Here is a 112551-nt window from a genome sequence, read left to right as displayed (position 1 = left end):
CTCAACAATCAAATTCCGCCACTCGACAAGATCTGGCAACTCGACGACACGACGTGACGCGCGGTGCGGCCGATCGAGCCCGGCGTCAGCTACCGGAGGTCACGGATCGTCGGCTAAAGCCGTCACCGAGTAGTACGCCGTGGTGTTGCCGGCGACGGCGTCGACTGGCATCGCTGCGTCAGGGTGCGTGTCTGGGGTGGCGGCAAGAACGGCCGTGCGCTGGAGGCCGATCTGCTCTCGAAGGCCATGAGCGTGGGCTGGACCCCGGCCGCGACCGATGGTTCGTACCCGGAGCCTGCCGACGTCCGGTTCCTGATCGAGCGCGCGCTCGCCCTCGGCTGGGATCCTGGAGCGCTCGGCGGCACTTTCCGGCTCACCGAAGAGTATGGGGTGGAGCTGCCGGGCTTCCTGCTCACTGACCGTGTCCGCGACCCGAGCGCGCGGGACCCTTCCGCATGGGTGATCCAGGCGAACGACCGGTAAGACGAACTGATCTCCGACACCGGACCGATCCGGGCGAAGAGCCGGCTAGGTATGGCCACGCGCGGCGCACCCGTCCTCCGGTCGGTGCATGTGGTCGGCAGATGTCGACGTCGTCAGGGGCCACGATGTGCCATGAACACGCGTCACAGTCGCGGTGCTCGACACGATCTGGGGGATGGGGTGACGCTGCGGTGCCTTGACGGCCAGGTCCGGTGGTCTCGGTTTCCGGACTAGGCGGTCGTGCGTCACGTCGCCGGGTAGTAGATCATCCGGTCTCCGACGAAACCGGTGAAGTCCACCGGTTTCCCGGCCATGTCCCAGCCAAGGATGTTGTCCTCGCCGGTGCTTGTCAGGATCTCGTGGATGACCTTGGACATCGGCCCAGGGTGTTCGTGCCAGTCGTCCCGGTCGTTGTAGGCGATCCGCCAAGTGTTCGGGTCGGCCGAATCGGTGATCCACCAGAACGTGCCACCCGCGTCGTGGCGCCCCCACGGGTACAGCCCACCGGGCTCGGGGAAAAGGCGATAAGACACGCCTTTGAGGTAGCCGGTGTACTCGTCGGCGAAGATCTCCAAGAGTTGATCGTTGTGCCGTTTGGTGTCCGCGAGTGCATCGGCACTTTGTGCCGGGTTGCCGACCTCGATGCTGTCCCGGTAAGCCCCTGACGGGAAGCGGGTCAGCAAATCCTTGAAGTCGTCGGGCAACGGAGTACCCAACTCACGCTCAAGAGTTTCCCCGTCCACCTCGGGCCGGAAGTCCCCAGGCTGCCAGCCGACGAGGCGGGCCACCTCGTCGACATAGGACTGTCGTGCGTCTGTCATGCGTTACTCCTGGCCGAGGTCAGGCAGTCCTGAAAGAGTCACATCGTTCCCTTCACAGCGTTCCCGGTGGACACGTCGTGGATGCTAGCGAAGCAGTTCGCGCCGTCCGGGGATCGCCTCAATGAAGATCCATCCCGGCGTGGCGGTTGTGTCGCTGGGGTGCTCCACGTGGACACCTCGTAGATGACCGAAACATCTCCGGTCGGGTGCCGGTTGGGGATGTCGCCGACGGCGTTCTGGACCTTCTCCATGCTCATCGAGCCCCAGCGCCGGGCGGCGACCAGATGACTCTCGTGAACCGGAATGGGCCCAGGGGCACTTGATCTTCCGGTGTCCCACGGGAGGGCAGTAACGCCCACACCTTGGCTGAGGCAGGGCGTCGACAGCCCCAGCGCCTGGCAGCATGGCTACTCGAACCAAGTCACTGGTGACAGTTGTCGGGACATCACGCCGCCTGCCGGCAGTGCCTCCGATGGCTCCGCCATACCTTGGAATATTCACGGTTCTCCTCGCATGTACACACTGCGCACTCCTGCACCTAGTCTGCATGGGTAGATGCACGTGCAGAATCACTCTCGTGCGTGCTCGCCCGTCAATCCCTGATCGCGGCAGCAAGTGCCATCGAGACCCGTTCGAGTTGTCTATACCGTGAAGCTGGAGGCCTGATCGCAACTAAGAGTAACTTTCGAATCCACGTTCACTCGAACGATTTGTGAACCGTGTTCATGTCTGGAAATCTGCATTCAGTGCGGTCATCGCGCACCTTATGCGCATGGCGCAAAACCTCTTCTGCAAATGATCTTTCTCCCGTGTGCATCAGAAGATCAGGGGGTGCCATCATGTCGCCAGAGGCAGCTCGGGCTGCCTCTGGTGACGATTCGCTTCCTCATATACAGAACGGCGCGACCCCCTCGCACAAGGGAGTCGCGCCTGTGTTGCCAGCCCAACAGCTAGTGAACGAAGGAATTGACAACATGCCGATGTTAGAGGCTGTCCCACCGTCTAAGCCAGGCGAGAGGGACGGCGACCCGGCTCGGCCGCTGAAGACCACCCGACCGGGCCCGGATCCGACGCGGGTCACGATCATCTTCACCGATGACGTTCCGGCGTTTTGCCGACAGTTGCCCATCGTGGCACCCCCAGGGCCACGACGGGCGCGGGGCGCGCATCGTCGACCGGTGCCCTCGGTGATCGAGCTGATCGGGGACATCGTGGACAGTTCGGCCAGAACGTTGCGGGCATTGCTGCTGGCCAGTGTTTTACTCACGCTCCTGCTCGCCGGCGCCGTCCTGAGCGCGCGAAGTGTCCTCGCCGGCATCGGCGCGGTGCCTACCGCGATCGTCAGCGTTTTGCTGGCTGTTGCGCTGGGCCGCCGACGCGACGGCCGAACCCCGGAGACGGACCAGAAGCGTTGACCAGGTGAAGGCTGGGGCCGGTTCTGCACCTATATGCCGCCACGGAACCGGCCCTGCCTCAGCTCAGCACGGCCCCGTCGGCAGTTTACCGCGTTGCGGAGGACTACCTGCGCATTCGGAAACGCGGAGCCAATCGTGCCATGGGAGCAGCCGCACTGCCTGACCGGCGCACGGATACTCGCCCTGCCTCGTGCTGTTTGACAATCAGCATGGTCTGCTCAGTCGAGCAGATGGGATCAAGTCCGATACCCAACCCTTCCTGAGTCGGAACTCGGCGAGCAGCGCGCCGGGATATCCCGACCTCGTCGACGAGCAGCTCGACGCCGTCGCCGGCCCGGCATCGATGAACCACCGTTGCGCGCACGTCAATGTCCTGCGCCTCCGCGCATGCTCCCAGGTGCCGTGTCATGCCGGGAAGTTGGATACCGGCCTTGAGTAGCAACGGCCGGACCGTGTCCGGCCGGCGCTGCACCTCCCGGCGAGCAGCGGGATGGACACCTCGCCTTGCCGGAACCGCACAGCGAGCTGAGATGCTACGTGTTTCCGGCGCCGGCCACGCAACGGACGGATCCCGCCAGTCATGGGCCCGGCCAGGCAATCGCGGGCCACGGTATCGGCAGATTCGGGACAGAGCCGCATTCCCGGCCTGTGTTCGACGAACAGATGGTTAGCACCGCAAAGGATGGGATGACTGCGCTCGTCTGTTGGTGCGAGCATCTGCCCGATACACGAGCCATTCGGGTGAATATCCCGCCATGCAGCCCTCTATGCCCTTGCGCTTGGAATAGTCAAGTCCGACGCTGGGAACTAGAATAGTCCAACATTTCAAATGCTCTTGACGAGGGGGCAGTGATGAGGTTTTACGAAACTTGCGACGTCGACGGGGCCTTCGCTGATCAGGGGTGGCAGCGCCCACGTCTCTGCGGGCCCAACTCCGGCTCCTGCGTCGAGGTCAACTTGGGGAATCGAGGCTTGGTGGGCGTCCGCGACAGCAAGAACCCCGACTCCCCGGTCCTGGTCTTCGATGACGAGGAATGGCAGCGCTTCCTCGAAGCGGCCAACGCGGGGCAGTTCCAGCGCAACCACAGGGAGTAACCCGCAGCTGGTTCTCACGTGGTTTCCGCAGCCTCACACGGTTGATGACCTCGATTGACGTGCCACACTTAGGTGAACGAGGTCAAACCGTGTCCTACAATTGGGGAGTACTTCACCGCCGATTGGACGACACAATCTCGTGGCTCGTTTCGTTCCACCGCCCTCAGTCGCGACCCAACAGCGTGAACTCGGTCGCATGATCGCCGCCGCGAGGCGTGCGCGGGGACTGACCCAACAGGAGCTCGGCGACGCTATAGGCTACTCACAACCGAACGTCAGCAAGATCGAACGCGCCAGTCTGCAGATCCGGCCGGCGGAACTGAAAAAGATCATCGTCACACTCGAGGTCACCTCAGAGGACGCCGAGCGCATGCAGGCGCTCAACGAAGCTGCCGAGGCGAGGCGGGTGCGAGCAGAGTTTCGGCTCGCCGCCACGCCCGGCTGGTTCCGCGACATCCTTACCGCGGAAGGGGAGGCGAAGGCGATCTACAGCTGGACCGGCGAGCGGATCTCGGGGTTGCTGCAGTGCGAAAGCTACATGCTCGACCAGTTCCTGGCGAGCGGGCGAAGCGACGTGGACGACGCCGTCCACGAACGGCAGATCCGCACGAAACTGTTCGAACAGCACCCCGACCGCGACTACCACTTCATCATCAGCGAGAGCGCGGTCGATCGGCTCCGCAGAGCACGCAAGATCGGCGGGACGGCAGTAGCACTCGAACAACTCCGCCACATGATCGAGCTGGCCGAACGACACCCGTCGGTCACCATTCAGATCGTCCCGTTCGACGACGGGCCACTGTATGCCGAACTTGACTTCCATGTGCTCCAGTTCGACGACAGCGACCAGGACTTCGCCTACAACGAATCGATCAACGGCCTCACCACCCATGACAAGAAAGAAGTCCCCTACCACCTCGACGCCTGGCAGTCCATGCGCAACAGCGCCCTCAGTCCCAAGGAATCGATCGCCCTGCTCCGCCAGGCTGCGACCGGGTGCGCACGCCCACCGCACCCCACCTGATCTGAACAGCTACCCTGCGCATCTTCGACACCACGACCTGGAAGGAGACACGCCCCGTGTCCGAGCTCAATGAGGAAGAGTTCCCCCCGCCTGGTGTCGATCTCACACACCCGAGCCCGGCGCGAATCTACGATTACGCCCTCGGCGGCACCAGCAACTGGGAAATCGACCGGCAGTTCGCCGACAAGCTGATCGCCGACTATCCCATGGTCAAGTCCATCGCCCTCGCCAACCGCATGTTCCTGCACCGTGCCGTACGACACCTCGTCAAAGCCGGCATACGCCAATTCATCGACATCGGATCCGGCCTGCCCACCATGGGCCACACCCATGAGGTTGCCGATCGCCTTGCTCCCGGACAAGCTCGGGTCGTCTACGTCGACTACGAGCCCGTCGCCGTCGCCCACTCCCGCAGCATCCTGCGTGAACACGGTGACGAAAACCGGCACACTGCCATCCACGCTGACATGCGCGATACAGACCGGCTTTGGGACGCCATCGCCGACACCGGCATCCTCGATCTCGACCAACCCGTCGCGCTGCTGCTCATCGCCGTCCTGCATTTCCAGCAACCCCCAGCGCACCCCGACACCGACAGAGATGACATCGGTGCCAGCGTCGTCGCCCGCTACCGCGAACTCCTCCCCCCGAATTCCTACCTGGCTATCTCCCATGCCACCAACCACAACGTCCCTGCCACCCAAGTCAAACTGCTCGCCGACCTCAAAGCTCTCTACGACAACCTCAGCAGCCCCGCGATCTGGCGTACTCACCAAGAAGTCACCGACCTCTTCGGCAACTTCACCCTCCACCCGCCCGGCGTCACCTGGACCCCCCTCTGGCATCCCGAAGAATCCACCGGTCGTGACGTCACCATCCAATTCGACGATCCCAGCGAATCCGTCATCCTCGCCGGCATCGCACAAAAGGAAGCCTGACACCCCGGTACAGCCTCCCTTGGGCGGGACTGTTCCAAGATCGGTGTTTCCGGCGAGGCCGTGCGATGTCAGCCGAGTTCTGTCAGCGCGTTGCGGGCACGTTCTGCGAAAGGGTGGTGGAGGCGCTCAAAGATAGTGAGTGCGGCGAGCAGAGCTTCTTGCGCGGGCTGGTGGTTTCGCATGGCGCGGTGGGTGTCAGCGAGGTGGAGCAGAGTCGTCGCCTCGTAGTAGTGATCGCCGAGTCTGCGGAACAGGGCTAGCGATTCGTGGTAGTTGCTGACGGCTTTGTCGTGGCTGTCGAGGTGGTGGAAGGCGTAGCCCAAGCTGTCCAAACAGGTGGCTTCCGCATGATGGTCACCGACCTCTCTGCATAGAGCGAGGGCTAATTGGCAGCAGTGGACGGCTTGGTTGTAGTCACCGAGCTGACTGTGAGTTCGTCCCAGCCAGCTGAGCGTGTCAGCCTGTCCGCCGCGATGATCGATCTCGCGAAACAGCGCGATGGCCTCCAAGTAGTGATGTCGAGCATCGTGGTAGCTGCCTTCCCAGCTGTAACTCGTGGCGAGGACGTGGTGGCTGCGCGCTTGGCTGTATCGGTCGCCGATCTCACGGCAAGTATCAAGAGCGTGTTGGCCGTACTTGCGCGCTTCGGTGTAGTTGCCCAGACGTACATGTGCGTTGGCCAGGTGTCGCGCGGCGGTGGCATAGGCATGCCTGTCGTCCAGCTGATCGGCGGCACTCGCCGCGATGCTCTGTGTTGTGGCGTAGAGGTGATAAAGGCCTTGCCGTTGCAGAAAGACCGCGATCGCCCAAGGTAGTTGCCAGGCATGACCGTGCCAACCGTGGCTGTAGGCGTAGTCGATTGCAGCGATGAGTACATGGCGTTCGGCGTCGAACCACCGCCACGCGGAGCCGTAATCGGGAAAGGACAAGGCTCGCGCATCGGGGTTCGGGTCGGCGCCGGCGAGGCGTGGGCGGCTGGGGTCGATGCGCCGGTTGGCGGCGAGTGAGGTGTACAAGTAGTGGTCGAGAAATCTCTGTTCAGCAATGGTTCTGACCGGGTCAGGCTCACGTTCGGCTTGTTCGGCGGCGTAGAAGCGAAGCAGGTCATGGAAGCGGAACCGGTTCGGCGTGTGCTCTTCGATGAGATGCGCGTTGCGTAGTTCCCGTAGCAAGACCCTGGCCGGTCCTGGGGATAGACCGGCGATTGCGGCACATGCGTGGTGGTTGATGTCGGGCCCAGGGTGCAAGCCGAGCAGCCGGAACATGCGTGCGGAGTCCGATGGGAGCATGGTGTATGACCGTGAGAACACCACCCGTAGGTTGAGGTCCGTGTCACCGAGATCGAGGCTGTCCAAGCGGTCGCGCTCGCTGCGCAGCTCTTCGACCAGCTGACTCACGGAGAGTTTCGGATGAGGATTTGCTCGTGCGGCGGCGATGTTCAGGGCCAGCGGAAGCCGGGCGCACATGTTGACCAATTTCATCGTCATATCAGGCTCGGTATCAAGTCGATGGCGGCCAATGCGCTTGGCCAGCAGCGCGATCGCGTCGTGAGCGGGCAACAAGTCGAGCGTTACGCGATGGGCTCCTTCGGTCATCGTGAGTCCTTCCAGCCGGTTGCGGCTGGTGATGATCACAGCGCAGGTGGGGCTGCCCGGTAGCAATGGTCTGACCTGTTCACTGCCGCGGGCGTTGTCCAAGAGCACCAGAACACGTCGCCCCGCAAGCACGCTCCGATACAAGGCCGCTTGGGCATCGAGCTCGGCGGGAATGGCCTGGGCGTCGACACCCAGGGCGTGGAGGAAGCCGGCGAGGGCGTCACCTGGGTCGATCGGCGCCGCCAGGTCGAAGCCCCGGAGGTTGATGTGGAGCTGCCCGTCTGGGAAACGGCCTTTTGCTTTGTGGGCCCAGTGCAAGGCCAGCGCGGTCTTGCCGATACCGGCAGTGCCGTCGATGGCCGTGATGACGACAGTCCCTGACTCCTGACCAGCGATGTCAAGTGATGTGGTGAGCTGGGCGAGTTCGTGCTCCCGCCCCACAAAGTAAGGAGTATGTGCGGGAAGCTGCCTCGGAGCCGGAATCCGGCCGGTTTCCAGCGGCACCTCAGATGGAACAGACAAGGGCGAACGAGGAACGTCGGGCAGGCAGATCCAGCCAACAGTTTTCGTCTCCTTGATCTCTACCGTTGCCCGGTAGTACATGTCGCGGTTGTCGGCCCGGCTGTGCTGGACGACTTCGTCGAAGAACCATGACGAGGTGATGAACGCCAGTACGCCGACGGACCTCGCGAGTACGTCCTTAAGTGCAGGAGCGTCAAGCAGTCGGAACGCGAGGTTGACTGACTCGCCGGTTACGCCGTGATCGTCGTAGTGAACCTCTCCGGCATGCAGGGCGACCCGAAGTTTGATCTGTTCTTCCGCTACATGCGCCCGATTGTGCTCCAAGAGCGCTGCGGCGAGTTCGTCGGGAAAGACTTCGACGAGGACGCTCTTCGCCACGGTCGGTGGTATCGCGACGAGGACACCGTCTCCGCGATCTTCATGATCGCACTCGGTCCACGTCACGCCGACGTTGCCCAGTGCCTGCGGCAAAGCCCGGTAGAGGCCATCCCGCACTACAAGCCTGTGTGGATTGGTGCGGCGGCGGGCTCCGAACCCTTCCACATCTACGACAAGGATCGTTCGATGCACAGCTGGCCGCGGAGTTGTCATGGACCTCATACCCAGACACACGCTGGTGACCGTAGCTCCAGCATGCCAGCCTTAGGACTGACCAGCAAGGCGCTCTGGCTGACCGAGACCAGAGCGGATCCGGATGGAGCTGGCCGGGGAACTCGTTGGAGTCGTCGCGTCCTGCTCACGCTGGTTGCGGGGGCGTCGTGATCACGTAGCGGCGGCCGAGATCATCGCGAACCCCCTGCGATAGCGCCGTGTAACACCTGGACATTGCCTCTTCACGGTAGACCGAGTCTTACGCCTGCTGACCAACGATGTTGATCTGCCCGACTGGCAGTCAGCGAGCGGAGTTCTGAAGGAAGGGCACGTCAGACGCTTCAGCTTCGGGTAGCTGATGTCGCGGCGATAGTCGGTGGAGCCGTTGGCCGCCGTGGTGGCGCCACCGGAGGTCATCGTCAGTACTGAAGTGCGGTTCGTCCTTGTGGATGAGGCGAAAGTGCTACGAACGGCGGTCGGCTGCCGTCGCAGTGAATTGTTGTATTCCTCGACCGTGGGAATGTCAGCTCGGTTTGATAACGAAGCAGAGTTGCCTGAATTCGAGCGTACTGCGTAGCCTAGATTCGATTGTGGCGAACTGACCGCGAGGTTCCGGAGGTCTGTGTGGTAGACGAGGCTGTCGCCGAGCTGAATCACAGGATCAGGAAGTTCGAGGCGGGCGACACTGCCCCGATAACACAGCCGGAAGCCGTTGAGCTGATGGTGTCGACGATTTACGGCAGTGGTTCCTTGTCGGATGGACTTTCCCCTGAACTGCTCAAGCTGGCCGGAGGACTTCACTGGTGCCGAGCGAAGGCCATGTCGGCGGGTGAGGGAAGCGCGGAGATGGTCTATGCGGTCAAGCTGATTATGCGATCGTCCGACGATCCCATCAGCCTGGAGTTCGACAAGCACTACTTCGCTTTTCTGGCCGCTGAATTCCTGGCAGTCGCACATTCGAGCGGGGACGAGTCGCTCGGACAGCACGCAGTCGATTTCGCGTCGGACGTGCTGGACGTGCTCTACGACGTACATCCGATGGTCCCCGCGATCCTCGTGAACATGGCCGAGCTGTACAAGGCGAGGTTCAGTGCGCTCGATCACGAGTCCGATCTCGACCAAGCTGTGGAGCACATACGGTCGTCGTTGACGTACATTACCGACGACGTCTCAGACAAGGCATCACTGCGAGCAGCTCTGTGCGCTCTGCTGCAGACGAGGTTCGAGCACAGCGGGCGAGAAGAGGATTCGGCCGAGATAGCCGAACTCCGGTCGCACTCGCAGAGCGTGCCGAGCACGGCTGTTGCTTCTCAGCGGTTCGGCTACGCCCTCAGAGCGCTATCGGTCGACCGCGGCTCCATGCGAGCGATGATCGACAGGGCGGTCACCTTTCCCCGAGCCGAGGAGCTGGCGGAACACCTCTCCGAGACGAAGGCCGGGAATCTCGTCGTAGAGGCGATCATGAAGCGGTTCGATGTCTCGGCGTTCGCCGACGAGGTGGCTGATACCGACCGCGGTGACTATCTGGTGCTGCGTCTCGGAGACGGCGTCGGCGACTCTGTTGTCCGTTCGTTCCCGCTCGTGGGTGAGCGGGTGAACCAGTTGAGCTGTGGTCTGGCAGCGTCGACTTCCGGGCGCAAGCTGTGGAGCCGGATCGCGGGTTCCGAAAGCGGCCGGGACCTTGCCCTGACCTTGCTCCGCAGAGAGTGGAAGTGGGCTGCTCAGGCCTTCGTCGACCTGTTCGCGGCAGAGAGGTCGGAGGCGGCCATCAAATCTCTCGCTCATGGCGAGGACGGCCGTGAGCTGGTACGTCTGCTGGCCGGCGACGATGACGGCGTATCGCTCGTCGTCGAAATGGTGAAGGACAAGAGGTTCGTCGAGCTCTGTGCCGCGCTGTTGGAGAGCGAGTCCGCCAGACGGTTCCTGGTCGACCTGAGCGGTAGTGTTGCGATGGAGGGCTGCGTCGACCAGTTGCTTTCGCGTGCAGAAGCCGCACAGCTGGTCATGCAGCTCTTGTCGTCCGACTGCATGACTCAGGTGGTGGCTCCGAAAGCCGGTACCGCCGAACTGTCCGTGATCTGGGAAGCGATCGTGGACAGCAGCAAACGACGAACCCTCGTAGACCGGCTGGCCGACGTCGTTGCCGGAGAGAAAGGCCGCGATGCCGAGGTCGACAAACTGTGCGCGCTGCTGCTCCCGTGTTTGCTCGCACCAGTTCTGGGCGTCGTGCTCAGCTCAGTGGGAGTGACCGCCACCGCGGAAGTCGTGTTCGTCGCAGCGGTCATCGCGGTGACAGAACGTCCGGACAGGCTTGCCGAGCAGGTAAAGGACGATGACCTGTGGATCCCGCCCACGACGCATCAGCAGCCGTCGCCGGATTCGGACGTGTGGATCAAGGTCATGGGTGACCGGCTGCGCGACGGTGTGCCGGCAGTGGAAGCGTCAGATGGCGAGAATCTGGACCGCCTCGCCGGCGCCGTTTACGACTACATGGTTCGAAAGGACCTGGTGAACCCCGCGCCGATGCACCAGGACCGCGTGCTGTCCGCACTCGTCGCCGGCTGGAAAGCTGATGAGAAGGAGAGTGTCGACCTGACGGCGGTCCAAGACACGGTTCAGGCCGCGCTGAAGCGAACGCCGAAGGATCGCTGGAAGACGCTGCTCGGAGGGATTCTGATCGGCCTCTCGGGGAACGGCATCTACGACGGCATCATGGGACTCGCAAAGATGCTGATGTCTCAGGCGCCCAGTCCGGATGCGCAAGTTTACGAGATCGATCTAGGGCTTGCCAGGGACATCGACCGCTGGCGAGCCGCCGTCATCGACAGCCGGGACGACGGTCTCCAGTGGACGTCCGACGACGAGCTCGGGCTGATCTTCTGCCTTCACGCGCTCAGCGTCGCGGTGATCGCAGGTGTGTACACGCGGCGCTACGTTCGGACGAACGACCAGGAGGAACCCGGTGTTGTCGTCGCGAGGCTGCGGCTGAACCCCGAGTTCGCGGCCGTTCATGCGCGAAGCCTCGGCATGGACGTCTTCTACACATAGAGGACGCGAGGGGACGCTTCCGCTGTAGCGCCTCGCCGCACGACTTGAATGATGTGAGACGGCCCGGCGTTGGCCTGGTGACTCGTAGCTCTTACTCGTCGATGTTGTCGAGCGGGAAGTACTGATCCAGGCTCGCTCCGTACGGCTGACCGCCCTGGCTGTCGGCTCCCGTCGACAGTGGGCAGACGGTGGGTTATTCGGCGGGGCGGCGTCGTTTGTCGCGGATGTAGATGACTGCGGGTTTGCCGTCGCCGGGAGTGCGGCGGTCCTGTTCGAACAGGGTGGTGGCGGTGATCAGTCCGCTGAGTTTGGGGTAGCCGTAGTTGCGTGGGTCGAAGTCCGGGCGTTGTTTGGTGATGATGCTGCCTACGGCGGCGAGTGCGGCCCAGCCGTCGTCGTCGGAGGCTGCCTCGACGGCGTTGCGCAGTTGGTTCACCAGGGCTGTGTCGGCCTTCAGTTGTGCCGCGGCCGTGGCGGTTTTCGGCTTGGGGTCCGTTTCGACTGGCGCGTTGGGGTTGTGGGGGTGGGCGAGGTTCTCGGTGTAGATGAATTTGTCGCAGGCGGCGACGAAGGGCTGGGGTGTTTTGCGTTCGCCGAAGCCGTAGACGGTGAGGCCGGATTCGCGCAGGCGTGCGGCGAGCCTGGTGAAGTCGCTGTCGCTGGAGACGATGCAGAACCCGTCGAAGCGCCCGGAGTAGAGCAGGTCCATCGCGTCGATGACCATCGCGGCGTCGGTGGCGTTCTTGCCGGTGGTGTAGGCGAATTGCTGGATGGGCTGGATCGACTGGGCGAGCAGGTGGTCTTTCCAGCCTTTGAGGTTGGTGCCGGTCCAGTCGCCGTAGGCGCGTTTGACGTGCGCGGTGCCGTACTTGGCGACCTCGGCCAGCAGGCCTTCGGTGATCGAGGGCCGCGCGTTGTCCGCGTCGATCAGCACCGCGAGTCTGACAGCGTTCTCACCGACCATGAAACAGGCATCCCTCGGGTGTCGTCGGACCATGCACGTCATCCGAGATGATGCACCATTCGCGACTCGGCCGCATGTCCTGAGGCTGGGTGTCTGCGCGTCGATGACGACATTCTCAACCTGTAGGTGTCTTTCATGCAACTATGTTCTGTTGTGAGTGGCGTGCTCCGGTGGCCACGATCGAGTTGAGCAAGGTTTCAATATCAACATTCGGCTGACCGTCATAAGTCAGGTGACGGCAGCTGTTGATCCAATTCCTGCTCACGTCGTTGTCAAGGTGGTAGCCTGTTTTGATGGGAGTCGATGACGCAGTCAGCAATCCCGAACGCAACCCTGGAAAGATCGGTTTATCCGCTGATCTTCTCGAGTTTACGATGCCCAAGCCGTCTGGTGTCACACCTGGCGACATGGCATCATTTACCGTCGATGCTTGTCTCGCACTTGCAAAGGCATCGAAAGCCTTCGGTGAAGCCGCCGCTACCGGTGGGGGAAGTGTGCTCTTTATCGGCATCGGCGTGGCGGCCAAGAGGATCGCCCGAGGTGCCGTCTTCGAGGCTGGGATTTCGAACACGCTTTCCATGTTCGCGGACGGACAAATTGACGCTGCGAAGCAATCGCTTTCCGATGCCCAAAATGAAACCAGTGAACAGCAGCGTCATGACCGCCTGCTGGTGGCCGAAGGTCATCTTACCGGCGCGTATGCGATGTTTGTCCGTGATATGAATCAGAACGCTGGCAAGAAAATACCTTCCAGTCCGAACAAGAACGCTGACGCACTCCGTGCACTGTATGTCAACGCCATGGCCACGGCGGCGGTCACTGCCTCAATTCTCAGGGAGCAGGGATCGCGCAATGTCGTGAGATGGGCAGATCATGCAGATGAGCATCTCGCGGCCTTCGGTGACTTCACCTCGAATCTATATGGGACGGACTGTGATTCACTTGCGGACGCGGAGCGAGAATTCGCGGCGACCAGGATGACGCCGGGAAAAGTTCTCTCTGATATAGGTCGGGTAGGTATTTCGACTGCATCGTTCCTTCTGACAAGGGGGCGACGGTTCATGCCACCTCCTCAGCTTGATGTCGATCAGGCAATAGCTGCGAGTATTCAGTTGGAAACCTGTCGTGTGGCCAAGAAGGAAATGGATACCCTGACCCGAATCCGATCCTCCTACGCGGAGCTCAGAGCATGGTGGCTGGAACCGGCGTAGTCGGCCTTGTCGCGGCCGCCGAGCCAGGGTCACGTGCCTGTCGACTGGCCAGGGCACCTGGCGCTCGCTGCCACGCACGTCACCTTCCCGAACAACGCTGCGCGGACGACGTCGAGTCGGTGAGCGTGTCCGCGACGCCGTGGCCGGGCGGCTGTTCGGTTGTGGGGTGGGCGAGGTCGGTGGTGTGTTGACCAGGGACAGGACCATGTCGGCGGTCGTGCCGGGTGGAGCAGAGCGGCCGGAGGCCGCCGCCCTGCTCCAGAGCCAATCATTACGGCTCATGGCGAAAGTGAACCCGTCATCAGTTCACGGCGGATACGCCTGTTCGTCACCTGGCCGTGGGACGGTGTTCAGCATCGGGACGCAGGGTCTCTCAGACGTCTTTTCGTGAGTACGGGGTAAAAACATGCGCATTGGTACCAGGTTCGGTCGGATCGTCACAGTCGTCGCCGTCGCGTCGGTCGGTGTCGGACTGGCCGGCACGGGGGCGAGTGCGGCGCCGGGCTCCCGGCCTTGGTTCTGCGGTCACGACAACCGGTCGGCACCGTACTCCGGCTACCTGTGCGCCGAGGCCGGTGACCTGCTCGACGTGCGGATCGGCGACGTGCACCCCACTCAGCCGTCGCTGGGCTACGACGAGGTCTACTACAAGCTCGGCCGCTACACCCTCGGCAAGGACGCGATCAACAAGAAGTTCGACGACTGGTGCGAGGCCGACGGCCGGAACGCCGCCGCGTCGGTGTCACCGGGAGCCCGGCTGGACGACCCGTCCTCGTTCGCTTGCGAGTTGGCGGTCGGCGCGGAGACACCGGCAAGTGTCGGAGCCATGAAGACGGTCGTGATCGGGCCTGGCGGTGAGCCGTTCCTGACCGATGGCCACCACACCCTGACCTCGTTCGCCGAAACCCCCGACGGCGGGCTGAACCTGCACGTCCGGCTGCGGGTGCTGGCGAACTACAGCACGCTGACCCGGCAGGACTTCTGGGCGCGGATGAAGGACCACAAGTGGGTCTGGCTGCGCGACGCCGACGGCAAACCGGTCAAGGTGAACAAGCTGCCGTCCTCCGTGGGGCTGGCCAACTTCGGCAACGACCGATACCGCGGCCTGCTCTACTTCGGCCGTGACATCGGCTATACACAGGGCGATCTGCCGTTCCAGGAGTTCTACTGGGGCGCCTGGTTGCGCGACGCCAAGCCGGTCGATCTGTGCAAGTGGAACACCGGCGACCTGACGAGCTACCTGGCGACGGTCAAGTCGTTCACACAGGCGATGGTGGCACTGCCCAAGTCTTCGGTGGTGGACAGCGGCTTCACCGCCGCGGACCTCGGCGCTCTGGACGACTGGAACGACGGCGCGGCCGCGGGCAAGGGAGAGTTCGGCAAGCTGAGCAAGCCCTACACCGACGCCAAGCCCGGCAAGCTCGCCTACGCCTTGGAATACAAGAAGACCCACGGCCTGCGCTGAGCCGGACCTCGACGAGACCGGTAGCTGGTCTGCCGGGCGCGTTCGTTCAACCGGGTGGGACATCCTCCGGCGAGGATCGGTCTAGGCTGGGCCGTCGTGGTGCGGCGATATGATTCGAGGGGAAGCGCTGCCGGCGTGAACGTGCACGATGTTCCATGGCGACCGATGTTCGACGCCGCTGCGGCGCTCGACGACGACGCGCTTGTCGATGAAGTCACCCGGCTAGCCAGGGTCGTCGGGGACGGTGACGGCCGTCGCGCCGACGAACTCGTGGTGCTCGCGCGCGTGTTCGACCACCGGTACTTCACCCGCGCGACCGGTTTTCCGGCGTCGAAGGCCGGGCCGCTCCGGCTGACGGAGATGGCTGTGCGGGGGACAGCGGCCGAATGCCGTGCGAGCGGCGACCTGGACCTCATGGTCATGCACATGCTCAGCGACAGCGCCCCTGCCGACTACGCCGACATCGCACAGCGGGGTCCGGGATACGCCACGACCACCGCCGGATATCTCCGGAACGCGTTTTCCGGTCCGGTCCCGATGCACGAGGCGATGGCGGACATGAGCGTGGCGATGCTGCCGGTCGAGCTTCCCGGCGAGGACGAAGCCCCGGTCGTGGTGTTTTCGCTGCTGACCGGCGCGGCCGCCCGGATTCTCCATGCCATCGGTCAGTCCCGCGACCCGGCCGACGTCGTCGCGAGCGCCCGTGAACGCATCGTGCAGCATCGCCCGTTCTCCTGGGAGGTCGAGCAGGGGGAAGCGACGTCGGGCGACCCAAGGTGACGCGAGGCTGGGGAGCCATCCACGGCCTTCAGATGGGTTCGGGGGCGCGACCGGGATCCCGTTCGGGCATCTTCGCTTCGACACGCTCCATCAGCAGCGTGAACGACATGACCAGCAGCGGGATCACCAGCACCATCCACATGATCCTTCTGGTACCCGGATCGGCCGCCGCGTAATCCTCCCCGACGGCTGTACCGCGACGGATCAGGGGGAAGAGCCTCGATCACCCGGAGTGCCAATGTCGCGAAGGCCACTTTCGAGACTTCAGACGTCTCGAAAGTGGCCTTCGCAACACGGGAAGCGGTGCGTTGGACAAGAAATGCCGTCTGTACCGGAAACCCGGTACAGACGGCATTTTCGCTTCGGTGAACTCAGAACCTCGTGCAGTGGTAGCTCGATGAAAGCGCCGGGTTACCGTGCCCGTTGTAGCGTGACATCTGCGGCAGCGGACAGAGGTTCCGCGACCCCGTGCCGTCGAGGGTGGTCGCGGCCAGCGTGGCCGGGGCCTTGTCCTGCTCGACCCAGTCGACCAGCGCGCTCAGCGCGTTGACCGGCTGCGCACCCGCGCCACCACCGCAGTGCTGCACACCAGGGGCCAGGAACAGGCGGTAGAAGTCGTTCACCCGGTCCGCCCCGCCCATCCGCCGTTCGACCTGCTCACGGTAGGCGAGCGTGCCGCCCGGCGGGATCAGCTGGTCGGCCGTGCCGACGACGGTGATCAGCTTGCCACCCGCGCGGCGGAAGTCCGACAGGTTCGGGTCGGAGGTGCCGATGACCCGGTCGTACTCCCGCACCGACTGGCGGAACAGGTCGCGGTACTGGACGTACGTCAGCTTCGAGGTGTCGAAACCGGGCTGCTTCTTCAGGAAGCTCTGCACCCAGTGCACGGCCACCGGGAACCCCGGAGCGAACAGGGTGCCGTTCGCGTCGGGCTGCGTGCCTGCCAGCCAGGTGTAGTCCGCGCCCTTGGGGAGCCCGGACCACAGTTTCCGTCCGCGCTCGTCGGTCGGGCCCGCCCAGATCTTGCGCATGACGTCCGCGTCCTCGGTGGTCACGGCGACCTCACGGCCGGCGCAGAGCACCTTGGTGCCCACCAGCGAGCGCGGATCGTAGCTGCACTCGTCCGGCTGGTCGATGACGCCGTTGGTGACTCCGTCACGGGCGTCACAGGCCTGGATCGCGGCCTTCTGGAAGGCACCGAGGACGCAGTCGGCGACGAAGTGGCGGTCGTTGTTCATCACGACCTGCGGCCACAGGGTCGCCACCGCGAACTGGGTCCAGTTCACCGCCGGCGCGTTGGCCAGGATGCCGTCGAAGTCGCGTGCGTGGTCCTGGGCTTCTCCGTAGCCCTGGCGGCCACCGGTCGAGCAGCCGTTCCAGTACGCGTACGACACCGCGCGGCCGTAGTGCTTGCGCACCACGTCCTTGCCGATCAACGCCGACTCGTGCACCGAACGGGACGCGAAGTTGCTCAGCAGCGCCCGGTTGACCGTGCCGTCGCCGGTCACCGCCCAGCTGGTGTCGAGTCCACCGAGGACACCGGCATCGGTCGTGACCCCCGTGTAGCCGTCCTTCACCGCCTGCGCCAGCGGCGCGCCGAAGTTGCCCGCGGCGTAGGCACTGCCACCGATGCCCTGGAGCCGCCCGGTCCAGCCGGTCTCCGGGAGCGTGATCCCGACCTTCACGTGATCGCCCGCCCCCGGATGGGTGACGGTCACGGTGAGCTGGCAGTACGACGGCACATCGGTGATCACGGTCGCCGGCGACAGCTCCGTGGCCGGGAACGAGAGTGTCCCGCCCTGGTGGCGTTCGGCCTGCACCGATTCGATCTTCGCGCCCTGGGGCGCGGTCACCGGCACCTGCGCACAGGCCGGGGCCGTGGCCTGTGCGGGCGTGAGTTCGGCCGACGCGCTCCCGGCGAGGGGGATCAGGGCGGCGATCGGCAGTGCCACCACCAGGACCTTCGCCAGGCGGCCCGTGGGTCTGCCTTTTCGTCTTGTCGTCATTTCCGTTACCTTTCGTTGGTCGTCCGTAACCTGCCGGGGGTGGTCACGTGGAGCACGCCTTTCCCTGCGGCAACCTCGCCCTTGACTTCGTGGGCACTCTGCGTGCCCGCCGGAGCCTGCCGAGGGAGATGCTGCGTACTCCTGGTGGCCTCGACCTGTGGTTCGTCGAGGCCGGTGTCGCGGACCGTGCCCCTGGCAGCGATCCGGACGATCTCGCCGCCGCGCTGGTCCTGCGCGAGCGGATCTACGACCTCGTCCGGGCTCGGCTCGAGGACGAGCCCGGTGAGGCCGCGGCGATCGACGTGCTCAATCGGATGGCCGCGAGGCCGCCAGTGGCCCCGCGACTCGGCCGAAGCGGACTGGTCCGGGAGGCCACGCCGGACCAGGCGCTGTCCGACGTCGCCCGCGTCGCGATCGAAGTCCTCGGTGGTCCGGACGCCGCATTCCTCAAAGAATGCGGTCGGCCGGAGTGCACCCAGGTCTACCTCGACACCTCCCGCGGCGGGCGCCGTGAGTGGTGCGCGATGGCGACTTGCGGGAACATGATGAAGGCGCTGGCCCATCGAGCCCGGCAGCGCGGTAATCCTCCGTTGAGTCCGTCACGTCTGGGATGAACCGTAGACGCCGGAAATAGACGATCGATTTACGTTTCGCAGACGAGGATCACTCGAAGGAACAGCCGGGGTTGGGGGCGTGGTGCCCAGATTGCGTCCGATGTGGACATAGCCGGGGCCGCTCGCTTCGGAGATGCTCTGCCCCGCCCGGTAGACGCCGTCGCTGTCGCAGCTCGAGTCGTTGTGGCTCAGCACGCCCCGCTGGACGTAACCGGTCACCTGACCGGGGTGGTAGTGCCAGCTGGCGCGAGGGTGATCTCCTTGAGCACGTAGTCGGTGCCGTCGACGACGTGGTCGAAGATCGTGACCGCCGAGACACCCTTGCCGGGGGTCGCGTTCGCCGTGCCCGAAAGGAAGGTCAACGACAGGCCGGCCGCGGTGACCATCACGACTGCTGCTTTCTTCTTCATGCGCGGTAAGTTATGGGCACACTGTGGACAGTCGTTGTACGTGGAATCGACGATGTCGACCAGGTGTATACGACGCGCCTGCATTCTGGACTCATGTCCGACAACATTTCCGGGGAGACCCGTGCGCTCGCCCTGCCGAACCTGCTGCGGGGCGCGATCGAGGCCGCGCGTGACGAGGCCGACATGCTCGGCCGCCTGCCGGATCACCTGGTCACCGAACTTCGTGACGCGGGTGCCTTCAGTCTGTTCACTCCTGCCGAGTACGGCGGGCTGGAGGTGTCGCTCAGCACCGCGCTGACCGTTTACGAACAGTTCGGGCGGATCGACACCTCGGCCGCTTGGGTCGTGTGGAACGCCAATTTCGGTTTCACCGCGGCGATGCTCGGTGAGGCGGGCGCGGCGAAGGTCTGGACCGGAGGCCGGGAACCGGTGCTGGCGAACGCGGGCCAGCCTGGCCAGGCCGTCGCGGTGGACGGCGGTTACCGGCTTTCCGGGCGGTGGGGCATCGTCAGCGGGATCGAGGCGGTCGAATGGTTCGTTCCGCTCGGCGTCGTGATGGACGGCGAGCAGCCCGTGATGACCGAGGCGGGCACCCCGGACGTGCGCCTGTTCCACGTCCGTCAGGACCAGCTGAAGATCGAGCACACCTGGAATGTCAGCGGTATGGGTGCGACCGGCAGCCACGGGGTGGTGGTCGAGGACGCGTTCGTCCCGGCGGAGCTGACCGCGAGGATCGATGCCCCGTTGCGGCTGGACCGGCCCACTTACCGGCTCAACCCGATTCTGCTGGTCTTCGCCGGCTGCACCGCTGTCGCGCTGGGCACGGTCGAGCAGGCCATCGACGAACTGGTCACGCTCGCTCCCGGCAAGGCGTCCCCGTTCGGCGGTCTGCTCGCCGAGCAGCCGCACGTCCAGGAATCGCTGGCCCGGCACGAGGCCGCGGTCCGGGCCGCGCGCCTGTTCCTGTTCGACGTGGCCAGGCGGATCGACGAGACCGCCGGGCAGGCCACGGTCGCCCTGCACGCCGATCTGCACTCGGCCATGGCCCACGCGGCCGTCGTCGGCCGGGACGCCCTGGTCGAGATGTACCGGTTGGGGAGCTCCACTTCGCTCTACCTGGGCAATGCTCTCGACAGGCTGTACCGCGACGGGATGGTGGCGCTGCAGCACGTCAACCAGGCACCGGAATTCTTCGGTGGTTCGGGGCGCGTGCGGCTCGGCCTGGAGCCCGGTCTGCCGTTGTTCTGACGAGACGGAAGGGCGCTTCGGCATCAGCAGGGCGAGTACCAGCCCGCCGAGCAGTGGGTCGAGGGCGGGCCCGGTTCACCAGGGGAGCGGGCCTTCGTTGTTGTGGAAGCCGCCGGTTCCTTCACCTTCGTCCACTGGGCGGACGCCGCTGAAACCGTTGAGGTCGGTCGCCGTGTAGCCAGGGGTGACCGAGTTGCGCCAGCGCGGGATCGTCGAGGAAGGCGTTGGCGTACTTGAGGGTGAGCATGTTCACGGCGGCTTTCGTCGCCGAGTACACAAAGGACTTACGCCACCGCGTGTTCGGGCTGGTGCTCGCCGGAATGCGCGCGCCAAGGCGGTAGCCCGGCCTGAAATGGCTCGAGCCCGCCCCCAGAGGAAACGGGGCGGGCTCGATGAACAGGGGTCAGGCGACGGTGGCGTCGAGGGTGACTTCGATGTTGCCGCGCGTGGCCTTCGAGTACGGGCACAGCTGGTGCGCGCCCTGGACCAGTTCGTCGGCGGTCGCCTGGTCGACGCCGGAGGCCTCGAGATGCAGGGCCGCGCTCAGCTTGAATTCGCCGGCCTCGGTGTCGTGGTGCAGGGTGATTTCCGCGACGACGGCGAGGTCGGTCGGCTTGACCTTTTTCGCCGCGGCGACCCGGCGCACGGCGCCGACGAAGCAGGACGCCCAGCCCGCCGCGAACAGCTGTTCCGGGTTGGTGCCGTCACCGGCGCCGCCGAATGCCTTCGGGACGCCGAGGGTGACGTCGAGCGCGCCGTCGTCGGACCTCGCGTGACCCCCGTTGCGGCCCTCCGCGGTGGAGGAGGCGACCGCGGTGTAGGTGACTTCAGACATCGGCTTTCCTTTGCGTTCCGTGGTTTGTGCCGACCACGTTACGAACAGGGGAACCGCCGCGGCGACCGTCGGACGACGTCACCGGTGTACGTCACCGTGCGGATCGGACCAGGGAAGCCTCGGCCGCGCTGATCCGCGCGTGCATACGCCGCAAGCCAGGGGGAGAGACAGGGGCTAGCTGAAGGTGAAGGCATAGGCCTGCACGCCGGGGCTCACCGACAGCGACAGCTGCCCGTGTCCGGTGTGTCCGTCCAGCAGGGTGTAGAGCGTCGGTGCGCCGGAGACCGCGATGGTCTTCGTGCCGTCCACCGTCACCGTCCCGGTGCCGCCGAGTACCAAGTGGACGGACGAGGCGCGGAAGTCGAGGCGCAGTCCCGCATCCGGGCCCGCGGTGAGGTGCTCGCCGTTCGAGGTCCAGGTGCCGCCGAGTGCGAACGTGTCCGGATCGAGCCTGCCGGGAAAGGTGTAGGCGCGGGTCTCTCCGGCAGAGATCTTGTCGCCGCTCGTGGCGAGCGGCGCGTGTTCGGAACCGAGGTAGGTTTCCGGCGTCAGTGCGGTGCCTGGCGTGGTGTCCGGGAGATCGGTGGGGCTGGGGAGCGAGCGGGCGCCGCTTTCGGTGAGGGCGGTGCGGATCTGCTGCTCGAAGTCCGCGTAGCCGCCCTCGCCGAAGCTGGACCGCCGCACCTGACCGGTCGCGTCGACCAGGTAAGCCGCCGGCCAGTAGTGGTTGTCGTAGGCACTCCAAGTGGCGTAGTCGTTGTCGATCGCGATCGGATAGTTCACGCCCAGGGCCTTCGCTTGTTCGGCCACGTTCCCCGGATCGTGTTCGAACGCGAACTCCGGGGTGTGCACGCCGACGACCTCCAGGCCGGCCCCGCGGTAGGTGTCGTACCACTGCTTCAGGTGCGGCAGCGCGCGCTGGCAGTTGATACAGCTGTAGGTCCAGAAGCTGACGACGACGACCTTGCCCCGTAGTTCCTTGAGTGACAACGGTTCTCCGCCAGGCGTGTTGAGCCACTGGGAAATCCCGGCGAAGTCCGGTGCGTGGGTGAGCTGGTCGAGCTGCTGCGATCCGACGGCCCGTTGTGTGGCGGCGGTGTAGTCCGGCACCACGCGCTGCAGCGGGGCGGCAAGGTCGAACGCGGTCACGGCGGCCACCAGGATCAGTGCGGCGCCGGTGGCGGCGCGCAGACGCCGGGCGTGGTCGCGGAAGAAACGGGTCCGCCGGGCGAGCGCACCGCCCGAAGCGGCCAGCGCGAGCAGCGGGATCCCTGTGCCCACGCCAAAGGCCGCGGTCAGCAGGAGAGTGTCGAACCCGATCTGGTGCGTGGCCCCGAGGACAGCGATGGTGGCCAGGACCGGGCCCGCGCACGGCACGTACACCAGCCCCAGTGCCAGCCCGGTCACGAAGCCGTTTCGGCGGGGCGATGCGGCGTGGCCGCGCAGGCGGGCGAACGGGCGCTCCAGCAGTTCCCCGGCGCGCGGGAAGATCAGGCCGACTCCGAGCAGGGCGAGCGCCACGATTCCCGCGTTACGCAGGAGCCCGCCGGGCAGGTTCAGTGAGCCGAGCACGAGCGTGCCGAACAGCGTCGCGAGGCTGAAACTGGTCACCAGCCCGCCGACGACGCCCCACGGCCGCCGCGCTGCGGCGGTCAGGACGACGGGCAGGACGGGGAGCACGCAGGGCGAGACGCTGGTGACGATCCCGGCGAGTAAACCGGCGAGAAGCAGGGTGGGCATGCCCGCGATGGTATTGCGTGCGTAACCCTCCGAGCAGGTTATGAATGGATGGTAAGGATCTCGTCATGTTCGTGGCGGCAGGTGCGGCACACCGCCGTCATATGACGTACAAGTACCGCGTCATCTGACGGGCGCGAAGCGGGTGACGCGAAGCCTGGCCCAGTCCGGCCGCGTCTCCGCCTGACGGCCTGGTCGGCGGCGAGACGTACCTGCGGGGTCAGGCACCGTCGCCCTCGGGAGGAGCCGCCAATGGCGGCATCCGCCGGAGATCGTCCAAGGCTCATTTCGGCATCGAACTGACATCAACCCGCAAGGTCGGGTAACTCTCCCGTCGGCGCCCGCGACGAGCGGACTGCGGGATCGTGGCGATGCCTCGAAAGCACAGAAAGAGGGCGAACCAATGGAAAGTCGACGCCTCCTCGTCGCGTTTGGAGCGGCATTGACAGGCGCCGGTCTCGGCGTTGCGATCAATCTCGCCACGGAGCTGAAAGGAAACGCTCTGGCCTGGGTCGCCGTGGCGATCCTGACGGCCACCAGTGCCGCGATCGGGTACACGGCGGACAAAACCGTGCAGCGCAAGCGGGCCGGAAACAGGAAGTCACCAACCGGCAGCCCTGGCGGCACCAGTCTGACCAGCCAGGACAACCGTGGAACGATCATTCAGAACTCCGGGTCCAGCATCGACTCGTTTCACGTCACCTCGGATTCCCGAACCACCCTGTGGCTCTCGTTGAACCTCACGGTTCTCTGCCTGACCGTCGTGACGCTGGTCGTTGTTCCGCAGGCGACGCACATCGGGGCCGCCGCACCGGCGGCACCATCCACCTCGGACAGCGCGAAACCGGCACCGAAGGACCCGGTTTCGTTGACGGTCGAATCCGTGGCGACCTCGTGCACCTGGTACGGAACTTCGCGACCGGTCACCCAGGTTGGTGCTCCACCACAGCGGGGAGACATGAACGCGGACTACGCCGCATGGGCACAAGACAATGACGTGGCCGAAATCGGCTGGAGCAAGGTACTCGTCACGGTCAAGAGCACCTCCGAGAAGCCCGTTTCGATCACGGGCATCGACTTCCTTGTCAGCGAACGGAAACCGGTGATCAAAGGTGCCACGCTCGGTGGTGGCTGCGGCAGCGAGACCACGGCCCGCTTCGCGGTCGTCGACCTGGATCAGAATCCCCCTCGGATCACCGAGTCCACGTCAAAGGAGTTGACATGGGGAGACGAGAATTGGCGGACGAGTCCGCTCCGGTTCCCCTACACCGTGTCCGACAAGGAAACCGAGTCGCTGCTGCTGATCGCCAAGACCGATGCCTGTGAATGCCGCTGGAAAGCGCGCCTGCGGTGGTCCAACGGTGAGACGACCGGGTCAAGCGTGCTCGACTACAAGGGAAAGCCGTTCCACACCTCCGGCTCGGCCGGGCTGCGGGACAGTTACATCTACAACGACACGGCCAAACAGTGGGACAAACTGTGAGTCCGTACTCCATGGCCGGGCCGGCATGTGATCACTCGGCCATCGACACCTGTGCCTCAGTCTTCACCCTCCGGCACTCCGCGGAAACGCATCAGCAGCCGGCATGCCGGGTCGCCGTCCCGCAGGCAGGCGACCGCGCGGTTCTCGGTGAGCTCGACCCCGAGCCCGGCCGCCCATCCGGCATGGATGTCGGTGCACGGGCACTCATAGCTGTCCAGAGACTTGGCCATGCGCACCATCGTCACCGCGAAGTTCCGCCGCATGGTCAGTTCCAGCAGGTCGTCGTCGACCACTTGAACGCCGCCGTCACGCAGTTCCGACGGGAACATCGCTTCCGCGCACTCCTCGTAGCGTTTGCGCAGACCGTCCATATCGGCATCGAGGTCGCCGGTGCGCTTGGCCACCTTCCGGCCGATGTTCTCCGCGACGTAGCGCAGCGCCTCCGCGTTGATCTCGTTCGCGACCTCGGCCCCGAACCGGCTGGCGACTCCCTGATACCAGCGGGCGTCGTGCAGCCACCACGCCCGGTAGGCGTCCATGGCCCGCAGGTGCGGCGATACCTCCATCGGGTCAGGAGCGTCCGTCATGCACGCTCCCCGGAAACCGTGGTGGCGCGGAACCGCTCTCGAAGCGTGCGCTTGAGCACCTTTCCGGTCGCTCCCTTGGTGACTTCGCCGGCGTCCGTCACCAAGGCACGGGCAAGCGCCGGGAGCCCGGCTTTCATGAGCGCTTCGTTGACCACGCGGGTCCACTCCTCGTCGGTTCGCGACGCGGTGGTCTGCAGCAACACATACGCCTCCGCGACACCATCCCCGTCCCAGTCGGCCCGCACGTTCTCGGGTGCGACAGCCACGACCGTGCAGTCGTCGAGTTCCGGCAGTTCCCGCAGCAGGAGTTCTTCGGTGCTGGTACTGAGCACGAGCCCGCCCGCCGTGCGGATCGCGTCAGGAGCCCTGTCCAGGTGGTAGAAGTTCCCCGCTTCGTCTTGCGTGGCCAGATCGCCGGTGAGCCAGTAGCCGCCGAGCCGCAGACGATGGAAGGTCAGTGAGTCGTTCCAGTAGCCGGGGGTCAGCGTCGGCGACTTGACGCCGAGCCGTCCGACCTCTCCCGGCGGCAAGACCTTCCCGTCCTCGGACAGCACGGCGGCTTCTGCGAAGCTCATCGGCTTGCCGATGCACCGGTTGTACGACGTGCTGCCCGGCCGGTGTCCATTGTGGAAGATCGAGTACCCGGTCTCGGAGGAGCCGAGCCCGTCGGTGAAGACCGAACCGGGCATGCGGACCCGAGTGAATTCGGAATCGATCCATTCGTGGCTGCCTTGTGCGATCAAAGCGCGTACGTGCGCTTCATGGGCGGCGTCGCCAGTGTTGTACCAGCCCTCCACCGAAGACAGGTCGCGCTTCGACAAGTCATGCGCGGCCATCTCGGCGTAGGTGCCGCTGAAGCCGAAGATGGTGGTGGGCTTGAACTTCTCCGCGGCGTCGAGCACGTCCCCGCCGAGCTGACTGGACTGAAGGTACACGGGGGAACGCAACAGCAGGCCGAACAACAGCACGGAGATCGCGGCGTTGTGCGAGCCGGGCAGCGCGACCAGCAATCTGCTCATCGAGGTCCCGAGCGACAGTTTCAGCCGATGCAGCTGGGCATAGAGCAAGGTCTCGTGCGTGTGCGGAACAGCTTTCGGCATACCCGTGGTGCCGGACGAGTGTGAGATGATGATCGGGTCGGTGGAGTCGTGGGCATACGGGAACTCGTCCGGAAGCGAACCGCCGGGGCCGATGTCCTTCGCGGTGACTCCGAAGTGGAACGCGAGCTCGTCGAGGTACCCGGCGAACACCTCGCGATGCGCCTCGTCCGTGAGCACGCCGACGACGCCTTGGCGGCGCACGTACTCGCGGGCGACCTCGGGGCGGAGTTTGCCGTTGACGAACGACGGGATCGCGCCGAGCGAAGTCAACGCCAGGAAGTTCACCGCGAACTCGGTACTGGAGAACGTCTGGATCGCCACCGGGTCCCGCGGCCGCACCCCCCGCGCGTGATACCAGGACGCGTAGACCTTGACCGTGTCATGGAGCTCGCCGAGCGTGAGGCGCTCGGGTCGCGTGCCGTCCGGGGCGGTCCAGGTGCCGTCCGTCCACAAGGCCTCGCCATCCAGCGGATGGCCGTAGGCGATGACGCGGTGCAGGACATTCCCCGCGCCGAGGGTGGTGTCGGCGATGATCGTGGCACGTTCGGTCTTCGTGATCACGGTTGTTCTCCTTCGGCACGCCCAAGGGGCGCCGTCGTGGTCGCCGAGCGGGCCAGTGCCAGGAGGCCGGCGACGTCGTCGGGATAGGGGCGGGTGAGAGCGGAGCCGGGGCCGACGAGCAATCCGGCGGCGAGGTCGGCCGGCGGCGATTCGGTGCCGCGCGCCCGGTGCGCCGCGTCGGTCCGCGGCGTGCCGGTGAGTTCCACGCCCAGTACGAGGATCCGGTCCAGATCGTCCTCGAGCAGGAGCGCGGCCAGGTCGAGCGGACCGTGACCGGCGTGCCTGCTGGGCGAGATCGAGAGCGCCGGTCCGGTGATGCCATGCTCGATACCGATTCGCCCGAGGATCGCGTTCGCCGTGGCCTGCATGAACAACAGGGTGTTGGCGGGCTTTCCCTCGGCCAGTTGCCTGCTGGCGAGATCCGTGGTGACGCTGTCGCCCAGCTCACTGGCGAGCACCATCCCCGTGCGCGCGCCGTCGACGGCGCAACGGCCCAGCAGCGTCGTCGCGACCTGGTGCACCAGCGGATTGAACGGCGACTCGATGAACCCGGCGACCGGGGGAGCCGTCGCGGCCGAGCCCGTCGCCGCGGCGAGGATGTTCACGGGCGCTCCAGGACGATCGCGGTGTTGGCCCCGCCGAACGCCGCGTTCACGGTCAGCGCCCGGCGCAACGTCACCGCGCGCGCTTCATGGGGCACATAGTCGAGATCGCATTCCCCGTCTCGCCCGGTGAAGCTCGCGGTCGGTGGCAGTGTCTGGTCGAGCAAGGCCAGCAGCGTGACGACGAATTCCACGACACCGGCACCTTCGAGCATGTGCCCGGTCGTGCTCTTGGTGGAGCTGACCGGGATTTCCGGCGCGTCCGCACCGAACAGGTCGTGCAGGCCCGCGGTCTCCGCGCTGTCGTTGTGCTTGGTGCCGGTGCCGTGCGCGTTGACATAACCCACTTTCGACGCTCCACCTTGCCGCAGCGCTTTCCGCGCCGCCAGGACGAGACCGCGCGCCCGTGGATGCGGACGGGCGATGTGATGGGCGTCCGACGCCATACCCCAGCCGGTGACCCGCGCGAGCACTTCCGCGTCACGGCGGGCGGCACCCGCCTTCGACTCGAGCACCACGGCCGCCACACCGTCGCCGAGCAGCAGCCCGGACCGGTTCTCGCTGAACGGCCGGATCACGCCGTCCCTGGCGAGTGCGCGACCGGAATCGAACTTCGCCTGGTTCTCGGGTTCGACGAGGTAGCCGCCGGCGCAGACGGCCGTGTCCGCCGCGCCGGCGGCGATCAGACGGCAACCGTGGATGATCGCGCTCGCCGAGGCCACACAGGCCGTCGTGAACGTCGTCCGGGGGCCGCTCGCGCCCAGCCGTTCACTCAACGCGTCGGCGAACCCGCTCGCCACGGTGTCGCCGATCCGGCCGGTCTGCCCGGCGGCCCAGAACCCGGTCACCGCGGTGAAATCACCGGCGGCACCGGCCACGACCGCGGTTCGCCCGCCCGGCACCACACCGGCCATCGCCACGGCGGCGTCGGCCACCGTGGTCAGTGCCGTCCGCAGCGGCGGAGTGCCCGGCCCCGCGCCGCAGGCGGCGACGCCCGTGCGCAGGTTCGAGGTGTCGAACCGGGTGATCGGGCCGAAGCCCGCGCGCCCTTCGAACACGCCCGAGCGCAGCGCGTCGGCGCCGTCCCCGAACACGGTCCGCACGCCGTGACCGGTCACCACGATTTCGCTCATCGCACTGCCGTCTCACTCAGGTAGGCCGCGATCCGGCGCGCGGAAGTCAGCCCGGAAAAGCATTCGTCGGTGGACTGGGCGAGCACCTCGCAACGGAGTTCGAGCAAGTGGAGAAACCAGACCAGGCCGAGCGAGTCGAACACGAACTCGGTGTCGTCGTCGGCCAGCTGCGGAAAGATCTTGGGATCCGACAGAAGATCCCTCACCTGTGCGGCCGAGATCGGCACACCGGAGGCTCCGCTCATGCCGTCGCGCCCCGTGCCACCGTGTCGGCCACCAGTTCGGCCAGGCTCATCGCGCCGACCGGCTCGATGCTGTCCTCGGGGTACTCCACCGCGAACCGTCGCTCGATGCGCATCGTCAGCTCGATCAGGCTGAGCGAATCGAGGTCCAGCCCGGCCGCTCCGAGCGGTGCGTCGTCGCGGACGGCGTCCACGTCCAGCGGCTGCCCGAGATCCTGGACGATGGTGGTGAGGACGAACTTGCGGATCTCGTGTTCCAGCGTCGTCTGCATGGGTTTCGCCTTTCGTTCCGGCCAGAAGTGGTCAGGCTGGTACTGCCGCCGCCCGGAGGACGTCGTGCCTTCGGACGAGCTTTCCGTTGGAGGTGCGGGGAAGCCGGGGGAGCACATGGATCTCTCGGGGGAGCTTGTAGTCGGCGAGCCGCTCATGGCACCACAGCACCAGGTCCGGCGCGGCACTGTCGCCGACGACGTAGGCCTCGATCGTCCCGCTGTACACGGCCACCGCCTCGGTGATCCCCGGATGGGTGCGCAGCACGGCCTCGATCTCGCCGAGGTCCACCTTCAGCCCGCCGACCACGACGAGGGAATCGCCGCGCCCGCGCAGATGAAGACAGCCGTCCGCGTCGAGTTCGGCCCGGTCGCGTACCCGTAGCCAGCCATCGGCGTACCGGTCTTCGCCCCCGTTGAGATACGGCGAACCCTCGTCGAGACGGACGTCGACCTCGCCGTTGTCGATCCGCAGCACCACCCCTGGGGCGGCGCGACCGACCGAGGGCCGTAGCCGCCCGCTGACGTCCATCGCGATCACGCCGGTTTCGGTGCTCCCGTAGGACTCGCCGACGCCGACCCCGAACCGGCGGGCGAACTCGGCCGCCACCGCGGGGTCCATGATCTCGCCGCCGCTCACCGCCGCTCGCAGGGACGGCAGCGGCGGGATCGTCCGAGCCGTGGCCAGCAGTGCGTAGTGGAACGGTGTGCCGAAGATGGCGTGCACGTCGTACCGGGCTGCCGTCGCGAGCAGGTCTGCCGCGGTCAGGCTGGTCGCGAACACGGCGACGGCACCCCGCGCGAGACCGTGGAACAACCCGGCGATCAGGCCGAAGCTGTGCGCCGTCGAACTGAGCAGCAGCACCCGTTCCCCGGCCACCGGCATTCCCTCGATCCGGGCGAACCGGTCGATCTCGGCGGCGATCGACGCCGGGGTCCGGCCGATCGTCTTGGGCACACCGGTGGACCCCGAGCTGAACTGCACCAGCCGGTGATCGGTCGCCGCCGGGGACCCGCCCGTGTTCCGGGACGTGACTAGTTCGTACTCGCGGGCGAATCCGAGCGCGGCGCCGAAGGAACCTCCGCGCACCGTGAACTGTGGCCTGCTGACCAGCTTGATCGCGTCGACTTCGGCGGTCTTGAGCCGGTGGTCGACCAGCATCACCTGAGCCCCGAGCTGCCATAGCGCGAACATCGCCTGCACCTGCGTGTAGCTCGGCGGTACCTGCAGCAGGACGGTGCTGCCTCCGGTGATGCCCGCCGCGGCGAACACCGCGGCCTCCGCGGCGACCTGAGCGCGGACGTCGCCGCGGGTCCGGACGTCCTCGCCGTGGGCGAGGTACGGGGTCTCGTCCGGATGGGCGTCGAACAGGCGGGTGAGGAGATCCGCCATGGCCGCCGTCATCAGGACTCCCGGCAGAATTCGCCGATGGGGAACCCGACATGCCGCTGATCCGTGGCGAGATAGCCGAGCAGCTCGTCACCGTTCTGCAGTTCGGTGACGTTGCGGACCTTGGCACCGGGGCCGAGCACCCGGACGTGCCAATCGTCCTGCACCGTGAGGCTGACCACCGTTCCGTCGGCCGAGTGCGCGGTGATGGTCAGCAGCGGGCGCGATTCGAGCTTGGCACGCCCGACCACGACCCGGCGGGTCCTGCCGTCGGAGTCGACGGCGAGCACGGCGCTGCCCGAACCGAGTTCGGAAAGGTAGTTGGTGCGGTTGTCGGGGCCGACCACATAGGAATGCAGAGCGCCCGCGTTGACCCGGAACGGCCTGGTCGGCATGTAGGGCAGCGGGTGGGTTTCGCTGCAGCACAGGATGAATCCGGTCGAGTACGACCCGACCAGGATGCCCTCGTCTTCGCGGAAGTGCGTGCAGGTGTCCACGCAAACGCGATCGCCGAGGCCGTGGTGCTCGATCCGGTCGACGGTGAGCGTGGTGAGGTCCAGGTGCGGGGTCGACCCCGACAGCAGCCGGGTCAGCGCGAACACGTCGTCGGCGGAGCGCGGGGTGAGCAGTACGCCTTCGGAACCGCGTTCGAGCACGTCGACCACGATGGACGCTTCTTCGATGTCATGGCAGACGGTGATCAGCTGACCGGGAGCCTTGTCTGCGGCCGCCAGCACGATCTCGAGGGGGATCTTGGTGGGGTCGGCGAATTCGACGATCGTGTGCGGCAGCTGGACCGCGGCGGCGCAAGCCAGCTTCAGCGTGCGGTCGTCCACGACCCGCACCCAGCCTGCCCGGTCGTCCGAGGTCCGGACCAATTCGGCGAGCTGCTGCTCGTCGCCGACCGTCGTCACCCGCATCTGCGAGGCGCCCTCACCGCTGGCCACGCCGAGGATCGTCGGCGGCAGTTTGGCGAGCAGTTCCGCGTCATCGCTGACTATCGCCTGCGCTTTGGCGTGGATGGCCGCGTCGACCACGGCTTCGGTCTGCGCGGCCGGGATGCCGCGGACATCGATCCATGCGTGTTTCATACGACACCTGCCGTGAGGGGAGGGAGGGTTTCGGACAAGGAAGCGGGGTCGGTCGCGTGCACCACCGAGGCCAGCCGGGCGACGACGGCGGCCGGGTTGTCCGAGGTGAAGATCCGGCGTCCGACGGCGAGTCCGGCGCACCCCGCGGCCATCAGCTCGGCCGCGGTCTTCACCAGGTCCCGGACGTCGGGTGCGCCACCGGCGCACAACACCGGGATAGGGCAGCTCTCGACGACCTCGGCCATCCGCGCCGGATCGGCGGGCGCCGACGTCTTCACCAGATCGGCCCCGAGGTCGGCGGCGATGTTCACCGCGTGCGACAACAGCCTGACTTCCCGCGGATCGGGAATACGAGGTCCCCGTGGATAGATCATCGCCAGCAGCGGGATGCCCCACCGCTGGCAGGCTCCCGCGACCAGCCCGAGATCGGCCAGCTGACGGCTTTCCGTGTCTGAACCGATGTTGACGTGCACGCTTACCGCGTCCGCGCCGAGCCTGAGCGCGTCTTCCACATCGCCGACGAGGACCTTCGCATCGGTGTCCGCGGCATGCGCGGTACTGGCGGACAGGTGCACGACGAGCCCGCAGGAACCGAGTGCGGTAGGTGCCAGGACACGTGCCCGGCCCTTGTGCAGCACGACCGCGTCCGCGCCGTAGCCCGCGATCGCGCTGACCAGGTCTTCCCAGCTGGAGCGGCCGACGACCGGACCGTCCGAGACGCTGTGATCGAGCGGGACGAACAGATGTTTGCCGTCCCCGGTGCGCGAAAGCCTGCGCATTCGCAGGGCTTTGCCATCGACGGTCACCGGACCTCCTATCGCGTTGCGGATGAGATTTTTCGAACGTGTCAAAAGTCTGGTCGGGTCGATCCGGGAAAATCAAATACCAGCAGGTGATAACTCGGCAGTTATCAGGCTTTGAGGACATCGCTAAGGTGCGTTACCAGGGATTCTTGATCGGATTCTCAGGTTTCCGTGGCATATTCCACTCACCGTTCCGGCGAAAGGAGCAATGGTGAATTCCGATCTCCGTGTCGCGATCGCCTACCACGGTGGCCGCGGGCACACCGCGCGGTTGGCGGAGGCGGTGGAAGCCGGGGCCAAGGCGAGGGACGGCGTCGTGGTCGACTCGATCGACGTCAGCCGGATCACCGCGGGGGACTGGTTCCGGCTCGATGACGCCGACGCGATCGTCTTCGGCGCCCCGACCTATATGGGCACGGCGTCCGCGGCGTTCCACACATTCGCCGAGGCCAGCAGCCGCCGCTGGTTCACCGCGCGCTGGGTGGACAAAATCGCCGCCGGTTTCACGAACTCCGGATCGAAGGCGGGCGACAAATCGAGCACGTTGTCCTATTTCGCCACCCTGGCCGCGCAGCACGGAATGCTGTGGGTCAGCCTCGGCCTGCCGCCGGGCTGGAACTCCACCAAGGGCGGCCCCGGCGACCTCAACCGGCTGGGCTTCCATCTGGGCGCGGCGGCACAATCCAATGTGGACGAGAAGCCCGCGGCCATGCACGCCTCGGATCTCGCGACGGCCGAGCACCTGGGAGCCAGGGTGGCCCGGTGCGCGCAGCGGTTCGTGCTTGGCCGCGAGCGCGAGTCGTGACCGGTGCTTTCGCCCTTTCCGGCGGCGAGGTGACCCGGCGCACCCGACGGCTGATGCTTGCCGTGGCGCTGGTTTCCCAGACACTGGTCCTGCTCGACAACACGATCGTCAACGTCGCCGTCGAAGTGCTGGCGGACCCCGTCCGCGGGCTCGGCGCCGGAACCGGTGAACTGGCCTGGGCGGTCAGCGCGTATCCACTGGTGTTCGCCGCGGTGACCCTCGCCGGAGGCGCGCTGACCGATCGGTTCGGTGTGTCCCGTGTGCTCCTGCCGGGCTTGGGCCTGCTCGGCGCCGCGTCGGCGGCCGCCGCGATCTCCCCGGACGGCGTGGCGCTGATCGCGGCCCGTGCGGTGATGGGGGCGGGCGGCGGACTGATCGCGCCTGCCACGCTGACCCTCGTCACCGCCGGGCTCCGGCCCGATCGGCGTGCCCGTGCGGTGGCGCTGTGGTCGTCCGCGGCAGGCGTGGCCGTCGCGGTGGGTCCGGTGCTCGGCGGGCTGTTGCTGGCGCGTTTCGCGTGGCAGGCGGTCTTCCTGGTGAACATCCCGATCGTCTCGGGTCTTCTGCTGGCGGGCGCGTTCCTGCCGCGGCTCCCGGCACCCGGACGGCTTCGGCCCCTTGATCTGCGCGGTGCGGCGCTGGCGGGCCTCGGGCTCGCGGTCCTGGTGGGCGGGATCGTCCAATGCGGCCGTGAGGCGTCGGCGCCCGCGCTGCTCGTCGTGGCCGCGGGAATGGCCTTGCTCGCCTTGTTCGCGTGGTACCAGTCGCGGGCGCGGAATCCGGCGTTCGATGTCCGGCTTCTGCTGAATCGGGGTTTCGGCAGGGGAGTCCTCGGCCTGTTGCTGAGTTTCGCCGGGCTCGCCGGGCAGTTGTTCTACTGCGCGTTCTTCCTGCAAGGTGTGCGGCACCTGACGCCGGACCAGGCGGGATTCGTGATGTTCTCCGCGGCGGCAGGCATCGTCATCGGCAATCGTGTGTGTTCCGGCGCCGCGGAGCGGTTCGGCGCGCGGACCACTGTCTTGACCGGACTCGTGACCGCGTCGCTGACCTACGCTTCCTACTTGCTCTTCGACGAGCGCACGCTGATCGCGTGGATCATCGTCATGTTGTTCATCCAGGGTTTCGGTGCGGGCCTGGCGTTCGCCCCGTTGACCTCCAGGCTGGTCGGCGGGCTTCCGGACGACCGTGTCGGCGCCGGTGCGGCACTGGTCACGGTCACCCGGCCGCTCGGCAGCACGATCGGCGTCGCCGTACTCGGTTCCGTGTTGACGCTGGCCTACGGCAACACCATTCGACCCGCGCTGAACGGCTTGCCGGGACCGGCGGCCGAGCGGGCGCGTGACTCGGCGGAGAGTGCCAGGGCGGTCGCGGCGGATCTGGGCAGGCCGGAGCTCGCCGCGGCGGCCGACGCCGCTTACGTGCACGCCATGCATGTCACGGCAGGTTGGGCGACGGTGCTTTCTCTCGCCGGGTGCGCCGTTGTCGCCCCTGGCCTGCGTCGGATCGGAGAGCAATGGAGCTGACCTTGCGACACCTCGCGCTCGCGGTGGCGGTCGCCGACGCCGGCGGGATCAGGCGAGCGGCGATGACCATCGGGGTCGCCCAGCCGGGGGTGACCGCACAGCTCAAACGCATCGAGCAGTACCTGGGCGCCGAACTGTTCGAACGCCGCGCCGAGGGGGTCGTGCCGACCACCCTCGGCATGCAGTTCGTCGCCGAGGCCCGTGATCTTCTGGCCCGTTTCGACGAACTCGTCTCCAGCGCCCGCGAACTCGGCCGCGGGGTGGACCCGAGCAGGACGTTGCGGGTGGGCGCGACGGACAGCCGTCACCTGCCGCGGATCATGAGCGCGTTCGTCGAGCTGCTCCCGGATTGTGAACACGAGACCTTTGTGGTCGGCGAATCCGACGAGGCGCTCGCCGCGGCGGAAGAAGGCCGTTGGGACGTCGTCGTGATCACTGAGCACGCATACCACTCGCGCCCCCGGCTGGGCGGCTTCCTCGACCACGATCTGGGCCGAGAAGCGCTCTTTGTCGCGCTTTCCGCTGGGCACCGGCTGGCTTCGCGGCAGTCGGTCAGCCTTTCCGACCTGGCCGGGGAGATCTGGGCAAAATCCCTCGATCAGTCCGAGGACGAGTGGCGAAGCCTTCAGGAAGCCTGTATCCGGGTCGGGTTCAGTCCACGGCTGCGGCACCGTGGTGTCGATCGCGTGAGTACCGAAACCCTGGTCCGGCTGGGGCAGACGGTGGCGTTGATGTCGCCGCACGAGCCGACGGGCGATGGAGTCGTCCTGGTACGGCTGAGTGATCCAGGGCTATGGCGTCGGACGCGTCTGCTCTGGTTGCCGGATTCCCCGATCGCGCCCTTGGCGGAACGGCTGCCGGATCTGTTGCGGCCCGCGGGCGAACGGACCGGTTGAGAAAGGGCGGCCCGACCAAAGAGGGTATGTCAACTTTCCGGAACCGTGCTAATAGTTGAAAGTGAAACGAATTTTCGCGGAGTCTCGCTGTTGATGAGAGAAGCACGGTGGGAGGAAATCCATGGGCGGGTACGCCGGCCATCCGCTTGTGCTCGAGGAGCGGCTGGCGAGCGCGGAGATGCGGGTCCTGCTGATCACCGGAGATCCGGATGTCGCGGCTCGGCTCACCGATGCGTTCGGCCGCACGAATTGTGCCGCTGAACGGGTCACGGACGCCGGAAACGGGCTCATCCGGGCGCTCTCGCGGGAATTCGACATCATCGTTCTCGACAGGAGACTCCAGGCGGGACGTGGCCTGGCCCTGATGAGAAAACTTCGGCGGGCGCAGGTGCTCACCCCGGTGATCATGCTGACGGCGGGTGGGCAGGTGCAGGACCGAGTCGCCTGCTTGCAGGCCGGATCGGACGACTGCGTGGACGACCTGACCGAGGCCGAGGAGTTGCTGGCCCGCGTGCGGGCATTGCACCGCAGAAGTCCCCAGAGAACCGGAACGGTGCACTTGGGCGCGGCGCGCGTCGACGTCGCGCGGCGAGTGGTGATGTACGAGAACGGGGCCTGGGTGACTCTCACCCGGCGGGAATGCGCCGTGATCGCCGTACTGGGAAGCGAACCGGGGCGGGTGGTGTCACGGGCGCGGCTGCAGGCGCTGGTGTTCCCGGAACGGCAAGCCAAATCCATCGTGGACACCTACGTTTACCACCTGCGGCGCAAACTGGGGCGTGAAGTCATCGCCACCGTGCACAGTGTGGGATATCGATTGGGATATGTCCCCTTTGACTGATTCTCGCGGCGGTCGGGCAAGGATCTGCGCAATCGCGGGGCGATCCGCCGTGCCGCGACTGGACTGTCCGATGTGGATGGTGGCGTTGTCGCCGTCATCAGTGTCTCGGTCCGTCGATCACCCCGCCGCTCGTTCACCAGGGACGACAGCTGCTGATCACTCGTCAGGCTGACTCCGATTGTGTCGCGGACCGCGCTGCACTGGACTGGTCGCACATATCCAGTCTTCAAAGGACGGAAGGACATGACCATGTTCGGCTGCTCACGTCTCAAACAGGCCGGTGTGCTGATTTCCGCGGCCGCGGCCGTCTTGCTGGCCTGCCCGGTCGCTTCCGCGGCGCCTGCTGCGGCCGGTGCGACACGGCAGGCGGTCGTGAACAGTGGTGATGCGATGTACACGGTCTCGCCGGGACCCGGCCGCGAACCGTACTACTGCTCAGCGGGGTTCGCGATCCTCGTCCAGGGAGTCCGGTACATCCTCACGGCCGGGCACTGCACCGAACACGGGCTGGACTGGCAAGGTATCGGCCCCAACGTGGACACCCATTTCCCGGTGACCGATTACGGTCGTATCAGGGACCTTTCCGGCTCCGGGCACAGCCGGGTCAACCTCTACGACGGCCGCACCCAGCGGATCCTGCGCGCGGGCATCCCCCAGGTGGGGCAAACGGTGTGCAAGAGCGGCATGACGACGAAGAAGACGTGCGGAAAGGTTCTCGGCCTCAACCAGACCGTGAACTACGGCAAGGGCAAGCAGGTCGTCGGGACGATCGCGACCGACATCCCCATCGAAAGCGGCGATAGCGGCGGCCCGTTGTTCTATGGCGGAGTCGGCTACGGAGTGCTGTCCGGCGGGAACAGTCAAGTCAGCTTCTTCCAGCCGCTACGTTCCGTGCTCGCAGCCTACGGCGCCACCCTCGCCTGAGGGGACGCACCCTGGCGCACCGTAGGTTCGTCATCCGCGGTCAGCTGGGGCCAGCGTGCGCGGACGATTCCGTCGTCGTCCGGTCGCACAGCCACCAGCAGTGGGTTGTAGTCGTCGGTGGTGAGCGGCAGGAGGATGGCCGCACGTGCGCCGGAGAACGCTTCGGCCAGGCCTGCTCGGGCATCGCTGTCGGCGTGGAAGCCCCGGATGCGGCCGTCCGCGTGCTCCAGGACGGCCCAGCCGACGAAGCCCGGCGGCATCGCGCGCAGCACTTCCCCAACATCGGTGGACAGGTCCGGCCACACGCTCAGCAGGACGCGCGGACCCAAGACCGGTACAGCGTCGGCGGTGAGCCGATGCCAACGGGAGTGGTTGCCGACGACCTGCTCTTCCACCAGGACCGCGCCGCGCCGTGCCACGAGTCCCGCCACCTCGGCCCAGAACGTCGCGTCCGCCGGACGCGACTCGTACGGCTCGTCGTCATCCGGGTCGTAGGGCGAGCCGTCCACCGCTTCGGCGAACAAACCGCCCGCGTTGGTCAGCGCGACCGCATCTCCGCACGGTCGGTCGCTGCCGATGAACATGTACTGGTCGTATCCGATGTGGACGAAGAACCGGTCTTCGGCTTCGAGGCGGCACCACGCGCCGTTGTCGCGCAGCATGGCGCGCACCAGTTCACGTCCGACGTCCAAGGTGATCTGTGCGCCGTCGTGGTAGCCGGTGAGGTCGGGCGGGAACAGCCCGTGCAGTCCGTGTCCGTCAACGGGTGGCTCCACTCCGAAGTGGACGAATCCGGTGACCTCGGGGTCGCGGATGTTCAGCAGGGTCACTCCGGTGTCCTCGGCGAACGCCGTCACCGCGGCGAGATAGGCGGCCTCCGCCGGACCATGATCGCTCGACACGTCCTCGGACCCGTGGTACCTGCCCCACTCGTCGCGATCGGCCGGGTCGTACTTGGTGATCCGGTAAACGTACGACGTACTCATGATCGGCTGGGCCGTCCTTCGGAAGCTCGGATGATCGCTTCGGCCACGATAGCCGGGCCAGGTACCGCGGAAGGAGCGCCCAGGGGGGCGCGCTGATCAGCAGGCCAGCCTGCGGAGCAAGCCCTCCAGATCGCGTTCGCCGTCGCGGGTCTGGGCGCCGTGGGCCAGACCGGCCCGGATCAGCCGTTCGGCCGCGGGCCGGACGAACTGATCCGCCCAGGCGTCGTGTTCTCGCCGGTAGCCCTCGGCCAGATCGTCGGGGACGATGGCGTGTTTCGCCGCGGCGACCACGCCATCGGGCAGCGCGGCGATGTTGCGGGCCAGGCGGTCGACAACGTCGTCCAGTTCGTCGGCGGGGAGTGCCCGGTTGACCCAGCCGTAGCGTTCGGCGGTCTGTGCGTCGTACAGGTCGGCGCCGAGCACCGCCTCCAAAGCGCGATTGCGGCCGATCCGGCCGGCGAGGTACTGGGTGCCTCCGCCGCCGGGCACTATTCCCATGAGGGCCTCGATCTGGCCGATTCCGGCGGGGCCGATCGCCGCGAACGCCATGTCCGCGGCCGTGACGAATTCCGCCCCTCCGCCGCGCGCCAGGCCGGCGAGCTTGACGATCGTCACCTGAGGCTGGTGCCGCAACAGTTCCCCCAGTGCCTGGAAGACGTTGACACCGGCGGGCACCTCGGCCGCGAGTTCGTCGAAGGCGTCCGGCGCGTCGACCAGGGACATGTCGACATGGGCGATGAAGAACTCCGGGTCGGCGCTGTCGAACACGATCACCCGTGCCGAGTCGTCGTCCCGCAACGTGGTCAGCAGCCGCCGGAGGTCTGTCATGAGAGTGACGTCGAGGACGTTGACGGGCGGGTTGTCGAGGGTGACGCGGACGATGCCGGCCTCGCGGCTCACTCGCAGGGTCGCGTAGGCGTCGTGGTGCATGCAGATCTCCGATCCGTACCTGGCAGGCATCTAGGTTCCTGATGTATACCTAGAGTCCGGCTGGGATCGACCAGCGTCAAGAACGCACTTTCGGCATCTCAAGGATCGCGGAGGATACCGGCATGGCTGCTCCTGGCACCGACGCGGACACCGGCACCGTCTACCGGGCCGACTGCCCCAGCCGTCCGATTCTCGACCAGATCGCCGACAAGTGGTCGATGATGGCGATGGCCGTCCTCGAAAGGCCTCGCCGGTTCAACGACATCAAACGCCGCCTCGAAGGCGTGACCCAGCGGGTCCTGACCCAGACCCTGCGCCGTCTGGAACGCAACGGGATGATCGAGCGGCGGGTGCTGCCGACTTCACCGGTCGGGGTGGAGTATTCCCTTACCCCGCTTGGAGAATCCCTTCGGGAGCCGTTCGGTCGCCTGTACGACTGGACGGTCGCCCACACCGACGAAATCCAAAACTGCCAGCAAGGCTACGACCAGCGTCTCCGCTCCGAACAAGCCCAGAAGCTGTCCTGAGACACGCGGAGAGACCGCAGGCCGGTGTTTGGCGGCTAGCGGTGCACGTCCGGTAACACGACTCGGGCCACGGCCGATCCGAGACGTCGGCCCGAGACGTGATCGAGACGGCTGTGCACGCCGGCGAAGATCCGGCTTTCCCCGGCCTCGTCGGCCACCTGCTGGAACGTCCGGAAGTGCCGGACGATCCCCGGCAACGCCTCGGACGTCACCGACAGCATCCGGCGAGAGCCGAGTTCGTGTCGCAGGATCGTCGCGCCCGCTTGGGAGATCACGCTGTGCGCGCCGGGGTACGCCGGATCTGCCGGGGTGGTCGCCAGGCTGTTCCAGGCCGGGTCGGCCGTGGTCGCCGGATTGCCGTCGGTGTCGGCCAGCCGGACCGCGGTGATCGGCCGCCAGATCCGATAGTGGTACTTGGCGTCGTAGAAGGCGATCACGGCGTCGGCGAACGCGAGGTTGAGCCGGGCGAACACCTGCGCGGCGCTCGCCGTGGAGGCGGTGGCGAGTACGGACTGGGCGATCTCGTTCCAGAGGTTCCAGATCGGCGCGGCCCAGAACTTCGCCTGCTCGGTCTGGTCTGCGGTACGGGTCGTGCTGGTGTCCTGCCCGAGCGAGGCGACCTCGTTCGCGGCGGTCGCGTACCGCGCGCTCGTGAGTTCCGGGTACCGGCCGGGCCGGAAAACACTGGCTCGGGCCAAGACGAACGGCCGCACGGCCGACCAGTGGGTGAACACCGCCGGCGCGAACCCTGGCGGGGTGGGGCGGTACTGGCCTGGTTCGGTGCCCGGTGGGATCGTGGGTGGGGTGGCCGTGGAGCCGTCATCGGCGCGTGCTCGGAGGATCTGCTCGGCGGCTTGCTTACCGGCGCGGATTCCGGGCGCCGGATCGTGAGCGGTGGCCAGTTCACGGGCCAGCTGGGCGGCGAAGTCTGCGGCCATCGCCGGATACAGGCTCGCCAGCACGTCGTGCGCCGCTTGGGACGCGGCGGCCGTTTGCGACCGGGTGGCCGCCACGGCGTCGTGCACGGCCGCGTGCAGCATGGCGAAACTGCGCGTGGGATGCACGGTCGCCGGATGCGCCCCTGGAGTCCGGACGATCCGCAGCAGCGTGCGGTTCCAAGCGATGACCGGCGTGCCGGTGGCCGGTTCGGCGAGGGCGGGCAGGCCGGTGACGGCCAGCGCGGCGGTCGTACCGCCGATGACGAGAAAGCGTCTACGGGAAAGTGGTGTGGTCACGCAAGGAGATACGGGCGGAGGTTACGTGTAACCCGGCCGCGTATCCATGGGCGAGGGTAGGGAGGGTGACACGTGGCTCAACGGTTCCGTGCCCGGCGCGACGCGTCTGCAGACGCCGAGCACGATTCACCGCGCCTGCGTGTAGTCGAGATGGACGCATATCCAGACTGGGATGCCATCTACCGGGACAACGTCGAGCGCGTCTACCGGTTGATGTACGCGAAAGTGGGTAATCGCCCGGATGCCGAAGATCTCACCACGGAGGTGTTCATGACCGCTTTGCGGCCCATGCGTGCCTCAGCGAGCGTGGGCGAGGTTCGCGCATACCTGTTGGCGACCGCACGTACGGTTCTGGCCACGTTCTGGCGGCGCACACTCGGCCAGGAGATCACCACTTTGCAGGAAGAACGGGACGTCGATCTGCCGACCGACGACAAGCCCCTGGGGGATACCGGGGCATCCGAGGTGAACCGGATCCTTGCCGAGCTGCCCGACCGGTACCGGCGCATCCTGCGGCTGCGCTTCCTGGAGGGCTGCTCCATCAAGGAGGCCGCGGTGGAATTGGGGGTCAGTGTCGGCAACGCGAAAGTGTTGCAGCACCGAGCCTTACGCCAGGCAACGGTGGTGGCAGAGAGGATGCGGACGTGAGCGCGGCAAGGAAGTTCGTCGAGGACATGCTCGCCCGGCGACGGGTCCGCCGTGCCAAGATCACCGAGGACGACGCGGCCGACATCCGCACGGCGATCCTGCTCAACTCGGCCCGGTCCGGCGGCGACCGGCCGGACGAGGAGTTCGTGGCCAGCCTCAGCGCCCGGCTCGCGGCCGAGGCGGACGGCAAACCGAGGGTCGATACCCGCCGCAGGTTCGTCCAGACCACCTCGGTGGCTGCGGCCGCCGCCGCGGTGGGTGCGACCGTGGATCACTTGCTCCAGACGTCTCCTTCCCTGCCGGAGGCGACCATCGTGCCCCACGATGGTCAGTGGCGGGCCGTGGTGTCGTCCACCGAGTTGGCGGAGGGCGCGGTGCGGCCGTTCGACTTCGGCACGGTCGCCGGGTTCGTGCAACGGGCCGGTGGCGAGGTGCACGCGGTGTCCGGGATCTGCACGCACCTGGGGTGCAGACTCGCATTGGACGTCGCGACCCTGCGGTTGAACTGCCCGTGCCACCGGACGGCGTTCACTGTGGACGGTGCGGTCGTGTTCCATCAGTTGCCCGTGGCGCCGCCGCCGTTGCCCAGGCTGGAGGTCCGGGAGAACTCGGGGAACGTCGAGGTCCTGGTGCCCCAACGGCCGGTGTGAGAAGCGGCGGTGAGAACCGCTCGCCATGGGGATCGGGCGCACTGTCGGTCCGACCATTCCGGTCCGTTGGGCGCAGCAGAAAGTCGCCTGGAACGTGTCCGATCCTAGCCGCAGTCGGGCGGGGCGAAGGGCAGGTCGACGAAGCCGTCGATGGTCTCGCCGGTGTCCGACCGCTTGGCGTGTACCGACATGCGGTTGGTCTGGTTGTGCTTGGCCGGGTTCGGGTGGACTTCCCTGATCCCTCCTGCAACGGAAACGTCATCGGGGTTGCTGAAGAACCCGACACCGTTGTCCGCGAACGACACCGACCAGTGCTGCCCGGCGGCGGTGGCGATTTCGAACTCCTCGCCCGCGACCAACCGATTACCGACCGGCCCGTCGTCGTCATACTGAGACTTCAGTTTCCACGAAGTCCCCAGTGTGCCAACGCCGTTCGTCTTCACCGGCGGACCGCACCGCCGATTACTCGCCTGCGCGACGCCACCACCCGTCACGCTGCTGACAACCGCCAAACCGCTGACGGCGACGGCGATCATGACCATTGTTTTGCGCATCGAACATCCTCCCGCTCTGTCTGGATGCCTACCTGTGTTGATACGCAAGCGGGTTACAGTTTCCGGAGAGCTTTTGCCCGCGGTGTCGGAAATGCCGGAAGCGTGGCCACACACTCGGCTGTATGAGCGGAAGTTCGTGCTATTGCTGATGGTTTGGAGTGTGTCGTCAGGATTCGGTGACCCGGAAGTGTTCGAGGGTTTCACAGTCGCAGGCGCCCAGCACTTTCACCGCTGATCGGGAGAGCAGGTCCCAGGACGATCCTCGGGCTTCGATCCAGTCGCGGGTGGCGGGGAAGGTGAACCGGTGGTCGCAGGCCGCGCTCGCCAGGCGTTCCCGCAGGTGCTCCACGAGGGCGTGCCGGTCTTCCGGCGTCAGGCCGAGCCGCCGGTCCGCGCGCCGGACCCGGTCCGCGTGGAACTCCTCCCGCCGGGCACGGGCGGCCTGGTCGGTCAGCCCGGCGGTCTGCAGCCGCGCCTCGAAGACCTTCACCCGGAATCGCTCCAGCGACAGGATGCTGGTGAAGTGGCCGTCGGTGGGCAGGACGGCGATCTCGTGTCCCTCCCGGTGGAAGCGCTCGAACACCTCGTCCAGCAGCACGTCGACGTCGACCGGGACCGCCGGGCCGGCGTCCTCGAACCCCATCGCCTCGGCGGCCATCACGGCCAGCCGGGGATGCGGCCACAACGGGACCAGGGCGTTGTCCTGGTCGTCGATCTCCAGCAGTCCGGTCTCGAAGTCCCACGCCCACACCGTCCCGGTGGCGGCGACACTGGTGAAGAAATACTCGTCGCGCTCAGGACGGCCTCCGGCCCACAGGCCACGGGCCCCGTCCTCCGACAACGAGGGGATCGCGCTCATCGGGCCTGCTCCTCGTCGTCCGCGGTGTCGCAGGCAAAGCCTAACCTGCCCGACCGACAAGAACCGCGAGTGTCAGACGTTGATCCGGCCAGTGCGGGGCCGTGGGCTGATCAGTCGAGCGTGGACCTCTCATCGGATGTGCCGGTGCCGGGGGCTGCGCTGATCTTTTCGGTGTCCGGGGCGTTCCGGATTGCGGGCGCTGCTTGCTTGGAGTTGGGGCCGTGGGGGAAATCATCGACGGCGTGGACTGGTCGCGGCTCGAGCACAACTATGGCAGCGCGTCGGACGTTCCGGGTTTGCTCCGCACTTGCGCGAGCCCGGACGCGGGCGCTGCCTCGGAGGCGCTTTCCGATCTGTCGAACAAGCTTTTCCATCAGGGTGGCTGGGTGTGCCCGGCGGCTACTGCCGCGCTGCCCTGGCTGACCGATCTCGCCGCCGATCCGGCCGTGCACTACCGGCATGAGGTGGTCGAGCTGATCAGTCAGCTGGCGGGGGAGGCGGTCACGGTTTCCCAGCGGTTCACCGACTCTGGCTGGTGGCCCGCCTTGGACAGCGCGAGACCACGGTTGCTCGCCCTGCTGGACGACCCGGACGCGGCCGTGCGACGGGCGGCGATCCTGCTCGCCGCGGAGGGCATCCGCCATCCCGAGACGGTCGCGGTGCTGCGCCGCCGATGGACGGCGGAGGCAGACCCGGCGATCCGGATCGATCTCGTGCTCGCGGTGGGAGCCGTGCTCACCTGGTCGCAGGACGAGGTGCTGCTCGAGCGCTTGCAGGCGCTACTGGCCGGCGGCGATCCGCAGCCAGGGCTGGCCGCCGTGCACGCTCTGGCCGCGTCCGATCCGGCCGTCGCGGTGAGCAACGTCGACCGGTTGGTGTCGACCGTGTTGCGCGCCGACACTGTGGTGTGGCGGGATTCCGAGTGGATGGGACAAACGCCGGAGGCGCTTGTCCACCGGACCGGGGGGTTGTTGCTCGGCGATCCGGACGCGGCCACCGTGTTCGCCCGCGGCATCGCCCGTGCCGGGGACACGGCCAAGCGGGTCGCGGCGCTCGGGCACGCCCAGCGGGTGCTGTCGCGGTGGCGCACTGTCACCGAAGACCTTCTGCCGGTGCTGGCATCGCATCTCGACGATGAGTCGCCCGAGGCGCGTTACCGGGCGGCAGCCCTCCTGGCTTGCCTCGGAGACCAAGCCGCGCCTTATGCGGAGCGGTTGACCGCCCGTACCACCGATCACGCGGTGCGAGAGAAGCGTTCTGTGACGACCGTGGGCGACGCCGCGGTGTGGGCCCTGGCCCGTCAGCGGCATCCAGGCTGTGTGCAGGGTTTGGTGAAACGCCTGTCCGGTAGCCGTCTCGGGTTCCGCTTCGCGGGAGCTTACTTCGATTCGGACATACCGCTACTGGAGCAGCCGGCGATCAGCGAAGTCCTGATCCCGTTGCGCGGACACGCCGATGCCCTTCTCGACGCTGTCGTCGGCCGGCTGGCCAAGGCCCGACGTGACGGTGTACTCGCGTCGAACCTGTGCCAGGTGATCGCCGTGTGGGGGCCGCCCGCGGCGGCCGCCCTTCCGGTCGTGACCCGATTCCTCGAGGACGAGAAAGTGTTGCCTGCGGCGGCGAAAGCGATCGGGGCCATGGGACCCGCCGCGGTCGGTGCGGCGGACGCGTTGCGCCGTCAGGTAGCCGAACCGGCCGCGGCGTGGGCATTGTGGCGCATCGGTGCCGATCCCGGCAGAGCCGTCGCCGCGTTGACAGAGCACGTTGCCCGGCCGAACGTACGGCACACGACGATCGCGCTGCTCGCCGATCTCGGTCCGTCGGCGGCGTCCTGTGTCGACGATCTCCGGACGTTGACCGTTTCCGCAGACTTCTGGACCCGTGCCGAAGCGGCCTACGTCTTGGCCCGCGTCACCGGCGACCCGACCGAGCCCGTGGCCGTGCTGACGGACCTGGCCGAACCGCTCGCCAACGGCGATTGCGTGCCTGCCCGCATCGCGGCGCTCCGATACCTGGCCGACCTCGACGCGACCGGCGACCGGGTGCGCGAACTGGCACAGGCCATCGCCGACAGCCCGCGGCGGATCGCCTGCTCCGGCGGATGGCGCACCTTCGCCGAAGACGAACAAGTCCGCATCTCCGCATCAGCGTTGCTGGCCGATCACTGAGGAGTCCGCTCGCCGCGCTTGAGATGTGCGCCCGCGGTCAAGATCTTGGCGACGGCTCGGGCAAGAAGCCATCGCCACCTTTGACGACTCCTGTCCAGTCTGCATATACTTTCCATATCGAAAGTTGATGCAGATTGGAGAAGGCGGATGTCCGAGACACCCGAACTCGACCAAGTCGCCGACGCCCGGCGCAAGCTGGCCACCTACGCCGGGTTTTCGCGCACCTACTGGACGCTTTACGGGGTCGCGCTCGTGCTGATGGCCGGGATTCCCATCTGGATGTCGTTCTTGCCCGAGTCGGCGGGCAGCTTTCAGTGGGTGCTGCTCGCGATCGGCCTGGCCTCCGCGGCCTACTCGGTGAACCAGCGCCGGCGAACCGGGGTTCAGCTTCCGCGTCGGATCGGTGCGTATCCCAGCGCCCGCAGGGTGTGGATCGTCGTGCTCGCGATCACCATCGCGAGCGTCGCCGGCATCTACGCGCTGGTCGGCAGCGGTCAGCGCGTAGTCGCCCTGGTGGTCCTGATCCCCGTGGCCGCGGTCATTTTCGCCGGTCAGGTCCTGACCCGCGCGAAGATGCGTGACGACATCGCGGCGGGACGGGTCTTGATGTGACCACGTCCGATCATTCCTCCGAGGACGCGAGCGCCAAGCGCGACCCGATCTTCGAGACCGGGCCGCGTTTGGCGCTGTGCGCACTGCTGCAAGGCGCCGACTGGGTCGAGTTCGCGACCGCTCGCGACCTCGTCGGTGCCAGTGACTCCGCTGTCTCCAAGCACAGCCGGACCCTCGAAGACGCCGGTTACCTGGAAATCCGCAAAGGGTCGGTCGGGCGGCGACCCAGGACCTGGCTGCGGCTCTCGCCTGCCGGGCGCGCCGCGTTACGCGGCCACCTCACGTGGTTGACCAACCTGCGCCACGCCATCGACCAGCCGCGGTAACGAACACCGGTGTGGTGCGGCCAGGGTGTCGGATCAGGAGTCACCGTGTTCGACTCGCGGATATCCGACGGTCAGGAACGGCGCAGGAACAGGCTGATCGCGGCGGACACGTTCTCCCGCACGAGCTCTTCCGGTTCGGCGGCCATCATGGCACGCATCGGTTCGATGCTGTCTTGGGCGCCGGGCAGGTCGAACACCGCGCAACCCGCGGCGTTGCGGACATCCCAGTCCTCGTCCTCGCCGACGAGCCGGAACAGCGCCTCCCGGCACGTTACGGCCAGGTCCGGATCGGTGAAGTCGAGCAGTGGAATCGCCCTGATCGCCTCGACCCGCACCAGATCGTCCTCGGCGACGTCGTTCGCGGTCGCGAGCAGGAAAGGGCCGAGCACCGGCGACTCGGTCTTGCCGGGAACCAGCAGCCGCAACGCCTGGAAACGCTCTTCCGCGTTCGCTCGGCCGAACCGGTCGACCAATTCCCGTGCAGTCATGCACCCGACAATAGCTGCGGCCTTCACCGGCATCGTCAACCTCGTGGCTCGTCTCAGGGGCGTAGCGGTCGTACGAATACCGGCTCGCCGTGGTGGGTGCGGTCCGTGCCGTGAAAGCCGCAGCGGCGCCAGAACCCGTCGGCGCCGCCCGTGACCGGTACGACGCTGGTCTCGAGCGTCTCCCAGCCGTCCGCGCGCAGTTCGTCTATCAGCAGTTCGACGGCGCGGCTGCCGATTCCGCGGCCTTGATGGTTTGCGTCGATCATGAATCTGACCAGATGTGGTGTCCCGTTCTCGACCTCTACGAGCAGGACACCGACCGGTGTTTCGTCGAGGTGGATGGCCCGCAGGATCGCGTCCGGTTCGTAGTTGCCTTCGGCGACGGTGTAAGCGGCAGGCGCGACGAGATGGTGTTGGTCGTCGGCCAGACGGAGCTCGCAGACGGCGCGGACGTTGTCGCGGGAAAGCGGCACTAGCAGTACGGACATGGTTCGACCATATTGCAATCCGTCAAGTGCGGGCACGCGTCTTGTCAATGGACAAAACCCGGCGAACGTGGACCTGCGCGCATTCTCCTACTGAAGTAGCGCAACCCGACGGATTTCGTCGCCGACGCGATCGCGACGTATACGATCAAGGCGTCGGCCGGGGCGGGTCAACGGGCCGTAGCGATTCCGGGAGGCTGAGATTCTGACCGATACGAGCAAGTCGGCGGGAGCGGCGAGATGACGCGCAGTGCGGTGACGATGGCGCTGCCCACTCTCCCCGTGCTGGTCTACGAAGTGCTGTGGGAGCGGCTCGGCCTCGGGCCCATGCCGTCGCCTCTTCTGGTGCGCCGCCACGGCCGCGATGACGCGGAGCGACAAGAGTATCTTGCTCGCGCACATCGATGGCTGACGTCGAACAGTCTCGGCGACGCGGGCAACCTCGACGGTGATCTGGTGCAGGCTTTGCGGGCGATGGACGACCGCGACCTCGCGCTGTCCTTGCGTTACAGCGACTCCTTCGGACGGATGGCGATCGGCTGTTTTCCTCAGTCCACCGGCCGGGCGCTGCGCGTGGCGGTACGGAACGAGACCGTGGAACTGGGCTGGATGAACGCGGCGAGGATGGCGGAAGGCATGCTGGAAGCGTTGCCCGATGTCCAGCCGGGCATCGGGCGGCCTCTTCGCGTGGGCGAACTCGCCTTCCTCCGGTCGGGCCGGACGTGGCGGCGATCGGGGCTGCTCAGCGATGGGAAGCGATCGTTGATCGAGCACGGGGTGGCCCCTGAAGGCGCCGAGTGGTTCCTGCGTGTTCTGTCGAGGGCGAGGGCGATCGGACAGGCGAGTGCGGAGCGATCGGGAACCGCCGGGGAAGAGCTGGCAACCGGCCACCCACTGTCCTTTGTGGATAGTTATGATGGCCGGTACGCCGTCATGCGGAGCTACGGATCGGTCACGCTCATGCCTGCCGACGGTGCGACGTTGGCAGTCCTGATCAAAGGCCTCGCACACGACGACTTCATCGAGAGCAGGCCGGCGCGCGATACCGGTGCGTTCAGCCACCTGTGGTGATCCGCGGGGCGACACCGACGGTTGCGCGATCTGGCTGGGGGATGCGATGATCACGTGGTCAGCCTTTGACGAGAGGAGGTGCGGTTGAGATGTTCACCCAGGAGACTCCCGCGCCTCACAGCCGGCACAATCAGCACCGCTGACCTGATGTGACTTTGGGGCGCATTCATCCACATTGGAGAGTGCAATGGTCACAAGTATTCACAGCATCACCTTCGATACCGCCGGTGATCCGTACGAGCTGGCACAGTTCTGGTCGATGGCGGTCGGACGCCCGATGAGCGTCGAGGACGAGCCCGGCGACCCCGAGGTGTCGCTGATCGCCGAGGGACAGCCGACGATGCTGTTCATCCGAGTGCCTGAGGACAAAGTGGTGAAGAACCGCGTACACCTCGATCTGCAACCTCGGGATCGCACCCGAGATGAAGAGGTCGACCTGTTGATCGGTGCCGGCGCGAAGCTCTTCGAGGACCACCGTCGGCCGGACGGCACCGGCTGGGTCACGCTCACGGATCCGGAAGGCAACGAATTCTGCGTGGAACGCAGCGCCGCCGAAAGAGACGCCACGTAGCCACCTTTGGGGGCGGTCCGTGCTGGACCGCCCTCATCGTGCTCAGAGGTTTCGGGCGAGGAACTGCTTCACCCATCGGTGTGCCGTCGCGCAGGTCTCGGCTTCGGTGCCCCGGAGGTGTTCGACGACCTCGCCGTCGTCCCACAGGATGAGGGCGACGGCGCCGGGGCTGACCGGGGTGAGTCCGATGAGCCAGTGGCTCTTGCTTCGTTCGATGATCCGTTCGGCGGTGAGCCACTGGCCGGTCGTACCTGTGCGGGTGACCCTCCAAGCCGGGTCGGTGGCGAGCTCGGCCACCGACCGCGGGACGACCTCTACTGGTTGTTCGCCGTGCACGCGCACCAGCCCTGCTTGACGTCTCGCATTCGGTGAACTCTAGGTGAATCCAAGGTTGACGGCTACGGCTGGGAATCACCGACCGCCCGGAACCCCGGCGCATTCCTCGCGGACCTCTCGCCGTCGAGCACGAGATCACCACGAAAACCTTCGAAATGAAAAAACTGAGTACTGCAGGCTACTTAGTTCGCGGTGTAGATTCCGGCACGGTGTGGGTGGGCGCGATGGTGCGCCGCGGACCCATGGATCCGGTGATGTGGATCGAGGTTGCAGCCTGCCATGATCACGATTACCACCTGGGAAATGGACCGCCGGCAAACCGGTGTGTCGTTCCGCGCGGCGCTTGCCGAGGTGATGAAGCAGCCTGGGTGAGCGATCAAGCGATGACGAAGGAAGGCGACGTGTGCCCCACACTAGCCGACAACTCGGACAAAGCGCGGATCGACGAGAGGATCCAGCACCTGGCGGAGCGCTTGGCGCGTGAGCACGACCGGCTGCCGCCGGGGCTGGTTCACCGGATGGTGCGAGCCGCCCGGACCCGCTTCACCCAGGCCCGGATCGTGAATTATGTGCCGGTTTTCGTCGAGCGGACGGTGCGCGCGCACCTGGATCTCACCACCGGCGCCGACGAGCGATCCTTCAAGCCTGGGACCGGGAACGCGGCACGGGCGTACTCGCTGTCCGAGTGGGCCCGGCTGGCGGCGCACCGCCTGCTGGCCGTTCCGCTGCCGCGCCGCTGGGCTCACACGCAAGGCGTGGCCCGACGGGCGGACGAGGTCGGGTACCTGTTCCCGTCGGACGAGCGTGAGGTCTTGCTGGCCGCGGCGTGGCTGCACGACATCGGCTACGCTCCCGCCCTCACCTGCACCGGGTTCCATCCGCTGGACGGGGCGCGATTCCTTGTCCGCAGCGGTGTGCCGGACCGGATCTGTGCCCTGGTCGCCCGCCACACCGGCGCGGCCGCCGTCGCGGAACTGTGCGGGCTCTCCGGCGAGCTCGTGACGTTCCCGGACGAACGGGGCGCGGTGCGCGACGGGTTGTGGTTCTGCGACATGACCACCGGCCCGGACGGCGGACCGGTGTCCTACGCCGAGCGGCTGGCCGAAATCCGCGCCCGCCGTGGCCCCGATGATCCCGTCGTACGCGCGTTGGCCGTCAACGGCGCCGAACGTGCCGCCGCTGTATGCCGCACTGAACAACTCCTTCAGCGCAACGAAAGCCGGGCAGGCAACCGTGTCCGGTTCTCCGGCAGCTGTTCCGGGATCGCTTACGACACCTGACAACCTCTGGAGGTAGGCAGATGTTCGGTCGAACCGGATATTTCGATCGTGGAAGACGTGTCCGGCTTCAATATCAGGATCCGCATACTGCGGCCGATTACGCGAGGGCGTATTCATCGGGACCGAGTGAGCGCTATTTCGCATCGCGGCTCTACGCCGTCGCGGAGACCTTGCGGGCCTTCCCATCCGGCGACCTGCTCGACGTGGGGTGCGGGCCGGGGATGATGGTCCACTACCTGCTCGGCGCCAACGATGGTGAGTTCCGGATCACCGCGTGCGACCAGTCCGCCGCGATGATCGACTTGGTCGCGCGCGGACTGCGCGAGGACGACAGGGTGCGGCTGCATGTCGCCGACATCGCCGACATGCCTTTCCCCGGCCGCAGCTTTGACATCGTGCTGGCGATGGGAGTGCTGGAGTACGTCGAGGCCGGGCGCGCTCTGCGCGAGATCGCGCGAGTGACGAAGCCCGGCGGTTTCGTCGTGGCCACGATGCTCAACCCGTTCAGTCCATACCGTCTGTTCGAGTGGGGCGCGTTCTGGCCGGCGCGACGCCTGCTCGGACGGATCGAGCGGCTATTCGGCGTCCCGGAGGAGCGCAGGCATCGCGCGCGCAAAAGCGGCATCCATGCCTTGCCGTCGTTCGAACTGGTTCGCCTGATGCGGGAATCGGGCTTGCAGCCGCGTGACGTCTTGTTCTACGACATCACGGCACTGGTCCCGCCGTTCGACCGCCTGGTCCGACCGTGGACGTACCGATGGCGGTATGCCCCCGAGCGCACAGTGAGCCGGAGGTCCCGCCGATGGCTCGGGACCGGGTATCTCGTCGTCGCCCAGTTGCCCGCGAAGACGCGAGTCCCCGAATCCGCGGAGCGGGAGGTGCGCGTGGGGACACCGTGAAGGCAGGAGGTCGATCGTGATGGTTCCGCCCGCGACGATGCGCGCCTGGAAGGTCGCTCGCCCTGGGCCGATGGCGTCCGGCCCCCTTGGTACGAAAGTCCCGGTCTGGCTCGACGAATCCGGGAACCCGGTGGGCGCGCCGATGACACTTCCCCATGCCCGCGTCCTCGGTGTCTTCGCGGGCGTCGGCCTTTGGCTCGCCCTCATCGTGTTCGTGCTGGCCGGGTACCGGTGCGTCCGGCCCTTCTGCTCGACAGGGCCCGAGCGGCGCGCTGGCAAGAAGAATGGCGCGAGTCGGCGGCGCGATAGAGGCGCTGTAGGTCGGCGAAGGGCCGCCTCACTCCTGCCCGCGCAGACGTGGGCGGGACTGCTCCAGGTAGGCGTCGATCGCTTCCCGGTCCTTGGTGAGCGCCTCGATGCGCCGGTGGATCTGCTCCCGTTCGTGCTCCAGTTTGGCCAGCGTTTCGGGCGCGACGACGCGCATGTGGATCGCGCCGGGACTGTTCAAGCACGGCAGGATGGCACGGATGATCCGGGTGGGGATGCCGTGCTCGAGCAGGCCGCGGATCTTGTGGACCCGGTCCAGGGAGGCTTCGGTGTACTCGCGGTAGCCGTTGTCGTCCCTGGTGGACCTGAGCAGCTCTTTTTCTTCGTAGTACCGCAGCAACCGGATGGAAACACCGGTACGCGTCGACAGCTCCCCGATTCGCATGTGCCTCACCTCACCACTCGTCACCTTGCCCTGACACCAGTGTGAGACACCCAGGATGGCGGCATGACTGTGGATGCCGATCCTTTGTGTGACGCGGTGCCGGCTCGCCCGAAGCTGCCGCTCGGCGCGCTGCTGGCTTTCGCGACGGTGGTCTTCATCGGTTGCGTGACCGAGACGCTGCCCGCCGGGGTGCTGCTCGGTATCAGCGCCGACCTGCGCGTTTCCGAGGCACAGGCCGGACAACTGGTGACGGTGTACGCGATCAGCACGGCGGTGACGGCGGTGCCGCTGACCGCGCTGAGCCGTCGCTTGCCGCGTCGCGCGCTGTTGCTGTGCCTGATCCTCGGCTTCGCCGTTGTCAACGCGATCACCGCGGTTTCTTCGGTCTACGCGCTGACCTTGGTGGCGCGGATCCTCGCGGGCGCGGTGTCCGGGGTGCTGTGGGCGATGATTCCCGGCTACGCCATGCGGTTGGTCCCGGCGGCCCACGCGGGGAAGGCGCTGGCGATCGCGATGATCGGCACCCCGATCGGGTTCGCGATCGGGGTGCCCGCCGGGACGATACTGGGCGACCTGATCGGCTGGCGCTACGCGTTCGCCCTGTTGGTCGCCATCACGGTGCTGCTGGCGGGCTGGGTCCGGTGGCAGGCCCCGCCGCTGCCGGGGGAACCGGCGGGGCATCGTGCGGAACCGTGGAAGGTCCTTGCCATCAAAGGCTTTCCCGCGGTCCTGGTCACCACGTTCGTCTTCGTGCTCGGCCACAACATCCTCTACACCTACCTCGGTCCGGTACTGGCCGCGACCGGTGAAGCACGGCAGCTCGGTACCGTGCTGCTGGTCTTCGGCGTCACCTCCGTCCTCGGCCTCTGGGTGGTGGGCACGGTGATCGACAAGTGGCCGCGTGCGCTGGTGCTCGCTTCGACGGCGGTGTTCGTCATCGCGGGCGCGCTGATCGGTTCCGCCGCGGACCAGCCGGTGGTGCTCTACGGCGCCGTCGCCTTGTGGGGCTTGGCTTTCGGTGGTGCCCCCACCTTCTTCCCCGCGGCTGCCGCCAGGGTCGCCGGACGTACCGCGGACGTCGCGCAGTCGCTGGCGATCACGGTCTGGAACCTCGCGATCGCGGGTGGCGCACTCGTGGGCGGATCGGTGCTCGACCAGGCCGGAACCACGACGCCGCTGCCGTGGATCGCGGTCGCACTGGCCGCGCTGGCCTGTGCCGTGGCGATCGCCGCCCGGCACGGGTTCCCGGCTGCCCGAAGGTGACGGGTTATCTGCCGTTTCACGTCCGAAGTGGCCACGGCGGCGGACCGTGGCGAGGTGGGCGCTGGGCCGCGTCGTCAGGAACGACGCGGCCCAGCCGGGTACCCACCCAGCCCAAGGCATTCTTGAGCGTGCGGATCATGGCATCCGGCACCGACAATTCCGGCAAGGGCGAACGACGTCGCGCCGGGTCGGTGTGCGGACAGGACCTCCCGAGAGCTCGTTTTCCCAGGTGACGCCGGTAGCTTCGCCCTCGGTCGCGGTGTCGAGGGCGGAAAACGGTGAACGATCGGCGGGAAGCGCCTGCGGCGGCCCGGAAGGTGTCCGCACGGGACACGGTGCGCCTGGCGGTGATCATCGTCGGGCTGTTCCTCGTGCAACGCCGGGCACGGCCGCGGTCGGGACCTGTTTCCTGTCCAAGATCGAGCTGCAGGCCGTCGACGAGCCGACCATGGCGAACTGGCGCAAGCACGTGTTCATCGCCACCGCCGGGATCGCGGACAGCTTCACCCTGCCCCGCGACCGCACCATCATCATGGGGTCCCAGATCGAGGTTCAGGTCCGCCGCTCGGTCAACCCGCGGGTGGTGACGACACGGGCGCTGCCGTCGGCCAGGCGGTAGGACAGTCCGGCGATCGCGGTCTCCCCGGTTTCGATCTTGTCGGAGATCAGGCGGGAACGGTCGGCCAGGAGGTCGACGGTGTGGCGGATGTGCTCGTCGATGATGTCGTCGTCGCCGGTGAGGCCGGCGGCGCGGGCGGCGAGGATGCTCGGGGTGACCCGTTCGATGACGTCGCGGACGAAGCTGTTGGTGCCGAGTCCTTCGGTCAGCGCCGCGCGGGTCGCGGCGACGGCGCCGCAGGAGTCGTGGCCCAGCACGACGACCAGGGGACATTCGAGGACGCTGACCGCGTACTCGATGCTGCCCAGTACCTCCGAACCGGCGACGTGGCCGGCGGTGCGGACGACGAACAGGTCGCCCAGTCCGCGGTCGAAGATGATCTCGGCGGCCAGCCGCGAGTCGGAACAGCCGAAGAGGACGGCGAAGGGACGCTGTCCGGGGACTGTTTCGGCGCGGCGGGTGGCGTCCTGGTTCGGGTGCTCCGGGGTGCCCGCGACGAAACGCTGGTTACCGGTGAGCAGAAGGTCGAAGGCCTCGGAGGGGGTCGGCGGCGCGTCGCTCATGAACCGGACAATACCGGCGATCCACAAGATCAGCATCTCGGTCGGGTTCAGCTCATTCGGCCTCGATGAGGAATTCCTGGTCACCTTGCCCGTCGCAGGTTTCCTGGGTCAGTTCGGCGCCGAGGTCCGTGCTGGGTTCGACGACGCCGATGCATTGTTCGGAGGTGCGCAGGGGAAGGAACCGGTATCCGCCGGGAACGGGCGTGTCCACGGGCTGGATCCGGAACTGCTGGTACATGCGGAAGTCCGGGCAGTCGTCCCACGGCTCCATCCGGAGACCGGTCTCGCCCTTGATGTCGATGACGGTCAGGCAGCCGTCCCCTTTGGTGGGGTGGTGCCACCAGATGCGGTAGATGTCGCCGCCGAGTGGCTGGAGGGTGGTCCGCGGAGGAACGGCCCCGGCACATTGGCGCTGCACGGCGATTTCACGGTCGTCGGGGCCGGTGCGGTCACGGCCTTCGGAAAGGCACAGGCCCACCTGCGCGGTGTGCGCCGGCTGGATGCGCACGAACCCGGTGCGCGGTTGCCGGGCAGCCTGGAAGCCGGTGACGGTGCCCGTCGTCGGGGCGAAGGTGCTGGCCGTCATCAGCAGCCCTGCCGCGATCAGCAGAACCAGGAGCACCGGCAGGCGCATCCGGGATCGCGGGGGCGGTACGGGCGGAACCGTGGCCGTCGTGGCGGTCGGCACCCCGGCCGGGCGGCCAGGGGTTTCCGGCGCGGGGACGGCGAGAACCGGGCCGGGGTCTTCGGCCAGCAGTTTCCGGTGCAGGGCCTGGACGGGGGCGCCGGGGTCGGTGCCGAACTCCTGCGCCAGCCGCAACCGCAGCCGCTGATACTGCTCGAGTGCTTCCGCCCGGCGGCCCGACAGGTGCAGCGCCAGCATCAGCTGGAGGATGAGCCGCTCGTCGAAAGGATGCTGGACCGCCAGGGCGAACAGTTCCCGCACCAGGTCGCCGGTCCGCCCCTGCCGCAGGGCGAGATCGTTGCGGTCCAGCCGCACGGCCAGCCGTTCCGCGGTGAGCGTGTCACGCACCGTGTCCAGCCAGGCGGTGTTCAGGCCGTGAAAGGGCTCGTCCCGCCACAGCCGCAGGGCCTGGTCGTACAGCTCCAGTCCGCGCGACTCGTCCTCGGCGGCACGAGCCTGATCGACCAGCACGCGAAACCGGTGCAGGTCGACGGTGGCGCTGTTCAGTTCGAGCAGGAACCCGCCCGGCTGGCGCACGATGCCCACGTCCGTGGGTTCCAGCGCGCGGCGAAGCCGGTACAGGTAGCTGTGCAGGCTGTTGCGCGCCCGGAGTGGCGGATGGCTTCCCCAGACACGATCGATGAGTCGATCGGCGGTCACCGTCCGGTCGGCGTCCAGGAGCAGCACGGCCAGCACACAGCGCTGGCGGGCGTGACCGAGATCCACCTGCCGCCCGTCGGTCACTGCCTCGAACTCCCCGAGCACACGAAATTCCACGCCCACTCCCCTCGATACGCACCCTCCCGGCTCAGCGGACCCCGCTCCTGGCTTACCGCCCGCCAGCAGGCAGTTCAAGGCGGATTTCAGTTTTACGCCCAGTTGCCGCAGGCAGTGTCGGCTCCACATCCCGGACATCGGCCGGACCACCGAACGGATAGGGAGAAGTCGTGCATCGTGCTGTGTTTTCCGGTCTTGCCCTGCTCGCACTGCTCGGGTCGTCGGTGCCCGCGAACGGTCTCGAATCAGGCGCGCCCGCCGCCGGTGCGAAGACGGTCGCGTGCGCGAACACCCGCGACGACGACGAAAAGATCAACAGCGCTGTCGCGGCCAGTGCCGACGGGGACGAAATCGTCATCGACGGGCCTTGCCTGATCGACGGCACGATCCGCCTGCGCGGACAGCGTTCCTATCGGGGGCAGTCCCGCTCGGGCACCGTGATCCAGCAGGCCGACGGGGCCAACCTCGACGCGATGCTCGCCAGCGACTCCTACCTCGACAACGCCCCGCTCACCGGTGACCCGGTCACTCTCCGTTCGCTCAACCTGATCGCCAACCGGGCAGGCAACCCGAACGCGAAAGACGCACTCGTGCTGCGTTCCTGGGGAACGGTGGTGGAGGACATGGAAATCCTCCAGGCCACCCGGCACGGGATCCGGCTGACCAATCTTTCCGCCAACGGAACACCGCTGAACAACACGCAGGTCAACGGCCGCATCGCCGCCAACCACGTCGTCGAATCCGGCGGGCGGGGAATCTTCGTCGAGGACACCAGGAACTCCGTCACCGACTGGCACCTGCTCGACAACTGGATCGCCGGGGCAGGCTCCGACGGCATCGGCATGGACAACGCCGCGGGCTGGAACATCCACGGAAACCACGTCTACGACGTCGGCGCGACCGCCATCACCGCGGAACGCCTGTTCGGCAGCATGATCGGCAACAACTACATCGAAAACTTCGCCACCACCGGGGTACGGATATCCGTCCAGGGCGAAACGGCCTCCACGATCACCGCCAACCGCATCTTCAAACTCACCGGTGGCAGCGGTGTCTTCCTGACCGTACGGGTCAACTACGGCACCGGGAACCTCGCCGTCACCGGCAACACCATCCGCGGCAACGGCGCCGGAACGGGACTGGACTACCAGAACGGACAAGGCACCGGCCTCGTCGTCGCCTCCACCGGAAACCTCGTCACCGAGGTCACCACTCCACGCGCCACCGGGCCCGGCGTCACGGTCACCGCTGGCGTGTGATCCGGAAACCGGGATCACGATCGGGAGAGGGGAGGTCGCGACAAAGAAATCCTGAACTTTGCCGTCAACTGCGAAATATCGATTACCTCATACAGAAAGGCAAGAAAATGAAGGCTGCATGCTCGCCCGGCGAGGAGTGGACCGAACCGGCCTGCGTCACCGCGGGCGCCGGAAGTTGTGAGGCGACGAGGCGCAAGTACACCCAACTGCGCTACTACGCCTGCTATGACGGATATCCGGTCGAAATCTCCTCGCGGCGCAAGTTCGTCCGCTGTGGCTGCTGATCCACGGCTCCGCAGCTGAACGGGGCTGCCCGCCTCCGGCCGACGGTCGGCGGGCAGCCCCCCGTCCCGCGAAGGGGGAACTCAAGTGTTGGAAGCTTTCGTCGAGCTGGGGCGCGGTTTCTTCGCCGCGCTGTTCGCTGTGGCCGCGGGCGGCAAACTGCGCGCTCGCGGCTTTGCCGACCTGTCCGCCGCGTTCGCCGCGTTCGGTTTGCCCGGTGCGCGGCTCAGGCGCTTCTCGGCACGGATCCTGATCGCCGCCGAGGCGACCGTCCCGGCCGTGCTGCTCTTCGGCCCTGTTTCGATCGGGCTGAGCCTTGCCGCTTTGCTGCTGACGGTGCTCGCCGGAGGTGTCCTGGTGAGTACCCGCCGCGGGCGCGACGTGCGCTGTGCCTGCTTCGGCACCGCACGCGAGACGCTGAGCGAACGTCACCTGTGGCGCAACGCGAGCCTGGCGTCGATCGCGTTGGTTCTCGCTCTGACCCCGGCCGGTCCGACGCCGCTCGACCTCGCCGGACATGTCCTGCTCACGGCGATCGGCGTCGGTCTCGGTGTCGCGGTCGTCCTGCACGAGGCCGTGTCCGCGGCCCTGATCCCGAGGAAACGATGACGATCTTCTACGTTGCCTTCAGTGCCTTGGCCGTCGCGGTGTGCGCCAACTTCGTGTTCACCGCCCGGCTCGTCCGCGCCGTCGGGAAACGCCCCGAATGGCCGCCTGCCGACGAGACCACGTTCGCGGTCGGCCGTGAAATACCTCCCTTCGAAACCATGTCGGTCGAGGGAAAACCGCTCACCACGACGGGGATGGACGAGTTCGTCGTCGGGTTCTTCATGATCGGATGCCCGCCATGCCAGGCCGCGGTGGCGGAGTACGCGGCCGTGGCCGATCATCTGGCGGGCACCGGCCTCCCGGCGATCGCCGTCATCCGCTACGAAGCACCCGACCTGGACAACCCGCTCGACCGCGACGAGCTCGCCACGGAGACGGAACAACTGAACCGGTCCGCCGTCGTCGTGCACGAGGAAGGTGACGGCGTCGTCATCACGACGTTCGGCGTCACCGCCTACCCGGCGTTTTTCCGGGTCCGCCGTGATGGCGGAAGGCATACGGTCGTCGGCGAGGTGCCCAGCCCACGTCATCTTCACCGGCTGGCGCCGGCGTGACCGCCCTGGCACGCGGCAAGCGGCCTGCCGTCTGGCGCGGAGTGCGGAGCGCGTTCGCGCTCGTCACCACGGCGGCGCCCGGTTCGTTCGCCGCCTACATCGCGACGGGGCTGCTGCTCGCGGCCGTTCCGGTGGCGAGCGCTTGGGCCACCAAGTTCCTGGTGGACGGCCTGCTCGACAGGCGGTCTGTCGGAGACCTGCTCGTCTCGGGGGCGGTGGTCGCCGGGACCGGGGTCGGCTTGGCGGTGCTGCCCGGTTTTTCCGCCTACTGTGCCAAGGAATTGCAGCGCAGAACCCGGCTGTCCGCGCACCGGCGGGTCGCCGAAGTGGTGAATTCGTTCTCCGGGCTCGCCTACTTCGAATCACCGAAGATGGCGGACCGGATCCGCATGGCGCGTGACTCGGCGGGATCCGCGTCCCTGGAAGTCGTCGAGTCGGGGACGAATGCGATCAGGTCGCTGATCACCTCGGCCGGATTCGCCGGTTCGCTCTTCGCGCTCCGGCCCGCGCTGGCCGCCCTCGTCTTCGTCGGTTCGCTGCCCGCCGTCCTCATGGAGGCGCGTATCCATCGTCGGCAAGTGCGCAACATGTGGCTGCTCACCCCGGTCCACCGCAAGGAATCCTTCTACTCCGAACTGCTCACCGGACCGCGTGCGGCCAAGGAGATCCGGCTGTTCCGCGCCGGTGCCTTCGTCGCCGGTCGCGCCGCCGGGCAGATAGCCAAGGCCAACACCGTGGCCCGGCGGCTGGACGGCACGGTGCTGCGGTACGAACTGGTGGCCGAGTCGATCACCGCCGTCATCACCACCGCCGGTCTGGCCTGGGTGGCCATGGACGTGTGGCGCGGCACCCTCAGCGTGGGCGACCTGACGCTGCTGCTGGCGGCGATCACGGCCACCCAGGGCGCCTTGGCGAGCCTGTTCAACGACACGGCCCGAGGTTACGGCGCCTTGCTGCATTTCCAGGCATACCTGGACTTGCGCGAAACCCCCGACGACATCCCCGCGTGCCCGGCACCGGTCCCCGTGCGCCCGCTGCGGGACGGTATCCGGATCGAGGACGTCTGGTTCCGGTACCACGCCGACCAGGACTGGCTTCTGCGTGGCGTGACCCTGGACATTCCGGCAGGCCGCACCACCGCGCTGGTCGGCGTCAACGGAGCGGGCAAGTCCACCCTGATCAAGCTCCTGTGCCGCCTGTACGAACCCTGCGAGGGCCGCATCCTGTGGGACGGCGTCGACATCCGCGAATTCACGCCCGAGGCTTATCGGGCGCGGCTCAGCGCCGTGTTCCAGGACTTCGTGGAATACGACCTGACCGCCGGGGAAAACATCGGTATCGGCAGGCTCGAAGCACTGGGCGACACCGCGGCGATCGAGCGCGCGGGCCGGAACGCCGGCATTCACGACGAGATAACCCGGCTTTCCGCGGGCTACGACACCATGCTGAGCCTGATGTTCCACCAGGACGACACGCAGGCTGAAGACCGCAACGGCCACACCCTGTCCGGCGGCCAGTGGCAGCGCCTCGCGCTGGCGAGAGCGATCCTGCAGGAAGACAGTGACGTGCTCCTGCTCGACGAACCCAGTTCCCGCCTCGATCCCGCCGCGGACCGCCGGTTGCGGACGATGCTGCACTCGCTGCGCCGGGGCCGCACCACACTGCTGATCTCCCATCGGCTCCACTCGATCAGGGACGCCGACAGCATCGCGGTCATCGAGGAGGGCCGCGTGACGGAGACCGGAACGCACGACGAACTCACGGAAAGAGGAGGAACCTACGCCGAACTCGTCGCCATGCAGTCGGACGTCCTGAACCTGCGGGAGCCAGACCTGGCCTGATCCGGCAGCCGAGCGGAACGCGCGACCGGGCGGCCGACACGGTAGCGTCCCGGACGGCGGTGTTCGCCGTCGGCGCAAGACGAGGTGGCCTGGATGACGTGGCTGACGCCGGTACTGGCCTTGGTGGCCGGGTTGCTGACCGCCGGCGCGGCCTTCTTCGGGGTACGGGTGACCGTCCGGCAGAAGGAACAGTCGGAGAGCCGCAGCGAATGGCGGGCCCGCTTCCAGATGGCCCAAGAGCTTTACTGGTCGAGTGATGCCGAGAAGCGGCTGGCAGGCCTGGGGATCTTCGACGTGCTGGCGGAGTCCGATCTTGCCGGGCCGGACGAGCTGAGGATGATCGAAGTGTTCCTCAGGCCGATCCTCCAGCAACCTCAGCAGGCCGAAGAGCCGGAGAACGGGGGCTCGGCGTGACCGCGCGGCGATTCTCCCCGCCCGAAATCGCGGCCGCTGCCCGTCTTCAGGCGTCGATCGACATCAGGCTGGGCAGAGATTCCGCGCCACCGCTGAACAACGAGACCTTCGTGGCAGGCGTACCGGCATCCCACCGGCCTGTTTCCCCGAATCTCCGGGCCGCGGCCGCCCGGTTGCACCGGAAGATCAGCCGGCGGCTGAATCGCGATCCCGTGCCCAGCCCGTGGATCGGCATTCTGCGCCCGCCGATCGTCTTGACCGTTCTGGCGACCTTGCTGCTCGTGGCGATGAAGGTGAACCCCGTCGTGGCGCTCGCGGCCGTGCTGCCGGTGAGTTCACTGGTGGGCGTCCTGCGCTGGACCGACCGTTGGCGTCCCAAGACCGAGAGCCAGTTCTGGCGTTTCTGCGGACGGGGGGCCGGGGCGGGCTTCGTCGTCTTGCTCGTCATGGGGGTTACGGGCGCGCGGCAAGGCAGCGGGAGGAACCTCGAACTCGTGCTGGGTGAACCGGTACTGGCGGAGTCGCTCAAGGGCATCGTCGTCATTCTGACTGTCGTCCGGATCGGTGACGAACTGGACCGGATGCTCGACTGGATCGTGTACGGCGGTTTCGTGGCCGCGGGTTTCGTGTTCGTCGAGAACTTCTCTTCTTTCGGCGCTCGCTACGGTGGCGCGTCGACCGGCGAGGTCACCGCGTTCATGTTGCGCGGTGTTCTGGCCCCTTCCGTGAGCCTGCTGTGCACCTGCTTGATCGTCGTCGGCGTGGTTCTGGCAATCCGGACGCGTCGCCCGCTGATACAGCTGGGCGCTCCACTGCTGGGTTTCCTCGGGGCGGTCGGCCTGCGCAGCATCTGGATCAGCACCGAGACGTTGCCCCCGACCGCGTTCGTCACCATGTACTTCCTGGTCGTCCTGCCGGTCGCCGGGCTGACCGTGCTGGTCGTGTACAACCAGCACGCTCGTGACCTGGGCGCGCTCGTGACCGAACTGCCGGATCTGGTCGCCGACAAGATCGTCCCCCCGAACGAGGTCACCCTGCTCACCAACCGGCGGGCCCGGCGCCACTGGCGCACTGAGGCACGCAGACGGTCGGGGATGCGAACGGCGCGCGCGGTGGCGCAGTACCAGGAAGCGGTGACCGAGCTGGCGATCCTCCGCCGTTCCATCCGGTCCGGTGACACCGGGCCCCGCGTCCGCGCCAGGGAACTCGACCTGATGGGCGAGGTCGCCAGAACCAGGGTCGAAGCGGAATGGCTGGAGGGCAAGGTCTCCGCACCGGCAGGGCGGTGAAAGAAAAGGGTCGCAGGGGAGGTGCGGATGAGTTTCCGGCTGGCGGCATATGCCGTGTGCGTCGAGGACGGGCGTGTGCTGCTCGCCCGTCATGTCTCGCCGACGGGAGACACGAACTGGACTCTTCCGGGCGGCAAGGTCGAGCCTGCCGAGGATCCGTTCGACGCGGTGGTCCGGGAGGTCGCCGAGGAGACGGGCTGCGAGGCGGTGGTCGAACGCCTGCTGGGCGTGGACTCAAGGGTGATTCCCGCCGCCGAAGCGCGGTTGGGGATCGAGCACCAGAACGTCGGCATCTTTTACCAGGTCCGGATTACCGGTGGCGCCTTGCGGCCCGAGCCGAACGGCGAGACCGCCGAGTCGGTCTGGACGTCGCTATCGGCTGTCGCCGGTCTGTGCCGATCGTCGCTCGTCGACGTCGGTCTCGCGTTGGCGCGGACGCTTCCGGCGACCGGTCACGTGTCTCCCGTCGCGGTCGGCGGCCTAATCCGGCATTGACGTGCCGTCCGGCAGTACGTCATCGGACCCGCGTTCGAACGGGTCCTCGACCGGCTCCCGGACGACGACGGATGAGGCTTGATCGCATAATCATGTCTCTAAGGCAGGGTTAAGGGACGACATCGAGCACTTGACATGTGCGTTGATGCTCGATTTACTGCTGAACACGTCGGAATGGACGCCCCGACGTCAGAGGTACGCCCAGCCGGTATGTCGGCCTTCGCCGCGAGCCCGGACTGAGTCGCCAGGACCTGCTCATGGTCCGAGGCGGGGTCGTGCCCACCATCATCCGGAGTTTCGATGATGCACGCTTCCCGCGTTCGGTTTCTCGCCACTGCGGCCCTGTGCGCCGCAGCCGTCGTCAGTACCGCCTGCTCTGCTTCGGCCGCGCCCGCTCCGGCCGCGTTCTCCCCGCCTCCGGTCAAGGCCGGTTTCGACTATCAGATCGGCGGTGCGTACGCGCCGCCGTCAGGGGTGCGGGTGGTCAGCCGCGACCACACCGCCCAGCCTGCCGCCGGTCTCTACAACATCTGCTACATCAACGCTTTCCAGGCGCAGCCCGGTGCGGAGGGGGAGTGGGGCGACCTGGTGCTGCGCGACGCGAACGGCGAAGTCGTCATGGACGAGGACTGGGACGAGGCGCTGCTCGACCTGCGAACCGCGGACAAGCGCCAGCGGGTGGCGGCGAAGGTGAACGCCTGGACCGACGGCTGCGCGGCCAAGGGATATCAGGCGATCGAGCCGGACAACTACGACAGTTTCACGCGTTCGCGCGGTCTTCTGTCCGAACAGGACGCTCAGGCCTACATTCGCCTGCTGTCCACGCACGCCCATGAGAAGGGGCTCGCGACCGGGCAGAAGAACACCTCGGAGCTGGCCGGGAACCGCAAGGCGAACGGGCTCGACTTCGCGGTCGCCGAGGAATGCGGCGAGCAGGACATCTGTGGCGAGTTCACCGCGGCGTTCGGCGGCAACGTGATCGTCATCGAATACGCCGACGCGGGTCTCGCCAACGCCTGCGATCGCTGGGGCGGTTCGCTCAGCATCGTCCGCCGTGACCGTGACGTCGTGCCCGCGGGCGCGTCCGGTTACGTCCGCAAGACCTGCTGACCCGCGGCTCGGGAGGGCGTGATGTCCGCACCGGTGAACCGGCGGGGTTTCCTGCGCGGGGTCGGCGGAATGGCGCTCGGCGCGGCGGTGGCCGGGTGTTCCCCGGCCACCGCCGGAAGCTCCGGGGGCACGGTCACCGTCGAGGTCTGGCACGGCCAGACCGACACGGGCAAGAAGGTGCTCGATGCGCTGGTCGCCGACTTCCAGCGGTCTCATCCGGGGATCCGGATCGACCTCGGTGGCGGGGTGATCTCCGACGCGATGTTGCAGAAGATCACCGCGGCGCTGGCGTCGGGGTCCTATCCGGACATCGCCTACGTGTTCGGCTCGGACCTGGCCGCTGTGGCGCGCAGCCCGCAGGTCGTCGACGTGACCGATCTCGTCGATGCCGGTCCCGGTTTCCGGGCGCCGGCTCGTGAGGCGGTGACCGTCAACGGCCGGGCGCGTGCCGTACCGGCGCTGCTGGACTCGCTGGCCGTGGTGTGCAACAAGACGTTGTTCGCGAAGACCGGGACGCCGTTGCCCGCGGCGGGGTGGACGTGGGCGGAATTCGTCGCAACGGCGCGAAAACTGACCGACGCGGGCAGCGGCACCTTCGGTACCGGCTGGCCAGGCGCGGGTGACGAGGACACGGTGTGGCGGCTGTGGCCGATGGTGTGGGACCTCGGCGGTGACGTCATCGGCGGGGACGGCCGCGGCATCGGCTTCGGCGCGCAAGGTGTGCGCGCACTCGAGGTCGTCCGCGACCTTGCCGCCGCGAAATGTGTCTATGTCGACCCGAAACCCGGTGGCGAGCAGATGTACCAGGCGTTCGGTGGCGGCAACATCGGCATGGTCGTCACCGGGCCATGGCAACTGCCGGACATCACCGACGCCGGGATCGAGTACGCCGTCGTGCCGTTGCCGAGTTTCTCCGGCCGTCCCATGACCATTTCCGGGCCGGACACCTGGACGGTGTTCGACAACGGCGAGGACCGGGTGCGAGCCGCGCGCACGTTCCTGTCGTGGCTGACGGATCCGGCCCAGGACGTCCGCTGGGACGTCGGCGCGGGCGGCCTTCCGTTGAGCCGCCGGACCCAGGATTTGCCCGCGTGGCAGGAGAAAACCACCGGAACGCCGGGGCTTCAGGTGTTCGCCGACGCGCTCGACCGCGCCAAGGTCCGGCCGGTGCACCCGGCCTATCCACAGGTGTCCGCGGCGCTCGGCACCGCCATCGTCTCCGTGCTGCTCGGCCAGGCCGCTCCCGCGGACGCACTGCGCGAATGCGCCAAGGCCGCCGACGCCGCTCTGATCATCCCCCGATAGGGAGGCCGCCATGCCAGGACTGCCGAGAGCGGTCACCGTTCCACCGCGAAGCCACTCCGCGAAAAGCAGGCGACGCAAGGAAACCACGGCCGCGTGGACCTACCTCTCACCCGCCGTGCTCATCATCCTCGGGCTCGGCGTGGTGCCGGTGGCCTGGTCGCTGCTGCTGTCGTTCCGGGCAGACGACCTGGTCACCCCGAGCAGGTTCGTCGGCCTGGACAACTACTCGGCACTCGCCCAGGACCCGCGGTTCGCCCAGGCGGTGGGGAACACCGTGCTGTACACGGTTCTCTACGTCCCTCTGAGCGTCCTTTTGGGATTCCTGCTGGCGCAGGCGCTGAACCGCCGCATCCGGCTGATCGGGGTGTACCGGACGCTCGTGTTCGTCCCGTTCGTGCTTTCGGCAGCGTCGCAGGGAGTGCTGTTCTCCTTCATCCTCGACCCGCAGTTCGGCGCGGCCAATTCGCTGCTGCACCACCTCGGTGTTTCCCCGCAAGGATTCCTGACCGATCCGGCGCAGGCGCTGCTGGTGCTGGTCGGGATCACGCTGTGGAGCGGAACCGGGTTCTGCGTGGTGGTCTACCTGGCCGCGCTGCAGGACGTGCCGCCGTCGCTGGTCGAGGCCGCCCGGCTGGACGGCGCGGGCACCTTGCGCGTGCTGCGGCACGTGACGTTGCCCGCGGTGACCCCGGTGACGGCGTTTCTGGTGCTGTGGCAGCTGATCACCTCCCTGCAGGTATTCGATCTGGTGTACGTCACGACCAAGGGCGGCCCGCTCGGCTCGACCACGGTGATCGTCTATTTCGTGTGGGAACAGGCGTTCAAGAACTTCACGGCCGGGTACGGCGCGGCGTCGGCCTACGTGCTCGCGCTGGGGCTGCTCGCGGTCGTGGTCGTCGTCCGTCTGCTCCGCCGTCCCCGGAAGGCGCTCCGATGACCGCCCGGCTCAGTGTGCCCGCGCCGCGGGTCCTGCCCGCCCTGCGGCGGCCCCGGCTCTCGTTCAGCCCCTGGCATCTGCTGCTGGTGCCGCTGGCGCTGGTGTTCGCCGCGCCACTGGTGTGGCTGCTGCTCGGTTCGGTGATGAGCAACGCCGAGATCAACCGGTTCCCGCCTGCCCTGTGGCCGTCCGAAATGGACTTCGCGGGCTATCGTTACGTGCTGGAGAACGCGCTCTTCCTGCGCTGGTTCACGAATTCGCTGATCGTTTCGGCGGTGACCGTGGTGTCGAACCTGGTGTTCGGCGCGCTCGGCGGCTACGCGTTCGCGCGGATGCGGTTCACCGGATCGCGGGTGCTGCTCGCGCTGATGGTGGCCACGATGGCGATCCCGTTCCAGCTCACCATGATCCCGACGTTCCTGGTGATGAAACGGCTGGGCCTGATCGACAGCCTCGGCGCGCTGATCGTGCCGTCACTGGTGACGCCGTTCGCAGTGTTCCTCCTGCGGCAGTTCTTCCTTTCCCTGCCGAGGGAACTGGAAGAAGCGGCGTGGATCGACGGCTGCTCGCGGCTGCGCGTGCTGTTCACGATCGTGCTGCCGCTTTCCCGGCCCGCGCTGAGCACGGTGGCCGTGCTGACCTTCCTCGGCACCTGGAACGACCTGACCTGGCCGCTGATCGCGCTCAACCACGACACGGCCTACACCCTGCAACTCGGGCTCACGACGTTCCAAGGTCAACACCACACCAACTGGTCCGCGGTCATGGCGGGCAACGTGATCACCGTACTGCCGGTACTGCTGGCCTTCCTCGGCGCGCAGAAGACCTTCATCCAGTCCATCACCTCCAGCGGCCTCAAAGGATAGGATCCATGCACCGTTTCGACCTGCTCGTGGTCGGTGACGCCAACCCGGACGTCATCATCGGTCCACTGAGGACGGATCTGGAGTTCGGCCAGCGGGAACAGCTCGCCGATTCGGGTGTGCTCACCCTCGGCGGCTCCGGTGCGATCACCGCCGCGGGTGCGGCCCGGCTGGGGCTCAGGGTCGCCGTCGCCGGACGGGTCGGAGACGACGCCGCCGGCCGGTTCGTCCGGGACGCCCTCGAAGAACGCGGCGTCGACACCGGCGCGCTGCGGACGGATCCGGTCCTGCCGACCCCGTTGACCACCGTGCTGACCCGCGACGGCGATCGAGCCATCATCACCGCCCCTGGCACACTCGCCGCGTTGACCGCCGCCGACGTCCCACCCGAACTGCTCGCCACGAGCAGACACGTCCATTCGTCGTCGTATTTCCTGCTCCCCGGTCTCGCGCCCGCGTTGCCCGCCCTGCTGCGGACCGCCCGCGGGCACGGCGCGACGACGTCGGTCGACACCAACGACGATCCGGCCGGTGCCTGGGACACGGGGGATCTGCTGGGGGAGACGGATTTCCTGCTGCCCAACGCCGCCGAGGTGAGCCGCCTGGCCGACGTGACCGACGCACGGGAGGCCGCCGCGCTGCTGGGCGCCCGCGGCCCGGCCGTCGTGGTCAAGGACGGTGCCGGGGGTGCCTTCGCCCATCGCGACGGCGAAATCTTCACCGCACAAGGGATCCCGGCCGAAGCCGTCGACACCGTCGGCGCCGGGGACAGTTTCAACGCCGGATTCCTCGCCGGCGTCCTGGCCGGGTTGCCGCTGGGGACGGCGTTGCGCTGCGGCGTCGTCTGCGGTGGTTCCTCCGTCCGCGCCGCCGGCGGCACGGCTGGCCAGGCCACGTGGGACGACGTCCTCGTCCACCTCGAACGCATCGGATCGGACCGCTCATGACCACCCCCAAGATCACCTTCGTCGGCGCCGGCAGCGTCGTGTTCACCCAGGGTCTGCTCGCCGACCTGTTCGGTTTCCCGGAACTGGGCGACGTGCACGTCGCGCTGCACGACATCGATCCGGACCGGCTCGCGACCGCGCTGGCCGCGGCGAAGCAGATCGCCGCCGCGCGCGGGGTGAAGCCGGTGCTGACCGCGCACACCGACCGGCGGGAAGCGTTGGCGGGCGCGGATTTCGTCGTCAACATGGTGCAGATCGGGATGGGGGAGTCGACCCGCGTCGACTTCGAGGTCCCGGCGCGCCACGGTCTGCGCCAGACCATCGGCGACACCCTCGGCGTCGGCGGGATCTTCCGCGCGCTGCGGACTTTCCCGTTCCTCAAGGAACTCGGCGCGGACATCGCCGACGTGGCCCCGGAGGCCTGGCTGCTGAACTACACGAACCCGATGACGATGAACGTCCAGTACCTCACCGAAGTGACCGGGCTGACGCGGGTCGTCGGGCTGTGCCATTCGGTGTACTGGACCGTGCACGGGCTCGCCGAGCTGGTCGGGGTCCCGTTCGAGGAGGTCACCTACGTCGCGGCGGGCGTCAACCACCAGGCCTGGGTGCTGCGGTTCGAGCACGACGGCACGGACCTCTATCCCCGGCTGGCCGAACTGGCGGCCTCGGACGAGCAGCTGCGGCGGCGGGTCCGGTTCGACATGTTCCGGCGGCTCGGCTATTACCCGACGGAGACGAGCGAGCACTCCGCCGAGTACGTGCCCTGGTATCTCAAGCACGACAACGAAATCGAGCGCCTGCGGCTGCCCGTCGGGGCGTACCTCGACATCGTGGCGGAGAACGAGGCCGAGTACGGGCGGACCCGGCAGGCGATTCGGAGCGGGGAACGGCTGGCCGTGGAAGGCACGAACGAGTACGCGCCGCAGATCATCCACAGCCTGGTCACCGGCACACCCCGCACGGTCTACGGCAATGTCGTCAACCGCGGCCTGATCGAGAACCTGCCTGCCGGGGGAGTGGTCGAGGTGCCTTGCCTCGCCGACGGGACCGGCGTCCGGCCGACCCGGATCGGCGCGCTGCCGCCACAACTCGCGGCGCTCAACCGGACGTACCTGAGTGTCAACGAGCTCGTCGTACGCGCGGCCGTCGAGGACGATCCCCGCCATATCCGGCACGCGGCGATGACCGACCCGGCCACCGCGGCCGCACTGCCGGTCGAGCGGATCTTCCAGCTGTGCGACGATCTCGTCCGCGCGCACGGCGACCGGCTCCAGCCCGGCCTGCGCGCGATCCTCGGCCACTGACGCCGGCGGCGTCACTCTTTCGAGTAAGCGGAGTCGTGTAACACGGCACCGCACGGCGGACGACTCCTGAGCCGGAAGAGCCGGTCAGGGAGGAACGCCATGGCGGTCGATGTCAGTGCGGGAAGAAACCAGAGTTGCTGGCGGTGCCGCGCGATCGGCAGGCCGGGAGACGGGTTCTGCCAGGCGTGCGGTGCGTCCCTGACCCGCCGGGACAACACGACCCGCTATCTGTGCGCCGCCGCGCAGCTCAGTGAGGACTACGCGAACACGGCGGTACGGGAATTCCTGATCGAGCCATGGCGGTCGATTCCGCCCACACCCGGCGTCGACACCGCCGCGGTGCTGCGGGAGGCGGTCGCGTCGCGGATGCGGCGCCGTATCCGCGACGCGGCGCTTCTGGCGCTCCTGCTGGTGTTCCTGTTCACCGAGCCTGCGGTGCTGATGTTCTGGCTGCTGGCGGCCATCGTGCTGGCGCTGATCCCCGGCCGGTTCAGGACGCGCGGGATCGGCGACCTCGCCGTGGCGATGGGATTGTTCGCCGTCAGCGCGTTCGTGATAGGCCTGGAGGTCTTCACCGCGGCCACGGGGATGACGTCGTCCAGAGGTTCGTCGAGATACGGCTCCCTCGACTCCCCGAGCTCCGCCTCCGGCGATGCCACGGACAGCACTGTCGGCATTGTCGTGCTGAGTGTCGTGCTGACCCTGCTGATCGCCGGTGTCCTGCTCGCCGACAGGCTCGCCGTGCGTTTCCTGGTGCTGCAGCGATTCCGGCGCGGCACGTTCGTCGCCGACGGGCGCAAGAGCGCTTCCGAATGGGAACGACGGCTCCGCGGTCTGGGGCTCGACACCTTCCGCCTGCCGCTGGAGCGCGCGGTGGCCGCCCAGGAAACGGGTGCCGCTCACGAAGCGAGCGCCGATGTGGTGGTGCACCGTGGATTCTCCCCGTTCGTGGGAGCAGGCGTCCCGGTGCACCGGCAGGTCATCACCCTGCCCCTCGACTCGTCGGACGACGACGTCGACCCGCGGCGCATCAACGTCACCGAGCTGCAGGACCACGTCGGCGCGGCGATCCAGGCGTTGCGGGAAACCTCGTCACTCGGTCCGGGACGACGCCTCGAAAACCTGACCCACCGCGAGCAGGTGCTCGTGCCCGCGGACCGGCTGGTCGTCGACCACCGGTCGGTCCCCGAGGTCCTCGCGGACCTCGACCGCGCACCGGCCCGCCGCCTGCCGATCGAGAAGGCGCGAGCCCTCGCCGACAGCGTGATCGAATGGGCGCGCTACTACCGCTGCTACCGCGTCGAGTCCTGGGATCGCGACTTGACCACGTCGTGCTACCTGCACGTCGGGACCGATCAGCGGATGCTGTACCTGGAATGGCAGTTCCTCGCGCTGCTGCCGATCGCCCCGGAGTTCCGCGCGATCGATAGGCACCACTCGCTGGCCAAATCGCTGGGGCTCACCTTCGTGGAGCTGTGGCTCCTGCCCGCGACGCTGTTCCGCCGCGGGAAGTCGGTGTTCCGGCCGTTCAACCAGCTGAGGCAGGACACGGACGAGGCCGTCCCGGCCAAGTACGGGGCCGACCGCAGTCTCCGCGAACTGGCCCAGGCGGACCGCGTGCAGAGCTATTTCCAGGACGTCGACGCGGAACGGTACGTGAAGATCCTGGACACGACGTTGTTCCGCTCGGTGGGCCACTACCTCGAAGAGCGCGGCTATTCGGTCGTCGAGTTCATGAAACTGGCCGATCCGGTCGTCAACAGCTACGACATGCGCGGCAGCACGTTCGTCGACTCGGCGGTCGGTACGAACAGCAAGGTGAGCAACCAGAGCAATTCGGCGAAGGGAAAGTAGACCCATGGGTGACCGGTTCGACCTGCGGCAAGCGAAAATCTCCAACACCGCCATCGGAAATCACGCCACGACCTACAACAACTCTTCCGCGGACGACGCGTCGATCCCGGACCTCATCAAGGCTTTGGCAAGCTCGCGGGAGGCGATCGCCGAGTCCGCTCCGACGCCCGCCGACCGGACGGAAGTACTCGAGGCGCTCGACAGGATCGAGGCGGAACTGCGGAGCGACAAGCCGCGCGGGGCGGCCGTCAGCGCTCGCTGGCAGACGGTCACCAGCCTGGTCGGCACCCTGAGCGAACCCGCGGGCAAGATCGCCGAACTGGTGACGAAGCTGTTCGGCTAGCTTCGCCGGGTCACCTGCCCTTGGAGTTGCCCGCCGGACCGCCGGAGTGGGTCAACCGGCTGGCGTGGCAGTCCTCTCGGGCGAAGTTCTGCTCGTCGCACCAGGCGTTGGCCGCGTCGGCGTCCGGGAAGACCTTCGCTTCGAGGGTGACCCAGAAACCTTTGCGTGAGAAGGTCTTGAAGTCACTCGAATTGACCATGATGGCTTCGGGGAAGCGGCTGCGGAGGCTTTGGAAGTCGGCCATGATCGCCGGGTAGTCGTACGTGGTGCCTCCGACGACGAGGCCGGGCTGCTTCGAGGAAAGCTGCGGAACCCATTGTCCGACAAGGCTTTCGGCGACGGTGCTGTCTTGCGTGGTCTGGCGGCGGAGGTCCGCCTCGGTCACCTGAAGCGACGGGGTCGTTTCCGTCGTGGTGATTTCCGTCGACGTCGGTGGTTGCGTCGCGGTGGTGAGGACGGTCACCGGGGCCGTGGCGCTCGGCTGGGTGATGTCCACCTGTGCGGTGTCGGGTTGCGTGGAGTCGGTGTTGCGGGTCAAGGCGAAGGTCGTCACGCCTGCCGCGGCGACCGCCACCACCGCCGCGGCGACCACGACAGCGGCCGTCGGCTTCGGGACCGTTTGCTTTGGCCGAGGCGAAACCGGTTCGACAGCGACCGGTTCATCTTGGGGCTCGCCGACAGGAGTGCCGCACGCGCCGCAGAACTTCGCCTGGGAGCCGAGTTCCCGTCCGCAGTTCGAGCACGAGTTCATGTTTCGTAGTCCGCGAGCGGCAAGGAGGTGTTACAGCTCGGCGGTCGTTCTCACCGGGGCGGCGGAACGAACCGACCGGCGGGCACGACTGTCCACAGTGTAATGATCACGGCATTTCGGCGTCTCCGAGGTCGCCACGGCCATGGCAGCGGCGCCGCACCTGAAGCTCAGGGCGCGGTCCGGCGCCCTAGTCGTCCGGCCCGCGCAAGGTCAGGACGACCCGGACGACGTGTTCGACCGCGGCCGGGAACACGGCCCCTCGTAGTTCGCCGCGGTTGGCGAGGGTGAGCCCGGCGAAGTCCAGCATCCGGTCTTCGCCGAGACGCCGAACGGTCAGTGTGGCCACTTCCTCGAGGTCGAGGTCCGGATGATCCAGCCGGGTCAGCGCGAACTCGATGAGCAGCTGGTCATCCGTCACGTCGTCACCCCCGCGTCCGAGTCGAGTCTACTGCTCGCGCAGGGAATGGATCATGCTCCGCAGGATCCGGAACGCGCCCGCCTGCTCGGCCTCGGTCATCCCGGCCAGCATCCTGACCTCGACGGACCGGACGGCCACGGTCGCCTTTTCGAGTCTCTGCCTGCCGCGAGTCGTGAGCCGCGTGGGAAGGACCTTCCCGACGGGCGCCTCCGCGGGCCTGGTCACGTGGCCCTCCCGTTCCAGGGTCTGGAGCAGCACGTTCATCGACTGCCGGGTCACGAACGCGCCCCGTGCGAGTTCGGAGTTCGACAAGCCCGGTCGCTGGGCCAGCAGCTCGAGGCAGGAGTAGTGCGTCACGGTCATCCCGAGCGGGCGCAGCACCTCCTCCATGGCCGCGCGGAGGGCGCTCGACGCCTCCTTCAGCAGGTAGCCCAGTGACTTGTCCAGGTCGACACCGCCGCCTTCTTGACTCATGTCAGTATCCTGACATAGGGTCCTACGTGTCAGAAGACTGACACGTAACGAAGGAGCGTCATCTTGCCCGCCACCGGCCCCGACTTCATCTCCCTGCAAGCGCGTGACCTCACCGGTTCGCAGGCGTTCTACGAGCAGTACCTCGGCCTCGTCCGCTCGCAGGCCGGACCTCCGCACGCCGTCGTCTTCGAGACGAAGCCGATCGCGTTCGCGCTCCGCGAGGTCATTCCCGGCACCGACCTCGCCTCTGTCGCCCAGCCCGGCATCGGCGCGGCGATCTGGCTCCACGCCACCGAGGTCCAAGCCATTCACGACGCGCTGGTCGCCGACGGTCACACCATCGTCTCCGCGCCGATCGACGGCCCCTTCGGCCGGACATTCACCTTCGCTGACCCCGACGGTTACCGGATCACCCTCCACGACCGTGTCTGAGGCGGGCACGCTGGTCTTCGGGGCCACCGGGGCAACTTGGCGGCCACATCCTGGACGCGCTGGCCGCCTTCCTGGTGAGTCTCGACGAAATGACCAGCGGGGACGGCGCGAGCCGGCAACATCGGCTCGCGCTGCCCCACCCCCGATCGGCCCGCCGCGGCTACTGTGGTCAGGAACGCTTCGTCGTGTCGAAGGGGGCCACCATGCCGGGGCGGGAACGGTCCACGACGGTGCGCCGCAGGATTCCCCGGCGCCTGGTGATCGCTGTGCCGGTCGTTCTCGGCGCGCTGTGTGGTGCCGCGTTCATCCCTGATGTGGCGAACCACTTCGGCTACGCCCTGCCCGGTGAGCGAGGCCTTCCGTACCAGGTCCACTACAACGGCAGGGACTACCGCAACACCCTGACGTGCGCCGGCGCGCGGTGGTGCGAGGACGAGCGGACCCCGGAACAGCGGGCGAAGCCGTACTGCACACCCCGTGCCGGGCTGGGCCTCGGGAGCGGCGATGCGGAGCTGGTGAAGGTCGATGAACTCTTCACCGTGTTCGGATCTTCGCACCCCGTTTTCACCGCGGGTGTCGTTCCACAGGAAAAGATGGTGGCGACAGTCATCGTCGAGGCCTCCGAGAACTGTTACGTGGCGTACGACCTGGCGGGCGGCCCATAGCGACAAGGGCGCGTCGCCTACCGCAACTCCAGGACGATGCCGTCTTCCGCTTCCCTGCCACCGGCGCCATGGACGCGGATGATGCTGACGATCTCGTCGAACAGTGTCGGACCTTCCCCGCGCCGCGCGCTGTCGATCCTGGCCTGGAAGTCCGGACGGTTCGAGGGATGGCAGGTGAGAACGAGCCGTTCCAGCCGCCGGATCGTCTCGGCGTGGCCCAACGCGGAACGGGACGGCTCGGAGTGGAGCCACCGCAGAACCCATCCGGTCTCCGGCGTCCCGTAACCGCCTCGGAGCAGGTCGTTGAAGGCGTCCAGGTTCCCTCGCCAGGTGTAGTCGCTCAGCAGCCGTGAGAACTCGCGGGCGAAGCCGTCGAAGTCGGAAAAGCGGGATCCGTCGATGGTGAGCACAGGAAGGTCGTCGCCGCGGCCGGTCATGATCCGAGCATCGCACGATCCGGGCTCACGCTATCGTCGAGCGATGCCTCGCGCGGTGATTCTCGGTGGTACCGGGCTGATCGGCCGCGCCGCCGCGCGCCGGTTGCTGGCCGCGGGCTGGGACGTGGTCGCTGTCGGCCGAGACCGTTCCCGGATGCCCGAGGATGTCGCCGCGGCGGGCGGACGGTTCGTTGCCGGAGACCGCACGGTGGACGGCGAACTCGTGGCGGCCGTGGGGGAGGGAGCCGACTTGCTCGTCGACTGCCTCTGCTTCACCGCCGCCCACGCGCGGGGCCTGTTGCCGCTGCTGGCCGATATCGGGTCCACGGTGATGATCTCCGCCAAGGCCGTGTACATCGACGCCGCGGGGAATCACGTGAACTCGGCCGTCACACCGGACTTCGACGGCCCGGTCAGCGAAGCACAGCCGACCATGGCCCCGCGGGAGGACATCGATCACCGCAGCCGCGAGGGTTACGGCGCCAACAAGGTCGCCGCCGAACACGTCCTGCTCGACAGCGGGCACCGGGTCACGGTTCTGCGACCGTCCAGGGTGCACGGCGACGGCGCGTTGAAGCCCGACACGTGGGTGTTCGTCAAACGCGTGCTCGACCGGCGCGGAGTCGTCGTCCTGTCCCGCGGCGGCCGCGGTGTCGATCAGACCAGTGCCGCGTCCAACATCGCCGCCCTGATCGAGGTCGTCGCGAGCCGTCCTGGCCCGCGGATCCTCAACAGCGCGGACCCCGACGCGCCGAGCGCGCTGGAGATCTCGCGGATCGTCGGGGCGCACCTCGGCCACCGGTGGCGGGAAGTGCTTCTCGGCCCGAGTGCGCCCGCAGGACTCGGGCGGCATCCCTGGGACCGGGTACCGGCGATCCGGCTGGACGTGAGCGCGGCCCGGCAGCTGGGTTACCGGCCGGCCGGGGACTACGCCGCCACTGTGACCGCCGAATTGGACTGGCTGGCCTCCGCCGCTCGGCTGCCTGCTGGGTTCGACCACGGCTATTTCGCGCCGATGGTCGACTACGCCGCCGAAGACGACTATCTCGCGGCGCGGTAGCCAAGGCACGCTCATGCCGACGACCGTGCGGTGCGCCGAGTCGCGTTTCGGCGAGATCCCTCTCGTCGCCACGACGACCAGTCCATCGGGCAGACTCACCGGACACGGCTAGGTGTTCATCGCAGGGACGACATGCTTTGCGAAGAGGTCGATGCTGGAGCGGTCGTACGCGGCTTCGGGGAAGTTGAAGATCGCGTAGGTCATGCCGAGCTTTTCCAGCTTGGCCAGTCGCTCGGCGACCTGCTCAGGGGTGCCGATGCCCACCCCGGCGGTGAAGATCGAGTACGCGCGCTCGGCCGCCTCCGGGGACGCGTGCCTCGCGTAGTGGTCCTTGAGCCAGGCCAGCTTGTCCTGGACCTCCTTCTCGGTCTCGGCGATGACGCCGTTGTGGTTGGCCGAGCGCACGATCGCGCCGAAGTCCGTGCCGACGTCCTTGCAGTGCCCGGCCAGGATCTCCGACTTCCGGGTGAAGGTCTCGATGTCGGCGGCGAAGTTGGTGTACTTCGCGAATCGCGCGGCGATCCGCAGGGTCTTCTTCTCGCCGCCACCGGCGATCCACAGGGGGATACCGCCGTCCTGCAGCGGTAGCGGGCGCAGGATCGCGCCGTCGGTGCGGTAGTGCTCGCCATCCAGTGTGGACCTTCCGGTGGTCCACAGGTCCCGCATGATCCGGACGCCTTCGTCGAGCTGGGCGAGCCGCTCGCCGGCACTAGGGAAGCCGTAGCCGTAAGCCCGCCACTCGTGCTCGTACCAGCCGGCGCCGATACCCATCTCGACGCGCCCGCCGGAGATGATGTCGGCGGTCGCGGCGACCTTCGCCAGGTACGCCGGGTTGCGGTAGCCCATGCAGGTGCACATCTGCCCGAGCCGGATGGTCTCGGTGGCCGCGGCGAAGGCCGACATCAGTGACCACGCCTCGTGGGTGGCCTCCTCGGTCGGCTCCGGCACCGTATGGAAGTGGTCGTAGACCCAGATCGATTCGAAGGGCCCGGCTTCCGCGTGTTTCGCGATGCCGAGCATGGTCTTCCAATGGTCCACAGGGTCGATGCCGGTCAGGTCCAGCCGCCAGCCCTGCGGGACGAAGAGTCCGAAGCGCATGATCCCCAACCTAGCCCGCGGACCCCGCCATGCGGCGCGTTGTCCGGGATTTCCAGCCGGACGAACTCCAGCATCCGGTGTGCACACGAGGGGGTCGGCTGCCGACGGTGCGATACGCCGGTCGTTACCGAGCTGCCGGCAGTGCCCGCGACGCGTTCGCCGGCTGATGCTCCTGTGGTCGGAAGCATCAGCCGTCGAACACCTCTTCGTCAGCTCCCGGAGCCCCGAAGTGTCTGGTCGGACAACGAGTCCGCCAAAGGGGAGCGGGCACCATTACGCCACGCCGCCGATGCGCAGACCTCAGCGACCGAGTTGATCTAGGTGGTCGGGATGGGCAGCAATTCGTAGCCGACGGACGACACCATTCCGTCCGGCGCGGTGAGCACGGCGGTGCCGACGATGACTCCGGCGTCGTTGATGCCGGTGGCGCCCCCCACCCGCACGTTCGGGGTCGGCTTGATCAGCGAGTTGAGGTCGGTCGCGTGGCCGTTGCGGTACACGAAACCGTTGCTGATGCCCGACACGTCGGGGAATACGGCGTCGTCGCCGACGATCACGCCCGCGGTGTTGATCGCGGTGGCGTGCGCGGTGCCCTGGTTGACGCCACGCGGCACGTTCAGGTCGATCGCCTTGCCGCCGCTGAACATCACCGCGTGGGAGTCGAGGAGTGAGCTGCCGGCGGGCGACGCCGAACCCACCGCCTGGCCGGCGGTGTTGATGGCCAGCGCCTCGCTCCAGGCTCCACCGTTGAGCTGGCCGAGCGTGGTGAGCTTTCCGTTGGCCCACTCCAGGGCCACTTGGTCGCCGCCGGGCAGGGTGCCGCCGGGGACCGCGGCGTCGCCGACGACCACTCCGTTGCTGTTCTCGCCGAGCGCCTCGGTGTCCTTGGAGCCACCGAGCGGCGGCAGGTCGGTCACCGTGGTGCCGGTGCGCTGCCACGGTGTGATCGAGGTGTGGCCGCCGCCCTGCCAGCCCACGATCTGCTGTTGATCGTTGACGCCGAACGCGTCCGCCGACCCGGTGGGATTCACGCCGAGGTCTGATCCGGCGCTGCCGGGCCCTGGCCAGATCGCCGGGCGGGTGATCTCCACTGCCCCACCGGGGACCACGACGTTTTTCAGGTAGTTTCCCACCGCCACGCCCTGGTCATTGATGGACCGCGGCACGGAGTTCTGGTTGTTCGTGCCGGGGTTGGCCAGGAAAAGGGGTGTCGTCGTACCGGCCTTGATGACGAAGCCCTCCTCCCGCCCGAAGCGCGCCGGGTCGAGACCGACACCGATGATGTCGCCGCGTGCGTTGATCCCGCGGTATTCCAAAGTTTTCGCTGAGCCGAGCACGAGTCGGTACTGCGGAGCGGGCGCGGCGGCTGCGCTGGGCGCGGCCATGCCGACACCCATGGTCACCGCGCCCGCGGCCAATACGGCTATCCGGAAAGGTAAACGCATGGAAATCCTCCCTCGATAAGGATGTCAAGGCTTCATCAGGTAATACGTGCCGGGGTTACGCGCCATTGTTCGGCGAGATGGGCAGTGCGCCTTTGTCGATGCCGGCGGCAAAGTTCTCCGGGAGGTGTAACCCGCTTGCGTATCAACACAAGTAAGCATCCAGACAGGATGGTCGATGCGCAGAGCGATGGCCATGATCGCCGTCGCAGAAGCGTTTCGGCTGCGGCGCGGACACCATCCCTTGAGGAGGCCGGCTCACGAGGTCGGCGCAGCGAGAAGGAGCAGCCACATGTCAGGAAGAACGTGGGGGTCCCGGTCCCGGATCGCCCGACTCGTCGGGCTCGCCGGTGCGGTGGCGATATCGGTGATCGGGGGCGGCGTGGCCACGGCGGTAGCGGCCACGCCGCACTACACACTGACCGTCGCCCCGGACGCGGTGCAGCGGTACACGGGAATCAACAACAACGGCGACGCCATCGGGATCGGCATGAGCGGGTCACAGTCAGGATTCGTCATCAAGGCGGGCACGACCACGCCGATATTCCTGTCCACAGCGGCCGACCCTGGCAACGCGCACCAGTTCACCGACGCTCACGCGATCAACGACAAGGGCGAGGTGGTCGGGGACATCTTCCCGTCCGGCAGCCCGAACATCCTCCGCGCCGCCCGCTGGCCCACCGCCGGCGCCACCGGCGTCGACCTCGAAGTGGATCCGGCCCAGCCGTTCTTCGACGTGGAAGCCACCGGGATCAACGACAACGGCCTGATCGCCGGGCGGACCGTGGACCCGGCGAGCAAGGTCACCGCCTGGACGGTGAACGGACGCGAGATCACCAGGCTGCCGTTCCTGCCGGGCGGGGCGCAGGCCCGTGCCCGCGCGGTCAACAACACCGGCTTGGTGGTGGGCGGGTCCGCGGTCTCGGCGTCGGCGGCGTCGGCGGCCGCGTGGCAGAACGGTCGGGTCCGCGACCTCGGTGTGTTGCCCGGCGGCAACTTCGCCGAAGCCCTCGCCGTCAACTCCGCCGGGGTCGCCGTGGGCGTCTCCAACAACACTCCCAGCGGCGAGGGCATCTCCCAGCGCGCTGTCGAATTCTCCGGCGGGAAAGTGCTCGACCTGAACATCGCGGGCACCGGCCCGATCTCCAACTCCACCGCCAACGGGATCAACGACAGCGGCGTCATCGTCGGCGCACTGCCCAACGGCGGCGCCTATGTCTACCGCGACGGTGTCGCGACCGACCTGAACACCCTCATCCCGCCCGGCACCGGCTTCCACATCATCAACGCCACCGCGATCAACAACAACGGCACGATCGTGGGCACCGCGCGGAAAGGATTCGGTGGACGCACCTTCGGCGTCCTGCTCACCCCCGCCGCCTGACACCCGACCCCGCGGCCACCAAGAATACCGGGCCGAGCACGCTGTTACCGAGAAAGTCCCATGGTGTCGGCCCATTGTGTAACGGCTTGGTGGTAGTCGGGTGCGTTGGGTGCGTAGTTGATCGAATGGCCGTAGCCGGGCAGTACGTAGGTCCGCAGTTGTGCCGCCGCTGAATAGTACGGCGCCTCGGACTGGAGCAGGCCGGCCGAGGAGGTGCAGTCGGTCGCGAGCGGGCCACAGAGGCCGCCGTCCCCGCCGCCGAGCACGACCAGCACCGGCACCGTGATCTGCCAGGTGTAGGGGAGCACCGTGGTGAGGGCGGCGGCGTCGAGCAGTTCGCCGGGCGCGACGACGTCCTTGGTGGCTTCGTCGTAGGCGGTCATTTCGGGGATGTCGGGTCCGGGTGCGTGGAATGCCGCGTAGCGAGCGCCTGGCTGGGTGGTCAGGTAGGTGGGGTCGAGCCCCAGCTGCGACATCACCGGGTCGAGCGCGACGGGGATGAACGAGCCGAGGACGATCAGCGCGCCAGGCGGATTGATGTGGTGTGCCAGTCCGGTGATCAGCACGCCGTCCACGTCGTGGTAGGTGCCTGCTTCAAGCACGGTGATGGCGGAGCCGAGCGAGTGTCCGCCGAGAATCACCTTGTCGAACTGCGAGCCGAGGTCGCCGTGCCGAACCGCCTGGATCACCTGGTGTACCACGTCGGCCTCGGTGAACGCGGTCAGCAGCGCGCTGGGCGGCTTGGAGCCGGCACCGGTGCCGAGCCGGTCCAGGGCAAGGGTGGCGTAGCCGGCCTTGTTCATCGCGAGCCGGAACGACTGGGTTTCCGGGTTGAGTGCGGGATCCCAGTAGACGCTGTTGTAGGTGGCGCCTGGGACCAGCACCTGAACGGTTCGCGCGCCGTGCGACGGTTCGCACAATCTGCCGTGCACGATCTGGGGAAGCAGCCCGGTCAGTCGCACCGGGATGGTCACGTCCTGGCAGGACGCCGTATCGGCCTGAGCCTGCGCGGTCGTCAGCAGTGACCCGGCCAGCAAAATGGCGAGCGTCACCGCGCCGACACGACGCTTCACTCCGCCATGACGCCAATGCATGAAAACAAACCTCCACTGAGACAGGGTGTTTCGACGATTATCGGAAGCGCGGGACGACCGTCATCGGCAGCCGGCTCGGGTACGCGGTGGTCGTGTGCTTCACCCGGACCGGCTTGCCAGGGACGGGAACCAGCCGCCATCGCGCGGCGATCGTGGCCACGACAATCGCGATCTCGGTCATGGCGAAGGAATTCCCGATGCACTGATGGGCACCCGCTCCGAACGGGATGTAGGCCCCGCGGGGCAGCTCCTTGGCCCGCTTGCCCGCCCAGCGGTCCGGGTCGAAACGATCGGGGTGGTCGTGGAACCGCGGATCGAAATGCATGGCGTGCGGGCTGATGATCACCTCGGTGCCCGGTGACAGGCGCACACCGCCGAGATCGACCTCCGCGGTGACCCGGCGCATGAGGATCCACAGTGGATACATCCGCAGGACCTCGTTGAGGACCTGTCGCATGTAGACCAGCCGTGGCACGTCCTCGGCGGTGGCCTCCCGGCCGCCGAGCACCTCGTCGATCTCGTCGTGGAGCTTCTGCTCGACCTCGGGGTGCCGGGCGATTTCGTGGAACAGCCAGGACAGCGCGAGCGCGCTGGTCTCGATCCCCGCGGTGAGCAGGGTGATGACCTCGTCGCGCACCTGCTCGTCGGTCATCCCCTCACCGGTGTCGGCGTCCCTGACCAGTAGCAGCATGGACAGCAGGTCACTCCGATCGGCCTGCTCGGTACGCCAGTCGTCGATGAGCTCTTCGACGATCGTGCGCATGCGGTCGACGGCCGCGTCGAACCGCCGGTTGGCCGGAATGGGGAGCTTCTCCAGCAACGGTGGCGAGAGCACGCGGATCATGCCGTACTTGAGGATGACCGGGATCGACCGGCGGGCCTCCTCGATCGCGGCCTTGCCCAGTTCGGCGGAGAACAGCGCCTCGCCGACGATGGCGACCGCGAGTGCCTGCATGTCGTGGTCCACCTCGCGCACCTCGCCCGGCTTCCACGGTCTGATCAGGTCGGCGGCCGCTCTTGTCATGATCCCGGCGTATCCCGCGATGGTGGTGTGGTGGAAAGCGGGTTGCATCAACCGGCGCTGCCGTAGGTGAAGAACACCCTCGGAAAGGGCGAGGCCGTTGCCGACGAACGGGCGGAACTTCTCGAACATCGCGCCCTTGCGGAAATTGCTGCCGTCGGTGACCAGTACCTGGTGCGTCAATTCCGGGCTGGTAAGGAAACAAGTTTCCATCGGGCCGAGGTAGATCCGCACCACGTCTCCGTGCGCGTACAACGACGACGTGAATCCGAAGCGACGCCGCAGCATCGCCGGAGTGTGTCCGATCAGCGGCCATCGACCGGGCGCAACCGGTGCAGGCATCCGGACTCCATCGCCGTTGCGGAAGGGGACAGAACACGTTAGCGCCATTCGGCGGCAGCCCACAGCGCTCGATCGGGTGACTATGCGGCCGCGACCCGATCACCATGCCGGGCTGAGTAGACTCGGTGGCTCCCAAGGAAAAGCGATGGGATAGGGGTGTTGACACTGACGCGACTGCCGGACTGGGTCCCACCGGGCACCGACGACACGGTGCCCAGTGCCGCCCGGATGTACGACTACATGCTGGGTGGCGGTCACAACTTCGCCGTCGACCGCGAAGCCGCCGCGCTGGCCGAGCAAGCCGTGCCCCACGCGCGGGGGGTGGCGAGGCTCAACCGCGCCTTCCTCCGACGGGCTGTCCGGTTCATGATCGACCGAGGCGTCCGCCAGTTCCTCGATATCGGTTCGGGCGTACCGACCGTCGGCAACGTGCACGAAATCGCGCAGGACGCCGACCCGGAATGCCGGGTGGTGTATGTGGACCACGATCCCGTCGCGGTCGCGCACAGCCGACTGATTCTCGCCGGCAACGACCGCGCCACCGCGCTCAAGGCAGACGCCCGTGACCCTTCAGGCATCCTCGGCGATCCTCAGCTGCGTCGGCAGTTGAATCTCGACGAGCCGATCGGCCTGCTGTTCCTGTGCCTGCTGCACTGGATCCCGGACGAATCCGACCCGCGCGGCCTCGTGCGCCGTTACGTCGACGCGATGGCTTCCGAAAGCTATCTGGCGATCACCCACATCACCGAGGACTACCAGCCCTACCAGGTTCGGGAAGCGCTCAGGGTCGCGACAAGGGGTGGCGACCCGGTCACGTCACGCCCCTATGAGGAGGTGCTCACCATGTTCGGCGACCTCGAACTGCTCGAACCCGGCTTGGTCGGGTGCGGCACCTGGCACCCCGCCGGGCCCGGTGACATCGCCGAAGACCCGAAACTGAACCAGGTCCTCTACGCCGGGATGGCATACAAACCCTGAAGCGGCGACTGTCCACTCAGGACACTGAGGCTCACCGGCCTTGAATCGGACCGGCCCGTCCACCGCCGATGAGGGATCCGATGTCGGTCACCGGTCCCTCGTCGCCGGTGAACAGCGGGCCCATGCCCAGCTCGACCCCCGCTCGCCGCCACCACCGTGCCTGCTCGCCGGTTTCGAGATCACCGGCGAGCACGGTGATCCCGGCCTGACGAACCAGCGCGATCATGGTCCTCGCCCCGGCGAGGGCGATCGAGTCCTCATCGATGGCATGCCACACGAGACGAGAGTCGAGGCGTACGGCGTGTACCGGGAGGTCCTCAAGCAACGCCAGCTCGCCTGGCGTCACGCCGAAGTCGAGCAGTACCACACCGATCCCCAGGTCGGCGAGTACACGCACATGGTCGACGATCTCGTGCCCGGCCACGAGCAGTGCCCCGGCAGGCAGGCCGAGCCACAACCGGTCTGTGATCGGCGCGGCGCTGTCGAGAATTCCCTGGATCGTCCTGGCCAGCCGAGGATCGGCCAGCTGGTTCGGTGTCAGTGGTACCAGCAGCGGCATGTCCGCGCCGTCGCCCGCGGCCTTGTCCGCCCAGCCGCGCTCGACCAGCCACGCGCCGAGCGCGCCGATCAGCGCGGTGCGCTCGGCGAGTTCCAGGTACCGTTCCCTCGGCAGTAGTCCCAGGTCCGGATGTTCCCATCGCAGCCGTGCCTCGGCCCCGGCTGTCTCGCCGTCGGCCAGACGTACCAGCGGCTCGTAGCCGATGCCCAGCTCGCCGTTCTCCCAGGCGCCGGGCATGGCGGCCACCAGGCCGATGGCTTCCCTGGCTTGGCCGTCCCATACCGGGTCGTACCGTTCCCACCGGCCGGGTCCCTTGCTCTTGGCTCGCCGCATCGCCAGATCCGCCGAACGCAACAACTCGGCTGGTTCGACGTTGCGGGAAAGGTCTTCGACCACGCCGAAACTCGCCGTCACCGCCAGGCCCTTCCCGTCGATGTAGGCCGGCTCGGACAGCTTCTCGTTGATCCGCTCGATCATCGTGACGACGTCCGGTGTAGTCGCCGAATTCTCGATCAGAATGCCGAACTTGTCGCTCTCGAATCGCGCGACCATCGCGTTCTCGCCCGCCACCACGGTCCTGAGCCGGTCTGCGGCGATCCGCAGCAGGCTGTCTCCCGCCTTCCTGCCGAGACCGTCGGTGACCAACGACAGCCCGCCGAGGTCCACGTGGTACAGCGTCGCCGGATTCGGCAGGTGCAGCACGTGCTCGAGATGCGTGCCGAAGAACTGCCGGTTCGGCAGACCGGTGAGCATGTCATGCAACAACTGGTGCCGCAGCTGATTCTGCAGGAGCGTCAGCTCCGCGTCGTCGGACACGATCGTCACGTAGCCGTGCGAACCGCGCAAGAGCGAAGCGGTCAGCGTGGCCTGAAACAGGTCGCCGTCCTTGGTGACGAAGCGCGGTCGCGATCGCAGCCGGTCGATCTTGCCGTCCTGGAGATCGCGGTAGCCGTCCAGCAGGAGCTGCCGATCCGCCTCGTGCACGAACTCGACCAGGACGCCGCCCGCGACCTCGCTCGACTCCCTGTCGAGTATCCGGTGCAGGGCGGGATTCGTGCGGACGAGTCGCCCATCGGGCCCGGTGACCGCGATCCCGCTCGGCGAACCGAGGAAGATCTCGTCCAGCTGGGCCTCACTGGCCCGCCACTCACGCTGCGACTCCCGGACCGCGTTGAGCAGCGCCTGGTCACTCGTGCCCCGCTGCTCGACGGTCGCGGAACGGATCGCTTCCACGTAACCGGACGCCAGCGCACCGAGCAACCTGGCGACGCGCTCCGGTAACCGATCGGCGGAGCGTGAATCCGACGGCGCCAGTAAAGCGGCGGCGAGCACGTCCACCGTGCACTGCAGGCTCGTCTTGCCGACACAGTGCATCCGGACGAGTTCGGCGCCGACCTCCGCCGCGCTCTCGATGGCGGGCCGGTCCCCGGCCACCGCCTCGAGCAGCCGATCGAGCAGGCCGAGCAACTCTCGTTCGATCCGGTCGTGCGACAAGGGCAGGTAAGTGGTGCTGCTGACGAGATAGGCCCATTTTCGCGCGACCTTGACGCGTTCCCGCTGCGACGCCAGAGGCTGCTTTCCGGTGGGCCGCTCCTGTTCACCGGAAGGTAGTGGCCTGGTCATGACGCTCGACCCCTTGATCTCCGTGTCCTCGGCCGGCCGCTTTCGCCGATTCCGCTTTCGTTCGAGACCGGCCAGGGTACGGCAGACTCACCACGGGGCGACGCCGCTGCGGATATGCGAATCAATTTCGGGGATTTCCGAAATATCGCCCGTTCTGCCCGGTCTACCGCCATTGCGCGGCCGACCTGTCCCAGTTCGATCAGCATGAAGTCCTCGTACAATACCTCGACCTCATGGTAGCTGACCGCGACGGTCGCCCCGACGTCCCGGATGTCGAGCATGATCTTCTCGGTCTGCCTCCGCGGTGTACCGATCGACTCGGAAATGGTGTGCGCCGCCAGTGGAAAGTCGCGTTTCCGGGGGAAAAGCCTACTCGTTACCGCCGAGTTCGTGGCTGGTCCATCGGTGTGACGGCGTATCAATCGATGGAGTGAACCTCGGTTTGCTGGAAAATATTTCCCGACGGACCCGAAGTTGGTGAATTGCGTCCGTGTCGCCGGAGAGCCGACTTCCGGAAGGCTCTCGGGTGACGTCGAAAGCCGCTGTCATTTCGCTGTCGAACTGTCGCGGGATCGGAGACACGCGCACATACCGAATAGCGAACGCTGCGCGTCTCGGTTTGTGACTACCCCGGCCGCCCTGGCCGATCTAGTGTTGGGCCGCATGGAGCCTGTCAGCGGACTCGCCGCCAAGTTCGCGTCAAGCAGAATGAGTTTCTACACCGCCATCTACCTGACCAGCGTGCTGCTTCCGGGAGCCGTACTGGTGACCGAGCTCCTCGTTCTCTGCGTACACCTCGCCAGACGCGGCCAGGCCGACATCGGGTTCATCCTGGACGCGCTGGCCGGCGTGAAAGCGGCAGGCATCGTCGTGCTCGTCCTGGTGGCGATCGCCGCCAGCTTCGTGATCGGCTACCTGGCCAGAGAGGTCGGCTTCAAGATCACTGCCCTTTCGGAGCGGTTCGACCGACGCAAAGCGGCGCCCGTGCTCACGGCGTCGTGGGCCAGGATCCGGGACACCTTCGGCGAAGACTTCACCGAGCGTCTCACCGGGTTGCACCCGATCCTGCGACATCTCGATTCCGGCGAGCGCCGAGACGACGCTCGCGATCGAAGCCTGCCCGCGGGCGGCGGGCATCAGGCGAACGCGTCGTTGTACCTGTTCACCTACAGCAAACTGTGGCTCCGCGCGCGCGTGCCCGCGCTGAGCGTCGACAACACCGAGGTGGAAATCAACATCCTGGTGTCGACCATCATGCCGGTGCTCCTCCTCGCCCTCGACGCGACCGTGCTGTCGGGCACACCTGTCGCGATCAAGATCATCGCCCTGCCGGGAGCGGTGCTCATCACGCTCGCGGTCATGACCGCCGTGCGGCGCCTGCGCAAGACAGAGCAGAGCGAGGCCTTGCGCAACCTGGCGTTCGACTTCGCCATGCGCGAGGCCGAGGCCGAGTACCCGACCGCGGAACGGCGGGATGAAGAGGAAGCGTCCTAGGGCGAGTAGTGCCGAAGATCGGGCAACATGCCGGAATCCGTCGGGCCGCGAAGAATGTAGAGCAGCAACCGAGTATCGGCGTCGGCCAGGTACGCCGCCGCCGCGCGATGGTTGCCGTCGAGCAGTACGACCTCGTCGCCGACCCGGTAGCCCGGAAGTGCCAGATGCACGGGCCTGTCCGCGCGGACGTATTCCCGTCGCAGCGCGGCGATCGTGGTCGCACGAGCGCGCGGCCACGACGCTTCGGTGACCGCGGCTTCCGACACCCGCAGCGGGCGGGAGCCTTGGTGGTCGTAGCCCGCGTCGTGTCCGGATCCATCCGCGTACCACACGGTGCACAGTTCGCCGAGTTCCTTACGGGAACGGCTGTAGCGCTCCTCGACGGCGCACTCGGCAGCGACCCGCCGCCAGTCCAGCTTCGCCCGTATACCTCCATCGCCGAAGATCAGTGCGAAGGCCGATGTGTCCATGCCAGGAGACGCTACCGGCCGGCACCAAGAGGGGCCGAGTGGCAACGACACCCTGGCCGCCGGTCTGCTCGTTAAGATCGGATGATCACTGAGGGGACGATCGCGTGTTCGAGCTCTATCTGGCCGACTACCGCTACTTCGCGTTGTTCGAAGACGGACGTGGCATGTCCGATGTCGGTAACGCCAAAGGCCTCTACCGCAGCATTAGCGCTCACGACGAGCAGAAGTACGTCGGCCACGGCGTGTGGACGCGAAGCAACGGCCTGTCGAAAACCGGCGACCGGGACTCCTACGACGACTACCGTGAGGTGAGCGCCGCGGAGCTGGAGAGGCTCAGGCAACTGGCCGACGACAGCGGGCCCGCGAAGCACGAGCAGCGGGACGGGTTCGAAGGCGGCGGCTTCGCGGTGTTCCGGCACGAGGCCGACATGGTCGACCTGCGTTCCGCGTACGCCGTGGTCGACGAGTTGCTGCCGGAACATCGTTACGCGTTGTCGCTGGCGCCCTTCGAGCGGGACGGCCTCGCGGGCATCGTCGCTCTGCTGGCGGCAAGGCGGCGAGCCGAACCGGTGGCGGGCCACTACTACTTCGCGGAGTTCGAGAGGCTGGGCGACGTCGCGGACCTCAACCGCGCGCACGCACTGATCCGCTGCCCCTCAAGCGGCGACGGCGAATGGGAGACCTGCCTGCGAGAGGGTGCGTGGGTGCTGGGAAAGGAACCGCGGGGCAGGGTCGTGCTGCCGGTCGGCCGCGACGATCTGGACCGGGCCATCCGCGGACGAGAGACCGCCGAGGTCAGGTACTTCGACGTGTGGCACGGCCTCGCCATCAAGGGCGGGTACTACAGCCACGATCTCGTCCGCCGCACCGGATCGGTCGACGAGACCCTCGATGGGCTCGGCTGGCAGCACACCGACGTGCTGGGGCGGCTGGAGCCCGGCTGGTGGGTGATAGAGCTCGGCGAGCGGCACTTCCGCAGCGCACGCTACGTCGCTGCGATCAAGGGGAGAGCGCAAGCGTTCCGCGGCCGGGCCCACGACTATCAAGCAGTCTTCCGCAAGGGGGACGACGTCTACGAACTCGGTAACGTCCTCTTCCTGGCCAAGCGCCTGCCGAACCCGTATGAACTCGAATACGAGCTGTGGACACCGGACGGCTGGCGGCCGACCAGCCAACTGCTGCTCGAGTACACGACGCTCCCGATCTCCGAGGAGGAGTTCCAGCGGCTGGCAGCCAGCCGGCGGAGCCAAGGGAATTCCCTGTGAGGCGACCACGCCGCACCACACTCTCAGGCCGATGAGCGGGATGTGGCCGCGCGGACAGGCTCGACAACTGGATGCGGAAGGGCGACAGTGGGGAGTCATGCGGTCGTCTGACTCCGACCATGGCGAGCGGGATGAACAAGATGAGCGACGGGCTGTGACACGTGAGCGAGAGGTGCAGTTCCGCGAGTCGGCGGTCGCGGCGCGCGAGGCTGCCGCCGATGCCTGAGAGATTGCGCTCGAAATGCGCGAGACGAGCGCCATTCACCGTGAAAGCATGGCCGACTACCGCGAGCAATGGGCCGGCCATCGCGAGGTTCGGGCCGACCATCGCGAGCAGCAGGCCGACGAGCGCGAGGAGGAGCTCTCGCGACAGCATCCGCCCACTGCCGAGGTCGCGGAGCGGTTAGGGCACGAGAATCTCGATCGGGCGCTGGACCAACTCCGGCGCGCCGAAGACGCCGTCGCCCGAGCGCGCAGGCATCTTGCCCGCACCGATACGCCGTGCCCGCGTGATCGCCGCCAGCCCGGTACTGGCCGAACGCGACCTGATCAAACTCGCCGACATCGCCGCCGCACTGGCGCGGGCGATCGAGGGTCGTGGCGTCGGGTCCGGCGAGGCACACTTCATCATCGATGTGGCGATCGCGATCTCCCGGCGCGCCACGTCCCGCTGGCCGGCCGTCCCGGACGCGACCTTGGCCGAGCTCAGCCGCAGAGGGCGGCGACGACGAGCTTGCCCTCGGCCTTTTCGACCTTCTCCTGACCGGCCTTGTCCTGGTAGTCGAGCGCGCCCTGGGTCGCGGACAGCTCCAGGCGCCGGCTGCCGTCCGGCGTGCTGAGCAGGTACGTCTTGTAGCCGGGGATCTCGCCGACATGGCCGACCACGACACAGTCCGGCGCGAGCCGGTACTGGGCGAGCCCGAGGCCGTATTGCCGGTTCGCGCTGCCCGCTTCCCGCATCCGGCGCATTTCCGCGTAGAGCTCCGGGGACAGCAGCTTCCCGCCGGTCAGCGCGGTGATGAAGCGGTCGAGGTCCTTCGTGGTCGAGACGATCTCGCCGGCGGCCCACGCCCAGGTCGTGCTCTGCCGGGTGACGTCGACGGTCGTCAGCCTGCGGTTGTCCTGGTACGCCTGGTAGGCGTGGGCGTGGTCGCCGGGGATGGTCGTCCGGGCGCCGGGGAGGCTGGTGTCGTGCATCCGGAGCGGCTGGAGGATGCGTCGTTCCACCTGCGTGGCGTAGGAAGTGCTGGTCGCTTGCTCGACGAGAAGCCCGGCCAGCACGTAGTTGGTGTTGGAATAGCGCCATTGGGTGCCGGGTGCGAAACGGGCAGGTTTGGCCAAGGACAGGCGGACCAGTTCGTCCGGGAGGTAGCGGTGGAAACGGTTCGCCACGCCTTCCTTGCCGACCAGCGGGATGCCGGGCTCGAACGTGGCACCGTCCGGGCTGGTGTCGCCGATGTAGTCGAACAGGCCGCTGGTGTGCTGCAGCAGCATCCGGACGGTGATCCGGCGGTCCAGGCCGAACCTCGGCAGGTAGCGGTCGACCGGGGCATCGAGTTCCAGCTTGCCCTCGCCGACCAGCTGGAGCACCACGGTGGCCACGAAGGTCTTGGTGGTGCTGCCCGCACGGAACTTTCCGTCGGTGGACGGCGAACGGTGCCTGCCCAGTTCCCGTTCTCCGGCGCTGCCGGTCCAGTCGCCCCGGTCATCGTGCAGGCGCACCTGGACGCCTGCCGTGCCGGTCGCCACGAGTCCGGCCATGGCCTGCCGCACCGTGCCGCGTCCGCTGTCCGCCGCCGCGGACGCGTTCGCCGGGCCCGGCCCGGTCAGTCCGATCAGGACAGTCATGGACAGGACCACGGCGCCTGCGCGTCGAATACTTGATCGCAAGAAGAGCACTCCTTCGTCACGGGAAACCGATCCCGGTCGCCCCGGCCCCATGATCGTTCGGCCCGCCCGTCCGGCACATCGGGGACGGCCCCCGAACTTCCCCTGACAGGGCCGGGAAGATGCCGCCAGGTTTGAGCCGGCCGCGTCCGTGGTACTGACGGAGATCATCACTGTTCCGCTTTGGAGGGTGCTCGTGCAGATCCAAGTCAACACCGACCACAACATCCCCGGTGGCGAACGACTGGTCAGCTACGTGACCGGCGATCTGGAGACCAGGCTGTCCCGGTTCGGCGGATGGGTGACCAGGGTGGAAGTGCATCTCAGCGAGGACGGAAGCGGCAAGCCGGAAGACAAGAAGTGCGTGATCGAGGCGCGGCCGGGCGGTAAACAACCCCTCGCGGTCACCCATCACGCGACCATCGTGGACGACGCGTACGCGGGCGCGGCACACAAATTGGGGACGGTACTGAGTTCCCGGTACGACCGCGCGCACGATCACAAGGGCAGCGACAGCATCCGTCACATGCCCGCCCCGGAGGAACCGGAGCCGGTCTGACCACGATCGTCGTGCCGGAACTCAGGCCTCCCCGAAAGCGTCTCGCCGTCGGCCTTCCTTCTTCAGCTGGGTCGCGCGCCGTCGTACGTCGGCGGCTTTGCGGGGGAGGCCGATGTTGTCGTACAGGTTGGCGGCTTCCTGCCAGTAGGTCAGTGCCTCGTCGGTGTTGCCGAGCCGGTACTGGCAGATCCCGATGACTTCGAGCGGTTCGGCGAGTGTGTCGTCACGATTGAGGGGCGTGCGGCGGCCGATGGCGATCGCGTCCAGGCAGAGCGCGATCGCCCGGTACGGGGCGCGCATTCCTTGCCAGATCCGCGCGATCTGGGTCAGCGCCCCGGCCTCGCCGGTGAGATCTCCGGCTTTTCGCCGCAACCGCAGACTGCGTTCGCCGTGCACGAGCGCGCACTGGTGGTCGCCGAGGCCGCAGCGAGCGGCACTGAGATTGCCCTCCACCACCGCCTCCCAGCGGCCGGTGTCGATTCCCCGGCTCAGCGGCAGCGCGGAGAGGAGATACCGCTCGGCGTCTTCGAATCGGTTCTGGTGCAAGAGGATCAGGCCGCGAGAGTTGAGTGAGTACACGGTGAGCGTGTCGTCGTCGAGGTGCTCGAGCAAGGTGTCCGCGCGGTCGAGGTCTGCCTTCGCGTGATCCAACCGGCCCAACCGGTAAACCGCCTCCGCGCGGGTGAGTACGAGGGTCGCCTCCTGGGTGCGGGTTCCCGACTGCCGTGCGGCGTTGATCCCCAGGTTCAAAGCGTCGATCTGTTCCTGCGGACTGCCCGCCGAGAGGAGAAAGCGGCAGGCGTGGGCGAGCGGAATGGTGTGCTGGTTGAGCTGATGGTCCGCGGCGTGCTGGAGCGCGGCCTGGAGATTGATGCGTTCGGCGATCAGCCAGGCCCAAGCCTCACCTCGGCCGGTGATGGGATGCGGATGAGCCGGTTCCGTGACCACCGCCGGGATCTTCATGAAAGCCGGATGGAGCCGGTGGTCTGCCGTGCGGGCGGTGTGGCTGTACCAGGTCAGCAAGGCGTTCAGGGTTCGCAGGCGCTCTTCGGCGGTGTCGAAGCGGCCGGCTTGTTCGGCGGCGTAGGCGCGAAGCAGATCGTGGAGCCGGTATCGGCCAGCGGAGATCGGTTCGACCAGATGTGCCTCCGCGAGCGCGGTCATCAGAGGGCGGGCATGAGCGGGTGGCAGTTCGGCGAGCGCGGCAGCGGCGGGCAGGGACAGATCGGGGCCTGGATGCAGTCCGAGACGCCGGAACAGCCGCGCCTGCTCGGCTGGAAGACGCCGGTAGGACCAGGCGAACACGGCGCGGATCGCGGCGGGCTCGTCGCTGCTTTCGCTGAGGGCGTCCAGTCTGGTCCGGTCGTCGGCCAGCTCGGCGACGACGTCGGCCACTGCCCGATGAGGATGGACGGCGACGCGACTGGCCGCTATGCGCAGCGCCAGTGGTAACCGGGCGCACCATTTGACCAGCTCGCCGACCGCTTCGGCTTCGTCATCGGCCCGTCGCGGGCCGATGATGCCCGCGACCAGGTCGAGTGCTTCGGAAGAGGTGAGAAGGTCGAGGGTGAGCCGATGCGCGGCGTCGGTGACGACCAGGCCGGTGAGACAGTCGCGGCTGGTCACGACGACCATGCAGCCAGGGCTGGCAGGCAGCAGGGGCCGTACCTGTTCGGCGCTGTGGGCGTTGTCCAGCAGCATCAGTACCCGCTTGCCTGCCAGCAGCGAGCGAAGCGAGGCCGCTTGTGCTTCCACGTCGGCGGGGATCGCGCGGGCCGCGACCCCCAGTGCCCGGAGGAACCCGCCGAGGGCCTCGCCGGGGGTGGCGGGCTCGCCCGACCCGTAGCCGCGAAGGTTGACATGCAGCGTGCCGTCCGGGAAACGGTCTTGAACCCGGTGAGCCCAATGCAAAGCGAGAGAGGTCTTGCCGATCCCTCCCGTGCCGTCGACGGCGGTGATCACCACCGACTGCGCGCGTTCGCCGGGGGTGCCGGGATCCGGCGGTATCAAGGCGTCGAGTGCGGTCAGATGCTCGGCGCGGCCGGTGAAGTCACGCACCGCTGCGGGAAGTTGCCGCGGAATCACCCCCGTACCGGGTCTTCCGATGCCACTCGCCCGGCTGCCCGGCTCTGGCGGGTAAGGGTGGTCGGGAAGAGCGATCCACCCCGCCGTGGCTGCCTCCTTCACCGCGACGGTGACCGGGCGCCAGGTCTCGGGCGCGGCCGCGGGAGTATGGCGGACCACGTCGTCGAAAAGCCGGTCGGACGCGATCACCGCCAGCACTCCGGGGGAGGTGTCGAGCGCGGTCCGCAGAGGAGGCGCGTCGCAGAGCCGGAACGCCAGGGTCAGTGACGACGAGGTGACGCCGTGCTCGTCGTACCCGACCTCGCCGGCGTGCAGCGCGATCCGCAGCCGGATGCGTTGCATCTCCGGATGAGAGTCGTTGTGCACCCGCAGCCGCGTCACCAATGCCGGGAACACGGTTTCGACGAAGGCCGCTTTGTCTGTTTCCGGTGGTACCAGCACGAACACCGCGTCCCCGCGGTCTTCTCGATAGCAGTTTTCCCACACCAGCCCGGCCGCGGCGAACGCGGCGGCCATCACCTCGTACAAGCCGTCGCGCACCGCCTGCTGATGCGGCCCCGTCCGCCTCGGATCCCCGAACCCCTCCACGTCGGCCACCACTATCAGGTGATGCCGCGAACCCCGGCCCGCCACCATCGCCACCTTCCCCGTCGGCCCGCTGACGGACACCTTCTTCCAGGGTGCCCCCGCATCAGGCCACACCGACCCGGAATTCCAAGCGCCACGACGGTACAGGCTTTCCGTGAGTCATCATGACCGGTGGCAAGTGAATTCATCCTGGTGTGCACCTGCATTCAGGGTAATGGTTCTCGAAAGTCTTGAACGCTTGGTTCGAAGATCTCCGTGGCAGGTTATTGTCATTACGGTTTCGTGTGGTCGGGCGGTATCGGTGATCATGATGTCGAGGTTCCGGTGCCAGGTCGACGAAATTGCTTCGAGTGGTTCGGTGGCCGCCGGGTTTTGTCAGGTTCGCTCAGCTGCTCGCGGTTTCTGTCAGAAATGCGCCGGAGAATGTCCCGTCGGCCGAGCGGGCGAGTCATTTCTGTACTGTGGACAGTCGTTGTACGTCGAAAGGACGTGCTCATCCAGGGGCGACCGGGCCTCGCCGGTCGTAGAGATCCTCGCCGAGCCAGCGGACGATCCCGCTGTCGTTCACCAGCGGCGGCGCGGCGGTGAAGTTGCTTTCGTCGTCGATGCTGCCGCTGCCGTCGTACCGAGCCCGTTCCGGATAGGCGAACACCGGCCTGGTGCGCGCGTTTCCTTGCCTGCCATGGCCTTCCGCGATGGTCCGGTCCGGCGCGCGCCCGGTCTCGACCCAGTGCACGAGCTCGGGGAACGCGTCGTGCCGGGTGAGCAGTTCGCCGCCGCCGCAGTGGTACAGGGTGGGCACCAGGAAGAGGCGGGCGAAGGACCGCGTGTTCTCCAGGCCGCCGTTCCGCTGGGCCAGGCGTGCGTAGTAGTCGATCACCATCGAAGGTGGCACACCCTGGTCGGCCCAGCCGTGCTCGATCACGAGCCTGCCTCCGGCGCGGTGGAACTCGGTCAGGTCCAGGCCGAGGGCGTTGATCTTGACGCTTTCCGGTACGAGCCGTTCATAGTCGCCGACGGTGAAGCCGAACCCGGCGAGTGACGAATGTGGTGTGCCGATGGGGAAATCCAGGTATCGGAGGTGATTCTCCGCGAGAACCGCACTGGTTCCTGAATCGCCTTGTCCAAACCAATCCGGCCAGCCGAGTTCGCCACCGAAAGGTTGACGTCCGGGGAACAGCCGACGGCCCTGTCCGTCGGTCGGACCGGCGTAAAGCCGCTGTGCCGCTTCGGTCTGCGCGGCGGTCAGGCAGTTTCTCCTGGCGGAGCCCGGCTCGCATCGAATGGTGGCCGGATCGAACTCGCACAGCCGCGGATCTTCGAGCTGGCCGTCGATCAGCCCGTCGAGACCGTCGCACGCCCCGAGTACCGCTTCGTGCAGGACGCCGGCCGCGGTCGCGTCGATGATCGGCCCGCCGGACGCGCCGGTATTGGACCGGACCAGCCAGGTCTGGTAGATCCCGCCGAGCTGGAGGATCGAGATCGCCGGTGACGACGCGAGGACGCCGTCGAAGTCGCGGGGATAACGCTGGGCGAGCAGCATTCCTTCGCGTCCGCCGTTGGAACATCCCCGGAAGTAGGACTTCTTCGGCGGGGTGCCGTAGTAGGCGGTGATGATTTGCTTGGCCACCAGCGAAAGGACATGCGGCGCGCGGAAGGCGAAGTCGTCGCGTGCGGCCTGATCGCGCAAGGCCCAGCTGCCGTCCATCGCCGGTCCGGCGTGACCGTCGTCGGTCGCCGCGACGGCCGCGTCGCCGGTGTCCTCCCCGCAGCCGACGACGGCGGGGGAAGACACCTCGCCGCAGAATCCTCCGCAGCCGTACTGCAGGTAGCGACCGCCGTAGGTGCGGACGGGCAAGGCGAGCCGGAAAGTGACGGCCGGTGCGATCCGGCCGGTCACCTCGCACCGTTCCGGCCCGGAAGACCGGACGGTCGCGGAGGTGACTTTTGCGGTCGCACCGGGGATGTCGTAGGCCCTGACCAGCGCCTGGCAGTCCCGGACCGGGGCTTCCGCGACCGTGGCGGGAGCGCACGCGGCCAGTACGGCGAGGGTGAACACGGGGGCGAGCACCCGGCCCGCTCTCTTTCCCTTGCCCGCGTTACCCATACACTTGCCCGGTCATGGCCGGGGTGATCGGCGACTTGGCGGCGATGACCACTTGGGCGACAATGGAGTCGGACGTTAAGGAAGCCTGGGACAAGTGAACCGGATGGCACGGAACATGCGAGGTTTGGACGGCGCTGAATCCCCGCGTTCGGCCGAGCCGACGCGGCCTCGGCTGGCCGAGGCGATCGAGGAGATCATCGCGGAGCTCGACGACCGTGAGCTCACGTTGTGCCGGGATCGCATCCTCTCCACCCAGCCTGCCACCCTCGCCCAGATCGGGGAACGCATCCGGGTGTCGCGGGAACGGGCGGGCCAGCTCGACAACCAGGTCAGGCGGCGGCTGCGCGAGGCGTTCGAGAACTCCGCGCTGATCTCGGAAACGACGCGCTGGGTGTGCGACAGCGTGACCCATGTCGCCGACGTCCACCGCCTCATCGTCGTCCGCCCGGAGATCCGGACCCCGGTCCCGAGCGTCGGCATTTCGGCGTTGAAAGCGCTTGCGGCGGTGTTCGGCCGGTTCGAGATGCGCGGCGAATGGGTGCTCGCGCCGACAGCCGAGAACGCCGTGCGCACGGTGGCGAAGCTTCTGGAGGCCAACGCCTCTCCCGAGGGCGTCGTCCCGATCACGGTGGCGTCCGCCGCGATGCGGGTCTCCGACGAGGAGGCCGCCCGGTGGCTCACCCACCGCGGTTACACCATCCGCGGCGCGCACGTGCTCACGAAGACCTCCTCCATCGAGGATCACGCCGCCGCGCTGCTCGGTATCGCCGGGACGCCGATGACCCTGGAAGCCATCCGCGCGCAACTGATCCCGAAGCGCACCGACGCCGCCGTCCGCAACGCCCTGGTGGCCGACACCCGCTTCCTGAAGTCGGACCGGACGGCGTGGGCGCTGAGCCGCTGGGGCCTGCCCGAATACGTGCCGATCCGGCGTCAGATCGCCAAGCTGATCACCGAGAACGGCGGTTCCCTCGAACTCGCCACCCTGATCGAGTCCATCCGGTCCCGGTACGACGTCAGCGAGGCGAGCGTCCGCACCTACGCCTCCGCCGGGGAGTTCGTGCAGCGGGACAACGTCGTGTCGTTCCGCGGCACGACGGATTCGCGGGGCAAGAGCCCGCAGAACACCGGGCGGGTGTTCCGCGAAGGCGACATCGTGCGCTTCCGGCTGAAGATCAACAACCAGCACGTGCGCGGCTCCGGGTTCAGCCTGCCGTCGGCGCTGGCGACCCTGCTCGGCGTCGGCCCGAACTCGGCGAAGACCTTCCAGAGCAGGCTGGGACCGCAGGAGGTGACCTGGGCGTCGGTCCAGGCCAGGTCCGGCACCATCAAACGGTTCATCGACGAGCTGGGGCTGCAGGCCGGGGACCTGGTCTTCCTGGAGTTCCGGGCGGGCGGGGAGTTCGACGTGAAGCGGACTCCGCCGCCCGGCCGCGGGGTGCGCGCGGCGCTGGCGATGACCGGCCATTCGAACTCGGACGACCCCGCGCTGGATCAGGACGCCGTCGTGGCCGAGCTCGCCCACGCCGTGTGGCTGGACACCGACGCCGGCCTCGACGACATCCGTGGCGTGCTGACCCGGCGCCGCGAGCTCGACATCCTGGAGATGGTGGACAGCGCGGCCTGACCGGCCGGGGATCAGCGACCGCAACGGCACCTCGAGGCCCGTCCGTCGAACAGCGCCTCGTCGATGAGGCGGCGCAACGGCACGGCCATCTTCAGTTCGTGCCGTGCCGCGAGCCGCATCGTGCCCGGTGGTCCGGCGTGCGCGCCGACGGCATGCCGGGCGCCGGATCCGCTCCCGCCTGCCGCCGCCGGGCAGGCGTGGAGGCCGATCGCGGAGGACATGCCGCCTTCGGCCGAACCGGTGATGAGGTGGATGCAGACCGCGGGCAGCTCCGCCGCGAAATAGCGCAGGAAGTCCTCGTCGTTGTCCCCGCCGGAACTGATCACCGCGCGTAACTGAGGCCACGGTGGCGCACCGTCCGCCCCTCGCGCGTCGAGGAGCCGGGTGAGGTGCCGCGGCCGGGAGGCGAACACGGTGACCCCGTGCGACGGCGCGGTGTGCAACCAGTCACGGTCGGAAAACTGGGATGTCCGGTTCAGTGACAGGCCGGCTCCGGTGAGGAAGCTCGCCACGATGACGGTGATCGATTTGCGCGAGGCCATCGAATCGGTGGACGCGACGACATCGTCTTCGGAGAGGTCGAATCGTTCGGCCATCTCCAGCGCGCCCGCCACTATCGCTTCGTGCGGCACGAAAGCGCAATCGCCGGTCTCGTCGACGAAGAAGACGACTCCGGCGCAAGCCGCCTTTTCGCCCGAATCGCGCAGACAGTGGACGAGGGTGAAATCCGGGGCGCCGGGAACGGTACGGGACTCGCAGTCGCACTCGTTCAGGACGTCTTCCAGAAGGTACGCGTCCGCGTCGTGCGTCACCACGTACCCTGCGCCGGAATCCTCGATCATCTTCTTTGTCTGCAACGGGTTGTCGAGCACGTCGAGCAGAACCGGCGTCGCGTCCAGCCTGGCCAGTGCCAGCACCGTGACCAGATATTCGTACCCCGAACGGATATAGACGGCCACGAGGTCCCGCGGCGCCACCCCCGCGGCGGCCAGCGCGTCGACGAAGAAATCGACGGAATCATTGAGGCAGTAATAGTCCGAAAAGTAACCATCACCGACAATGGCAGGATGATCCGGCCATTGGTCCACTGATTCGCATAATACTTGGTCAATAGTTTTCTGCGTCATTCACGATCCCCCCAAGATCTTGGAGCAATTCCCCCATTGTCCCCGGTAAAACGCTCTCGATGCTAGCGACAGCGGACATGTCCGTCAGGGCAAATATCCGGACAGGTCGCCGCATTCGGACATTCTACCTGTGACGTACGACACAGGTAGGCCTACCTGATGTGAGTCCACCAGGATAGTCTAGGTATTCGCAAGTGACTTCTGGGAGGATGTCGATGACGGTCGGCGAGGTCAGGTCAAGCCGGTTACTCGGTGCACAGGAAGGAATCCTCTTCGCACAGCAGCTCGTGCCCGAGAGCCCGATCTTCAACATCGGGCAGGTCGTCTGGTTCGACCGGCGCCTCGACGCGCGGCTGCTCGACGAAGCGGTGCGCATCGCGATCTCCGAATCCGACGTTCTCCTCGCGTCCCTCACCGCGGACGACGGCGGGGCACGCTGGGAATCGGCCGGGGCACCACGCGAGCTTCCGACGGCCGTCCACGACCACAGCGGCGACGCCACGCCCCGGCGGTCGGCTCTCGCGCGGATGCACGACGACCTCGCGACACCGCGCGAGCTGAGCGGCCGGGATCTCGTCGGCAGCGCGTACCACGTGCTCGGGGAGGACTCCAGCGCCTGGTTCTTCCGCGCGCACCACGTCCTTCTCGACGCCTACGGCCTGATGCTCGTTTCCCGCCGGGTGGCCGAGCTGTACACCGCCCTCGCCGGAGGGAAGCCGCCCCGGCCCCGCTGGTTCGGCACCTTCGACGACCTGGTGGCCGAGGAAGCGGCCACCCGCGACGGCCAGGCCGGGAGCCGGGAGTTCTGGATCGGCAAGGTGGACGGCCGGTCGGCGCAGCGGGTCCAGGGGACCCGCAGGTCCGAAGGCGCGCACGACTATCTCCGGCCGCCCCTGCGCCGGACGGTGACCCTCGGCGAGACCGTGCGGGACAGACTCAAGCAGTGCGCGGCCGAGCACAAACTGACCTGGGGCGACGTCGTCATCGCCGGCTGGGGGACCTACCTCGCCAAGATCACCGGCAGCACGCACGTGGTGCCGGGGCTGCCGCTGATGTGCCGCTCCACCCCGGCCGCCCTGCGCACCCCGGCGGTCAAGGTCAACATCCTGCCGCTGCACATCGACGTCGACGAGTCCGCGACGGTGGCCGAAACCCTCCGCCGGTTCGCCGACGAGGTCGCGCTCGCGCGCACCCATCAGGGCTACCGCCGGGAGCACATCGCACGGGAGGCCGGACTGGTCGGCACGGACGGCAGGCTGTCCGGCTCACAGGTCAACATCAAGGCTTTCGACTACCACCTGGCGTTCGGCGACGTCACGGGCGTGCAGCAGGGACTGTCCACCGGACCGGTCGACGATCTTTCGCTGTCCGCGTACTTCGACGCGACGCACGGGCTGCGGTTCGACCTCGACGCGAACGGCTCGACCTTCGACGGCCCCTCGGTCGACAGGCACCTCGGCCGGTTCGCCGCGTACTTCGCCGAGTTCGTGACCGCGGCGTCCGACCGGAAGCTCGGCACCGTGCGGGTGGCGACGGAGGCCGACCGCCGCCAGGTCACCGGAGACTGGAACCTCGGGCCGCGGCCCAGCGGTCCCGGCACCCTGATCTCGTTGCTGGACGCGCAGTTCCGCGCCGCGGCGGCAGACCCCGCCGTGGTGTTCCGCGGCGAGACCATGACCTACGCCGAGCTCGACGCGGCCGCCAACCGGCTGAGCCGGGAACTGCTCGCCGCGGGGATCGGGCCGGGTACCAGGGTGGCCGTCGCGCTGCCGCGTTCGCACGGGCTGATCGTGGCGCTGGTCGCGGTGATCCGGACCGGCGCGGCCTACGTCCCGGTGGACACCGCCTATCCCGGCGACCGGATCCGGTACATGCTCGAGAACTCCGGCGCGCGGCGTGTCGTCGCCTCGAAGGATTCCTTGGCACAGCTCGGGGAAAGTGTCCCGGATGACATGCGTGACGCCGTGCTCGTCGTGGACGATCCGGCGACGAAGGCGCGGGTGGCCGCCCGGTCCGCGGATCCCGTTCCCGACGCCGAACGGGGTGGGCCGGTCCTGCCGCAGGCCCCCGCGTACGTCATCTACACCTCGGGCACGACGGGCCGTCCGAAGGGGGTCGTCCTCTCCCACCGGTCGATCGTCAACCGGCTGCTCTGGGGCCAGGCGCAGCTTTTCGCGCTCTCACACCGGGACAGGGTGTTGCAGAAGGCGCCGATCAGCTTCGACGTCTCGGTCACCGAGATCTTCGGCACGATGGCCGCCGGCGCGACGATCGTGCTGGCCGAACCGGGGGCGCACGGCGATCCGGCCCATCTGTTCGAGCTCATGCGGGACGAGCAGGTCACGCTGACCAACTTCGTGCCGTCGATGCTGCAGGCTTTCCTGGAGTCCGGGCCGGATCCGTCCCGGCTCGCCGTCCGCGCCGTCGTGTGCTCGGGTGAGGCGCTGAGCCGGAAGCTGTCCGCGGAACTCGGCGACCGGTTCGGCATCGCGGCCTGGAACACCTATGGCCCCACCGAAACCGGGGAGGTCACCTATCACCGGGTCGACCTGGTCGGTCCCGGACCGGAAGGCGGGATCGAACCGCTCGGCCGGTTCGGCGCGAACTGCGGCGGCTACATCCTCGACCGGTTCCTGCAGCCTGTCCCGGCCGGGGTGCCGGGGGAGCTGTACCTGACGGGACCGCAGCTGGCCAACGGTTACCACGGCAGGCCGGGGCTGACCGCGGGCAGGTTCGTCGCCGATCCGTTCGGTGCGCCCGGCGAGCGCATGTACCGCACCGGCGACCTGGCCCAGTGGTCCGAACACGGCACCATCCTCTATCTCGGCCGCAACGACGACCAGATCAAGATCCGCGGGTTCCGGGTCGAACTCGCCGAGATCGCGGCCGTGATCGGGGCCGCCGCCGGGGTCGGGAACTGTGTCGTGGTCCCGAAAACCGCGCCGAGCGGGGCGCTGGTCCTGGTCGCCTACCTCGTCGCCGGTCCGGGCGCGGCGGTGGTGGACCTGCCTGCCGCGGCCAGGGACGCCGCGCGGGAGAACCTGCCCGATCACATGGTCCCGTCGTTCTTCGTGACCGTGGACCGCATCCCGATGACGCCCAACGGCAAACTCGACAGGCGTGCGTTGCCGGAGCCGGACTTCGAGGTGGTGGAGGGAAGCCGTCCGGCGGAGACCGACGCGGAAAGGCGGGTCGTGAAGGCGTTCGAGGAGGTGCTCGGCCTGTCGAAGATCGGCGCCGACGACGACTTCTTCCAGCTCGGCGGGCATTCGCTGCTGGCGACCAGGCTCGTCACCAGGCTCAGCGAGGAGTTCGCGGTGAAGGTCTCGATCCGCGTGGTGTTCGACAACCCGACCGTGTCGCAGCTCGCGGCCGCACTGGACTGAGCCGGTTCCGGCCGGGAGCGTTCGGCTCCCGGCCGGAAGCGCTTCATGCGGAACCCGTCCGCGCCGGCGATCCGCGCTTGATCCCGACGGTGTCGAGCATCAGCAGGCAGGGGCCGGTCATGGCGGTCGCGACCAGCGCCATGATCACCATGGCGAGGAACAGGGGAGCGGTCAGGATCCCCGCGCTGAACCCGACCTTCAGCACGATGAGCTCGGTGAGGCCGCGGGTGTTCATCAGCACCCCGGCCCGTGCCGCCTCACGACGACGGCTGCCGCCGAGCCGCGCGCCGAGGTACCCGCCGCCGAGCTTGCCGACGACGCCGAGCGCGACGGTCAGCGCGATGAGCGGCCACTGCGCGGCGTGGAAGCCGGACGTGAGCACGGTGACCCCGGTGACCACGAAGAACACCGGTACGAGCGTGCGGCCGGCACTGGTCACCGACGCCACGGGGACCCGCCACGGAGTGTCCGCGCCCGCCGGGACGGCCAGTCCGAGCACGACGGCTCCGAAGACCGCGGTCAGCCCGCCGTGTTCGAAGGCGAGGGCCGCGGCGATGGCGGCGACGCCCAGCGCCACGGCGACCACGCGCGGCGCCCTGGTCGCCAGCCGGGTCGCGGCCGGGGTTCGCAGCACCCGTCGCAGCGCCAACGCGCCCAGTACCCCGGCGACCAGGACGGCCGTCGAGCGGAGCAGCCCGGCCAGGCTGCCCGACGCCAGGCCGACGGCCACGGACAGCAGCAGCCAGCCCGCGACGTCGATGAGGATCGCGGAGACCATGGCGAGCCTGCCGATCAGCGAGTCGAGCAGACCGTGGTCGGCGAGGATCCTGGCCAGCACCGGGACCGCGGTGATCGACATCGCCACCGCGACCATCAGCAGGAAGGCGGGAAACGGGGCGTGACCGCGCACCACGGGATCGTCCTGCGCCACGATCCAGGCGACGAGCAGCCCGCCGGTCAGCAGCGGCGGCACGAAAGCGCAGACGGCCAGCCAGCCCGAAGCCTTCCTGCCCGGTCGCCGGTCGCCCAGCCGGAGCTTGTGCGCGACACCGATGAGGAACAGCGCGAGACCCGCTTCGGCGATGAGTTTGAGCAGGTCGAGCACTCGCTGGGGGAGCAGGTCCCCGAGCGTGCCGTCGCCGAACAGCGCGACCACCACGGGGCCGGCGAACAGTCCCGCGACGATCTCGCCGATGACTTCCGGCTGCCGCAGTGCCTTCGCCGTCACGCGTCCCAGCCAGGCCAGCGCCAGGATGGCGGCCAGCGCGGCCACCACATGCACTGTCAGCAAGGCGACTTCCCCCGCGTGCCCGCCATTCCGGGCTCGGCCCAGTTGGCTTCGACGAAGGCCAGCGCGTCGTCGTGGGTGGCGTCTTCGAGTACCGGCCGCCAGCCTGCCGGGATCCCGGCGAACACCGGCCACAGCGAATACTGCGCGTCTTCGTTCACCAGGACGTGGAAGGTCCCGTGGGTGTCGTCGAACGGGTTGGTCATCTCAAGTCCCCTCATGACCTGGAATGGGAACGGCGGCCGCGCGAGGATTCCCGCGCGGCCGCCGGGACAAGGACGGTCAGGCGGGGACCACCGCGGGTTCCGCCCAGCCGAGGCCGTCTTCGGTCGGAACCAGGCCGTCGGGCAGCAACGGCGGTTCGACCAGCGCCTCGCCCGCCACACCCCGTGCCTGGATGGCGTTCATCTCCTCCATGACCTCGCGCACGACCGGCGTGCCGAACAGGTGGTTCATCCGCTGCCCGGAATCGGTCTCCATGCCGCCGGTGCGCTCGGCGGCCTCCGCCATCTGACGCGTCGACTGCTCGAACCGTTCCGCGACCTCGTTCGGATCGGTCAGGACACGCTCGTGGGAGAAACCACCGGCGACCAGCGACACAAAGGACTCGAAAGAGGACTCGGACAGGTTCGTCACCTTCCTCGCTTGCCAGAAGTAGGAGTCTTCCGCCTGCTCCATGTTGTAGAAGGAGGACAGGAACTCGTAGAAGACGGAGTACTCCCGACGGTACCGGCCTTCGAACTCGGCGAAGGCGCGAGACTCGTCGACGTTCCCTTCGAACACGCTGTTGATGGACCGCGCGGCGAGCACACCGGCGTAGGTGGCGAGGTGGACGCCGGTGGAGAAGACCGGGTCGATGAAGCACGCGGCGTCACCGACGAGCACGATACCGGGGGCGTGGAACTTCGTGTTCGCGTAGGAATAGTCCTTACGGATGCGGATCTCCCCGTACATGCTGTCGTCGTTCACCCGTGTCGCGGTGGTCAGCATGTCCTTGACGTAGGAGCTCTTGCCGATGAACCGCATGAGCGCCGCTTCGCGATCGCCCTGGATCTGTGCCACGTGCTCCCGGCTGATCACCGCGCCGACACTGGTCAGCCCGTCGGTCAGCGGGATGTACCACAGCCAGCCCTCGCCGAACGCCTCGCAGAGGATGTTGCCGCTGTTCGACCCCGGAAGGCGGCCGCCGCCCTCGAAATAGCCGAACACGGCGACGTTCTTGAAATGCTCGGAGTACTGACGTTCGCCCCCGGTGGCCTTCCACAGGCTGCTGCGGTTCCCGGACGCGTCGATCACGTAGCGCGCGGAGATCTCGTGCTCGTTCCCGTCGGCGTCGCGATAGGTCACGCCGCGCACGGCTTCCTCGTCGCGCACCGCGGCGATGACCTCGCTCCGTTCACGCACGTCGACCCCGGAAGCGGCGGCGTGCTTGAGCAGGATGTCGTCGAACTTCGCCCGTTCCACCTGATAGGCGTGCGAAGTCGGGCCGGAGAACTCCGGCGAGATCGAGAACAGGAAGTTCCAGGGGACCGGGTTGGTGCCCCAGCGGAAACTGCCGCCCCGTTTGTACATGAACCCGGCGGCCTCCATCTCCTTTTCCACGCCGAGCAGACGGCAGATCCCGTGCACCGTCGAGGGCAGCAGCGATTCGCCGATCTGGTAGCGCGGGAACTGCTCCTTTTCGAGAAGGACGACCGAGCGTCCGCGCCGCGCCAGCAGTGTCGCGGCGGTGGAGCCGCCTGGTCCGCCGCCGACCACGACGACGTCAACGTTTTCCGTACGAGTTTCCATCTGGCCAGCCTCTTCCGGTATTGGTTAGTGAACGGTTTCGACGCCGGACTGCGCGTCTTCCCCGGTGATCGCGGTGGCCCACGCGCCGACCGTCGGTTCGGTCGCCAGGGTCACGAAGTCGGCGCCTTCGATGCCCTCCGCCCGCCATTTCTCGACCAGGGACATCAGCCGGATGGAATCCAGCCCGGCGTCCCGCAAATTGACGTCCGCGCGGATCTCGTCGACGCCGACGCCCATGGCCTCGGCGATGTCCGCCGTCATCTGCTCATGACTTATCTTCGACATGGTTCCCATCTCATTGAAGGTCGCCGGGGCGACGTGACTGCCTTGACGGAGAAGGCCGGGTCAACCGCGAAGTTCCTCGCGGAGTGCTTTCCTGCTCGCTTTCCCGACACCGGTCTTCGGGAAGTCGGGCACGATCCTGAGCTCGTCCGGGAGTTTCCAATCGGCCAAGCCGCGTTCCCTGCCGAAAGCGCGCAGTTCGCCGAGAGTCGGCTTCGCGTCGGCTTCGGAGAGAACGACGAACACGCAGGTGCGTTCGCCCAGCGCGGGATCGGTCATGCCGACCGCGAGCAGATCCTTGACCGACGGGTGCCCGCGCAGCTGCCCTTCGAGTTCCTCCGGCGACACCTTTTCGCCTGCCCGGTTGATGAAGTCGCCGGAGCGCCCCACCACGCTCAGGTTGCCGTCCGGGCGGACGCGCACGATGTCTCCCGTGCGGTACCAGCCGTTTTCGGTGAAGGAACGCCGGTTCGCCGCTTCGTTGCGGTAGTAGCCGCGAATCGTGTACGGCCCCCTGGTGAGCAGCCTGCCCGGCTCGCCGGGCGGCACCTCCCGGTCGAACTCGTCGACGACCAGCATCTCGTCGAATTCGGACATCGGGCGCCCCTGCGTGGTCGTCAAGACCTCGGCTTCGTCGTCCAGCCGGGTGTAACAGACCAGCCCCTCGGCCATCCCGAACACCTGTTGCACGGTGGCCCCGAGCGCGGGGGTGACACGGGCGGCGAGTTCGTCCGGGCAACGGGCGCCCCCGATCTGCAGCACCCGGAGCGAGCCGATGTCCGGATCCGCCAGGCGTTCGGCGGTCTCGACCCAGAGCCGGGCCAGCGGCGGCACCAGGCCGGTGATGGTCGTCCCGGTCTCCCGGATGAAGGAAAAAGCGGCCGACGGGCTGGGATCCCGGCTGAGCGCGACCGTCCCGCCCGCCCAGAGCGTGCCGAGAATGCCCGGCGAGCTGAGGGTGAAGTTGTGCGCTGCCGGAAGCGCGGCGAAGTAGACCGCCGACGCGTCGAGGCGGCAGATCTCCGCGCTGCGCCGGACACTGTAGAGGTAGTCGTCGTGCGTGCGCGGGATGAGTTTCGGGATTCCCGTGCTGCCACCGGAAAGCTGGAGCAAGGCGATCGCGCCCGCGCTCGGTCCCGGCAGGGATCCGGGAGTCAGGAACAGGTCTTCACCCGCGTCGGTCTTCGCGGTTCCCGGCCCGACGGTGATCACGTGCCGCACCGAGGGGGTTTCCCGGCGGACCCGTTGTGCGAGGCCGACGAAGTCGTATCCGGCCCCGTGCGAGGGCACGATGACGGCGACGGCTTCGGTGGCCGCGGCGTTCGCGGCCATTTCCGCGTGCCGGTGCGCCGGGAGTCCCATGACCGGTATCGCGCCGAGACGGAACAGTGCGAAGAGGACTTCGACGAACTCCACACTGTTCTGCAGGTGCAGGAGCACCCGGTCCGACGGCGCGATGCCCAGCGCGCGCAGGCCGGTCGCCAGCGACGAGGCGGCGGTGTCGAGCTCGGCGTAGGTCAGCCGCCGGTCCTGGTCGCGGACCGCGCACCGGTCGCCGTGCGCGGCCGCCCGTTCGGCCAGCGATTGCCCGAAAGTCTGCCCTGTCCAGCATCCCGCGTCGCGATAGCGGACGACGTCTTCGGCCGGCCAAGGCACGTGCTCGGCGTCGTGCGGCATGCCGCCCCCATTTCCTTGTGGATCAAGAGATTCGTGCGATACGCGGTCCCCGTGCCGCCTCCCCGGACTCTACCCGGATCATTAATATCATGATAGTCTAGAACTTGTGACCAGCGTAGTGGATCAAGCCAAGGGGAATGGCCAGGCGCAGCGGCGGGTCACCCCGTTCATCCTGTCCAGACCGCATCTTTCGGTGCAGTCGCAAGGCGTTCGCGACACCCTCGACGACCCGCACGAGGCGGCTCGGAGGTTGCGTGAGGGAACCGTTCCGGCCGTCGTCGGGGCGTTGCCCTTCGACACCGCGAACCCTTCCGCGCTGACCGTGCCCGTCGACCTGTACCGCCAGCGGCGGGTCTGGCAGGGCTACCCGAAACCGAGTCCCATCCCGGCGTGCACGGTGTCCGACAGTCTTCCCAGCCCGGCGCGCCACGTCGAAGCCGTCGAAACGGCGCTGAAGCGGCTGCGCGCTCCCGACGACCCGTTGACCAAAGTGGTGCTCGCCAGGTCTCTCCTGGTGCGCGCGGAAGCGCCGATCCTGCCGACGATGCTGGTGCAGCGCCTGGTGTCGGACGACGCGGGCAACAACGGGTTCTGTGTGGACCTGAGCCCGGCGGGCGCGGACTATCGCGGCCGCACCCTGGTCGGGTCGAGCCCGGAGGTGCTGGTGCGCCGGTCCGGGCGGCACGTCACCTGCTTCCCGCTCGCAGGCACCGCCAAACGGGAGTCCTCTGTGGACCAGGACGCCGCCGTGGCCGCGCGGCTCGCCCTCTCGGTCAAGGACCTCGCCGAACACGCGATCGTCGTCGAAGGGCTGAAGTCCTCGCTCGGTGAGCTCTGCGACGAACTCGACGTGCCGGAGGCGCCGAGCCTGGTGCAGACCCCGGCACTGTGGCATCTCGGCACCCCGATCTCCGGCACCCTGCGCGACGAGCGCACCAGCGCGCTCGACCTCGCGCTGGCCATCCACCCCACCGCCGCGGTGTGCGGCAGCCCGCGGGCCGAAGCGGCCAAGGCCATCGCGCAGATCGAAGGCGACCGCGGGTTCTACGCGGGCGCCATCGGCTGGTGCGACGGCAACGGCGACGGCGAATGGATGGTCGCCATCCGCTGCGGCGAGATCGCGGCCGACGGGCTGAGCGTGCGGGTGTACGCGGGCGGCGGGATCGTCGCCCAATCCGATCCCCTGGCCGAACTCGCCGAGACTTCGGCCAAGTTCGCCACGATGCTCACCGCACTCGGTGCCGTCGAGCAGCCTGTCCCCCGCACCGGCTGACGATCGGCGGCCTTGCGCCCGGTTCGCCGGGCGTGATGGCGGCACCGTGACCACCCCCTCCACGGTGCCGCCATCGCGGGAGCGTCCGCGAAGCGGCCTAGGCCGCACTGCGTTCGATCAGCGACGTGATCACCCGGTCGGTCGGCAGCACCGTGCCGCACCGCTTGGCGACGTAGTCCAGCGCGCCGAGGTGTTCCGCCCGGCTGAAATCGGCGGTGGCGTCGGAGATCATGAACGGTTCGATGTCGTTCATGAACGCCTCGGCCGCGCTGAGCATGCAGCCCATGTGCGCGTACACGCCGGTGATGATCAGCTGATCGCGGCCGTGCCGGTTGAGCAGCTGCGCGAGGTCGGTGCGCTGGAACGCGGAATAACGCCATTTGGTGACGAAGATGTCGACCTCGTTCGGCGCGAGGTCGTCGACGATCTCTTCGTCGCGGCCGGAAACCAGGCCGGTTCCCCAGAAATCGGCCAGGATGCCGCGCCGCGACGGGTGCTGATTCCCCGGCTGGGCGGTGTAGATGACCGGAATCCCGTTCTGGCGGCAGATTTCGCGGATCAGGCGGATGTTCTCGATCAGGGCGGACGCCGGTTCGGTGGTGCGGTCGAAGGCGTCGATGAAGTACTTCTGCATGTCGTGGACGAGCAGCGCGCACCGTGTGGTGTCCAACCGCCAGTGGACCCGGTTCGCGGTCAGTTCGGCGGGCGAGGGCAGTGGATAGGCGTCGATCGGCGGAATCGCCATGGTGCGGCCTTTCTTTTGGTTTCGGGGTCACAGGTCGAGCGTCGCGCCGCCGTCCACGCGCAGGTCGTGCAGCGTGATGTGACGCGCGGCGTCGGAGGACAGGAACAGGGCGGCACGCGCGACGTCGTCCGGCGTCGCGATCCTGGCGAGCGGGATGCCGAGCCGGAACGCGGCGGGATCACCGGCGAGCGTGCTCGCGAAGTCCGCGTCGCCGGTCCAGCTTTCGCGCAGCATCGCGGTGTCGGTCGAGCCGGGGGAGACGATGTTGCAGCGCACGCCCCGGCCGGCGACCTCGAGCCCGAGGCTGCGGGTGAAGGCCGCCGCGGCGGCCTTCGACGCGCAATAGGCGGCCATGCCGATCCTCGGTGTGGCGGCCGCGTTCGAGGCGATCACCGTGATCGCGCCGCGTCCGCGCGGCGCCATGCGCCGGGCCGCCTCGGCGGCGACGAGCATCGTGCCCGTGGCGTTCACGGACAGGCATTCCTGCCAGTCCTCATCGGACATCCCGAGCGCGGAACCGGTCCGCAGCACACCCGCGGCGTGCACCACGACGGCCACGTCGCCGTGTACGGATTCGCTGTGGTCGAAGGCTTTCCGGACGTCGGCGGGATCGGACACGTCGGCGCGCACCGCGACGGTCCGCGTGTCTTCGGCGGCCCGGAGCTCGCTCGCGGCGGTTTCGACCGCCTGGTCGCGATCCCACAGGGCCACTCGCGCGCCCGCCTCGGCGAAGGCGTGGGCGACCGCGCGGCCGATGCCCCGCGCGGCACCCGTCACCACGACGGACTCACCTGAAACTCCACTGATCTCGACACCCGGCATACAACCTAGACTATCATTATATCCACTGTTAAGGTAGGAATGGTCGACTCGGGCAACAGGGAGATCAGATGCGCTCACATATTCTCGGCAAGATCGAACTCGACCGGACACGGCTGGCGAAGGATCTCGGCTATCTCGCCTCGGTGCCGACCGTCGAAGAGGAATACGACGAGTTCAGCAACGGGTTCTGGAAGAACATTCCACTGTGGAACGCCACCGGCGAGGGCGAGGACCGGCTCTACCGGGACGTGCCGGGCAGTGCGATCGCCACCGAGCACGCCGCGCGGGTTCCCTACCTTCGCGAGATCGTGCAGACCGTCTTCGTCGGCGACAGGCTGAAGATGGCCCGTACCAGGAACTTGAAGAACGCCGTGGTCATCCCGCACCGCGACTTCGTGGAGCTGGACCAGGACGTCGACCGCTACTTCCGCACGTTCATGGTGCTGGAGGACAGCCCGCAGGCGTTCCATTCCAATGAGGACACCGTGATCCACATGCGGCCGGGGGAGATCTGGTTCCTCGACGCCGCGACGGTGCACGCCGCGATCAACTTCTCCGAGCACAGCAGGCAATCGCTGTGCATCGACTTCGCCTTCGACGGGGGTTTCGACGAGAAGGAGATCTTCGCCGACCCCACGGTCTACGACCCCGGCGCGACCCCTGAGATCGTCACCCGCAAGCCGTTCACCCAGGAGCACCGCGACCGGATCCTCTCGCTGTCCAAGGTGATCGAACGGCAGAACTTCCGCGATCTGCTGTTCCTGCTGTCCAAAGTGCACTTCACCTACGACGTGCATCCCGGCGACGCCTACGACTGGCTGGTGGAGATCGCGAAGAAGGCCGACGACGAGAAGATGGTCGTCAAGGCGGAACAGATCCGGGAGTTCGCGATGGAGGCCCGTGCGCTCCACGACAGGTTCTCCCTGACGTCTTGGTAGCACCTCCGCCGGATGACGTCCTGGTGGCGAGGCGAAGATCGTTGCGCCGCCGGACACCGGGGCACGTAGGTGGTGTACGTCCTGTCGAAGTCACGGCAGCAGCTGCTGGTTCGACTCCAGCTGCCCCGACCACGATCCGTAGCTCTTTCTTTCAGGAAGCGACCTTCTATGTCCTTGAGTGAACAGTCCGCGCCCGTCGTCGGCCCGGATGACGGAACCGTCCCGGCCGACCGGCGCCGGGTCGGCAGGCTGCCGTCGCTGACCGGCCTGCGTTTTCCCGCCGCCTTCCTCGTGTTCGTCTTCCACGCGTCGCTGCCGTTCCCCGAAATACGGTTGCTCGCCGACGACGGCGCCGCGCACAAGTACAACCAGGTGGTCGGCCAGATCGGCGCGCTGGGTGTCACGTTCTTCTTCGTGCTCAGCGGATTCGTGCTGACGTGGTCGGCGCGCGACGGCGATTCCGCGACGTCGTTCTGGCGGCGCCGGTTCGTCAAGATCATGCCGAACTACGTGGTGGCGTGGATCCTGGCGATGGTGCTGTACGTGGGCGCGAAGGCCACCCTGTTCCAATCGCTCGGCAGCCTGTTCATGCTCCAGGTCTGGACGCCGTACTTCACCAGTCATCTGCCGGTCAACCCGCCCAGCTGGTCGCTGGCCGTCGAAGCCGTTTTCTACCTGGCCTTCCCGTTGATCTATCTCGGCGTCCGCCGGATTCCGGCGCAGCGGCTGAAGTTCTGGATCATCGGCGCCATCGTGGCCGTCGCCGCCACCCCGTTGATCACCACGCTGCTGGTCCCGGCAGGGCCCGAGGTGATGGCGCACGCGGACGGCACCTCGCCGATCCACTACTGGTTCGCCTACATCCTGCCGATTCCGCGGCTGCTCGACTTCGGGCTCGGCATCCTCGTCGCCAGGGCGGTGATGCTGGGGCGCTGGCGGGACATCGGCATGCTGTGGTCCGGCCTCCTGGTCGCCGCCAGTTACGTCGTGTGCTTCTTCGTGCCCTACCTGTACGGGCTGCGCGTGGTCTTCCTCGTGCCGGCGGTCATGCTCACCGCGGCCGCGGCGATCGCGGACAACGAGGGCCGGTTCACCCTGTTCCGCAACCGGGCGATGGTCTGGCTGGGGGAGATCTCCTTCGCGTTCTACATGGTGCATTACATCGTCCTCGCCTTCACGAGGAAGCTGCTCGGCCCGGATCTGTTCTCCACTCCGGCGGGTTTCGCGATCATCGCCGGGCAGGCCGTGCTGACGCTCCTCGTCTCCTGGGCGCTGTACGCGGGGGTCGAGCGGCCGATCACCCGACGCTGGTCGGTGTCCCGGCGCAAGACCGCCGCCGCCCGGATGTGACCGTGCGTGAAGGGTCATGCGACCAAGGCTATTGCCGGAGCTGTGACTACAGTGATACTTTAGTTGATGTCCGAGTCCGGCGAGCGCCGACCGATCGAGGAATGAAGCAGTGACTACTCAAGCGCGGCAACCAGGGAACACGACCCAGACGGCCGAACCGAAGAAGCGTGATTGGCTGCTGCTGGGCATTTCCCTGGGATACTTCATGGTACTGCTCGACACCACGGTGGTGGTCGTCGCGCTGCCCGCGATCGCGGACCAGTTCAAGGCGTCCGTCGATTCCCTGCAGTGGATCTCGAACGGGTAC

At 67.5% G+C, this 112551-nt stretch carries 109 protein-coding genes and 1 tRNA gene (2 of these 110 running past the window's edge); 61 read left to right on the top strand and 49 right to left on the bottom strand.

Annotated features, from left to right (window positions below; translation table 11 throughout):
- Both AMYAL_RS50135 and AMYAL_RS45665 read left to right on the top strand, forming a co-directional pair.
- Positions 1 to 57 carry the final stretch of a HEAT repeat domain-containing protein gene (locus AMYAL_RS50135; RefSeq protein WP_209447228.1) on the top strand. It extends 735 nt beyond the left edge of the window, so the window shows 57 of its 792 coding nt (coding positions 736-792); its start codon lies beyond the left edge, outside the window; it ends in the stop codon at positions 55 to 57.
- Between the two features lie 126 nt (positions 58 to 183).
- On the top strand, positions 184 to 483 hold the full coding sequence (locus AMYAL_RS45665; protein ID WP_020630137.1) for a hypothetical protein: 300 nt from the start codon (positions 184 to 186) through the stop codon (positions 481 to 483).
- 245 nt (positions 484 to 728) lie between these two features.
- On the opposite strand, the gene AMYAL_RS0104600 is transcribed toward AMYAL_RS45665, so the two are convergent.
- A complete protein-coding gene (locus AMYAL_RS0104600) occupies positions 729 to 1304 on the bottom strand; it encodes an SMI1/KNR4 family protein (RefSeq protein ID WP_020630136.1) in 576 nt (191 codons plus the stop codon).
- Positions 1305 to 2491: 1187 nt separating this feature from the next.
- On the opposite strand from AMYAL_RS0104600, the gene AMYAL_RS0104595 reads away from it, so the two are divergent.
- The 4 genes from AMYAL_RS0104595 (at position 2492) to AMYAL_RS0104580 (ending at position 5776) form a co-directional block, all read left to right on the top strand.
- Positions 2492 to 2719: a hypothetical protein gene (locus tag AMYAL_RS0104595; RefSeq protein WP_143267623.1), complete on the top strand. Its 228-nt coding sequence runs from the start codon at positions 2492 to 2494 to the stop codon at positions 2717 to 2719.
- Between the two features lie 849 nt (positions 2720 to 3568).
- Positions 3569 to 3814 carry a DUF397 domain-containing protein gene (locus tag AMYAL_RS0104590; protein ID WP_020630134.1) on the top strand — a complete coding sequence of 82 codons (246 nt, stop codon included), beginning with the start codon at positions 3569 to 3571 and terminating at the stop codon, positions 3812 to 3814.
- A gap of 196 nt (positions 3815 to 4010) precedes the next feature.
- Positions 4011 to 4838: a helix-turn-helix domain-containing protein gene (locus AMYAL_RS45660; RefSeq protein WP_020630133.1), complete on the top strand. Its 828-nt coding sequence runs from the start codon at positions 4011 to 4013 to the stop codon at positions 4836 to 4838.
- A 56-nt stretch (positions 4839 to 4894) separates the two neighbouring features.
- A complete protein-coding gene (locus AMYAL_RS0104580) occupies positions 4895 to 5776 on the top strand; it encodes an SAM-dependent methyltransferase (RefSeq protein WP_020630132.1) in 882 nt (293 codons plus the stop codon).
- 68 nt (positions 5777 to 5844) lie between these two features.
- On the opposite strand, the gene AMYAL_RS45655 is transcribed toward AMYAL_RS0104580, so the two are convergent.
- Positions 5845 to 8388 (bottom strand): tetratricopeptide repeat protein, encoded by a 2544-nt coding sequence (locus tag AMYAL_RS45655; protein WP_020630131.1) that lies wholly within the window; start codon positions 8386 to 8388, stop codon positions 5845 to 5847.
- A 720-nt stretch (positions 8389 to 9108) separates the two neighbouring features.
- Between AMYAL_RS45655 and AMYAL_RS0104570 the strand changes: the two genes are divergently transcribed.
- Positions 9109 to 11532, top strand: coding sequence for a hypothetical protein (locus AMYAL_RS0104570; RefSeq protein WP_020630130.1), 2424 nt, complete (start codon positions 9109 to 9111; stop codon positions 11530 to 11532).
- Positions 11533 to 11725: 193 nt separating this feature from the next.
- Here AMYAL_RS0104570 and AMYAL_RS0104565 read toward each other — a convergent pair whose 3' ends face one another.
- Positions 11726 to 12496 carry an NYN domain-containing protein gene (locus AMYAL_RS0104565; RefSeq protein WP_020630129.1) on the bottom strand — a complete coding sequence of 257 codons (771 nt, stop codon included), beginning with the start codon at positions 12494 to 12496 and terminating at the stop codon, positions 11726 to 11728.
- Positions 12497 to 12789: 293 nt separating this feature from the next.
- On the opposite strand from AMYAL_RS0104565, the gene AMYAL_RS49180 reads away from it, so the two are divergent.
- From AMYAL_RS49180 to AMYAL_RS0104555, 3 genes are all read left to right on the top strand, one after another.
- A complete protein-coding gene (locus tag AMYAL_RS49180; RefSeq protein ID WP_143267621.1) occupies positions 12790 to 13707 on the top strand; it encodes a hypothetical protein in 918 nt (305 codons plus the stop codon).
- A 406-nt stretch (positions 13708 to 14113) separates the two neighbouring features.
- Entirely contained in the window at positions 14114 to 15172 is a 1059-nt protein-coding gene (locus AMYAL_RS0104560) for a ParB/Srx family N-terminal domain-containing protein (protein WP_020630128.1), read from the top strand.
- 165 nt (positions 15173 to 15337) lie between these two features.
- Positions 15338 to 15952 carry a hypothetical protein gene (locus tag AMYAL_RS0104555; RefSeq protein WP_020630127.1) on the top strand — a complete coding sequence of 205 codons (615 nt, stop codon included), beginning with the start codon at positions 15338 to 15340 and terminating at the stop codon, positions 15950 to 15952.
- Positions 15953 to 16323: 371 nt separating this feature from the next.
- On the opposite strand, the gene AMYAL_RS0104545 is transcribed toward AMYAL_RS0104555, so the two are convergent.
- Positions 16324 to 17958 (bottom strand): tannase/feruloyl esterase family alpha/beta hydrolase, encoded by a 1635-nt coding sequence (locus tag AMYAL_RS0104545; RefSeq protein ID WP_051137506.1) that lies wholly within the window; start codon positions 17956 to 17958, stop codon positions 16324 to 16326.
- Positions 17959 to 18005: 47 nt separating this feature from the next.
- On the opposite strand from AMYAL_RS0104545, the gene AMYAL_RS0104540 reads away from it, so the two are divergent.
- Entirely contained in the window at positions 18006 to 18572 is a 567-nt protein-coding gene (locus AMYAL_RS0104540) for a CGNR zinc finger domain-containing protein (RefSeq protein WP_026466746.1), read from the top strand.
- A gap of 215 nt (positions 18573 to 18787) precedes the next feature.
- On the opposite strand, the gene AMYAL_RS50130 is transcribed toward AMYAL_RS0104540, so the two are convergent.
- A complete protein-coding gene (locus tag AMYAL_RS50130) occupies positions 18788 to 18982 on the bottom strand; it encodes a hypothetical protein (protein ID WP_209447227.1) in 195 nt (64 codons plus the stop codon).
- 93 nt (positions 18983 to 19075) lie between these two features.
- Between AMYAL_RS50130 and AMYAL_RS0104530 the strand changes: the two genes are divergently transcribed.
- Positions 19076 to 20230, top strand: a complete 1155-nt coding sequence (locus AMYAL_RS0104530; protein WP_020630123.1) for an acyl-CoA dehydrogenase family protein — start codon at positions 19076 to 19078, stop codon at positions 20228 to 20230.
- A 403-nt stretch (positions 20231 to 20633) separates the two neighbouring features.
- Here the strand turns inward: AMYAL_RS0104530 and AMYAL_RS0104520 are convergent, their stop codons facing one another.
- Both AMYAL_RS0104520 and AMYAL_RS0104515 read right to left on the bottom strand, forming a co-directional pair.
- Positions 20634 to 21065, bottom strand: a complete 432-nt coding sequence (locus AMYAL_RS0104520; RefSeq protein ID WP_020630121.1) for an organic hydroperoxide resistance protein — start codon at positions 21063 to 21065, stop codon at positions 20634 to 20636.
- Between the two features lie 174 nt (positions 21066 to 21239).
- Positions 21240 to 22805, bottom strand: coding sequence for a cytochrome c biogenesis protein DipZ (locus AMYAL_RS0104515; RefSeq protein WP_020630120.1), 1566 nt, complete (start codon positions 22803 to 22805; stop codon positions 21240 to 21242).
- 400 nt (positions 22806 to 23205) lie between these two features.
- Here AMYAL_RS0104515 and AMYAL_RS0104510 point away from each other — a divergent pair, with 400 nt between their 5' ends.
- A complete protein-coding gene (locus AMYAL_RS0104510) occupies positions 23206 to 24285 on the top strand; it encodes a hypothetical protein (protein ID WP_167336142.1) in 1080 nt (359 codons plus the stop codon).
- A gap of 56 nt (positions 24286 to 24341) precedes the next feature.
- On the opposite strand, the gene AMYAL_RS0104505 is transcribed toward AMYAL_RS0104510, so the two are convergent.
- Genes AMYAL_RS0104505 through AMYAL_RS0104465 form a run of 9 tightly spaced genes read right to left on the bottom strand, consistent with a single transcriptional unit; the run spans position 24342 to position 32066 of the window.
- Positions 24342 to 24872: a hypothetical protein gene (locus AMYAL_RS0104505; protein ID WP_026466745.1), complete on the bottom strand. Its 531-nt coding sequence runs from the start codon at positions 24870 to 24872 to the stop codon at positions 24342 to 24344.
- Positions 24869 to 26533 carry a class I adenylate-forming enzyme family protein gene (locus AMYAL_RS0104500; RefSeq protein ID WP_020630117.1) on the bottom strand — a complete coding sequence of 555 codons (1665 nt, stop codon included), beginning with the start codon at positions 26531 to 26533 and terminating at the stop codon, positions 24869 to 24871. Before AMYAL_RS0104500 ends, AMYAL_RS0104505 begins: the two co-directional genes overlap by 4 nt.
- The gene (locus tag AMYAL_RS45645; protein WP_020630116.1) at positions 26530 to 27138 is read right to left on the bottom strand and encodes a beta-ketoacyl synthase N-terminal-like domain-containing protein; all 609 of its coding nucleotides are present in this window, start codon (positions 27136 to 27138) and stop codon (positions 26530 to 26532) included. The genes AMYAL_RS0104500 and AMYAL_RS45645 overlap by 4 nt, the downstream gene beginning before the upstream one ends.
- Positions 27135 to 28268 carry a beta-ketoacyl-[acyl-carrier-protein] synthase family protein gene (locus tag AMYAL_RS0104490; protein WP_020630115.1) on the bottom strand — a complete coding sequence of 378 codons (1134 nt, stop codon included), beginning with the start codon at positions 28266 to 28268 and terminating at the stop codon, positions 27135 to 27137. Before AMYAL_RS0104490 ends, AMYAL_RS45645 begins: the two co-directional genes overlap by 4 nt.
- Positions 28265 to 28513: a hypothetical protein gene (locus AMYAL_RS0104485; protein WP_020630114.1), complete on the bottom strand. Its 249-nt coding sequence runs from the start codon at positions 28511 to 28513 to the stop codon at positions 28265 to 28267. The genes AMYAL_RS0104490 and AMYAL_RS0104485 overlap by 4 nt, the downstream gene beginning before the upstream one ends.
- Positions 28510 to 28782 (bottom strand): acyl carrier protein, encoded by a 273-nt coding sequence (locus tag AMYAL_RS0104480; RefSeq protein WP_020630113.1) that lies wholly within the window; start codon positions 28780 to 28782, stop codon positions 28510 to 28512. Before AMYAL_RS0104480 ends, AMYAL_RS0104485 begins: the two co-directional genes overlap by 4 nt.
- A 31-nt stretch (positions 28783 to 28813) precedes the next feature.
- Entirely contained in the window at positions 28814 to 30184 is a 1371-nt protein-coding gene (locus AMYAL_RS0104475) for a class I adenylate-forming enzyme family protein (protein WP_039793799.1), read from the bottom strand.
- On the bottom strand, positions 30184 to 31260 hold the full coding sequence (locus AMYAL_RS0104470) for a 3-dehydroquinate synthase II family protein (protein ID WP_020630111.1): 1077 nt from the start codon (positions 31258 to 31260) through the stop codon (positions 30184 to 30186). Before AMYAL_RS0104470 ends, AMYAL_RS0104475 begins: the two co-directional genes overlap by 1 nt.
- A complete protein-coding gene (locus AMYAL_RS0104465) occupies positions 31257 to 32066 on the bottom strand; it encodes a 2-amino-3,7-dideoxy-D-threo-hept-6-ulosonate synthase (RefSeq protein ID WP_020630110.1) in 810 nt (269 codons plus the stop codon). Before AMYAL_RS0104465 ends, AMYAL_RS0104470 begins: the two co-directional genes overlap by 4 nt.
- 205 nt (positions 32067 to 32271) lie before the next feature.
- Between AMYAL_RS0104465 and AMYAL_RS0104460 the strand changes: the two genes are divergently transcribed.
- From AMYAL_RS0104460 to AMYAL_RS0104440, 5 genes are all read left to right on the top strand, one after another.
- Complete coding sequence (locus tag AMYAL_RS0104460) at positions 32272 to 32868, top strand: flavodoxin family protein (protein WP_020630109.1); 597 nt, start codon at positions 32272 to 32274, stop codon at positions 32866 to 32868.
- Positions 32865 to 34391 (top strand): MFS transporter, encoded by a 1527-nt coding sequence (locus tag AMYAL_RS45640; RefSeq protein ID WP_020630108.1) that lies wholly within the window; start codon positions 32865 to 32867, stop codon positions 34389 to 34391. Before AMYAL_RS0104460 ends, AMYAL_RS45640 begins: the two co-directional genes overlap by 4 nt.
- A gap of 2 nt (positions 34392 to 34393) precedes the next feature.
- On the top strand, positions 34394 to 35287 hold the full coding sequence (locus AMYAL_RS47750; RefSeq protein WP_167336141.1) for a LysR family transcriptional regulator: 894 nt from the start codon (positions 34394 to 34396) through the stop codon (positions 35285 to 35287).
- Positions 35288 to 35408: 121 nt separating this feature from the next.
- Positions 35409 to 36128, top strand: coding sequence for a response regulator transcription factor (locus AMYAL_RS0104445; protein WP_020630106.1), 720 nt, complete (start codon positions 35409 to 35411; stop codon positions 36126 to 36128).
- 243 nt (positions 36129 to 36371) lie between these two features.
- Positions 36372 to 37052: a S1 family peptidase gene (locus AMYAL_RS0104440; RefSeq protein ID WP_020630105.1), complete on the top strand. Its 681-nt coding sequence runs from the start codon at positions 36372 to 36374 to the stop codon at positions 37050 to 37052.
- Here the strand turns inward: AMYAL_RS0104440 and AMYAL_RS45630 are convergent.
- A complete protein-coding gene (locus AMYAL_RS45630) occupies positions 37031 to 38038 on the bottom strand; it encodes a hypothetical protein (protein WP_020630104.1) in 1008 nt (335 codons plus the stop codon). The genes AMYAL_RS0104440 and AMYAL_RS45630 overlap by 22 nt on opposite strands.
- Positions 38039 to 38134: 96 nt before the next feature.
- A complete protein-coding gene (locus AMYAL_RS0104430; protein WP_245192797.1) occupies positions 38135 to 38998 on the bottom strand; it encodes an enoyl-CoA hydratase/isomerase family protein in 864 nt (287 codons plus the stop codon).
- A 92-nt stretch (positions 38999 to 39090) separates the two neighbouring features.
- Here AMYAL_RS0104430 and AMYAL_RS0104425 point away from each other — a divergent pair, with 92 nt between their 5' ends.
- Positions 39091 to 39495: a winged helix-turn-helix transcriptional regulator gene (locus AMYAL_RS0104425; RefSeq protein ID WP_020630102.1), complete on the top strand. Its 405-nt coding sequence runs from the start codon at positions 39091 to 39093 to the stop codon at positions 39493 to 39495.
- Positions 39496 to 39530: 35 nt separating this feature from the next.
- Here AMYAL_RS0104425 and AMYAL_RS0104420 read toward each other — a convergent pair whose 3' ends face one another.
- Positions 39531 to 40730 (bottom strand): vanadium-dependent haloperoxidase, encoded by a 1200-nt coding sequence (locus tag AMYAL_RS0104420; protein ID WP_020630101.1) that lies wholly within the window; start codon positions 40728 to 40730, stop codon positions 39531 to 39533.
- Between the two features lie 150 nt (positions 40731 to 40880).
- Here AMYAL_RS0104420 and AMYAL_RS0104415 point away from each other — a divergent pair, with 150 nt between their 5' ends.
- Both AMYAL_RS0104415 and AMYAL_RS0104410 read left to right on the top strand, forming a co-directional pair.
- Positions 40881 to 41378, top strand: coding sequence for an RNA polymerase sigma factor (locus AMYAL_RS0104415; RefSeq protein WP_020630100.1), 498 nt, complete (start codon positions 40881 to 40883; stop codon positions 41376 to 41378).
- Positions 41375 to 42028, top strand: coding sequence for a QcrA and Rieske domain-containing protein (locus AMYAL_RS0104410; RefSeq protein WP_020630099.1), 654 nt, complete (start codon positions 41375 to 41377; stop codon positions 42026 to 42028). The genes AMYAL_RS0104415 and AMYAL_RS0104410 overlap by 4 nt, the downstream gene beginning before the upstream one ends.
- Positions 42029 to 42132: 104 nt before the next feature.
- On the opposite strand, the gene AMYAL_RS0104405 is transcribed toward AMYAL_RS0104410, so the two are convergent.
- On the bottom strand, positions 42133 to 42564 hold the full coding sequence (locus AMYAL_RS0104405; RefSeq protein WP_245192795.1) for a hypothetical protein: 432 nt from the start codon (positions 42562 to 42564) through the stop codon (positions 42133 to 42135).
- 184 nt (positions 42565 to 42748) lie between these two features.
- Positions 42749 to 43441 (bottom strand): DUF2695 domain-containing protein, encoded by a 693-nt coding sequence (locus AMYAL_RS0104400; protein ID WP_020630097.1) that lies wholly within the window; start codon positions 43439 to 43441, stop codon positions 42749 to 42751.
- Between the two features lie 221 nt (positions 43442 to 43662).
- On the opposite strand from AMYAL_RS0104400, the gene AMYAL_RS0104395 reads away from it, so the two are divergent.
- The 3 genes from AMYAL_RS0104395 to AMYAL_RS0104385 all read left to right on the top strand — a co-directional run bounded on the left by AMYAL_RS0104395 (position 43663) and on the right by AMYAL_RS0104385 (position 46547).
- Positions 43663 to 45609 (top strand): HEAT repeat domain-containing protein, encoded by a 1947-nt coding sequence (locus AMYAL_RS0104395; RefSeq protein ID WP_020630096.1) that lies wholly within the window; start codon positions 43663 to 43665, stop codon positions 45607 to 45609.
- Between the two features lie 147 nt (positions 45610 to 45756).
- Positions 45757 to 46221 (top strand): hypothetical protein, encoded by a 465-nt coding sequence (locus AMYAL_RS0104390; RefSeq protein ID WP_020630095.1) that lies wholly within the window; start codon positions 45757 to 45759, stop codon positions 46219 to 46221.
- Positions 46218 to 46547 carry a winged helix-turn-helix domain-containing protein gene (locus AMYAL_RS0104385; RefSeq protein ID WP_020630094.1) on the top strand — a complete coding sequence of 110 codons (330 nt, stop codon included), beginning with the start codon at positions 46218 to 46220 and terminating at the stop codon, positions 46545 to 46547. The genes AMYAL_RS0104390 and AMYAL_RS0104385 overlap by 4 nt, the downstream gene beginning before the upstream one ends.
- A 71-nt stretch (positions 46548 to 46618) precedes the next feature.
- Here AMYAL_RS0104385 and AMYAL_RS0104380 read toward each other — a convergent pair whose 3' ends face one another.
- Positions 46619 to 47035: a HEAT repeat domain-containing protein gene (locus AMYAL_RS0104380; RefSeq protein WP_020630093.1), complete on the bottom strand. Its 417-nt coding sequence runs from the start codon at positions 47033 to 47035 to the stop codon at positions 46619 to 46621.
- 53 nt (positions 47036 to 47088) lie between these two features.
- Positions 47089 to 47523, bottom strand: coding sequence for a GNAT family N-acetyltransferase (locus tag AMYAL_RS0104375; protein WP_026466739.1), 435 nt, complete (start codon positions 47521 to 47523; stop codon positions 47089 to 47091).
- Between the two features lie 237 nt (positions 47524 to 47760).
- Here AMYAL_RS0104375 and AMYAL_RS0104370 point away from each other — a divergent pair, with 237 nt between their 5' ends.
- Positions 47761 to 48591 carry an ESX secretion-associated protein EspG gene (locus AMYAL_RS0104370; protein WP_020630091.1) on the top strand — a complete coding sequence of 277 codons (831 nt, stop codon included), beginning with the start codon at positions 47761 to 47763 and terminating at the stop codon, positions 48589 to 48591.
- 187 nt (positions 48592 to 48778) lie between these two features.
- Positions 48779 to 49162, top strand: a complete 384-nt coding sequence (locus AMYAL_RS0104365; RefSeq protein WP_020630090.1) for a VOC family protein — start codon at positions 48779 to 48781, stop codon at positions 49160 to 49162.
- 42 nt (positions 49163 to 49204) lie between these two features.
- Here the strand turns inward: AMYAL_RS0104365 and AMYAL_RS0104360 are convergent, their stop codons facing one another.
- Positions 49205 to 49498 (bottom strand): hypothetical protein, encoded by a 294-nt coding sequence (locus tag AMYAL_RS0104360; protein ID WP_026466738.1) that lies wholly within the window; start codon positions 49496 to 49498, stop codon positions 49205 to 49207.
- A 401-nt stretch (positions 49499 to 49899) separates the two neighbouring features.
- On the opposite strand from AMYAL_RS0104360, the gene AMYAL_RS47745 reads away from it, so the two are divergent.
- Both AMYAL_RS47745 and AMYAL_RS45620 read left to right on the top strand, forming a co-directional pair.
- Positions 49900 to 50778 (top strand): three-helix bundle dimerization domain-containing protein, encoded by an 879-nt coding sequence (locus tag AMYAL_RS47745; RefSeq protein WP_245192790.1) that lies wholly within the window; start codon positions 49900 to 49902, stop codon positions 50776 to 50778.
- 170 nt (positions 50779 to 50948) lie between these two features.
- A complete protein-coding gene (locus tag AMYAL_RS45620; RefSeq protein ID WP_245192788.1) occupies positions 50949 to 51677 on the top strand; it encodes a class I SAM-dependent methyltransferase in 729 nt (242 codons plus the stop codon).
- Between the two features lie 337 nt (positions 51678 to 52014).
- Here AMYAL_RS45620 and AMYAL_RS0104340 read toward each other — a convergent pair whose 3' ends face one another.
- Complete coding sequence (locus AMYAL_RS0104340) at positions 52015 to 52389, bottom strand: MerR family transcriptional regulator (RefSeq protein ID WP_020630086.1); 375 nt, start codon at positions 52387 to 52389, stop codon at positions 52015 to 52017.
- Between the two features lie 63 nt (positions 52390 to 52452).
- Between AMYAL_RS0104340 and AMYAL_RS0104335 the strand changes: the two genes are divergently transcribed.
- A complete protein-coding gene (locus AMYAL_RS0104335) occupies positions 52453 to 53652 on the top strand; it encodes an MFS transporter (protein ID WP_020630085.1) in 1200 nt (399 codons plus the stop codon).
- A gap of 229 nt (positions 53653 to 53881) precedes the next feature.
- On the top strand, positions 53882 to 54271 hold the full coding sequence (locus AMYAL_RS48290) for a hypothetical protein (protein ID WP_084702085.1): 390 nt from the start codon (positions 53882 to 53884) through the stop codon (positions 54269 to 54271).
- On the opposite strand, the gene AMYAL_RS0104325 is transcribed toward AMYAL_RS48290, so the two are convergent.
- Complete coding sequence (locus tag AMYAL_RS0104325) at positions 54205 to 54834, bottom strand: carbonic anhydrase (RefSeq protein WP_026466736.1); 630 nt, start codon at positions 54832 to 54834, stop codon at positions 54205 to 54207. The genes AMYAL_RS48290 and AMYAL_RS0104325 overlap by 67 nt on opposite strands.
- Positions 54835 to 54886: 52 nt before the next feature.
- Positions 54887 to 56296, bottom strand: coding sequence for an AfsR/SARP family transcriptional regulator (locus AMYAL_RS0104320; protein WP_167336140.1), 1410 nt, complete (start codon positions 56294 to 56296; stop codon positions 54887 to 54889).
- Positions 56297 to 56466: 170 nt separating this feature from the next.
- Here AMYAL_RS0104320 and AMYAL_RS0104315 point away from each other — a divergent pair, with 170 nt between their 5' ends.
- The 16 genes from AMYAL_RS0104315 (at position 56467) to AMYAL_RS0104240 (ending at position 71705) form a co-directional block, all read left to right on the top strand.
- Positions 56467 to 57555, top strand: coding sequence for a right-handed parallel beta-helix repeat-containing protein (locus AMYAL_RS0104315; protein WP_209447226.1), 1089 nt, complete (start codon positions 56467 to 56469; stop codon positions 57553 to 57555).
- Between the two features lie 107 nt (positions 57556 to 57662).
- Positions 57663 to 57839, top strand: a complete 177-nt coding sequence (locus tag AMYAL_RS49175) for a hypothetical protein (RefSeq protein ID WP_020630080.1) — start codon at positions 57663 to 57665, stop codon at positions 57837 to 57839.
- Positions 57840 to 57924: 85 nt separating this feature from the next.
- On the top strand, positions 57925 to 58446 hold the full coding sequence (locus AMYAL_RS45615; RefSeq protein WP_020630079.1) for a MauE/DoxX family redox-associated membrane protein: 522 nt from the start codon (positions 57925 to 57927) through the stop codon (positions 58444 to 58446).
- The gene (locus tag AMYAL_RS0104300) at positions 58443 to 59000 is read left to right on the top strand and encodes a hypothetical protein (protein WP_020630078.1); all 558 of its coding nucleotides are present in this window, start codon (positions 58443 to 58445) and stop codon (positions 58998 to 59000) included. The genes AMYAL_RS45615 and AMYAL_RS0104300 overlap by 4 nt, the downstream gene beginning before the upstream one ends.
- A complete protein-coding gene (locus tag AMYAL_RS0104295) occupies positions 58997 to 60841 on the top strand; it encodes an ABC transporter ATP-binding protein (protein ID WP_020630077.1) in 1845 nt (614 codons plus the stop codon). Before AMYAL_RS0104300 ends, AMYAL_RS0104295 begins: the two co-directional genes overlap by 4 nt.
- 93 nt (positions 60842 to 60934) lie before the next feature.
- Entirely contained in the window at positions 60935 to 61255 is a 321-nt protein-coding gene (locus AMYAL_RS45610; protein ID WP_020630076.1) for a hypothetical protein, read from the top strand.
- Entirely contained in the window at positions 61252 to 62544 is a 1293-nt protein-coding gene (locus AMYAL_RS0104285) for a PrsW family intramembrane metalloprotease (RefSeq protein WP_020630075.1), read from the top strand. The genes AMYAL_RS45610 and AMYAL_RS0104285 overlap by 4 nt, the downstream gene beginning before the upstream one ends.
- A 27-nt stretch (positions 62545 to 62571) precedes the next feature.
- Positions 62572 to 63039: an NUDIX hydrolase gene (locus AMYAL_RS0104280; protein WP_020630074.1), complete on the top strand. Its 468-nt coding sequence runs from the start codon at positions 62572 to 62574 to the stop codon at positions 63037 to 63039.
- Between the two features lie 300 nt (positions 63040 to 63339).
- A complete protein-coding gene (locus AMYAL_RS0104275) occupies positions 63340 to 64149 on the top strand; it encodes an endo alpha-1,4 polygalactosaminidase (RefSeq protein WP_020630073.1) in 810 nt (269 codons plus the stop codon).
- Between the two features lie 21 nt (positions 64150 to 64170).
- Entirely contained in the window at positions 64171 to 65454 is a 1284-nt protein-coding gene (locus AMYAL_RS0104270) for an ABC transporter substrate-binding protein (protein ID WP_020630072.1), read from the top strand.
- A 10-nt stretch (positions 65455 to 65464) separates the two neighbouring features.
- Positions 65465 to 66391 (top strand): carbohydrate ABC transporter permease, encoded by a 927-nt coding sequence (locus AMYAL_RS0104265; RefSeq protein ID WP_026466733.1) that lies wholly within the window; start codon positions 65465 to 65467, stop codon positions 66389 to 66391.
- A complete protein-coding gene (locus AMYAL_RS0104260) occupies positions 66388 to 67257 on the top strand; it encodes a carbohydrate ABC transporter permease (RefSeq protein WP_020630070.1) in 870 nt (289 codons plus the stop codon). The genes AMYAL_RS0104265 and AMYAL_RS0104260 overlap by 4 nt, the downstream gene beginning before the upstream one ends.
- Positions 67258 to 67262: 5 nt before the next feature.
- Positions 67263 to 68201, top strand: a complete 939-nt coding sequence (locus AMYAL_RS0104255) for a carbohydrate kinase family protein (protein WP_020630069.1) — start codon at positions 67263 to 67265, stop codon at positions 68199 to 68201.
- Positions 68198 to 69508 carry an alpha-glucosidase/alpha-galactosidase gene (melA, locus tag AMYAL_RS0104250; RefSeq protein WP_020630068.1) on the top strand — a complete coding sequence of 437 codons (1311 nt, stop codon included), beginning with the start codon at positions 68198 to 68200 and terminating at the stop codon, positions 69506 to 69508. Before AMYAL_RS0104255 ends, melA begins: the two co-directional genes overlap by 4 nt.
- A 99-nt stretch (positions 69509 to 69607) precedes the next feature.
- Entirely contained in the window at positions 69608 to 71362 is a 1755-nt protein-coding gene (locus AMYAL_RS0104245; protein ID WP_020630067.1) for a hypothetical protein, read from the top strand.
- Positions 71363 to 71366: 4 nt separating this feature from the next.
- Positions 71367 to 71705 (top strand): hypothetical protein, encoded by a 339-nt coding sequence (locus AMYAL_RS0104240; RefSeq protein ID WP_020630066.1) that lies wholly within the window; start codon positions 71367 to 71369, stop codon positions 71703 to 71705.
- Between the two features lie 10 nt (positions 71706 to 71715).
- On the opposite strand, the gene AMYAL_RS0104235 is transcribed toward AMYAL_RS0104240, so the two are convergent.
- The 3 genes from AMYAL_RS0104235 to AMYAL_RS0104225 form a co-directional block, all read right to left on the bottom strand.
- Positions 71716 to 72456, bottom strand: a complete 741-nt coding sequence (locus AMYAL_RS0104235) for a zinc ribbon domain-containing protein (protein WP_020630065.1) — start codon at positions 72454 to 72456, stop codon at positions 71716 to 71718.
- Between the two features lie 187 nt (positions 72457 to 72643).
- Positions 72644 to 72874: a hypothetical protein gene (locus AMYAL_RS0104230; protein WP_020630064.1), complete on the bottom strand. Its 231-nt coding sequence runs from the start codon at positions 72872 to 72874 to the stop codon at positions 72644 to 72646.
- A 27-nt stretch (positions 72875 to 72901) separates the two neighbouring features.
- Positions 72902 to 73348, bottom strand: coding sequence for a MarR family winged helix-turn-helix transcriptional regulator (locus tag AMYAL_RS0104225; RefSeq protein ID WP_020630063.1), 447 nt, complete (start codon positions 73346 to 73348; stop codon positions 72902 to 72904).
- A gap of 63 nt (positions 73349 to 73411) precedes the next feature.
- Here AMYAL_RS0104225 and AMYAL_RS0104220 point away from each other — a divergent pair, with 63 nt between their 5' ends.
- Both AMYAL_RS0104220 and AMYAL_RS0104215 read left to right on the top strand, forming a co-directional pair.
- Positions 73412 to 73780: a VOC family protein gene (locus AMYAL_RS0104220; protein WP_020630062.1), complete on the top strand. Its 369-nt coding sequence runs from the start codon at positions 73412 to 73414 to the stop codon at positions 73778 to 73780.
- An 89-nt stretch (positions 73781 to 73869) separates the two neighbouring features.
- Entirely contained in the window at positions 73870 to 74445 is a 576-nt protein-coding gene (locus AMYAL_RS0104215; protein WP_020630061.1) for a hypothetical protein, read from the top strand.
- 17 nt (positions 74446 to 74462) lie between these two features.
- Here AMYAL_RS0104215 and AMYAL_RS0104210 read toward each other — a convergent pair whose 3' ends face one another.
- Positions 74463 to 74882: a barstar family protein gene (locus tag AMYAL_RS0104210; RefSeq protein ID WP_020630060.1), complete on the bottom strand. Its 420-nt coding sequence runs from the start codon at positions 74880 to 74882 to the stop codon at positions 74463 to 74465.
- 43 nt (positions 74883 to 74925) lie between these two features.
- Between AMYAL_RS0104210 and AMYAL_RS0104205 the strand changes: the two genes are divergently transcribed.
- Entirely contained in the window at positions 74926 to 75942 is a 1017-nt protein-coding gene (locus tag AMYAL_RS0104205) for an NAD-dependent epimerase/dehydratase family protein (RefSeq protein WP_020630059.1), read from the top strand.
- Positions 75943 to 76050: 108 nt separating this feature from the next.
- Here the strand turns inward: AMYAL_RS0104205 and AMYAL_RS0104200 are convergent, their stop codons facing one another.
- Positions 76051 to 77040 (bottom strand): LLM class F420-dependent oxidoreductase, encoded by a 990-nt coding sequence (locus AMYAL_RS0104200; protein WP_026466731.1) that lies wholly within the window; start codon positions 77038 to 77040, stop codon positions 76051 to 76053.
- A 317-nt stretch (positions 77041 to 77357) separates the two neighbouring features.
- The gene (locus AMYAL_RS0104195; protein WP_245192786.1) at positions 77358 to 78485 is read right to left on the bottom strand and encodes a hypothetical protein; all 1128 of its coding nucleotides are present in this window, start codon (positions 78483 to 78485) and stop codon (positions 77358 to 77360) included.
- Positions 78486 to 78774: 289 nt separating this feature from the next.
- On the opposite strand from AMYAL_RS0104195, the gene AMYAL_RS45605 reads away from it, so the two are divergent.
- Positions 78775 to 79866 carry a hypothetical protein gene (locus tag AMYAL_RS45605; RefSeq protein WP_020630056.1) on the top strand — a complete coding sequence of 364 codons (1092 nt, stop codon included), beginning with the start codon at positions 78775 to 78777 and terminating at the stop codon, positions 79864 to 79866.
- Between the two features lie 44 nt (positions 79867 to 79910).
- On the opposite strand, the gene AMYAL_RS0104185 is transcribed toward AMYAL_RS45605, so the two are convergent.
- Entirely contained in the window at positions 79911 to 80960 is a 1050-nt protein-coding gene (locus tag AMYAL_RS0104185; RefSeq protein WP_026466729.1) for an alpha/beta hydrolase, read from the bottom strand.
- Positions 80961 to 80997: 37 nt separating this feature from the next.
- The gene (locus AMYAL_RS0104180) at positions 80998 to 82323 is read right to left on the bottom strand and encodes a cytochrome P450 (RefSeq protein ID WP_026466728.1); all 1326 of its coding nucleotides are present in this window, start codon (positions 82321 to 82323) and stop codon (positions 80998 to 81000) included.
- 156 nt (positions 82324 to 82479) lie between these two features.
- On the opposite strand from AMYAL_RS0104180, the gene AMYAL_RS0104175 reads away from it, so the two are divergent.
- A complete protein-coding gene (locus AMYAL_RS0104175; protein WP_020630053.1) occupies positions 82480 to 83301 on the top strand; it encodes an SAM-dependent methyltransferase in 822 nt (273 codons plus the stop codon).
- A 31-nt stretch (positions 83302 to 83332) separates the two neighbouring features.
- Here AMYAL_RS0104175 and AMYAL_RS0104170 read toward each other — a convergent pair whose 3' ends face one another.
- A complete protein-coding gene (locus AMYAL_RS0104170; protein ID WP_020630052.1) occupies positions 83333 to 85483 on the bottom strand; it encodes a putative bifunctional diguanylate cyclase/phosphodiesterase in 2151 nt (716 codons plus the stop codon).
- A gap of 708 nt (positions 85484 to 86191) precedes the next feature.
- Here AMYAL_RS0104170 and AMYAL_RS0104165 point away from each other — a divergent pair.
- Positions 86192 to 86977, top strand: a complete 786-nt coding sequence (locus tag AMYAL_RS0104165; RefSeq protein WP_020630051.1) for a hypothetical protein — start codon at positions 86192 to 86194, stop codon at positions 86975 to 86977.
- Here AMYAL_RS0104165 and AMYAL_RS47740 read toward each other — a convergent pair.
- Positions 86974 to 87447, bottom strand: a complete 474-nt coding sequence (locus tag AMYAL_RS47740; RefSeq protein ID WP_020630050.1) for a hypothetical protein — start codon at positions 87445 to 87447, stop codon at positions 86974 to 86976. The two genes, AMYAL_RS0104165 and AMYAL_RS47740, sit on opposite strands and share 4 nt — an antisense overlap.
- Positions 87448 to 87551: 104 nt before the next feature.
- Here AMYAL_RS47740 and AMYAL_RS0104155 point away from each other — a divergent pair, with 104 nt between their 5' ends.
- Positions 87552 to 88712, top strand: a complete 1161-nt coding sequence (locus tag AMYAL_RS0104155; protein ID WP_020630049.1) for a hypothetical protein — start codon at positions 87552 to 87554, stop codon at positions 88710 to 88712.
- A gap of 403 nt (positions 88713 to 89115) precedes the next feature.
- On the opposite strand, the gene AMYAL_RS49170 is transcribed toward AMYAL_RS0104155, so the two are convergent.
- Together AMYAL_RS49170 and AMYAL_RS45595 are read right to left on the bottom strand one after the other, a co-directional pair.
- Positions 89116 to 89376 (bottom strand): hypothetical protein, encoded by a 261-nt coding sequence (locus AMYAL_RS49170; RefSeq protein ID WP_020630048.1) that lies wholly within the window; start codon positions 89374 to 89376, stop codon positions 89116 to 89118.
- A gap of 41 nt (positions 89377 to 89417) precedes the next feature.
- On the bottom strand, positions 89418 to 90560 hold the full coding sequence (locus AMYAL_RS45595; RefSeq protein WP_039795235.1) for a serine hydrolase domain-containing protein: 1143 nt from the start codon (positions 90558 to 90560) through the stop codon (positions 89418 to 89420).
- 235 nt (positions 90561 to 90795) lie between these two features.
- Between AMYAL_RS45595 and AMYAL_RS0104140 the strand changes: the two genes are divergently transcribed.
- The gene (locus tag AMYAL_RS0104140) at positions 90796 to 91158 is read left to right on the top strand and encodes an HPF/RaiA family ribosome-associated protein (RefSeq protein WP_026466727.1); all 363 of its coding nucleotides are present in this window, start codon (positions 90796 to 90798) and stop codon (positions 91156 to 91158) included.
- Between the two features lie 21 nt (positions 91159 to 91179).
- On the opposite strand, the gene AMYAL_RS0104135 is transcribed toward AMYAL_RS0104140, so the two are convergent.
- Together AMYAL_RS0104135 and AMYAL_RS0104130 are read right to left on the bottom strand one after the other, a co-directional pair.
- The gene (locus tag AMYAL_RS0104135; protein WP_020630045.1) at positions 91180 to 93912 is read right to left on the bottom strand and encodes an ATP-binding protein; all 2733 of its coding nucleotides are present in this window, start codon (positions 93910 to 93912) and stop codon (positions 91180 to 91182) included.
- Between the two features lie 412 nt (positions 93913 to 94324).
- Positions 94325 to 95938 (bottom strand): tannase/feruloyl esterase family alpha/beta hydrolase, encoded by a 1614-nt coding sequence (locus tag AMYAL_RS0104130; protein WP_143267619.1) that lies wholly within the window; start codon positions 95936 to 95938, stop codon positions 94325 to 94327.
- A 124-nt stretch (positions 95939 to 96062) separates the two neighbouring features.
- On the opposite strand from AMYAL_RS0104130, the gene AMYAL_RS0104120 reads away from it, so the two are divergent.
- Positions 96063 to 97565 (top strand): sigma-70 family RNA polymerase sigma factor, encoded by a 1503-nt coding sequence (locus tag AMYAL_RS0104120; protein WP_143267618.1) that lies wholly within the window; start codon positions 96063 to 96065, stop codon positions 97563 to 97565.
- Positions 97566 to 97576: 11 nt separating this feature from the next.
- Here AMYAL_RS0104120 and AMYAL_RS0104115 read toward each other — a convergent pair whose 3' ends face one another.
- A complete protein-coding gene (locus AMYAL_RS0104115; RefSeq protein WP_020630042.1) occupies positions 97577 to 98653 on the bottom strand; it encodes an AMP-binding protein in 1077 nt (358 codons plus the stop codon).
- 254 nt (positions 98654 to 98907) lie between these two features.
- Between AMYAL_RS0104115 and AMYAL_RS45590 the strand changes: the two genes are divergently transcribed.
- Complete coding sequence (locus tag AMYAL_RS45590; protein WP_020630041.1) at positions 98908 to 102078, top strand: non-ribosomal peptide synthetase; 3171 nt, start codon at positions 98908 to 98910, stop codon at positions 102076 to 102078.
- 43 nt (positions 102079 to 102121) lie between these two features.
- Here the strand turns inward: AMYAL_RS45590 and AMYAL_RS0104105 are convergent, their stop codons facing one another.
- From AMYAL_RS0104105 to AMYAL_RS0104085, 5 genes are all read right to left on the bottom strand, one after another.
- Entirely contained in the window at positions 102122 to 103360 is a 1239-nt protein-coding gene (locus AMYAL_RS0104105; protein WP_245193374.1) for a cation:proton antiporter domain-containing protein, read from the bottom strand.
- A 2-nt stretch (positions 103361 to 103362) separates the two neighbouring features.
- Positions 103363 to 103572 carry an MbtH family protein gene (locus AMYAL_RS0104100; RefSeq protein WP_020630039.1) on the bottom strand — a complete coding sequence of 70 codons (210 nt, stop codon included), beginning with the start codon at positions 103570 to 103572 and terminating at the stop codon, positions 103363 to 103365.
- A 76-nt stretch (positions 103573 to 103648) separates the two neighbouring features.
- A complete protein-coding gene (locus tag AMYAL_RS0104095) occupies positions 103649 to 105157 on the bottom strand; it encodes a tryptophan 7-halogenase (RefSeq protein ID WP_020630038.1) in 1509 nt (502 codons plus the stop codon).
- 24 nt (positions 105158 to 105181) lie between these two features.
- A complete protein-coding gene (locus AMYAL_RS0104090) occupies positions 105182 to 105442 on the bottom strand; it encodes a phosphopantetheine-binding protein (RefSeq protein ID WP_209447225.1) in 261 nt (86 codons plus the stop codon).
- A 60-nt stretch (positions 105443 to 105502) separates the two neighbouring features.
- Positions 105503 to 107116: a (2,3-dihydroxybenzoyl)adenylate synthase gene (locus tag AMYAL_RS0104085; protein WP_020630036.1), complete on the bottom strand. Its 1614-nt coding sequence runs from the start codon at positions 107114 to 107116 to the stop codon at positions 105503 to 105505.
- A 106-nt stretch (positions 107117 to 107222) separates the two neighbouring features.
- On the opposite strand from AMYAL_RS0104085, the gene AMYAL_RS0104080 reads away from it, so the two are divergent.
- The gene (locus tag AMYAL_RS0104080; protein WP_143267666.1) at positions 107223 to 108389 is read left to right on the top strand and encodes an isochorismate synthase; all 1167 of its coding nucleotides are present in this window, start codon (positions 107223 to 107225) and stop codon (positions 108387 to 108389) included.
- Between the two features lie 97 nt (positions 108390 to 108486).
- Here AMYAL_RS0104080 and AMYAL_RS0104075 read toward each other — a convergent pair whose 3' ends face one another.
- Both AMYAL_RS0104075 and AMYAL_RS0104070 read right to left on the bottom strand, forming a co-directional pair.
- Positions 108487 to 109134 carry an isochorismatase family protein gene (locus tag AMYAL_RS0104075; protein ID WP_020630034.1) on the bottom strand — a complete coding sequence of 216 codons (648 nt, stop codon included), beginning with the start codon at positions 109132 to 109134 and terminating at the stop codon, positions 108487 to 108489.
- A 27-nt stretch (positions 109135 to 109161) separates the two neighbouring features.
- On the bottom strand, positions 109162 to 109956 hold the full coding sequence (locus AMYAL_RS0104070) for a 2,3-dihydro-2,3-dihydroxybenzoate dehydrogenase (protein ID WP_020630033.1): 795 nt from the start codon (positions 109954 to 109956) through the stop codon (positions 109162 to 109164).
- A gap of 68 nt (positions 109957 to 110024) precedes the next feature.
- On the opposite strand from AMYAL_RS0104070, the gene AMYAL_RS0104065 reads away from it, so the two are divergent.
- The 4 genes from AMYAL_RS0104065 to AMYAL_RS0104055 all read left to right on the top strand — a co-directional run.
- Positions 110025 to 110894, top strand: coding sequence for an aspartyl/asparaginyl beta-hydroxylase domain-containing protein (locus AMYAL_RS0104065; protein ID WP_020630032.1), 870 nt, complete (start codon positions 110025 to 110027; stop codon positions 110892 to 110894).
- A gap of 57 nt (positions 110895 to 110951) precedes the next feature.
- Positions 110952 to 111026, top strand: a tRNA-OTHER gene (locus AMYAL_RS49165).
- A gap of 36 nt (positions 111027 to 111062) precedes the next feature.
- On the top strand, positions 111063 to 112244 hold the full coding sequence (locus AMYAL_RS0104060) for an acyltransferase family protein (RefSeq protein WP_020630031.1): 1182 nt from the start codon (positions 111063 to 111065) through the stop codon (positions 112242 to 112244).
- Between the two features lie 109 nt (positions 112245 to 112353).
- Positions 112354 to 112551 carry the 5' portion of an MFS transporter gene (locus AMYAL_RS0104055; RefSeq protein ID WP_020630030.1) on the top strand. 1218 nt of this gene lie beyond the right edge of the window, so only the first 198 of its 1416 coding nucleotides appear in the window; it begins with the start codon at positions 112354 to 112356; its stop codon lies beyond the right edge, outside the window.

It is taken from the genome of Amycolatopsis alba DSM 44262 (assembly GCF_000384215.1).
In the GTDB taxonomy this organism is placed as follows: Bacteria; Actinomycetota; Actinomycetes; order Mycobacteriales; family Pseudonocardiaceae; genus Amycolatopsis; species Amycolatopsis alba.
This window is presented reverse-complemented; position numbering and strand designations above follow the sequence as displayed.

Coding starts and splice junctions, on each gene's coding strand:
- AMYAL_RS0104090 (WP_209447225.1), bottom strand. CDS start 105,442: ATGTCGAAGATAAGTCATGAGCAGATGACGGCGGACATCGCCGAGGCC.
- AMYAL_RS45630 (WP_020630104.1), bottom strand. CDS start 38,038: ATGAGTACGTCGTACGTTTACCGGATCACCAAGTACGACCCGGCCGAT.
- AMYAL_RS0104505 (WP_026466745.1), bottom strand. CDS start 24,872: ATGACGGACGCTCCTGACCCGATGGAGGTATCGCCGCACCTGCGGGCC.
- AMYAL_RS0104530 (WP_020630123.1), top strand. CDS start 19,076: ATGTCCGACAACATTTCCGGGGAGACCCGTGCGCTCGCCCTGCCGAAC.
- AMYAL_RS0104280 (WP_020630074.1), top strand. CDS start 62,572: ATGAGTTTCCGGCTGGCGGCATATGCCGTGTGCGTCGAGGACGGGCGT.
- AMYAL_RS0104430 (WP_245192797.1), bottom strand. CDS start 38,998: ATGCCTGCCAGGTACGGATCGGAGATCTGCATGCACCACGACGCCTAC.
- AMYAL_RS0104480 (WP_020630113.1), bottom strand. CDS start 28,782: ATGCAGACGACGCTGGAACACGAGATCCGCAAGTTCGTCCTCACCACC.
- AMYAL_RS0104260 (WP_020630070.1), top strand. CDS start 66,388: ATGACCGCCCGGCTCAGTGTGCCCGCGCCGCGGGTCCTGCCCGCCCTG.
- AMYAL_RS0104490 (WP_020630115.1), bottom strand. CDS start 28,268: ATGAGCGAAATCGTGGTGACCGGTCACGGCGTGCGGACCGTGTTCGGG.
- AMYAL_RS0104245 (WP_020630067.1), top strand. CDS start 69,608: ATGGCGGTCGATGTCAGTGCGGGAAGAAACCAGAGTTGCTGGCGGTGC.
- AMYAL_RS0104060 (WP_020630031.1), top strand. CDS start 111,063: ATGTCCTTGAGTGAACAGTCCGCGCCCGTCGTCGGCCCGGATGACGGA.
- AMYAL_RS0104440 (WP_020630105.1), top strand. CDS start 36,372: ATGACCATGTTCGGCTGCTCACGTCTCAAACAGGCCGGTGTGCTGATT.
- AMYAL_RS0104405 (WP_245192795.1), bottom strand. CDS start 42,564: ATGATCGCCGTCGCCGTCAGCGGTTTGGCGGTTGTCAGCAGCGTGACG.
- AMYAL_RS0104170 (WP_020630052.1), bottom strand. CDS start 85,483: ATGACCAGGCCACTACCTTCCGGTGAACAGGAGCGGCCCACCGGAAAG.
- AMYAL_RS0104475 (WP_039793799.1), bottom strand. CDS start 30,184: ATGACGGCGGCCATGGCGGATCTCCTCACCCGCCTGTTCGACGCCCAT.
- AMYAL_RS0104545 (WP_051137506.1), bottom strand. CDS start 17,958: ATGACGACAAGACGAAAAGGCAGACCCACGGGCCGCCTGGCGAAGGTC.
- AMYAL_RS0104445 (WP_020630106.1), top strand. CDS start 35,409: ATGGGCGGGTACGCCGGCCATCCGCTTGTGCTCGAGGAGCGGCTGGCG.
- AMYAL_RS0104300 (WP_020630078.1), top strand. CDS start 58,443: ATGACGATCTTCTACGTTGCCTTCAGTGCCTTGGCCGTCGCGGTGTGC.
- AMYAL_RS0104460 (WP_020630109.1), top strand. CDS start 32,272: ATGGTGAATTCCGATCTCCGTGTCGCGATCGCCTACCACGGTGGCCGC.
- AMYAL_RS45590 (WP_020630041.1), top strand. CDS start 98,908: ATGACGGTCGGCGAGGTCAGGTCAAGCCGGTTACTCGGTGCACAGGAA.
- AMYAL_RS0104485 (WP_020630114.1), bottom strand. CDS start 28,513: ATGAGCGGAGCCTCCGGTGTGCCGATCTCGGCCGCACAGGTGAGGGAT.
- AMYAL_RS0104205 (WP_020630059.1), top strand. CDS start 74,926: ATGCCTCGCGCGGTGATTCTCGGTGGTACCGGGCTGATCGGCCGCGCC.
- AMYAL_RS50130 (WP_209447227.1), bottom strand. CDS start 18,982: ATGAAGAAGAAAGCAGCAGTCGTGATGGTCACCGCGGCCGGCCTGTCG.
- AMYAL_RS45660 (WP_020630133.1), top strand. CDS start 4,011: ATGATCGCCGCCGCGAGGCGTGCGCGGGGACTGACCCAACAGGAGCTC.
- AMYAL_RS45595 (WP_039795235.1), bottom strand. CDS start 90,560: ATGACTGTCCTGATCGGACTGACCGGGCCGGGCCCGGCGAACGCGTCC.
- AMYAL_RS47740 (WP_020630050.1), bottom strand. CDS start 87,447: ATGGACACATCGGCCTTCGCACTGATCTTCGGCGATGGAGGTATACGG.
- AMYAL_RS0104600 (WP_020630136.1), bottom strand. CDS start 1,304: ATGACAGACGCACGACAGTCCTATGTCGACGAGGTGGCCCGCCTCGTC.
- AMYAL_RS0104390 (WP_020630095.1), top strand. CDS start 45,757: ATGTCCGAGACACCCGAACTCGACCAAGTCGCCGACGCCCGGCGCAAG.
- AMYAL_RS0104335 (WP_020630085.1), top strand. CDS start 52,453: ATGACTGTGGATGCCGATCCTTTGTGTGACGCGGTGCCGGCTCGCCCG.
- AMYAL_RS0104235 (WP_020630065.1), bottom strand. CDS start 72,456: ATGAACTCGTGCTCGAACTGCGGACGGGAACTCGGCTCCCAGGCGAAG.
- AMYAL_RS0104070 (WP_020630033.1), bottom strand. CDS start 109,956: ATGCCGGGTGTCGAGATCAGTGGAGTTTCAGGTGAGTCCGTCGTGGTG.
- AMYAL_RS0104165 (WP_020630051.1), top strand. CDS start 86,192: ATGAGTTTCTACACCGCCATCTACCTGACCAGCGTGCTGCTTCCGGGA.
- AMYAL_RS0104380 (WP_020630093.1), bottom strand. CDS start 47,035: ATGACTGCACGGGAATTGGTCGACCGGTTCGGCCGAGCGAACGCGGAA.
- AMYAL_RS0104520 (WP_020630121.1), bottom strand. CDS start 21,065: ATGTCTGAAGTCACCTACACCGCGGTCGCCTCCTCCACCGCGGAGGGC.
- AMYAL_RS0104075 (WP_020630034.1), bottom strand. CDS start 109,134: ATGGCGATTCCGCCGATCGACGCCTATCCACTGCCCTCGCCCGCCGAA.
- AMYAL_RS49175 (WP_020630080.1), top strand. CDS start 57,663: ATGAAGGCTGCATGCTCGCCCGGCGAGGAGTGGACCGAACCGGCCTGC.
- AMYAL_RS0104095 (WP_020630038.1), bottom strand. CDS start 105,157: ATGGAAACTCGTACGGAAAACGTTGACGTCGTCGTGGTCGGCGGCGGA.
- AMYAL_RS0104325 (WP_026466736.1), bottom strand. CDS start 54,834: ATGAGCGACGCGCCGCCGACCCCCTCCGAGGCCTTCGACCTTCTGCTC.
- AMYAL_RS0104515 (WP_020630120.1), bottom strand. CDS start 22,805: ATGCCCACCCTGCTTCTCGCCGGTTTACTCGCCGGGATCGTCACCAGC.
- AMYAL_RS0104425 (WP_020630102.1), top strand. CDS start 39,091: ATGGCTGCTCCTGGCACCGACGCGGACACCGGCACCGTCTACCGGGCC.
- AMYAL_RS0104265 (WP_026466733.1), top strand. CDS start 65,465: ATGCCAGGACTGCCGAGAGCGGTCACCGTTCCACCGCGAAGCCACTCC.
- AMYAL_RS0104200 (WP_026466731.1), bottom strand. CDS start 77,040: ATGCGCTTCGGACTCTTCGTCCCGCAGGGCTGGCGGCTGGACCTGACC.
- AMYAL_RS0104340 (WP_020630086.1), bottom strand. CDS start 52,389: ATGCGAATCGGGGAGCTGTCGACGCGTACCGGTGTTTCCATCCGGTTG.
- AMYAL_RS0104215 (WP_020630061.1), top strand. CDS start 73,870: ATGACCAGCGGGGACGGCGCGAGCCGGCAACATCGGCTCGCGCTGCCC.
- melA (WP_020630068.1), top strand. CDS start 68,198: ATGACCACCCCCAAGATCACCTTCGTCGGCGCCGGCAGCGTCGTGTTC.
- AMYAL_RS45610 (WP_020630076.1), top strand. CDS start 60,935: ATGACGTGGCTGACGCCGGTACTGGCCTTGGTGGCCGGGTTGCTGACC.
- AMYAL_RS0104255 (WP_020630069.1), top strand. CDS start 67,263: ATGCACCGTTTCGACCTGCTCGTGGTCGGTGACGCCAACCCGGACGTC.
- AMYAL_RS0104365 (WP_020630090.1), top strand. CDS start 48,779: ATGGTCACAAGTATTCACAGCATCACCTTCGATACCGCCGGTGATCCG.
- AMYAL_RS0104400 (WP_020630097.1), bottom strand. CDS start 43,441: ATGAGCGCGATCCCCTCGTTGTCGGAGGACGGGGCCCGTGGCCTGTGG.
- AMYAL_RS0104370 (WP_020630091.1), top strand. CDS start 47,761: ATGACGCGCAGTGCGGTGACGATGGCGCTGCCCACTCTCCCCGTGCTG.
- AMYAL_RS0104270 (WP_020630072.1), top strand. CDS start 64,171: ATGTCCGCACCGGTGAACCGGCGGGGTTTCCTGCGCGGGGTCGGCGGA.
- AMYAL_RS45605 (WP_020630056.1), top strand. CDS start 78,775: ATGTCAGGAAGAACGTGGGGGTCCCGGTCCCGGATCGCCCGACTCGTC.
- AMYAL_RS0104065 (WP_020630032.1), top strand. CDS start 110,025: ATGCGCTCACATATTCTCGGCAAGATCGAACTCGACCGGACACGGCTG.
- AMYAL_RS0104240 (WP_020630066.1), top strand. CDS start 71,367: ATGGGTGACCGGTTCGACCTGCGGCAAGCGAAAATCTCCAACACCGCC.
- AMYAL_RS0104130 (WP_143267619.1), bottom strand. CDS start 95,938: ATGGGTAACGCGGGCAAGGGAAAGAGAGCGGGCCGGGTGCTCGCCCCC.
- AMYAL_RS0104180 (WP_026466728.1), bottom strand. CDS start 82,323: ATGCCTGCACCGGTTGCGCCCGGTCGATGGCCGCTGATCGGACACACT.
- AMYAL_RS49180 (WP_143267621.1), top strand. CDS start 12,790: ATGGGAGTCGATGACGCAGTCAGCAATCCCGAACGCAACCCTGGAAAG.
- AMYAL_RS0104085 (WP_020630036.1), bottom strand. CDS start 107,116: ATGCCGCACGACGCCGAGCACGTGCCTTGGCCGGCCGAAGACGTCGTC.
- AMYAL_RS0104555 (WP_020630127.1), top strand. CDS start 15,338: ATGTTCGACGCCGCTGCGGCGCTCGACGACGACGCGCTTGTCGATGAA.
- AMYAL_RS0104565 (WP_020630129.1), bottom strand. CDS start 12,496: ATGGTCGGTGAGAACGCTGTCAGACTCGCGGTGCTGATCGACGCGGAC.
- AMYAL_RS0104375 (WP_026466739.1), bottom strand. CDS start 47,523: ATGTCCGTACTGCTAGTGCCGCTTTCCCGCGACAACGTCCGCGCCGTC.
- AMYAL_RS0104185 (WP_026466729.1), bottom strand. CDS start 80,960: ATGCATTGGCGTCATGGCGGAGTGAAGCGTCGTGTCGGCGCGGTGACG.
- AMYAL_RS0104100 (WP_020630039.1), bottom strand. CDS start 103,572: ATGACCAACCCGTTCGACGACACCCACGGGACCTTCCACGTCCTGGTG.
- AMYAL_RS0104225 (WP_020630063.1), bottom strand. CDS start 73,348: ATGAGTCAAGAAGGCGGCGGTGTCGACCTGGACAAGTCACTGGGCTAC.
- AMYAL_RS0104470 (WP_020630111.1), bottom strand. CDS start 31,260: ATGAAACACGCATGGATCGATGTCCGCGGCATCCCGGCCGCGCAGACC.
- AMYAL_RS0104275 (WP_020630073.1), top strand. CDS start 63,340: ATGATGCACGCTTCCCGCGTTCGGTTTCTCGCCACTGCGGCCCTGTGC.
- AMYAL_RS0104560 (WP_020630128.1), top strand. CDS start 14,114: ATGCGCATTGGTACCAGGTTCGGTCGGATCGTCACAGTCGTCGCCGTC.
- AMYAL_RS0104195 (WP_245192786.1), bottom strand. CDS start 78,485: ATGCGTTTACCTTTCCGGATAGCCGTATTGGCCGCGGGCGCGGTGACC.
- AMYAL_RS0104415 (WP_020630100.1), top strand. CDS start 40,881: ATGGACGCATATCCAGACTGGGATGCCATCTACCGGGACAACGTCGAG.
- AMYAL_RS0104210 (WP_020630060.1), bottom strand. CDS start 74,882: ATGACCGGCCGCGGCGACGACCTTCCTGTGCTCACCATCGACGGATCC.
- AMYAL_RS0104510 (WP_167336142.1), top strand. CDS start 23,206: ATGGAAAGTCGACGCCTCCTCGTCGCGTTTGGAGCGGCATTGACAGGC.